The following is a 115343-nucleotide window of genomic DNA, read 5'->3' on the forward strand; positions in this document are numbered from 1 at the left end:
GCCTCTCCATCATGTGGGACAACGCCTGGCAGCCAATCCGTGAGTCCGCGGCGATGTTGCGCTACTGGCGTGCCGATCTGGCGCGTGAAGCGCTGTTCTGGCACGTTCAGCAGACGCTGAGTAAGAACAACGTGAAGAATATCGGCCTTGGCTTTGACTGCCGCGTGCTGTTCCAGCGCGCGCAGTGCGCCATTAACGTTGAATCGCCGGGCGATAAGCTGAATGCCAATCTGGGTGTGGTTGCGAAAGAGCTGGCAAAAGTGCGTAAAGAGGGGCTTTCCGAAGAGGAATTCAACGCTCTTGTGGCGCAGAAAAAACTCGAGCTGCAGAAGCTGTTTGCAACCTATGCTCGCGCCGATACCGACATTCTGATTAGCCAGCGTATTCGTTCCCTGCAGAATCAGGTAGTGGACATTGCGCCGGAACAGTACCAGAAGCTTCGTCAGGACTTCCTGAACGGTCTGACCGTCGATATGCTCAATCAGGATCTCCGTCAGCAGCTGTCGCAGGAGATGGCGTTGATCCTCCTGCAACCGAAGGGCGAGCCGGAATATGACATGAAGGAACTTCAGAAGACCTGGGATTCCATTATGGCTACCGCGCCGCAGCCTTCGCAGGCCGCCACGGCCGATGATTTACATCCGGACGCGACGGATATTCCGCAGGGGCAGTAATGCTTAACCATTCCCTCTCCCTGTGGGAGAGGGTTAGGGTGAGGGCATCAGCCCACACCCTACTTAAACAGGCATCGCCTCGCGCGGAATAATCGCCCCGCGATACTGAATCACCGTGCTGGCCGTCAGGTGCCCACGCTGTGCCGCCGCTTCCGGCGTTCCACCCGTCAGACGTACCGCCAGATAGCCCGCGCTGAATGAATCGCCTGCCGCCGTGGTATCAATCACCTTCTCTTTGGCAAGCTTCACCGCCGGCACGTCAACCAGCGCTTCCCCCGCCACCGCAACCAGGCACGAATCCGCACCGCGCTTAATCACCACTTCGCTCACGCCTGCCGCCTGCGTGCGTGCAATCACGTCCGCTACCGGTTTCTCACCCCACAGAGCGTCTTCATCGTCGAGCGTCAGGAAGGCGATGTCGGTGCACTGCAGCATCTGTTGGTAGACCTGCTGCGTCTCTTCGCGGCTGGCCCACAGGCGCGGGCGGTAGTTGTTATCGAAAATAACCTTCCCGCCGTTTGCACGGCATTCGCGAAGCAGCGAGAGCAGCTTTTCTCGGCTGGCGGGGCTTAAAATCGCCAGGCTAATGCCGCTCAGATAGAGATAGTCAAATGTCGCCAGCTCTTCGCAGATGGCCGCGGCCGCGTCGCTCTCCAGCCAGAATTTGGCCGCGGCTTCGTTACGCCAGTAATAAAACGTGCGTTCGCCGGTGCTGTCGGTTTCGATGTAATAAAGCCCCGGAAGGCGGTTTTCCATACGCTGAATCAGCGACGTTTCAACATGTTCACTCTGCCAGGCCTCCAGCATTTGCTGGCTGAAGCTGTCCGTTCCCAGAGCGGTAACGTAGTTCACGGTGAGCGCGTCAGGCGCAACCTGACGGGCAATGTAAACCGAGGTGTTTAACGTATCGCCACCAAATCCGCGGCTGACTTCCGCGCCTTTTTGTGACAGCTCAATCATACATTCGCCAATCACGGCAATTTTTTTGGACATAGTCGTGAACCTGAACAGAAGAATTATCAGCAGTGTGCGCTGAGTGAATTAACCGGTCAACTATATTAAAACAACGTTCCATTATTTTATTTGAGCCAGCGCGTGTTCCCGCCTATTTCTGTCATCTTAATTTCATTTTCCCGGTGAATTGAACATAAAGTTCTCAATTATCGCGCCGATAATCCTGTGACGAGTCCAGAAAGGCTATCCCAACAACAGGACATCTGAAATGAAGTCAGAGCAGGTTATCCAGCGGCTGAGCACTACGCCTGAGGCAAGTATTGAGAACTTGCAGGAGCATCGCTACTGGCTGCAATGTGAGCGTGCGTACACCTATCAGCCGATCTATCGAACAGATGGTCGACTGATGGCAATTGAAATTTTGACCGTCGTTACGCACCCCTCAAACCCTACTCAGCGCATCGCGCCGGATCGCTATTTTGCCGAAGTTGCCGTTCGCCAGCGTCTGGACGTGCTGGAAGAGCAGCTTCGTATGCTGGCGACGAAGCAGTCCTTTTTCGAACAGCATAATATCCTCGCCTCGGTGAACGTCGATGGCCCAACCCTGCTGGCGCTGCGCCAGAACGCGAAATTGCAGGAGCTGATCGCCACTCTGCCGTGGATGCGTTTTGAGCTGGTGGAGCATGTCCGCCTGCCGCAGGATTCCTCGTTTGCTTCAATATGCGAATACGGCCCGCTGTGGCTGGATGACTTTGGCACCGGCATGGCGAATTTTTCCGCCCTGAGTGAAGTACGCTACGACTACATTAAAGTGGCCCGCGATCTGTTCATTATGCTGCGTCAGACCCCGGAAGGGCGGAATCTGTTTACGCTGTTATTACAGCTGATGAACCGCTATTGCCAGGGCGTGATTGTTGAAGGTGTGGAAACGCTGGAAGAGTGGCGCGATGTGCAAAACTCTCCCGCAGCGGCGGCGCAAGGCTATTATCTCTCTCGCCCGGTACCCATGGATCGCCTCGATAACGTTATAACGACCCTCTGATAAGCCCGCTTCCCTTTGTCTGGACTATAGTTTTACAGAACAGGTCATCAGGAAAGGGGATAAAAATGACAAGAACAACCAGGGTAATCTCCTGGACAGCAGGGATTTTCTTGTTGTTGATCGTGGTCGTCGCCATCATTATTGCGACGTTTGACTGGAACCGTCTCAAGCCGACCATCAACCAGAAAGTCTCAACCGAACTGAACCGGCCCTTCGCCATACGCGGGGATTTAGGGGTGGTGTGGGAGCGTCAGAAAGAGGAGCCCGGCTGGCGAAGCTGGATCCCCTGGCCACACGTCCATGCCGACGACATCATCCTCGGCAACCCGCCGGATATCCCGGACGTCACAATGATCCACCTGCCGCGCGTTGAAGCCACGCTGGCTCCGCTGGCGCTCCTCACCAAAACGGTCTATCTGCCGTGGATCAAGCTTCAGCAGCCCGATGCGCGCCTGATCCGACTCTCAGAAAAAAACAACAACTGGACGTTTAACCTTGCCAGCGACGGCGAAAAGGATCCGAATGCCCAGCCGTCTTCCTGGTCATTCCGTCTCGACAATATTCTCTTCGATCGCGGACGGATCGCCATCGACGATAAGGTCAGCAAGGCGGATGTGGAGATCCTGGTCGATCCGCTGGGCAAACCGCTGCCGTTTAGCGAGGTTACGGGCACGAAAGCAAAAGGCGACGCGGCAAGCGTAGGTGACTATGTCTTCGGCCTGACGGCAAAAGGACGCTACAACGATCAGCCACTCAGCGGTAAAGGGAAAATAGGCGGTATGCTGGCGCTGCGGAGCGAAGGCACGCCTTTCCCGGTGCAGGCGGACTTCCGTTCCGGTAACACCCGCGTGGCGTTCGTGGGCACGGTCAACGACCCGATGAACATGGGCGGCGTCGACCTTCAGCTCAAATTTGCCGGTGATTCGCTGGGCGAGCTGTATGACCTGACCGGCGTACTGCTGCCGGATACCCCGCCGTTCGAAACGGACGGGCATCTGGTCGCCAAAATCGACACCGAAAAATCGTCCGTTTTTGACTACCGGGATTTCAACGGCCGCATCGGCGACAGTGACATCCACGGCACGCTGACCTACACCACCGGAAAACCGCGCCCGAAACTGGAAGGGGATGTTGAGTCTCGTCAGCTGCGTCTGGCCGACCTGGGCCCGCTGATCGGCGTCGATTCCGGTAAAGGTACGAAGTCAAAAGAGGTGAAGAAAGATCTCCAGCCAGCCGGGAAAGTGCTGCCCTATGACCGCTTTGAGACGGATAAGTGGGACGTGATGGACGCGGACGTGCGCTTCAAAGGTAGAAAAATTGAACATGGCAGTACGTTGCCCATCAGCAATCTTTCGACCCATATTCTCCTCAAAAACGCCGACCTGCGCCTGCAGCCGCTGAAGTTCGGCATGGCGGGCGGAACGATCTCCTCGAACATTCACCTGGAAGGCGATAAGAAGCCGATGCAGGGGCGGGCGGAGATCCAGGCGCGTCGATTGAAGCTGAAAGAGCTGATGCCGAACGTAGAGTTGATGCAGAAAACCCTCGGTGAAATGAACGGTGATGCCGACATTCGCGGCGTGGGGAACTCAGTAGCGGCGCTGCTGGGCAGCGGCAATGGTAACCTGAAGCTGCTGATGAACGACGGGCTGGTGAGCCGAAACCTGATGGAGATCCTGGGGCTGAACGTGGGTAATTTCGTTATCGGGCAGATCTTCGGTGATGACGAGGTGCGGGTGAACTGCGCGGCGGCCAATCTGGATCTGGTTAACGGCGTGGCGCGCCCGCAGATTTTTGCCTTCGATACGGAAAACGCGGTGATTAACGTGACCGGTACCGCCAGCATGGCCTCGGAGCAGCTTGATCTGACGATTGACCCGGAAAGTAAGGGGATCCGTATCATCACCCTGCGCTCGCCGCTTTACGTGCGCGGGACCTTCAAAAATCCGCAGGCGGGCGTGAAGCCCGGTCCGCTGATTGCGCGTGGCGCGGTGGCAGCGGCGCTTGCGACGCTGGTTACCCCAGCCGCCGCGCTGCTGGCGTTGATTTCACCGTCAGAAGGCGAAGCGAATCAGTGCCGGAATATTTTGTCGCAGATGAAGAAGTAAGGTGCGGCCTGTTTCGCCGGGTGGCGCTGCGCTTACCCGGCCTACATTTGAATCGTAGGCCGGGTAAGGCGTAGCCGCCGCCCGGCATTAGCTTACAGAGCCTGGTGCTTAGTTTCGTGCGTCAGCAGCAGCGCAATCAGCGTCAGCGCCGCCATGGCCGCCAGATAGACGCCTACATAGAACAGACCGTAGTTCGCCTGCAGCCAGGTGGCGATATACGGCGCAACGGACGCGCCCAGAATAGACGAGACGTTATAAGAGAAAGAAGCACCGGTATAACGCACTTCCGTCGGGAACAGTTCCGGCAGCAGCGCGCCCATCGGGCCGAAGGTCAGACCCATCAGGCTCAGGCCAATCAGCAGATAGGCCATCACCAGCGCCGGGCTACCGGAACCCAGCAGCGGCGGGAAGACGAACAGGGCAAACAGAATGATCAGCGTGGTGATCGTAATCATGCTCGCACGACGACCGAATTTATCCGCCAGCAGGCCCGCAATCGGTACCATCACGCCAAACCCTATCACCGCCATCATCAGCATCCACAGCACTTCGTTACGCGGCAGCCCCAGCCCAACCGGCGCGGCGGTGGTACTGAACGTCATGGAGTAGACGGTCATGATGTAGAACAGCGTATAGGTTGCCAGCATGATAAACGTGCCCAGCACGGTCACGCGGACGTGTTTGGTCAGCAGCGTACCCAGCGGCACTTTCACCTGCTTGTTCGCCGCGGCCACTTTCGCGAAAACTGGGGTTTCATGCAGAGAAACGCGCACATACAGGCCAATCAGCACCAGCACGGCTGAGAAGATAAACGGAATACGCCAGCCCCAGCTCATGAACTGCTCATCCGTCAGCAGCCAGGAGAGCAGCAGGAACGTCCCGTTGGCAAAGAAGAAGCCAATCGGTGCGCCAAGCTGCGGGAATGAGCCATACAGCGCGCGCTTGCGCGCCGGAGCGTTCTCGGTGGCCAGCAGCGCCGCGCCGCCCCATTCACCGCCCAGGCCCAGACCCTGACCAAAACGCGCCAGCGCCAGCAGGACCGGCGCCAGAATGCCGATGGTTTCATAGGTCGGCAGCAGACCAATGGCCACGGTGGAGATACCCATCGTCAGCAGCGAGGCCACGAGGGTGACTTTGCGGCCAATGCGATCGCCAAAGTGTCCAAACAGCGCAGAGCCAATCGGACGCGCAACAAACGCGATGGCAAAGGTCGCCAGAGACTGCAGCGTGGCCGCCGTCGGATCGCCCTGCGGGAAGAAAATATGCGGGAAGACGATGACCGCGGCGGTGGCATAAATATAAAAGTCGAAGAACTCAATGGCGGTGCCAATCAGCGATGCGACGACAACTTTATTGCGCGAGTTTACCGGAACGTTTTCCGTTCCCGAGTCGAGTGTGGTGGCTGTTGCTTGCATAATATTTTCTTATTTTTGTCGAACGAAAGGCCATATTACGCACAGCAAAAGCGACATTTCAATCTGTAACAAAGCCGCGCGCTGGTGATAAAAGCAACAAAAAGCGGATAATTTTCAGTCCAGCCAAAACACGTCTATGAAATGCTTCACAGATTTTAAATATCAGTCAATTAAACTGGTTTTCGGTTAAATAAAAGTTACGGACTGGATTTATATGCTGAAATGATGAATCGGGCTGAAATTTCAGCCCGAGAGCGGGGTTACCGGTGCGTTTTGCCCGGCATTCGCGGGTCGTCTTTGTACTCGGCGGTGGCAATCCACGCCGCGCAGAACAGGGTTAAACGCGCGAAGAAGTAGAAGAACGCCATCAGCCCCAGCACCGAGCCAAACGCCGCGCCGGAAGGGGATTTAACCAGTGACGGTAAGGTGTAAGTCATCACGATTTTGATGACCTCAAAGCCGATCGCCGCAATCAACGTGCCGCGGATCAGCGCCTTCTTGCGCGGACGATGGCGGGGCAAGCGCCAGAAGATCCAGAAGAAGAGCAGGTAGTTGGCGAAGATGGAAATGGCCAGCCCAATGCCGCGCCAGGCGGGCTTCAGCCAGTCGATGTAATCAAGGTAAAGCGCGGAGATGATCATCTGCTGCGCCGAGCCCGCCACGGAGGTAATGGAAAGCGTCACGATGAGCGCGACGAGCAGGCCAATCAGCGAAACAAAATCGCGGAGATACTTAATCCAAATTTTCTCCTGGTCCTGCGGCTTACGCTCCCAGACGTCGCGCGACTGGGCGCGAATGGCCTCGCGCAGGTTGCCCATCCAGTTAACGCCGGAGTATAGGGCAATCAGCAAACCGACGATGCCGACGGTAGTACGCTGCTGAACGGCGGTATTGATGGTGCTTTTGAGCGTGCTGGCCAGGGTCGGGTCACTGACGTTATTCAGGATCTTATTGAAGATATCCTGCAGCAGCGTCGGGTGCGACGCGAGCACAAAACCTGCCGCTGCAAACGACACCATCAGGATCGGGATCATCGACAGGAAGGAAAAATAGGTGATGGCGGCACCAAACTGGTTTCCCATGCGGTCATTAAAACGCTCGGTTGCGCGTATCAGATGCGCAACCATGGGAAACTGCTGAATTCTCGCGGCGAGGCCGGTGACGGTCCCCAGCGCTTTGCTGGTGGTGCCTGGCGAGGTGGCCTCTTCAGGCCCGGTTTCCATCTTTTTGACGGGCTCATACTCTAATTGTTGGGTGGGTCGTTGCGGGTTGTTTTCCGGCGTCACGCGTCTTTTCCTTTTCGTTGAGCTGGATGTGTTTTTGAATTATAGCTTGCGACTAGTCCACGTAAGCTTTTGTGAGTTCGGTTAGCCACTCCATGAACAGATGGACCCGTCGGGAGAGGTTGCGGCGGTGGGGATAAATCAGGGAGACAGGCATCGGTTCGGCCCGGTATTGCGGGAGGATCTCAATCAGCTTCTTTGTGCGCAGTAAATCACGCACCCCAACCCGAGGAACCTGAATAATGCCCAGCCCGGCGAGGCAGGCAGCCTGGTAAGTTTCCGTGCTGTTGACGGTTAACACCCCGCCCGTTTTTATCCACTGGGTCGCACTGCCGTTATAAAACTCAAAGCCCTGCGGGCGGGTTCCCAGCATCGCGGCGTAGTGGATCACGGCGTGCGAGCCTAAATCGTCCAACGTTTCCGGGTAGCCAAAACGCGCCAGATAATCCGGGCTGGCGCAGTTAATCACCGACAGCTTGCCCAGCGGGCGGGCAATCAGCCCTGAATCCTTCAGCGCGCCGACGCGGACGACGCAATCAAACCCTTCACGGATCACATCCACCAGGCGATCGCTGCTGCTGAGTTCCAGTTCAATGCCCGGATAGTGCTGCAGAAAAGCAGGCAGTTTGGGGATGACTAAATTTCGAGCAATGCCGACGGGCATATCCACGCGGAGACGGCCGCTGATGCTGGAGGGATCGTGCTGAAACATGCCGTCGAGTTCATCAAGGTTTGCCAGCAGATCTTTTGCCCGCTCGTAATAGACCATGCCGTCCTGCGTCAGGCTGACGCGGCGCGTGGTGCGGTGCAATAGCTGGGTGCCAAGCCGGTTTTCCAGGGCCTGAATTTGTCGTGAAACGCTGCCTTTCGGCAGGGTTAATGTTTCGGCCGCGCGGGAAAAACTCTCGAGTTCCGCGACGCGGACGAATAGCTGCATTGCTTGAATTTTATCCATAGAGGAAGCTCATTGTTGTTGCTGCTGAAACAGTGAAGCGTTTTAACCCATCTTTATTGATTTTCTATCACCTAATAAGCTCTTTCTCAATCTCCTTAACAGCCAAAACGAGGTATATGATGAGTGAACGTATCGCATTAGTGACGGGTGGTAGCCGCGGTCTGGGTAAAAACGCTGCGTTAAAGCTGGCGGCGGACGGCACGGGAATCGTCCTGACATACAACCGTAGCCAGCAGGAAGCGCTGGACGTTGTGCATGAAATTCAGCAAAAAGGCGTCAACGCAGCGGCATTACAGCTGAACGTCGGGGATATCGCGAGTTTTGATAATTTTGCCCGACAGCTTCAGGACACCCTTAAAACCGTCTGGCAGCGTGAAACCTTTGACTATTTATTGAACAACGCCGGGACGGGTTTATATGCGCCCTATACCGACACGACGGAAGCCCAGTTTGATGAGGCGCTGAACATTCATTTCAAAGGACCTTTCTTCCTGACCCAGCGCCTGCTGCCGCTGCTTAACGACGGGGGACGGATCCTCAACGTCTCCAGCGGGCTGGCTCGCTTTACCCAGCCGGGCTCAGGGACCTACGCGGCCATGAAGGGGGCGATGGAAGTGCTGACGCGTTATCAGGCGAAAGAGCTGGGGGCGCGCGGGATCGCCGTCAATATCATCGCGCCGGGCGCGATTGAAACTGACTTTGGCGGCGGACGCGTGCGCGACAACGCGGAGCTGAATCAGCTGCTGGCCTCGCAGACGGCGCTGGGACGGGTAGGGCTGCCGGACGATATTGGCGATGCCGTTGCGGCATTGCTCAGCGATAAGCTGGGCTGGATGAATGCGCAACGTATTGAAGTGTCAGGCGGTATGTTCCTGTGATGCACGCGCGTAAGGGGAAGGAACCCCTTAAGGAAATCCTTAACATGAATGTGTCTAAATACGGGCAGATATAAAGAACTCGGGGGGATTTGTAACGTCTCCATTCGTTGAGTTTTTTCTTAAATCACCCCTCTGTAGAATCCCTCTTCGCTATTCTCAGAGGGAGAAAAACGATGCGAGTAATCATGTTTGACAGGCATTCACTTTTTATTCACGGAGCGATACACAGTCTTCAGGCGCTAATTCCGGAAATAGATATGACAGGGACCTGTCAGGCAGACGATTTATGGGCGCAGGTTTCCGCTTCACCGTCAGCTATCGTCATGATTGACGGGAACGTAATCCAGGACGACGGGATCGCTTTGCTGGAAGAGATGCTGCAACGCTTTCCGGCGATACGCGTGATTCTGATTTTGGCGAAAAAAGAGGCCAGATGGGTTGAGCAATTGCGGCAGCGAAACGTTATGGCCATCATTCCCCGAAATGCCCACCCCGAGCGGTTTTCCGCCGTGCTGGATTCAGTGTCCAGAGGGATGGTCTGTTTTCCCGGAGAGTGGGTCAGCCTGCCGTCGTCGCCTCAGGCGTTATTATCCCTTAGCGAGCGTCAGCGCGACGTGTTGAAATTGCTGGCGGCGGGGGAGTCAAACAAAGAGATTGGACGCAATCTCAACATCAGTGCGGCCACGGTAAAAGCGCACCTCGAGGCGCTTTTCCGGCGGCTGGAGGTAAAAAACAGAACGCAGGCTGCCATGTACTATACCCGTGCAACGGCCTGAAAAATCGCGTTTGGGAGCGAAGGCATCTCGCCGAAGCTGAATATCATCATAACCAGCGCATCATGCTGCTGTTGGGTTAAAGGATGCGTCACACTTTCCCGCAGCAGCGCCTCACACAGCTGAATATCGTCATGCAGCAAATCTTCTGCCTCGGCAGGCGTGATGGGACCGCGAAAATGCGCCCGATCGCGGATCTCGTGACCATAGCCGATAACCCATAATCCGTTTTCGTCACGATATTTCTCAAGAGAAAGACCCTGATGTTTTTTTATTAACGCAATGGCGGCAGAAGATATTTTCAGCGCATGACCTTTCATATTCGTTTCCTCTTAATAGCGACACTGTAGAGGAAACGACGTTCGAGATATATCCGCCAAATGGCTGTTGATCAGGAATTATTATTCAGGTATTCCTGCTGTAATAAACCAAATAACCAGTCATTTTGCCAGCGCCCCGCAAGGTAATAGCTCTCGCGTAATTCGCCTTCCAGGCGAAAGCGGGCTTTTTCCAGCAGGCGTCTTGAAGCGGTATTCCCCGCGGTAACGGTAGCGGTGAGTCGACGTATACCGCCCTGATGAAAAGCGTAATCACAAAGCGCGTTCAGGGACTCAAAGCCGTAACCATTCCCCTGCGCCTCGGGTGCGAAAAGGAAGCCTACTTCGGCACAGTCCTCCTCCCGATGAATATACCCGGTAACGCCCAGCGGGGCCTGGGAGTCGGTGTCTCGCACGACGAGACAAAGCCAGTGCGCACTGCCCGGTGACCAGGGCGTCAGGCGCGAATCAAACGCCTCGCGGATCGCCGCGACGGGGCGGTCTTCCGCCACAAAGCGCATGACGTCGGGATGCTGCTGTAGCGCCAGAAAAAAGGGCCAGTCTTGTTCCTGCAGGGGCGAACAGGTAAGGCGAGGGGTAATTAAAACTGGCATTCAGATTCTCCTGAAACATTTTAAATGATTTTAGGGTTGTCACTTTATTTCAACAGAAAGTCAGGTATGGTTAACCGCGTATAAATAAAAAGAAAAAAGGCCGTCTCGTGCCCATTTCGGATGTCTTCGTTGTCGCTTAAGGAAAACAATGACTCTCAGCACATCACATCATATTCGCGAACAGTTCGAACACTGTCTGGCGGTCATTCGCCATGCGTCGGTGGAAATTTTACTTCTTCTGAATGTACATGCTTCTGAGGGCAAAGATCCACGCTGGTTCCTGGAACAACTCGACAGCGCGCGATTGGCTCTGGGCGGCTGGGGAGCCGTTGCGAAAAAACTCAACCTGAATGATGCCGAGATGTCGGAATTTACGCTCCAGCTGCGCCTGCTGCAGCAGCGCGTTCCGCAGTATGAAAGCGGACAGGATGTGAGTGAAAACCAGCTTATTGCGGCGATGCGGTTTGTGACCGCGCTGGAACACCTTCGCCTGCAGCAGCCGCTGTTGACCTACAGCACGGACCTGGCGCCGGGAAGCGAACTTCAGCAGCAGCAGGCGCAAAAGCAGGTACGCGCGATTGAGCTGATGATTAAAGGGCTCATCCAGCAGGCCTGGCCCGATCAGGTGCGGTTGAACAACCATCTTAAGACCCTGTTTAACGCTGACCGCGTACGGCGCTGGCTGAAGCTTGGTGAGATCAACGATGTTCTGAGCGGCATGATGTTCAGTGAACTGGCGCAGATGCTGGTGGATAAAAAAGAGTTCAGCCGCTATTACGCTTCGCTGTTCAGCGACCCGTCCATGCTGACGCTGCTGGTTGAACCGCGTAAAACTCTGCAAACCTTCCTCGACGACATTCGGCAAATCCGCAACAGCATCACCGTTCAGAAAACGTTAAGCTCGGCGCAAATTCAGCTGCTGGATAACTACTACGCGCAGATCGCGCGGCCCGTTCAGCGCGCATTTGAAGAGGGGAGAACGCGCGTCAATCCGGCCGGATTTATGGCGGTAGATGCCAGCGAACTGCATACCTTCTGGGAAAAGGCGCAGAAAATGGATCGGGTCACCGGTGGGGATCTGTTTGAAGTCCGTGACACCATTGAAAAGCCGACCCAGCGCGCGCCGCGTAGCCCCGAACAGCGCGAGCAGCTTATTTCCGGTGCGCTATGGGGGGCGGTTGGCGTCATGGTGATTGCCATCGTGGCGGGGGGATTCTGGCTGGTGACCAGCAGCAAACCGCAGCCTGCGACCGCCAGCGCGGCTGAAGCGGCTCCTCCGCAGGAAATGCGCGAGACGCCTTCCTCGCGCGAAACGCTCACGCGCATGGGGGTGACCTGGGACGAGAACAATTTCCGCTCAGCCATTAACCGCAACGATACCCGCGTGACCCTGCTGTTTTTGCAGGGCGGTATGGACTGGAAGCTCTCCTGGACCGAAGAGGCGATGTCGGCAGGCTATGACGATGTGCTGGAGCTGATGTTACGCTACCGGCAGAACATGGTGGAAGAGAAGCCGTGTCGCCGCTTTATCAACACGCTCAGCCACGCCATGTCGAACGGCGAGTCTCTGACCTCGGTACGTAAAGAGTATCTCAAAGCGTTCTGCACCGTGCCTGCCGTGGTGAAACGCCAGCAGCACGATCTCGACATGGCCACACGGCGCGCGCAGTCACAGCCGGATGCCGCCACGAAAAAATGGCAGTCCATTCAGACTGCCATTTATGAGGTGATTCGCTAAAATTTTTCCCCTCACCCCAGCCCTCTCCCCAAAGGGGCGAGGGAGATAAAGAGCGCACCGTGCAGTCCCCTCTCCCCTCTGGGGAGAGGGTTAGGGTGAGGGGTGAGGGCACCAGACCGCACTCCCCTTAAGGCTCCCCATACAACCCAATTAGCCGCCGCACCACGCCGTTCGTCCAGCCGAAACCGTCCTGCAGCGGATACTCACCCCCGCCACCTTCTCGCGGCGTACTGCTGGCGATGTGGTACTTCTCAATCAGCTTATGATGCGTCTGATAAAAATGGTTCACCGTATGCAGCCAGCTCCAGGCGATCTCATCGCCCAGCGAATCGTTGCCGTACTGCTTGAACCCCTGAATCGCCATCCACTGCAGCGGCGCCCAGCCGTTGGGTTTATCCCACTGCTCGCCGGTTTCGTACTCGGTCGCCAGAATTCCGCCCGGCGTCAGCAGCCGCGCTTTGACCGCGTCAGACAGGCGCTCGGCCTGCTCGTGCGTCGCCATGCCAACGTACAGCGGTACAATGCTGGCTGCCGAGAACAGCGCCTGTTCCTCGCGACGCCAGTCGTAATCGCGGTAACAGCCGCTCTCCTCGTCCCACAGATAGCGGTTCACCGCCGCGCGGCGATCGTTGGCTTTCTGGCGGAACACCTCTGCCGTCTCTTTATCCCCTTTCGACGCCGAGATGTTGGCAATAGCGCTTTCCAGCTTAAACAGGAAGGCGTTTAGGTCGATGGGGATAAACTGCGTGGTACGGATGCTGGCGAGCCGCGACGGATCGCGCAGCCAGCGGGACGAATAATCCCAGCCGGACGCCGCCCCCGCGCGCAGATCGCGATACACCTCGTTGGGCGGACGACCCGAGTGGCGGGCCGTTTCCACGTCCTCAATCCACGATTCGTCGCGCGGGGTATCACGGTCGTCCCAGTAGCGGTTGAGCAGCGAGCCGTCCGGCATGCGCACGGCGCTGCGGTAGGCCTGGTTAAGCAGCAGCGACTCCGCGCCGTCCATCCAGAAGGCGTACTCCATTTTGAGGTGGTCCAGATAGCGTTTCGCACCGCGCACGCCGTCCTCCTCGAACAGCTCCACCATCAGGGCAAAGACCGGCGGCTGCGAGCGGCTGAGATAATAGGTGCGGTTGCCGTTGGGGATATGCCCGTAGCGCTCAATCAGCCAGGCGAAGTTGTCCGCCATACATTTGAGCAGATCGTTACGGCCACTCTCCGCCAGCCCCAGCATGGAGAAATAGGAATCCCAGTAGTAGGTCTCGCTGAATCGCCCGCCGGGGACGATATAGGCCTGCGGCAGCGCCAGCAGAGAAGACCAGGGAATATGATCCTGCGGCTCGCGCGTCAGCACCGGCCACAGGTTATCAATGTGCTCTTTCAGGGAAAGGCCCGGGTCGGAGACATATTCTGTGCCGTACGTTTCCGGCATCCAGAAGTGGTTCTCCACAAACTGACGCAGGTCGAAATCCCGGTGGCGTCTGACCTTGCGGTAGCGGATCAGGATATCCAGCGGATCCATCTTCGGCGCGCAGTCGGGGAAGGTTTTACTGTCCGCAAACAGCCGCGACGACTGCACGTGCTCGAACAGTTCAAGATAGCGGTCTGCGGGCGTCAACGCATCGGAGGCGGGTAGCCCCTCGATCATTTCGGGTTCCGGCTCCGCCTCAATCATTTCATCCAGTTTCAACTCGCAGGGATCGGTCTCGTAGCGCAGCTCTTCTGCAATCTCGAACTCGATGTTCTCGGTAGCCTGTAGTTTCTGGTTGAACATGGTGATAGGGACCTCCGGTTGTGTGGTCAAAAGACAGGTTTATCCGGGCGTCTTATAAGCGTAGACATTCGCTTCGGTAGTTGGGGAGGGATATGTGCGGTAGATCACTATTTTCGGAGCATTCGTTTTGCAACGATTTATGAATGTTAAAAAAAAATGCCCCTCGAGGGAGGGGCATCAGAATTAACGCATGGTCACAAACTCTTCTGCGGCCGTCGGGTGGATTGCCACCGTGTTGTCGAAGTCTTTCTTCGTTGCGCCCATCTTCAGCGCCACGGCGAAGCCCTGCAGGATCTCGTCCATGCCGAAGCCGATGCCGTGGATGCCGACAATCTTCTCTTCCGGGCCCACACATACCAGCTTCATGCGGCACGGCTGACGGTGCGAGGTGACGGCGGTATACATCGCGGTGAAGGCCGATTTATACACTTTCACCTGGTCGTCGCCATACTGCTCGCGCGCCTGCGGCTCGGTTAAGCCGACGGTGCCGATTGGCGGGTGGCTGAAGACTACGGTTGGGATAAGGTTGTAATCCAGATGCTCGTCCGGCTTGTTGTTAAACAGGCGCTCGGAGAGACGACGGCCCGCCGCAACGGCCACCGGCGTCAGCTCAACCGCACCGGTGTTATCGCCGACCGCATAAATGCCCGGTACGCTGGTGTTCTGGAATTTATCGACGACGATATAGCCTTTTTCGTCGGTTTTCACGCCGGTCACGCCCAGGTTGAAGTTATCGTTCGCCGGTTCACGGCCAATCGCCCAGATCAGGCAGTCGACGGTCTGGCTGCGGCCATCTTCCAGCTCAAGCGTCAGGCTGCCGTCCGCGTTTTTCACGACCGCTTTTGGCACGGCGTTGGTGTGCAGGGTCGGGCCTTCGGCGTTCATCACTTCAACCAGCGTGTCGACGATCAGCGGGTCAAAGCTGCGCAGCGGCGCGTGTTTACGTACGAACAGGTGCGCCTCAGCGCCCAGGCCGTTAATCACCCCGGCCAGTTCCACCGCGATGTAACCCGCGCCCACAACGGCAACGCGCTTAGGCAGGGCAGGCAGCTCGAAGAAGCCGTCGGAGTCGATGCCGTATTCCACGCCCGGGATGTTCGGGTGGCTCGGACGACCGCCGGTGGCGATCAGGATGCGATCGGCGGTGATCGTCTCGCCGTTCACTTCGATCGTTTTCGCGTCCACAAAGCGGGCGAAGCCGTGGATGACGTCAACGTTATTTTTACCCAGCACGTTGTCGTACGAGGTGTGAATACGGTCAATGTAGGCGGTACGGCTGGCGATCAGTTTGTCCCAGTCGAAGTGGTTGATGGTGGTGTCAAAGCCGTAGTCCGGGCCATACATATGGATAGCTTCACGGATCTGCGCCGCATGCCACATCACTTTCTTCGGTACACAACCCACGTTCACGCAGGTGCCGCCCAGCGCTTTGGCTTCAATCAGCGCGCACTTCTGGCCGTACATGGCCGCACGGTTGATGGAGGCGATGCCGCCGCTGCCGCCGCCGATTGCGATGTAGTCATAATGCTTAGTCATAGCTTTTGTCCTTAATCGTGAATTGCCGCGATTGTATACCTGAAATCAATAGTTTCCACCGATGGCTGCGATTACTCCGGCACGATCCAACTGACCGTGGCGTGGCCTGTACCCGCTGGCACCAGCGTTTTATGCAGCCACGGCAGCACGTTGTTCATCTGCGCTTCGAGCTTCCACGGCGGGTTGATCACAATCATCCCGGAGGCGGTCATGCCGCGCTGATCGCTGTCCGGACGAACCGCCAGCTCAATCTGCAGGATTTTGCGGATGCCGGTCGCTTCCAGGTCTTTGATCATGCGTTTGATTTGCGCGCGCAGCACCACCGGATACCACAGGGCGTATGTCCCGGTGGCGAAGCGTTTGTAGCCTTCGTGGATACCGGTCACCACCGCCTGATAGTCGGTTTTGATTTCGTACGGCGGGTCGATCAGCACCAGGCCGCGACGGGAAACCGGCGGCAGCTTGGCTTTCAGCTGCTGGTAACCGTCGGATTTTTCCACGCGTGCGCGGCTGTCTTTCTGAAATTCAGAACGCAGCAGCGGGAAATCGCTCGGATGCAGCTCGGTCAACTGGAGGCTGTCCTGCTCGCGCAGCAGCTGGCGTGCAATCAGCGGCGAGCCCGGGTAGTAGCGCAGCTGGCCGTTGCGGTTGAAGTGATTTACCACGCCGATGTACGGCTCCAGCTCGGCAGGCAGATCGTCCTGCTGCCAGATGCGGGCAATCCCTTCCAGATATTCACCGGTACGCTCGGCATGCTCGCCGCTCAGCTGATAACGGCCCGCGCCCGCGTGCGTGTCCAGATAGAGAAACGGCTTCTCTTTCTCTTTGAGCGATTCGATGATCAGGCTCTGAACGGTGTGTTTAAGGACGTCGGCGTGGTTGCCTGCGTGGAAGCTGTGGCGATAACTGAGCATGGGTAATGATATTCCGCTGAAGTGACGATTTGCCACAGTTTACAGCAGAACGGCGCAGATTACCCGTAGGCCCGGTAAGCGCAGTGCCACCGGGCGTTTTTCGACAACCTTCGGCATTGAAATCCTCTACACTTAACCCCATTCTAGATCCCATATGCACAGCGCCGGATGCGCGCTTCATTCACCTATTTCAACAGGACAGCGTTTATGACCAATCCATTACTGACGCCTTTTTCGTTGCCGCCGTTTTCTAAAATCCTCCCTGAGCATGTGGTTCCAGCCGTTACGCAATCGCTGGACAACTGCCGCGCGGCGGTAGAAAACGTGGTAGCGCAGTGCGCGCCGTACACCTGGGAAAATCTGTGTCAGCCGCTGGCCGAAGTGGACGACGTGCTGGGGCGTATCTTTTCCCCGGTGAGCCACCTGAACTCGGTAAAAAACAGCCCGGAACTGCGCGAAGCCTACGAACAGACCCTGCCGCTGCTCTCTGAGTACAGCACCTGGGTCGGCCAGCACGAAGGGCTGTACAAAGCCTACCGCGACCTGCGCGACGGCGACCATTATGCCGAACTGAACACGGCGCAGAAAAAATCGGTCGATAACGCCCTGCGTGATTTTGAGCTGTCCGGGATTGGCCTGCCAAAAGAGAAGCAGACCCGCTACGGTGAAATTGCCGCGCGCCTGTCCGAGCTGGGCAACCAGTACAGCAACAACGTGCTCGACGCCACCATGGGCTGGACGAAGCTGATTACCGACGAAGCGGAGCTGGCGGGTATGCCGGAAAGCGCGCTGGCGGCGGCAAAAGCCCAGGCCGAGGCGAAAGAGCAGGACGGTTTCCTGTTAACGCTGGATATCCCGAGCTATCTGCCGGTGATGACCTACTGCGACAACCAGGCGCTGCGCGAAGAGATGTACCGCGCGTACAGCACCCGCGCCTCCGATCAGGGGCCGAATGCCGGTAAGTGGGACAACAGCCCGGTCATGGCGGAAATCCTCGCCCTGCGTCACGAGCTGGCACAGCTGCTGGGCTTCGAAAACTACGCCGATAAATCCCTCGCCACCAAAATGGCGGAGAACCCGCAGCAGGTACTCGACTTCCTGACCGATCTGGCGAAACGCGCCCGTCCTCAGGGTGAGAAAGAGCTGGCCCAGCTGCGCGCCTTCGCGAAAGCGGAGTTCGGCGTGGACGAGCTGCAGCCGTGGGATATCGCCTACTACAGCGAAAAACAGAAGCAACACCTCTACAGCATCAGCGACGAGCAGCTGCGCCCGTACTTCCCGGAAAACAAAGCCGTTAACGGCCTGTTCGAAGTGGTGAAACGCATCTATGGTATCACCGCCAAAGAGCGTACCGACATCGACGTCTGGCACCCGGACGTGCGCTTCTTCGAACTGTATGACGAGAAAAACGAACTGCGCGGCAGCTTCTACCTCGATCTCTACGCGCGTGAGAACAAGCGCGGCGGGGCGTGGATGGACGACTGCGTGGGCCAGATGCGTAAAGCCGACGGCTCTCTGCAGAAGCCGGTCGCCTACCTGACCTGTAACTTTAACCGCCCGGTCAGCGGCAAACCGGCGCTGTTCACCCACGACGAAGTGATCACCCTGTTCCACGAGTTCGGTCACGGTCTGCACCACATGCTGACCCGCATCGAAACCGCAGGCGTGGCCGGTATCAGCGGCGTGCCGTGGGATGCGGTCGAGCTGCCAAGCCAGTTTATGGAAAACTGGTGCTGGGAGCCGGACGCGCTGGCGTTTATCTCCGGCCACTATGAGACCGGCGAACCGCTGCCGAAAGAGCTGCTGGATAAAATGCTGGCTGCGAAAAACTACCAGGCGGCGATGTTCATCCTGCGTCAGCTGGAGTTCGGCCTGTTCGACTTCCGCCTGCACGCCGAGTTTAGCCCGGAGCAGGGTGCGAAAATCCTTGAAACTCTGGGCGAGATTAAAAAGCAGGTTGCCGTTATTCCAGGGCCAACCTGGGGCCGCTTCCCGCACGCCTTCAGCCACATCTTCGCTGGCGGCTACGCGGCGGGTTACTACAGCTACCTGTGGGCCGACGTGCTGGCGGCAGATGCCTTCTCTCGCTTCGAAGAAGAGGGGATCTTCAACCGCGAAACGGGTCAGTCGTTCCTCGATAACATCCTGACCCGCGGCGGGTCTGAAGAACCAATGGTGCTGTTCAAACGCTTCCGCGGGCGCGAGCCGCAGCTGGATGCGATGCTTGAGCATTACGGGATCAAAGGCTGATTGTTACGTGAAGATCTGCCTAGTGGATGAAACGGGCGCCGGAGACGGCGCCTTATCTGTTCTGGCGGCCCGCTGGGGGCTGGAGCACGATGAAGAAAACCTGATGGCGCTGGTGATGACGCCAGCGCACCTTGAATTACGCAAGCGCGACGAACCGAAGCTCGGCGGGATTTTTGTCGACTTTGTCGGCGGCGCGATGGCGCACCGGCGCAAGTTCGGCGGCGGTCGCGGCGAGGCGGTGGCTAAAGCGGTCGGCATCAAAGGGAGCTATCTTCCGGACGTGGTCGATGCCACGGCGGGGTTAGGGCGTGATGCCTTTGTGCTGGCGTCTGTCGGCTGCCGCGTGCGGATGCTGGAGCGTAATCCGGTGGTGGCTGCGCTGCTCGACGATGGGCTAGCGCGGGGCTATGCGGACCCGGAAATCGGCCCGTGGCTGCAGGAACGACTACAGCTGATCCACGCGTCCAGCCTGACGGCGCTGACCGACATCACCCCGCGCCCGCAGGTGGTCTATCTCGACCCCATGTTCCCGCATAAGCAGAAAAGCGCGCTGGTGAAGAAAGAGATGCGGGTGTTTCAGTCGCTGGTGGGGCCGGATTTGGATGCCGATGGCCTGCTGGAGCCGGCTCGTCAGCTCGCGACGAAGCGGGTGGTGGTAAAGCGCCCGGACTATGCGCCGCCGCTGGCGGACGTTGCGACCACTAACGCGGTGACCACTAAAGGACACCGGTTTGATATTTATCCGGGTACGCCGGAATAAAAAAAGCCGGGTGGCGGCTTCGCCTTACCCGGCCTACGTCCTCGATCTATTTCCCTCTCCCTGTGGGAGAGGGTTAGGGTGAGGGGAATTTAACGCGCTTACTCGTCTTCTTCGTCACGCAGTGGAACAATCAGCATATCCACGTGAACGGTGTTAATCAGCTGGCGCGCTGAAGACATCAGCTTGCTCCAGAAGTCCTGATGGTGACCGCACACCACCAGGTCCATGTCGTATTTCTTGATCGCATCAACCAGCACCTGGCCCAGATCGCCGCTGCCGCTCAGGGTTTCGGTAATCGGATAACCTGCGTTGGTGGACAGTTCGCTCAGGGCGTGGTGAGTCTCTTCGGAGATGCGTTTCTGCATATCGCCGAGATTCACGTCGATCAGACCGGTATAGAGGTCGGAGTAATTCACGTCAACGTGGATCAGCGAAACTTTCGCATTGTAGGGGCGTGCCATGGATACCGCTTTATCAACCAGCACTTTGCTCTCCGGGGAGAGGTCTACCGCGATGAGAATGTGTTTGTAAGCCATAGTGTTACTCCTTCCTTAAGTTATCGATGACTAAATGGGAAAGCCGTCGTCTGATGCTTTCATTACGGCCCAGTTAAACATATTTTTCAAGCTTTGGTGTTGATAACGATTAACCTTGTGGCAAAAAAATTAACGGATCTCCTACACTATTAAATGAGCCGTTCGGATATTAAAACGCGAACCGGATCGACTTTTGGTCATTCTTTCACTGAACTGTCTGTCAGGGCATTGGGGTGCGGTAGCTCAGGAGCCTTGCTTCGTGGGCGGACGCCGGGGAGGATGTATGATTAGCACCGTCGCATTGTTTTGGGCGTTATGCGTGGTTTGCATAGTGAATATGGCGCGCTACTTCTCATCGTTACGTGCGCTGTTAGTGGTACTTCGTGGTTGCGATCCGTTGCTTTATCAGTATGTGGACGGTGGAGGATTCTTCACCTCGCATGGACAGCCCAGCAAGCAGATGCGTCTGGTGGGATACATCTACTACCAGCGCTACCGCGATCATCACGATGAAGAGTTTATTCGTCGCTGCGAGCGCCTGCGTCGTCAGTTCATTTTGACCAGCGCCCTGTGCGGGCTGGTCGTAGTCAGTATGATTGCATTGATGATTTGGCACTGAGCACCACAGCAGGCGGGGTCAGCCCCGCCTTCTTTCCTCTGGCTCAGAGCTTAACCGTGAACCGGAGATCGGAGATATCGCTCTCAATCGAAATAACCTTCCCGCTATAGGTGATCTTAACTTCTCCGTTTGTATCAATGCTGGCCGCGGTAATCGTACCTGTACCTTCAATGACAGGATGCTTCATGGTCAGTTGACGGATAATGTCGGTATCTTTTCCTGCTATTTCCCCCGAAAGATAGTAACGGTAGATTGGTGGTACGGTTGTGCCACCCTGATTGTTCACGGTCATATAGAGCCAGACGCTATCGGATAATTTATAAACGCGCTGTAGCTCATCGCTATCTCGCTGATTGGGCTGATGGTTTAACCAGAGAAATCCAATGACCAGAACCAGAAGCGAAACGGTAACAAGGCGATGAATCCATTTAATAGCCGTTTTGAATGGCATACTCTATTCCTTCTCTGATGTTGCGCTGGTCCGTTGGGTCGTCTCCGTAAGGAGGCTTTTCGTACCATTTTCCCCATTCCGGTTTTGAGGTACCTGCCCGACCTTGAGCCCAGCCTGCGCCCATAAGAAGGATGTTTGCAGGGATCCCTGCCGCAGTACCTGCGGCTCCGAAGTTGAAGTTACCAAATGCAGCAAAATAAGGGTCGAATTTTTTATAATCCCAAGGACCACCATTTCGGACTTTTTGGTAGAACCAATAATACGTTGAGGGCGTGGCCATATTGCGTGACATTCCGTTAAGGCGTGCCTCACGCATATTGTTCGCTATAACGATTGAACCCGGTCCTGAGATAGGGACAGAAGCCATACATTCTCCTTTGTCTGGATTTTTCTTCTGGCCGCCATGATAGTTTTTTCTGTGTCTTAAAATTGAACAAAAAATGTTCAGAAAATCCTCATGTTATCAAACACTTCATGGCAAATAGCAGCCATAAAAAAAAGCGGGTCAGTTTCCTGACCCGCTTTTTGTCGCCTTCAACCGATTAAATCAGCTTCAGCGAAATCCAGTACAAACCGCCAGACAGCAGGATAGAGGCCGGAAGGGTGAACACCCAGGCCATCAGAATGTTGGTTACGGTTTTGCGCTGCAGGCCGCCACCGTCAACAATCATGGTACCTGCCACGGACGAAGAGAGTACGTGGGTGGTGGATACCGGCATACCGGTGTAGCTCGCCAGACCGATAGACACTGCCGCCGTCATCTGCGCGGACATACCCTGCGCATAGGTCATGCCTTTCTTACCGATCTTCTCGCCGATGGTGGTCGCCACGCGACGCCAGCCAATCATCGTACCGATACCCAGCGCCAGCGCGACGGCCATGATGATCCAGATTGGCGCGTACTCGATGGTGTTGAGCATATCGCCTTTCAGTTTCTTCAGGAGACGCTGGTCGTCAGCATTCACGTCAGGCAGCTTCGCCACTTTATCCGTCACATCAGAGATGCACAGCATAATGCGACGCAGCTGACCACGCTGCTCTACGGTCAGTTTGTCATAGCTTTCGATATTGCCCAGCATGCCTTTCGCACGTTCCAGCGCGTTAATCGCGTTTGCCGGATGGCAGTGGAACTCACCAGGTGCAGTCGCGGCACCCGCTTCCGGAGAAGGGATTAACTGGTCAACGCCGGTCGCCTTCTTCAGCAGATCGGGATGCTGCTGGAAGTAGGTTTCGACGTTGTTGACCGCATCGCGGGTACGGGTGATTTCGTAGCCGGAAGCATTCATGTTGACCACGAATCCCGCCGGTGCGACGCCAATCAGTACCAGCATCACCAGACCAATGCCTTTCTGACCATCGTTCGCGCCGTGTGAGAAAGCCACGCCGATAGCGGAAATGATCAGGGCAATACGCGTCCAGAATGGCGGCTTTTTCTTGCCGTCTTTCTTTTCACGCTCTGCTGGCGTCAGGTGAATACGGGAGCGTTTTTTAGTATTGCTCCAGTAACGACGCAGGATGAAGATCAGCCCGCCAGCCACCACCAGACCCACGATAGGGGAGACGATGAGTGAGGCGAAGATCCCCAGTACTTTCGGGATATTTAACGCATCAACAACCGATGTACCGGTCATGAGGGCATTCGTTAACCCGATACCGATAATCGCGCCGATGAGGGTGTGAGAACTGGATGCAGGCAGGCCGAAATACCAGGTACCGAGGTTCCAGATAATTGCAGCAAGCAGCATTGAGAACACCATAGCGAGGCCATGGCCAGAACTTACGTTAAGCAGCAGATCCGTTGGCAGCATATGCACAATGGCATACGCAACGCTCAGTCCGCCCAGGAGGACACCAAAAAAGTTAAATACCGCCGCCATAACAACCGCAAGCTGCGATCGCATTGCGCGAGTGTAGATAACCGTCGCTACTGCGTTTGCAGTGTCGTGGAAGCCGTTGATCGCTTCGTAAAACAGTACAAAAACCAGAGCAAGCAATAATAAAAGCCCGGTATGTAAATCCAGGCCGGCAAACAAATGTAGCATAGGACGTTACGCCATTTTGAGGACATGAACGCGGCGCATTATCCAGGACAAATGCACGGCGGGCAAAGTGAAATATAGACTTTTTTTGACATACCACCTGAATTGAGAAAAGTGCCTGAAAGGATATTCTTTAAATTTCAAGGGAATGGCTTTGTAATATCTTTTTACGCTGGTGTGACCACAGAGGAAACTTTACAATCCGCGGCAGTTAACAAAGAGGATTTTGACGTGGAAAGGTTTGATGCCGTGGTAATTGGCGCCGGTGCGGCGGGTATGTTTTGTGCGGCGATGGCCGGACAGGCGGGTCGTCGCGTGCTGCTGCTGGATAACGGTAAAAAGCCAGGCCGTAAGATCCTGATGTCCGGCGGCGGGCGCTGTAACTTCACTAATCTGTATGTTGAACCCGCGGCCTATTTGAGCCAAAACCGTCATTTTTGTAAATCTGCGCTGGCGCGTTACACCCAGTGGGATTTTATCGATCTGGTGGGTAAGCACGGCATTGCGTGGCATGAAAAGACGCTGGGACAGCTGTTCTGCGACGACTCCGCGCAGCAGATTGTCGATATGCTGGTGGCCGAGTGCGAGAAGGGCGGCGTCGTCACGCGCCTGCGCACGGAAGTGCTGGAGGTCGCCCGCGACGACCAGGGCTACACGCTGCAGCTCAACGGTGAAACCGTCAGCGCAGACAGCCTGGTGATCGCCAGCGGCGGCCTGTCCATGCCGGGGCTGGGCGCCTCCCCGTTTGGCTATAAGATTGCCGAACAGTTTGGCCTGAAAGTCTTGCCCACGCGCGCCGGGCTGGTGCCGTTCACGCTGCATAAACCGCTTCTCGAACAGCTTCAGACGCTGTCTGGCGTGTCTGTTCCCTCGGTCATTACCGCCGAAGACGGGACGGTGTTCCGTGAAAATCTGCTCTTTACCCATCGCGGCCTCTCCGGCCCGGCGGTACTGCAAATCTCCAGCTACTGGCAGCCGGGGGAATTCGTCACGGTTAACCTGCTCCCGGACTGCGATCTCGACGCGTTCCTTAACGAGCAGCGTACCGCGCACCCAAATCAAAGCCTGAAAAACACGCTGGCAATGCAGCTGCCAAAACGCCTGGTGGAATGTTTGCAGGTGCTGGGGCAGATCCCGGATGTGTCGCTCAGGCAGCTTAACAGCCGCGAGCAGGAGACGCTGGTTGAGACGCTGACAGCCTGGCGCGTGCAGCCAAACGGCACCGAAGGCTACCGCACGGCGGAAGTGACGCTGGGCGGGGTCGACACGAATGAGCTCTCGTCCCGCACCATGGAAGCACGCAACGTGCCGGGGCTTTATTTTATTGGCGAAGTGATGGATGTGACCGGCTGGCTCGGCGGGTACAACTTCCAGTGGGCATGGGCAAGCGCCTGGGCCTGCGCACAGGCGCTGGCAGAGAAATAATCACGCAACGCAATTATTGCACCAACTTCTTGAGGCCGGACTGTTTGCTGCGTTTTATTTCGTCATCGACGCGTTTAATGACTGGAACACCAGCTTCTATTTTTCACTGGTGAGCTACGCGACGGTAGGATACGGCGACGTCACGTTACCCCAGCACTGGCGGCTCATCGGCGGTGTGGAAGGGCTGGTGGGCGCGTTGATGGTAGGGTGGTCCGTGGCGGTTCTGGTGGCGGTGCTGCAGCGTTTGCGCGGCATGAGCGCCTAAACGGCTGATGCACGATCCCCGTCGGGTAAGGTAAAGTACTCCTCCTTGCGCGGCCAGAAGGCTGCGATTTTGAGGGCGAAGAGGCTGATTAACGGCCCGCCCTTTTCTGTTCCTGGTTTACGCCAGTTTGCATGGTGTTGTGTTTTGTCTGCCAAAAGGGTTTTGTATGTCTGCTGCTCATCTCGGTTTCCCGACGGAAACCGTTGTTGTCTTTGTGGTGATGGCCGTTGGGGCGATGTTTATCGACCTCTTTATGCACCGTCACGATAAACCAGTCTCGCTGAAAAGCGCGGCGATGTGGTCCATTTTCTGGGTCATGATGGCGATGGCCTTCGCCGGATTCCTGTATGTTCACCACGGCGCCGAGATGGCGAGCCTGTTCCTCACCGGCTACGCGCTGGAAGAGGTGCTCTCCGTCGATAACCTGTTTGTAATGATGGCGATTTTCGCCTGGTTCGGCGTGCCGGATAAGTACCGTCACCGCGTGCTTTACTGGGGCGTGCTGGGGGCGATTGTCTTCCGCGGCATCTTTGTGGCTATCGGCACCAGCCTGTTAAGCCTGGGGCCGTACGTTGAGGTGATTTTCGCGCTGGTCGTCGGCTGGACGGCGGTGATGATGCTCAGGCGCAATGAAGAGAGTGATGAAGTGGAAGATTACTCGGGTCACCTCGCCTATCGCCTGGTGAAGCGCTTCTATCCGGTCTGGCCGAAAATCAGCAGCAACGCCTTTATTCTGACGCAGAAAGAGGTGGATGCGGAGCTGGAGAAGCCGGAAAACCAGGACGTGATGGTTGGCCGCGTGAAGAAGGCGAAGCGCTATGCGACGCCGCTGTTGCTTTGCGTGGCCGTCGTCGAACTCTCTGACGTGATGTTCGCGTTTGACTCCGTACCGGCCATTATTGCCGTGAGCCGCGAACCGCTGATTATCTACAGCGCCATGATGTTCGCCATTCTCGGCCTGCGTACGCTCTACTTCGTGCTGGAGGCGCTGAAGCAGTATCTGGTGCACCTCGAGAAAGCCGTGGTGCTGCTGCTGTTCTTCGTGGCGTTCAAGCTGGGATTAAACGCCACCGACCACTTCTGGCATCACGGTTACAGCATTGGCGCGACCGCCAGCCTGTTTGTGGTACTGGGCGTGCTGGCGCTGGGGATTATTGCGAGCGTGATGTTCCCGGGGAAACGTACTGCCTGATGCATCGCCCGGTGGCGCTTCGCTTACCGGGCCTACGGTTTGGTTTTCTCCCTCTCCCTGTGGGAGAGGGCCGGGGTGAGGGCACCAGACCGCACCTAACCCTTAATCGGTGAATTCCGGCGCTTGCGCGGGTGATGGAAGTGTCGCCAGTGCGGATCCTGCGCCGCCGCCAGCAGCTCGTGGTCGCCGCGGGTGTCGCCCCAGGCGCGCAGGTGATAGGCGTTCAGATCGCCATACACCTTTTCCAATCTTGCCACCTTCTGGGCGCAGCGGCAGTTGTTGCCCGTGATGCGCCCCGTCAGCTTGCCGTCTTTCACTTCCAACTGCGTGCCAATCAGCTTAATGCCCAGCTTGTCGGCCCACGGCTGGAGCACCAGCGCAGGAGACGCGGAACAGATGGTCACCTCCGCACCGGAATTTACCTCTGCAGCGACGGCCATCACGCCCTCCGGACGCATCAGCTTGTTCCAGTATTTTTCGCAAAAGGCTTCCGCCTGCTGGCGTAGCCAGTGTTCATCCACGCCCGTCAGGAACGTTTTAATCAGCACTTCCTTCAGCTCATCGCGCGTCAGCTTGCGACGCACGCAGTGGAGCGTGGGCAGCGCCATACGCACCAGGCGGCCCGCGAAGTAACGTTTACCGAAGGCAAAACGCAGGAAAGGAATAAAGCTGTCGTGGTGTGTTAACGTCCCGTCAAAGTCAAAGACGGAGAGCACGCTGGATTTTGCCACCGTCTCGTCGGCAATCATATTGGTCATAAATACGTCTTAGCTGAAATACACATTCTGCGGATCAGTTTACCTGCTTTAGCTGGACAGTCCTTATATCACCACCATTTTTTTCTCGATCTTGCGATCTCAAAGTGAGTCCAATTTTGGCCTCGATAAGGATTGGTGAAAAAATGAACTGTCTATATTATCGCCACATCGCAAGATATTTCGGGGAACCCTTGGGCCCCACAGGTAAGGAAAAACTCACTCACTACTTCTTTATTGATATGACTCTTAGATCGCTTATTTCAATCCTCACGTTAAGTTTTGCTTCGTTTTCTGCAATGAGTTTTCAACTTCCAGCGTCGATGCTATCGATGAACAGTGAGCTGGCAGTATCACCGGCGAAATCTGCGCTGGTGCATCAGGAAACAGGCCCGCTGCGCTCGCGTATTCTCGATCAATACCAGAAATGGAAAGGCACCCAGTACCAGTGGGGCGGAACCACGCATCGCGGGGTGGATTGCTCCGCGCTGATGCAGCACCTGTTCAGCGACGCGGCGCATCTTAATTTACCGCGCACGACGCGCGAGCAGATCCATCGCGGCGTGCAGGTGGCACAATACCGCCTGAGAGCCGGCGATCTGGTCTTCTTCCAGACGGGCCCGAACCGCAAGCACGTCGGCGTTTATATTGGCAATAGCCAGTTTATTCATGCCTCAAGCAGCCAGGGGGTAACAGTCTCAACCCTGACCGATGATTACTGGCAAGCACACTTCATTACCGCCCGTCGGGTTGCAGGCAGTGCGGCCTGACAGCGTCAGATGATGTCATCCACGACGCCGCCGTCGACGCGCAATGCCGCGCCCGAGGTGGCGGAGGCCTGTGGCGAACAGACATAAATCACCATATTGGCCACCTCTTCAACCGTGGCCGCACGCTGAATAACCGAGCTGGGGCGGTTGGCCATCACAAACTCTTTCGCCAGCTGCTCCAGCGATTTGCCGGTTTTTTCGATTTCATCTTTCATCATCTCTGCGAAACCGTCTGACATCGTCGGGCCTGGCAGTACGCTGTTGACCGTCACGCCGCTTCCCGCCGCAAATTTCGCCAGCCCGCGCGCCAGCGAGAGCTGCGCCGTTTTGGTCACGCCGTAGTGGATCATATCCGCCGGGATATTGCAGGCCGACTCGGAGGAGATAAACACCACGCGTCCCCAGCCTTTCTGCACCATGCCAGGCAGCAGGGCGCGGGACAGACGCACGCCGGACATCACGTTGGTCTGCCAGTAACGCTCCCAGGTCTCATCGTCGGTGGAATAGAAATCCTGCGGACCGTAAATCCCGGCGTTGTTAACCAGGATATCGACGCTATTCGCCACCTTCAGAAGCGACTCGACCCCTTCCGCCGTGCTGAGATCGGCAATCGCGGCACGTACCTGTACGCCCGGCACCACCTGCTGTAGCTGCTGAATGCCTTTATTCACCGATTCCGTACTACGGCCATTGACGATCACTTCCGCACCGCTTTCTGCCAGACCTCTGGCAATGGCGAATCCGATCCCGCCGGTTGAGGCGGTCACCAGCGCCACTTTCTCCGCAAAGTCGATTTTCATCATCTGCTCCTTATCCTTTAAACGTTCGGACCTTAAAGCGTAGCAGGTGAGGATGACGGCTCCTGGCTAAAAAGGCGCAACAGCGTCTCAACCTGCTCATCAAGCGGGGCGAGGGAGCGCTTTACAATCAGGTGAAGCGGCGTTGCCCTGCGCGCACCGTGGCTCAGCGGCAGGCGTTTCAGCACGCCTTGATCCAGCTGGGTTTGGATGCGTTCCTCTGGCAGCCAGCCGTACCCGACCTGAGAGACGACGGCTTCAATGGCGGCATCAATGGTGGAAAACGTCCACGACTCGCCGACCGCGCGCGCGGCGGACTGGCTGTCCGCAATCTGGATAAGCGGCCACGGGCGCAGCATCTCATCATTTAGCGGCGCGTCGAGGTGAAAGAGGGGATGCTGGTGATGGGCCACGGCAACAAAGTCGATATTCATCAGCCATTCGCCGAGCCCGGTAATGTCCTGGCGGCGGGTTAAGATCATCACGTCGGCTTCGTCGTTAATGGCGTCGGCGCGGGTATTTTCCAGCACCTCGGTGAGTCGTACCTGGGTCTGCGGATACTGCTGCTGGAACTGACGCAGGATGGCGAACAGGCGGCGGCGCGGGAAAATAGAGTCCACCACCAGATCCAACCGCGTGCGCATCCCGTTGCGAAGGGTCGATGCGCGCGTCTCGACGTACGAAAACGCTTTCAGCAGCGGTTTAACCTGGTTGAGAAGCAGTTCTCCCGCCGGGGTTAACACCGCCCGTCGCCCCTCCGGGACCAGCAGCGCCACGCCCAGCCGCTCCTGCAGCAGCGACAGGTTATAGCTCACCGAGGACTGGCTGCGGTGGGTTTCTTCCGCGGCTTTGGCAAAGCTGCCCGCCTCAACCACCTTCGCCAGTAAGGACCATTGTTCCAGCGTCGTCTTGTGCATAATTTATCTAAAATTTGGATGAATTTGATTAAAACATAGCGTTATTCATTCATTTTTTGAAGGGGTACGATCGTCTCATCAAAACAAAGGAGACATCTTATGAACACCTTCGACAAACATGACTTAAGCGGCTTCGTTGGCAAACACCTTGTTTATACATACGATAACGGCTGGAACTACGAGATTTATGTAAAAAATGAGACCACGCTTGATTACCGTATTCACAGCGGTCTGGTGGCCAACCGTTGGGTGAAAGATCAGCAGGCTTACATCGTGCGGGTAGGGGAAAGCATCTATAAAATTTCCTGGACCGAGCCAACCGGTACCGACGTCAGCCTGATCGTGAACCTGGGCGACAAACTGTTCCACGGCACCATCTTCTTCCCACGCTGGGTCATGAACAATCCGGAAAAAACCGTCTGCTTCCAGAACGACCACATTCCGCTGATGAACAGCTATCGCGATGCAGGCCCGGCGTATCCAACGGAAGTGATTGATGAATTTGCCACAATCACCTTTGTGCGCGACTGCGGTGCAAATAATGAAAGCGTTATCGCCTGCGCGGCCAGTGAATTGCCGAATGATTTTCCTGCTAATCTTAACTAAGCGCGACAGTTGAATGCGCGACAATTGATATAAATAGAAAGTTCCCGGAGGATGACGGAATTCCCACCCAAACCTCCGGGATTTTTATTTTGGTTGAGTATTCATTTACTTTTCTTATAATTTTAATGTAAACGAAATGAAATAGTAGAGTAATCGCTGTGAGTCCACCCACAAAAAACAAAAAAATAGTTAGAATCACTATCTTGCTGTTGTAAAACGACTTTCTATTCTCTTCTATGTGCTGTTTCCCTTCTGCTTCTCACCTGTCTTAATTTTTTCCTAAGAAAACGACGCTACTTTTGCTTCAGTTGATGGTTTGTTGACATAACTGTTATAGCGACTTAATTTTATTTGGTCTTTATTTAATAACCATCTTGCATGATCCCATTGAGCTGCCCATTACGACAGCGCAGTAAAAGATGACGCCTTTAATACAGCAAGGAAATTAATAATGAGTGATTTTCTGCCTTTTTCGCGACCGTCGATGGGCGCTGAGGAAATTGCGGCGCTTCAGGACGTTCTGATGTCGGGCTGGATCACCACGGGGCCTAAGAATCAGGAACTTGAAGAGGCATTCTGTCAACTTACCGGGAATCAGCATGCGATTGCCGTCTGTTCAGCCACCGCGGGGATGCACGTTACGCTGATGGCGCTGGATATTGGCCCGGGCGATGAAGTCATTACCCCTTCCCAGACCTGGGTGTCCACGCTGAATATGATCGTGTTGCTGGGTGCCACGCCGGTCATGATTGATGTGGACAAAGATACATTAATGGTGACGCCTGAAGCCGTTGAAGCCGCCATTACCCCGCGTACCAAAGCCATTATTCCCGTTCATTATGCCGGTGCGCCGTGTGAAATTGACGCTATTCATGCCATTGGTGAACGTCACGGTATTCCGGTGATTGAAGATGCGGCCCATGCCGCCGGAACGTACTACAAGAACCGTCATGTGGGCTGGAAAGGGACGGCGATTTTTTCCTTCCACGCCATTAAAAATATGACCTGCGCGGAAGGCGGCTTAGTCGTCACGGATAATGCCCAGCTGGCACAGCGGATCCGCAGTCTGAAATTCCATGGCCTGGGCGTAGATGCCTATGACCGCCAGACGCACGGTCGTGCGCCGCAGGCGGAAGTGATTGCGCCGGGCTATAAATACAACCTCGCAGACATCAACGCCGCGCTGGCGCTGGTGCAGTTAGGCAAGCTGAAAGAGGCCAACAGGCGCCGCCAGGAAATCGCCGAACGCTACCTGCGGGAGCTTGCCGATACGCCGTTCCAGCCGCTCACCATTCCGTTATGGCCGCACGTGCACGCCTGGCACCTGTTTATTATTCGCGTTGATGAAGCGCGCTGTGGGATCTCACGCGACAACCTGATGGCGGCGCTGAAAGAGAAAGGCATCGGTACCGGCCTCCACTTCCGCGCGGCGCACACCCAAAAATACTACCGCGAGCGTTTTCCTGATGTATCGCTCCCGAATTCTGAATGGAATAGCGCGCGTATTTGTTCCCTCCCTCTTTTCCCGGACATGACTCATGACGACACAACCCGCGTCATTACCGCACTCCATCAGCTTGCAGGACATTGATATGTTCAGTGCACCGCCTGTACAAAAAGTTTCCGTGGTAATCCCGGTTTATAACGAGCAGGAGAGCCTGCCCGAACTGATCCGCCGTACAACGGCCGCCTGCGACACGATGGGCAAGGCTTACGAAATCCTGCTGGTGGATGACGGCAGTAGCGATAATTCCGCGCTGATGCTGACAGAGGCCGCGCAGGCTGAAGGCAGCCACATTGTTGCCGTGCTGCTCAACCGCAACTACGGCCAGCACTCGGCGATTATGGCAGGGTTTAGCCACGTCACGGGCGATCTGATCATCACCCTGGACGCTGACCTGCAGAACCCGCCGGAAGAGATCCCGCGCCTGGTCGCCAAAGCCGATGAAGGCTATGACGTGGTCGGCACTGTGCGTCAGAACCGTCAGGACAGCCTGTTCCGCAAGCTTGCCTCACGTACCATCAACCGTCTTATCCAGCGTACGACCGGCAAAGCGATGGGCGATTACGGCTGCATGCTGCGCGCCTACCGCCGCCATATTGTCGACGCCATGCTGCATTGCCATGAGCGCAGCACCTTTATTCCGATCCTCGCCAATACCTTTGCCCGTAAGGCAACGGAAATTCCGGTTCTGCACGCCGAGCGCGAGCACGGGGAATCGAAGTACAGCTTTATGCGTCTCATCAACCTGATGTATGACCTCATCACCTGCCTGACCACCACACCGCTGCGTCTGCTGAGCGTTTTCGGCAGCATCATCGCCGTGGCCGGGTTTGCGCTGTCCGTCCTGCTGGTGGTACTGCGACTGGTCTTTGGCCCGCAGTGGGCGGCGGAAGGGGTCTTCATGCTCTTTGCCGTGCTGTTTATGTTCATCGGCGCCCAGTTTGTCGGGATGGGCCTTCTCGGTGAATACATTGGCCGTATCTATAACGATGTTCGCGCGCGTCCGCGCTACTTTATTCAACGTGTTGTCCGTCAGGAACACAAAGCATCTCAAGAGGAAATTCACCCATGAAAGCTGTTGTATTTGCCTATCACGATATGGGGTGCACGGGCACGCTGGCCCTGCTGGAAGCAGGCTATGACATTGCGGCAATCTTTACCCATCCGGACACGGCCGGAGAGAATAACTTTTTTGGCTCCGTGGCGCGTATCGCCGCCGAGCGTGGGATCCCGGTTTATGCGCCAGACGACGTAAACCATCCGCTGTGGGTGGATCGCATTCGCGCGCTCGCGCCTGACGTGATTTTCTCGTTCTACTATCGCAACCTGCTCTCCGACGAGATCTTAGGTCTGGCCGCAAAAGGCGCCTTTAATCTTCACGGCTCTCTGCTGCCTGCCTACCGTGGCCGCGCCCCGCTGAACTGGGCGCTGGTGAACGGTGAAACGGAAACGGGCGTGACGCTGCACCGCATGGTGCGCCGTGCGGATGCGGGCGCTATCGTGGCACAGCAGAAGGTCGCTATTGATGCGGACGAAACGGCGCTGCAGCTGCATCAAAAGCTGAATGCGACGGCGCAGACGCTGCTGCGTGATGCACTTCCCGCCATTCTCAGCGGCACTTTTAGCGAGACCGCGCAGGATGAGAGCAAGGCAAGCAGCTTTGGCCGCCGCAAGCCGGAAGACGGTCGTCTGGACTGGAACAAGCCCGCTCGCCAGCTGCACAACCTGGTGCGCGCCGTGACCGACCCGTGGCCGGGCGCGTACAGCTTTGCTGGCGTAAGCAAATTTATCGTCTGGAAATCCCGCGTGCGTGACGACATCCCTGCCGCTAAGCCGGGCACCGTCGTCTCCGTCTCCCCGCTGATTGTGACCTGCGGCGAGCAGGCGCTGGAGATCGTCACCGGACAAACCGACAACGGCCTGTACGTTCAGGGCACGCAGCTGGCGCAGTCTCTGGGTCTGGTGGCCGGGGCGCTGATCACCAGCGCACCGGTTGTTGCCATTAAGCGCCGTACCCGCGTGCTTATCCTCGGCGTGAACGGCTTTATCGGGAACCACCTGACTGAACGTCTGCTCAAAGACGATAACTATGAAATCTACGGTCTGGATATTGGCTCAGATGCGATCGGTCGTTTCCTCGGCAACCCGCGTTTCCACTTCGTGGAAGGGGACATCAGCATCCATTCCGAGTGGATCGAATACCACATTAAAAAATGCGACGTGGTGCTGCCGCTGGTCGCCATTGCCACCCCGATTGAGTACACCCGTAACCCGCTTCGCGTGTTCGAGCTGGACTTCGAAGAGAACCTGAAGATCATCCGCGACTGCGTGAAATACGACAAGCGCATCATCTTCCCGTCCACGTCCGAAGTGTACGGCATGTGTACCGATAAGAACTTCGATGAAGACACCTCCAACCTGGTGGTCGGGCCGATCAACAAACAGCGCTGGATTTACTCCGTCTCCAAACAGCTGCTGGACCGCGTGATTTGGGCCTACGGTGAGAAAGAGGGCCTGCGCTTTACCCTGTTCCGTCCGTTCAACTGGATGGGCCCGCGTCTGGATAACCTGAACGCGGCGCGTATCGGCAGCTCCCGTGCGATCACCCAGCTGATCCTGAACCTGGTGGAAGGCTCGCCAATTAAGCTTATCGAAGGCGGGAAACAGAAACGCTGCTTTACGGATATCAGCGACGGTATCGAAGCGCTGTTCCGCATCATCGAAAACAAAGATAACCGCTGCAACGGTGAAATCATCAACATCGGTAACCCGGACAACGAAGCGAGCATTCGCGAGCTGGCAGAGATGCTGCTGGCCAGCTTTGAGCGCCATCCGCTGCGCGATAAGTTCCCGCCGTTTGCCGGTTTCCGCGAAGTGGAAAGCAGCAGCTACTACGGCAAAGGGTATCAGGACGTTGAGCACCGTAAGCCAAGCATCCGCAACGCGAAGCGCTGCCTGAACTGGACGCCGACGGTGAAGATGGAGCTGACCATCGATGAGACGCTCGATTTCTTCCTGCGCACCGTGGAGCTGTCGGAACAGGACTCATGAAAAAAGTCGGTTTACGCATTGATGTCGACACCTTCAGGGGAACGCGTGACGGCGTACCCAAACTGCTGGAACTGCTGAGCAAGCACGGTGTGCGTTCCAGCATTTTCTTCAGCGTGGGGCCTGACAACATGGGACGCCATTTATGGCGTCTGGTTAAACCGGCATTTCTGTTCAAAATGCTGCGCTCGCGCGCAGCATCCCTCTACGGCTGGGATATTTTGCTGGCCGGCACCGCCTGGCCCGGCAGACGCATCGGCGCGGGTAATGAAGCCGTTATCCGTGAGGCGGCCCGGCTACATGAGGTCGGCCTGCATGCCTGGGATCACCATGCCTGGCAAGCCTGGGCCGGCGTCTGGGACATCCCGCGCCTGTCCCGTGAGGTCGAGCGTGGGATGCTGGAGCTGGAGGCCATTACCGGCCAGCCCGTGCGCTGCTCCGCCGTGGCGGGATGGCGTGCGGATCAGCGCGTCGTGAAAGCCAAAGAAGCCTTCGCGTTTCGCTACAACAGCGATTGCCGCGGAACCGGGCCCTTTTTGCCGCTGTTAGGCGAAAATCGCTACGGTACGGTGCAAATTCCGGTCACGCTTCCCACCTGGGATGAAGTGGTCGGGCGCGAGGTGAAGGCTGATGAGTTCAATCGCTACATTCTGGATCGCATCCATCGTGACGCCGGTACGCCGGTGTATACCATCCATGCCGAAGTGGAAGGAATAGCGTATCAGCATGATTTCGATGAACTGCTGACGATGGCCGCTCAGGAGGGCATTGAATTCTGCCCGTTGAGCGAGCTGCTGCCGGACGACCTCAGCACCCTGCCCGTGGGCAAAGTCGTACGTAATGAACTGGCTGGCCGGGAAGGCTGGCTTGGCTATCAACAAACCGTGAGTCCGGTCCCATGAAAACAGCCCGTTATGGCTTAGCGCTTCTCGCACTGTTTATCGTTTACTACCTCATTCCGGTCGATGTCCGCCTGCTGTGGCAGCCTGATGAAACGCGCTATGCGGAAATCAGCCGCGAAATGCTGGCATCCGGAGACTGGGTTGTCCCGCATTTTATGGGGCTGCGTTACTTTGAAAAACCGATTGCAGGCTACTGGATCAACAGCATCGGGCAGTTGTTGTTCGGGCACACCAACCTCGCCGTGCGCGCCGGATCCATATTCTCCACCGGGGTAGCGGCGCTGCTGGTCATCTGGATGGCCTGGCGTCTCTGGCGAGATAAGCGGACAGCCATTTTCGCCGGTCTTATCTTCCTGACCCTGTTCCTGGTGTATGGCATCGGCACGTATGCGGTGCTGGATCCTATCATCACCCTGTGGCTGGTGGCGGCGATGTGCAGCTTCTGGCTGGCGTCACAGGCCCAAACCGTTGCCGGAAAAGCGGGTGGCTATGTGCTGCTTGGGCTGGCCTGCGGAATGGGAGTGATGACCAAAGGCTTCCTGGCGCTGGCGGTACCGGTGATTGGCGTCCTGCCGTGGGTGATCGCCCAGAAGCGCTGGAAAGAGGTGCTGATTTTTGGCTGGCTCGCGATCCTGAGCTGCGTGCTGATTGTTCTGCCGTGGGCGCTGGCCATTGCGCACCGTGAGCCTGATTTCTGGCGTTACTTCTTCTGGGTTGAGCATATTCAGCGTTTTGCCCAGAGCGACGCGCAGCACAAAGCCCCGTTCTGGTACTACGTGCCATTCCTGATTGCGGGCAGCCTGCCGTGGCTGGCGCTGCTGCCCGGCGCGTTTCGTCTCGGCTGGAATGACAGACAAAACGCGGGTGGCGGGTTCTATCTGCTGGGTTGGGTGGTGATGCCGCTGCTGTTCTTCAGCATCGCCAAAGGCAAGCTGCCGACCTATATCCTGCCGTGCTTTGCCCCGCTGGCTATCCTGATGGCGCGCTATGCCTGCCTCGCGGCGGAAAAAGGCGCCAAAGCGTTACGCATTAACGGCGGGATTAACCTGGCGTTTGGCGTTATCGGCGTGGTGGCGGCGCTGGTGGTTTCACCGTGGGGACTGTCGAAGCATCCGGTCTGGACGTCGGTTGAACTGTATAAAGTCTTCTGTGCGGTGGTGGCATTCCTCATCTGGGCGGCGGTAGGCTGGTTTACGCTCAGGCAGAGTCAGCAGCGCTGGTGGCTGGCGGCACTGTGCCCCGCAGGGCTGGCGCTGCTGATTGGTTTTGCCATTCCAAACATGGTGGTGGATTCCAAACAGCCGCAGTCGCTGGTGGATACCGTGCGCGAGCCGCTGCAGGAGAGTCGGTTCATCCTTGCCGATAACGTTGGGATCGCGTCCGGTATTGCCTGGGAACTTAAGCGTAATGACATCACGCTCTTTGGTCAGACGGGCGAGCTGCGCTACGGGCTAGATTATCCGGACGTGAAAGATCGTTTTGTCAGTAAAGATGATTTTGCACAATGGCTGGCGGAGCATCGTCAGCAGGGCCGCGTATCGCTGGTGCTCCTGCTGTCGAAACACGACGACATTACGCAGTCTAACCTGCCGAAACCGGACAGCCTGTATATCCAGGGCCGTCTGGCCTACCTGCAGTATCTGCCGAAGTGATGACCTGGATCTGGCTGATACTGGCAAGCTTGCTCAGCTGCGCGGGGCAGCTGTGCCAGAAACAAGCCACCCGTCCGGCGAAAGCCGGGCGGCGTGGGGCGCATATCGCGCTTTGGCTGGGTTTGGCACTGCTGGCGCTGGGGAGTGGGATGCTGGTCTGGCTGGTGGTGCTGCAACGCCTGCCCGTCGGCATTGCCTACCCCATGCTGAGCCTCAATTTTGTCTGGGTGACGCTGGCGGCGAAGGCATTCTGGCGTGAGAACGTCGCCTCGCACCACTGGCTGGGGGTCGGGTTCATCATCATTGGGATTGTTGTCCTGGGAGGGAGCCTGTGAAAGGAGCGTTCTGGGCCTTATGCAGCGTGCTGTTAGTCAGCGCGGCGCAGCTGCTGCTGCGCTATGCCATGCAGGCATTGCCGCCGGTCAACGAGGTCCTGGCGTTTGTTTCCGCGCTGTGGCACTTCTCGTCAGGTACCGGTGCGCTGCTGCTGGGGTTGATGGGGTATGTGGCCTCGATGGGCTGCTGGTATCTGGCGCTGCACCGTATGGCGCTCAGCAAAGCCTATGCCTTGCTGAGCCTCAGCTATATTCTGGTGTGGGGCGCCGCGATCCTGCTGCCGGGCTGGGAGGAGCGCTTCTCCTGGCACGGGCTGGTGGGCGTCGGGTTTATTATTCTGGGCGTGTTAGTGATTTTTCTGCCCCGAACGTCCCAACGTGAATAATCGACTCGTTGGTCAGGGCATAAGGCGTCGATGTGCAGACGGCAAGGCTCAGCGAGCCGACCTGTAGCTGACTGACCGCGTGCGTCTGCGCGGTGCTGTCGATGCTGACAATCTGCCAGGCACTGCCGCCACGCTGTTTTACAATCGCTTCTTTCCGCGTCCATATACGCCAGAACGCGGAAAGCCGTTCCTCGGGCGCTTCACGCTCCAGCTCATCATGCTCCGTCATGCTGAATACCGCATTAGCCAAAGCCTGCCAGTTCTTCCTCGGGCGAATCACTTCGATATCACAGCCGACTTCGCCTTCATCGCTCATCAGCAGGGCGATATCGTCACCGCTGTGGCTCAGGTTGAACCACAGCGGATCCCCCTTCGCAAAGGCCGGTTTGCCCTGCTCGCCGTAAATGATGTCGGGGAGCGGGCGAGGGGATAGCGTTCTGGCGAGCAGCGTCCTCCCGGCCAGCCAGGAGGCCTGTCGGGCGCCCTGAGGTGCCCTGTCTGCGAGCGTTGACGCCAGCGGGTCCGCGCAAAGAGTGGAGATTTTTCCCAGTACAAACTGGTACATAGTTACGCCCAGCGTTTAATGATAATCGAGGTGTTGATGCCGCCAAACGCGAAGTTATTGCTCTGCAGATACTCGCAGTCAATCTGACGGGCTTCTCCCATAATATAATCTAAAGCACCGCATTGCTCATCCGGCTGCGTTAAATTGAGCGTCGGGGCAAACCAGCCTTCACGCATCATCTGCAAACTCATCCACGCTTCCAGCGCGCCGCAGGCCCCTAGCGTATGGCCAAAATAGCTCTTCAGCGAGGAAACCGGCACGTTGTCACCAAAGATAGCCGCGGTGGCCAGGCTTTCGGCGATATCACCGCGATCGGTGGCGGTACCGTGCGCGGAGATATACCCCATATCCAGGGCGCTTAATCCCGCCATGGCCAGCGACTGCTCCATGCAAATCTGCATGGTTTCACGCTGAGGCTGGGTGATATGGGCCGCGTCACAGTTAGTGGCAAAGCCCACGATTTCACCGTAAATCGTCACCCCGCGCGCTTTGGCATGCTCCAGCTCTTCGAGTATCAGGGTACCCGCACCTTCCCCAATCACCAGACCATCTCGCTGCGTATCAAATGGCGATGGGGTGTGTTTAGGCGCGTCATTGCGCTGGCTGGTGGCGAACAGCGTATCAAATACCGCCGCTTCAGACGGACATAGCTCCTCAGCGCCCCCGGCAACCATGACGGTCTGATAGCCGTGGCGGATCGCCTCCCAGGCGTAGCCAATCGCCTGACTGCCGGAGGTACAGGCGCTCGACGTCGGGATGACGCGGCCGCGTAACCCAAAGAACAGGCCGGTATTCACCGCGGTCGTGTGCGGCATCATCTGGACGTAGGTTGTCCCGGTGATGTTATTGGTGTGCTTTTCGGTGAGCATGGTGGCGAATTCGCTGACCGGTCCGGTACTGCCCGTGGATGAGCCATAGGCGATACCCGTTTGCCCGTTGGTGAGCACCGCTTCGCCAATCAATCCCGCCTGCTCCAGCGCCAGCTCGGTGGCGCGAGTCGACATCAACGACACGCGTCCCATGGCGCGAATACGCTTGCGGGTATAGTGTTCCGGCAGCGTGAAATCGTCGATCGGCGCGCCCAGCAGGGTATGCAGACCATCATACACCTGCCATTCCGGCATTTTACGCACCGCGTTTTCATACGCCAGCAGCCTGCTGGAAACGGATTGCCAGTTTTCGCCAAAGGCGGTCACGCCGCCCATGCCCGTAATCACCACGCGACGCGTCATAGCATTCCTCCGTTAATGGAAATGACCTGGCGGGTGACGTAGCCCGCAATATCTGACATCAGATAGCTTGCCAGCCCGGCGACCTCCTCAGCCTGGCCCATACGTTTCATTGGGATGATGGACATCGCCTCTTTCAGCGCGGCCTCTTCCATCTCAATCATGCCGGTATCAATCAGCCCCGGGGCAATGCAGTTCACGGTGATTTTGCGTTTTGCCAGCTCGATCGCCAGCGCTTTGGTGGCGCCGATAATGCCCGCTTTCGCCGCGCTGTAGTTCACCTGACCGCGGTTGCCCATCACGCCGGACACGGACGATAAGGTGATAATGCGCCCCCCTTTACGGGTGCCAATCATCGGCATAATGCAGGGGTGAATGACGTTATAAAAACTGTCGAGATTGGTGTGGATAACGCTGTCCCAGTCGTCTTCACTCAGTGCCGGAAAGGCGCCGTCGCGGGCGATCCCGGCGTTACTGACCACGCCATACCACGCGCCATGGGCTTCAATCTCCTGCTCCAGCACCTCGCGACACTGTTCGCGGTTGCCCACATCAAAGGCGAGTAAACGACCGTTGCCACCCGCCTGCGTGATGGCGTCCAGCGTCTCCTGCGCGCCTGCGGCATCACGATGGTAATGCACGCCTACGGTAAACCCGTCGGCGGCAAGCTGGCGGGCGATGGCGCGCCCTATGCCTTTGCTGGCCCCTGTGACCAGTACGGAACGACTCATGCGTTAGATCCCTGATTAAAAAGCGATATTAATTCTTCTGCGCTCGGCTGGAAGGTGTTGACCCGGCCCGTGGCCAGCGTCTCTTCATCAGCGGAAATCGTGCATTCAAAGCTGCCGAAGCGTTCGTCCTGCATCAGCAGTTTTACGGTGATTTCCAGCGTCAGGCCCTGCGTAAAACGCCCGCTGGCGCAGATCAGCTCGCGCGCGCCGAGCACCATGCCCAGCGAAATATGATCCTGCCCCTGCTGCTGGCGATGCCAGCCCGACCAGACGCCGACGGTCTGCGCCATCAGCTCGAGCGCGTACCAGCCCGGCAGGTCGCCATCGGCATTCAGAAACGGTGCCAGGACGCTTTGCCTGTTGACCGCAACGCGGCAAACCGCCGTGTCGTCCGTGACGCACTCAACGGACCCCAGCAGCATCATTGGCGCATCGTGCGGCAAATAGTCGACGGGTGATAGGTAGCTCATGACGCTCTCCCCAGCAGAATGCTGGCGTTATTGCCGCCAAACGCGAACGAATTAGACAAAATGACCGGCTTTTTCAGGGCGGCGCGCTGGTGCAGCAGGCCGCACGGCGCCAGCGTGTCGTCCGGTGCGTAGCGGGCGAAGTCCTGCGGCGGCAAGGGCAGATCGCGCGTCAGAATCAGCCAGCTCAGGGCCGCTTCGGTAATACCGGCAGCGCCCAGCGTATGGCCGGTAAGGTGTTTGGTGGAGCTGCACGGCACGTTTTCCCCGAAGAGATCGTGAACGACCTGCGATTCAATCTGATCGTTGAGCGGCGTGGCCGTGCCGTGCAGGTTGATGTAGCCGATATCCTCCGGCTGCATACCCGCTTCGTTAAGCGCCTGAGCGATAGCCCTTATCGCCCCTTCGCCCTGCGGATGCGGGGCGGAAATATGGTAAGCATCGCTGGATTCGCCCGTCCCGAGCAGCGCCACCTCGGCGGGCTCACGGCTCAGCACCATCAGCGCGGCGGCTTCACCGATGGTGATCCCCCTGCGGTCGCGACCAAACGGCTCGCAGAGCGTAGGGGAGAAGGATTCAAGGCTATTAAAGCCGTTGACGGGCATTCGGCTCAGGGTATCGGCCCCGCCGACAATGGCGATATCCACCAGCCCGGCTTCGATCAGGCGTTTGCCGCCGATCATCGCCCGCGCGCTGGAAGAGCAGGCCGTCGAGATCGTATAGGCCGGGCCTTCGAGCTGAAGCCAGTTGGCAAGGAAGCGGGACGGATCGCCAAGCTCCTGCTGCGGATACTGCCAGCGCGTGCTGGTCTCGCCGTCGGTCATGCGCCTAACGTGCTCATCGCCTTCATCCAGCCCGGAGGTGCTGGTTCCCAGCACTACGGCCACGCGGTCGCGACCGACGCGGGCGATGGCCTCGTCGACGGTCGACTGAATCTGTGCCAGCGCGGCCAGCAGCAGCTGGTTGTTGCGGGTGCGGTGTGCGGAGAAGGTGTCCGGGATGGGCGGCAGCTCGCCTTCCACGCCAGCCAGTACGGCTTCGGGTGAGCCCTGCAGCCAGCCGGTTCGGGCGTGCATCCCCGGCGCCACGCCTGCCGTCAGGTTCGCGGCTATCTCGTCAGGCGAGTTGCCCAGCGCGTTGACCATGCCAACAGCGGAAATATAAATCATCTCAGTCACCCAGATATTGAATGGTGATGTGGTATTTGAACACGTGCTGCTCGATGCTGATCGGCTCGCGCTTGCCTTTGCGCTGCAGGTAGACAATCTCCGTCACCAGCTTGCCGCTGGCGTTGCGCAGCTCGCGTCGATCGCCATTGTCCGTTAACGTCCAGCCCTTCGGCAACTGCGGCTGCCAGGCGCTAATCGGCCAGTGGCTGAGCATTACGTCGGCCAGCACCTGGCTGGCGGGCGGCAGCTGCGGCACGACGATCGACTGCTCGGTATGAATACCGGTCTCATCGTACGTCGCAAGGAACAGACGAATGCCCACGGAAGAGAGCCCGGCCAGCGTCACCTTATGCGCATCCGCGTTGAGCATCACCAGCAGAGACTGCGTTTGTCCGTTAAAGCTGCCGGTCAGCAGCTGTTGGGAGCTGACCGCCGGGCTAATGCCGGGTGGCGGAAGAGTAACTTTCGTTCCCGGCTGGAGCCAGGCCTGGGGACGCGTCTCTTTGGTATCGGTCGAATGGCTGCAGCCTGCCAGCAGCAGCGCCGCGGCCAGCGCGACGGCGCGGTAAAAAGCGTTCATTTACGTTTTCTCTCTTTCTTATCCGGCATCGCCAGCGGAGCCAGCAGGAAGGCGGTAAAAATACCGCTCACCAGCACGATACCAAAGCTGCTGATGGCCTGGGTGGCGCTGAAGACGAGCATGCCCAGCGTGAGCAGCGTGGTCATCATGGCCAGCGTAATCGCCAGCATTGAGGTCAGCGGCGTACCGCGCGGGTTGCTGAAAAACAGCGTGTAGTTAATGCCAATGCCGAGCACCAGTACCAGCGCCAGCAGTGAAAACAGGTTCACCGGGTGGCCCGTTGCGGCCAGGACCGCCAGCCCGCAGCTCAGCGACAGCACGGATGGCACCAGGCTTATCAGCCCTTTACGCCAGCCGAGGCGCAGCATTGCCCCGCAGGCAATCACCGCCAGCGCGGCAAACAGTAGCCCCGTCAGCAGCGTGCGATAGAGGGCAAACAGGCTGTCAAAGCTGGCTTTGCGATCGACCCAGACGACGCCGTCATGGCCCGCGGCCAGTTCACCGAGGAGCGCGCTGTTTTTCGCGCCGTCCACCGGCACCAGCACGCCGCTTTCCCCGTCGGGCAGGGTCAGCCAGAGCAGACGCCAGCCTTCGCTGGCCGGGCTTTTAAGCCACGCGTCCACGCTGATCGGCATGGCGTCGAGATTCGGGGCTACGGTATTAAGCCCGGCGCTTTTCAGCACGTTGGTTACCGCAGGGGCAGCGTCGCGCAGCAGCGTAAGGTCGCTTTTCTGCCGGGCCAGCGAGTTCAGCGGCAGGGTACGCCAGCGGGCAATCTCTCCCGCTTTTTGCGCCTCCGCCAGCGCCGGGGTAAAGGCTTCCAGCCGCTCCAGCGTTTGCTGAGGCGAGGCGCCATGGACCACAAACCATTTCTGATCGACGCTCTGTCCGGTCAGGGCGGTAATGGTCTTCTCCTGCGCCAGAATATCCTTCGGCAGGGCCTGAAGCTGGGCGATGTCGTCGTCCACCCTCAGGGTGCTCATCCCCACGGCGGAGAGCAGCGCCAGCGCGACGGGCAAACCAACGGACAATTTTTTATTGCGTCGCCAGGCGGCCAGCCAGCGCAGCATCAGGACCATCAGCGGGACCGGGCGAACCGGTAAACCTCGGCACAGCCACGGATGCCAGAAAATCACCGTCAGGCAGGAGGCGCTCAGCCCCACGGCGGCGAACACCGCCATCTGGCGGATCCCGGGGAAGGGGGCCAGCATCATAATCAGGTAGGCGGCAACGGTCGTCAGCAGCGCCAGCAGCAGCGCATTGCGCACTTTCGCCAGGCTTTGCCAGGGGGAGTGCTCCGCGCCGTGCACCATCCGTTCGGTCAGGTAGTAGAGCGTATAGTCGGCTGAAATACCGATGATGCTCATGCTCATCACCAGCGTCATCAGGTGCAGTTCGCCAAAGAGCAGCAGCGTTACCACCGTGCCCGCCAGCGCGCCGATGGCAATCGAGAGCACGCTCAGCAGCAGCGGGCGCAGAGAGCGGAACACCGCCACGATGAGCAGGAACACGCCAAGCAGGGTGGCGATGCCCAGCGTCGAGACGTCGCGTTTGGCCTGCTGGCTGGCGTAATCGCTGTAGAACACGGTCCCGCGCGAGAGCAGCTGCGCCTGCGGGTAACGGGCTTTTAGCGTCTCCTGCAGCGCGTTAAGCGTCGTCACCAGCCGGTGGGTCTGCTGCATATCAAATGACGAGCCCGCCAGTTCGCCGTGAAGCAGATACCAGTAGTTTCCCGCCTCATCTTTTGTGACCAGCCAGCCGTCCATCAGCCGCAGCTTCTGGCCGTTTTGCGCCAGCGCGAGCTGGGAGCCGCGCATCAGCATCAGGGGATCGTTTTGCAGCTCTTTGCCGCTGACGCCGGAAAAGGCCGAATAGAGCTGAGATAAAATCCACTGCGCCTGTGCTTCTCCGCCGTTTTGCAGGCGGGCGCGGGTGGCGGGATCGATCAGGCCATTGCGGTGCTGCCAGAAGAACTCTCCCCAGGCCTTTTGCCCGGCGGCGTCCATTGGGCCTTTGACCTCGCTGAGCGCGTCGCTGCTTTGCAGCAGCGTCAGCCACTGCTGCGCCACGCGCGGATCCGGCTCTTTGCCGGGGCTGACCAGCCAGACCAGCTGGCGGTCGAGACGCTGCATAAATCCGTCGTTGAGCGCCGGCGGGATCGCCCCCAGCGTCTGTTTCGGCAGCATGGCCAGCACGCTGCTGTTCAGACGCGCGCCGGGCAGCAGCGACAGCAGCACGCCCAGCAGAATCAGGCATAGCGTGGCCCACAGCAGCGCCGGGCGCAGGGATTTACGGTGCGGCAAAGCGTTGGCGTTCGTCATCGGTCAGGCTGGCGGGCGTCAGTTGGTGGCGTGAAAGGGCGATATCGGTACGGTCGCCCTGTTTGTCGTTCAGACGAATCGTCTCCAGATAGGTCGCCCCGCCCAGATCGAGGGTGGCGAAAATCTTGTCCAGCGGCGTCGTTTTTGGCGTAAGCACCAGCGACCAGCGCCCCGCGCCCAGGTCTTTAAAATCGATGCGGAAGTTCTCTTCAAGCACCTTGCGGTCGGCCTGGAACAGGGCCCGCAGAAGATGGTTGAACTGGAACATCTGCGGATTATTGTCGGCAGTGATGGTTTGCGGCGGCTGGCCGTTAATTGCCTGAACCATCCGCTTGTCATCGAGCAGGAGCGTCATCGGGAACGGCGCTTTTTGATCCCACAGCAGGCCGCTGTCGCGGGCGATCAGCATCTCGCCCTGCGAGCGCAGCGGCTGCGGCATATCTTTTATCGTGCGAACCTGTTCGAAGTGCGCGCGCACGACGGGCTGCTCGGTGAAGCGCTGCTGCAGTTCATCCAGCGTCACGGCGCTGACCAGCGGGCTGACGATCAGCGCCAGCAAAGGCAACCATTTCATGGCGTCACTCCCATTCGTTCAAACAGTATTGCCGGGCTCACAAAGCACATTTCGCGGGTAGCTTCTTCTACCGCTACCTGGATGGTGTAACCGGTCGTGGTGCGTTTGCCGGTCTGCGCATCGAAAATTTGATAGGCAATGCGCAGGCGGTTTTCATACTCTTCAACGTGCGCGCGGACGCGAATGCGCTGCTCAAAGGTCACCGCATCGCGGTATTTCACCCGGGTATCGACGACGGGCCAGACGTAGCCGGAGGCCTTCATCTGGCGGTAGCCATAGTCAAACTGATTGAGCAGCGCCTCGCGGGCGATCTCAAAGTAGCGGAAATAGTTACCGTGCCAGACCACGCCCATCATATCGACGTCGTGGAACGGAACGGTGATCTCGACTTCAGTCGTAAAGCGGGGATCGGTCAGCACCCTCTACTCCTTCTCTCTGGACTCTGGCAGATGCCAGAAATCGAAAAAATTAAACCAGTCGAGCGGCGACGTGAGGGCGTAATGCTCCAGCCGCTGCGCGTAGCGATCGACGGTATCCTGCAGCGCCTGCTGGCGTTCACCGCGTGGCAGCAGCAGCGGGTCGGCAAACGGCTCGCAGTGCAGGGTGAGCTTCCCCTGCTGGTGCAGGGCAAAAATCAGCAGCACCGGGCAGCGCAGGATGGAGGCCAGGATAAACGGCCCCTGTGGGAACGGCGCAGGCTGGCCCATGAACGGACTCCAGATCACGCGCCACTCGCCGCCACGCTGCGGGTTCACCGCGATGCGATCCCCCACAATGGCAACCCACTCTCCGCGCTCAAGCTTCTCTTTGATGGCAATCGCGGTGTCCGGGCCGATGTCGGTAACCGACATCAAGTTCACGCTGGCCTGGGGCGCCATTTCGCTCATAATTTGCTTAAAGCGCTGGGCGTTTTCGCTGAAGACCAGGGCGTTGATGATCTTGCTGTCTTCCAGCTGAGCCAGCGCCCGGCAGGCTTCTACGTCGCCAAGGTGCGAGGCGAGCAGGAGCTTGCCCTGCGGCGCCGCGATATCTAACGCTTCGCCCGCGCCGGGGGCAAAGACCACGTCGCGATCAAACTTCAGCTCACCGCGCCAGCTGGCGACTTTATCCAGCATCGCGTTGCCGAAGCGCATAAAATGGAAAAAGCTGTTGAGCCGTGCGGGAACAGGCATGTTCCGCTGACGCAGCTCTTGCTTCACTCTCTCAATCCACTGCCGCGAGGCCTGCCGCGCCGGACGCGCGATAAGCCAGTACACGCCGATCGTCGGCCACAGCAGCACGGTAAAGGCCCGCCGCCCCAGCAGTTCCCAGACGCGCAGCATCAGGCGCATTCCCCACAGCCCCTTGACCTCCTCCTGCTGCGCCCAGTGCCGGCGGCGTCGACGGAAAAGCAGGCCGGGAATGCGGGGCAGCATGCCGAAGAACAGCCGGGTATGCATCAGGGAGATCCGCACGTTATCTTTTAACGCGTCGAAGTGGGACAGCCCGTCCTGCGGATAGGTGACGCGGGTGGGCAGAAAGACGCTGGTGTTGCCCTGCCAGTAGAGACGCACCATCACTTCGGTGTCAAAATCCATGCGTTTACCGAGCGGTTCACGCGCTGCCAGCCGCAGCGTGGGCGCGACCGGGTAGACCCGAAAGCCGCACATGCTGTCTTTAAGCTGCAGGGATAAGGTCTCAATCCACACCCAGACGTGGGTTACCCAGCGACCGTAGAGTCGCGAGCGTGGAATGGAATCATCGTAAATGGGCTGGCCGGAAATCAGCGCGTCCGGGTGGCGCTCCGCCAGCGCCAGCAGTTTGGGGATATCTTCGATGGCGTGTTGACCGTCCGCGTCGACCTGCACGGCGTGGGTATAGCCCGCGCGCGCGCACGCCTCCAGCCCCCTGATGACCGCGGCACCTTTCCCGGCGTTTTGCGCCAGACGGATCAGCGTCATCTGCGGCTGCTCCTCCGCCAGGCGTTCGAGCTCCTGACGGGTGATCGCTTCGCTGCCGTCATCCACCACCAGGCACGGCAGGCCGAACGGGGCGAGACGCGACAGCACGCTGGCGATCATGGCGCCGTGGTTGTAGCACGGGATCAGCACGCAGGGGCGAAAGATCACTGACATAGACGAATTTTTCCGCTGCTGGCGGTATGGCGTTCCGCCCCGGCGTGACGCTGGTAGCTGAAGGTCAGCATCTGACGTTCGGCATGCCACTCAAGCACCAGCGTCACCGTGGTTTCCGGCAGCAGAGGCGCCTGAAACTTCACGTTTTGAATGCTGTGAAAGCGGTAGCCCGGTGCCAGTAAGGTCGTGGCGTAGTGCATCACCCAGTCAAGCTGCGCAACGCCGGGCAGCAGCGGCTGTACGGCAAAATGGCCCTGAAACCAGAACAGCGCCGCGTCGAGATGCAAAATGATTTCCAGCTTCTCCGGCTGTGTCTGGTGGCGCTCAATTTCATGAATTTTCATGAAATAACTCCTCTAACTGCGCATAGACACGCTTGTTCATACTGTTTACCGGCATTTCATCGACGATACGCCAGTAGCGTGGAACGGCGACCGGCTCAAGCCACGGCAGCAGGGCGCGACGCCAGGCGAACTCCTGCGCTTTTTTATCCTGCATATACCCGCGCTGACGAACCGCTTCGTCCAGGACCAGCAGCGCGCCAATCCCCTGACGGCCTCCGCGCGTGACCGGCAGTACAGCCGCTTCGCAAATGCCGTCGAGCTCCAGCAGGCGACGTTCGATCTCATTAAGCGAGATGCGCTTTTCTTCAATTTTGACCACCCGCCCGCGACGACCGGCGATGCTGAACAGCCCCTCGCTGTCGAAGTGGAGGATATCGTCCAGCTGGAGCCCTTCTTCCTCATGGATCAGTGGCGACGTGACGCGACAGGCTTCCTCTTCCTGATGGAAGATAACGCCGGGGAACGCCAGCCACGGCACGTTATCCTGCTGGCGATGGCGCCAGGCGAGGATCCCGGTTTCGGTACTGCCATAAATTTCGTCCGGCCAGATGTTAAGCCAGCCCGCGGTGGTGGAGACGTCACACCAGGGCAGCATTCCGCCTGCTGAAATCAGCATCCTGACGGGCGGCGCGGCCAGCTCGGTATCCAGGCGCTTCAGAAACGCCGGGCTGCTGATGAACAGGTAATGCCTGTCATGAGGAAGGGCGGCCAGCTGCTCTGCGTAGTAGAGCATCGCGGCGTGCAGCGGCAGGCCCAGCGCCATCGGCAATACGATGCGGAATGTCAGACCGTACAGGTGTTGCGGTACGACCGAGGCGACAACGCTACAGCCGGCCAGACGATCGCCGAAGCGGTCTGCCAGCAGACGGGCTTCGCGATCCAGACTGACGATGGGCTTAATCACCCGGCGCGGGGTACCCGTGGAGCCGGAGGTGAACAGCTCAACGAAGCGGCTTTCGTCAATCTCCGGCAGGGGTGCCCAGCGGCTAGCCGTCTGATGGCTGGAGGCCACCACGATCAGCTTCCCATGGAAATCGAGTGTTCGATCGCTCAGAACGCCGCTAAACAACGCCTGCTGTTCTTCAAGCTGCGAGACGCGGCTATGGCCGGGAATGACCGGCGTTTTACCGGCGTGCAGCGAGGCCAGCAGCGCAACAATAAACAGGTAGCTATTTTCAAAGCACAGCGCCCAGCGCTCGCCTTCCTGCTGACGCAGGGTGTCGACCAGCAGGGTCACGTCGTGGCGCAGCTGGCCCAGCGTCCAGGTACGATCGTCAAGCCAGGCAACGGGCGTGTCTTCAGGGCGCGGCGCGTTTAACCACTGGCCCAGCGGAAGGGGGTTAGTCATTGTGCATCTCTTTTTTTATCACCCGCTGGCGCACCAGCCACTCTGTCGCCATCAGCGTTCCCATCAGAATGTAGGCCACCATACCGTTCCACAGCGTCCACAGATGCATGTCGCCGTGGAGGACGGTGAACAGCGCCATCGCGCCGTTACCGATGAAAAAGCCGCACCAGACGAGGGTCACCCTGCGGGTATAGCGCACGCCTGCGGGGGGCAAATTTGGCTCGCGCAGGCGAGCCAGCCGTTCGACAAGCGGCATCGCGGTCCACAGCGAACCCCCGAACACGGCCAGCATCACCAGGTTGACGACCACCGGGTAGAGCAGCAGCCACTGGTGGGCTTTCAGCAGGTAGCTGGCCGCGCAGAGCGCGATACCCGCCAGCGCCACGCACTGCACCACATACCGCATCGGGCCAGCGTTCCGCTGCGCCTGGCGTAGCCGCAGCAGCAATACCAGCGCCATCACCGGTAACAGCCACTGCAGGCTGTTGTGCGTCAGCCCAAATCCAATCAGGAAGGGCCATGCCAGCAGCATCAGCCCCGTCAGCAGTGGGATGACCGGGAACGTCCGTCCACCACGCACAGTGTCTTACTCTTCGCGCAGAAGCTGTTCGACGGCGTCTACCACATCCTGAACGGTACGAACCGATTTAAAGGTTTCCGGTTTGATTTTCTTGCCCGTTTTTTTCTGCAGATGAACAATCATGTCCACCGCATCAATGCTGTCCAGCTCCAGGTCTTCGTAAAGACGGGCTTCGGGCGAAATATCCTGCGGGTCGATTTCAAAAAGCGTGGTCAGAAGACCACAGACTTCCTGATAAATGGTTTCTTGTTCGGTCATCGTGATTACATCTCAGGCGCGTTGAGCGTTAATAAAGGACGCCAGCGTGGCGACGGAAAAGAAGTGCTGGCGCATCTCTTCGCTTTCGGCGGAAAGCACCACGCCGTACTGGTTTTTCACGGCCAGACCCAGCTCCAGCGCGTCGATAGAGTCGAGACCCAGCCCATCGCCAAACAGCGCGGCATCGGTATCAATATCCTCTGCGGTAAGCTCGTCCAGATTCAGCGTGGTGATAATGAGATTCTTAATTTCAAGATAAAGCGCTTGCATCATTAATTCCTGACAAAGATTGAAGGCCTGATGTTAATCGATGCTGTAGATGCCGGTTTAACTGCCTTGCCGCCAGCGCCGGTTCTTGTTCATTTGCATCGTAAAATTCGTCGATGTGCACGCGGTCGCGGACATCCACGGTGAAGACAGGTTTTTCTGGCGGTACATCATACCAGTGACTTTTTTTATCCAGCAGGTGTTCGCTGCAGTGGATCAGCACCACCCGCAGATCGCTGTTACAGCGCACGGCGATATTTGCCGCGCCGCGCTGGAGGGAGATAGCCTCGCCAAACCGGGTACGCGTGCCTTCCGGGAAGATTAACAGCGTGTCGCCCTGAGCCAGACGCTGCTGGCTGGCCGCGAGCAGGGGCTCGGCTTCGCTGTTAATCAGGTAGTCCGCCGCGCGGATGACCCCGCTGACAAACGGGTTGTGCAGCAGCGCGCTCTTCACCAGACAGTCGGTTTCCGGCATCACCGACGCCAGAATCACGTAGTCAATTAACGTGGGGTGGTTAGCCACCACCAGACAACCCCGATCGCTGCGCAGCGCGTCAAGATTGTGAATGCGATAGTCCAGCACTCCAAGGCTGCGAGCAACCGTCAGGAAGAAGCGGAAGCTGGCCGCAATGCTGCGACGCGCCAGGCGACGACGGCTGGCGCGGTCGCGCTGGACGATCAGCAGCAGGTTGAACCAGACCAGCGACAGCAGCAGCCCGCCCACGCCAAACAGCGCGAAGCAGAAGCCGGTCATCGCCAGACGCCATAACCAGTTGATACGGGCGGCCAGGCGGTTCATGCGCGCGTCCATTGCCACAGCAAACGTTCGCCGGGCACCACAAACTGACGTTCCTCGCTGAGATAGCGTTGCAGGAACATCAGGCTTTGCGGCAGGGCAGGTTCTTCACCCGTGCTGCCGCTGCGGGTTTCACACTGCAATCCGTGGCCGGATTCAATCACCAGCGCCAGCGCGTACGGCCAGGTGGGCATCTGCGGCGGTAGCGCCGGATGGTAAAATTCCGGCAGCGCGCCGTCAAAATCGACCAGCAGTACGCGGGAATAGCCCGCATGCAGCAGGCTCAGCACTTCACATAAGGCCTGCTGGAAGGTGTCCAGCCCGGCAGAAATGGATGACGAGACGATGGTCTGGCGTGCGGTAATCGTAAGATTGCCCACCGCGGAATTGTGCACGGACATGGCGAAGTCGGTGGGGGAAACGGACTGCCCGGTCGCCAGAGCATGCAGAATACGGTAGTTGCGCTCCAGCTCGCCGTGGCGGCTGGCATAGACGACGGCATCAATGGCGTGGTTTTGCAGCATGGCGAGACCAATGTCCACCGCCAGCTTACTGCCTGAATTGAGGCGGCGCGCGGTCATCATGGGTAGAGCGGTCAGCCGGGGAAGCGGGGCCGCTGGGTCAACGGCCAGCTGCAGGCGCGACCACGCCTGCCACTCTGTGGCATCGCTGAGTCCTGGCGCTCTCGCCTGCCAGTCGATAATGTTCAGTGAAAATTTCATCTACGCGCGTCCGCGAAAAAAACCGTATTCAAAGGGCAGGCTGGGCCACCCGGGCAGCTAAGCTGCTCTATTGTTCACGTCTGGTGCATATCAGCAGGGTATGACCGACCCCAAGATTGTCCAGCCGCTGTTCAACGCTGAAACCTGCGCTCTCCAGGTAGCGATAAAACTTCTCTACGCTGTAAAACCGGCTATTGCCATTCGCCATACAGGTGAAATAGAGCGAGGTGGCATTCAGGCTGAAAGAGGCCGCTTCAAATTTCTGGGCATCCCAGAAAAGCTCCATGATGCACAAACGTGCGCCTGGCTTCATGACCTGTGCGACGCGCGTCAGCATGGCGACAATCTGATCCGGAGAGAAACAATCCAGGAACTGGCTCATCCACCAGACGTCGGCGTCACCCGGCAATGCTGCTGGGCTAAGCATATCGACAGCATGGAATGCAATACGATGAGAAAAACCTGCTTTTGCGATGTTTTCCTGCGCCAGCGCTATCTGCTGCGGCAGATCGAGGATCGTCACGGCAACATTTTCGTCATAGCGGCAGCAGCGTAACGACCATTTACCCGTATTTCCGCCCACATCGTACAATTTTGTCGGCGAGCTTGCGAATATATATGGCAAAGCAGCGTCAAAAGCGGCGTCAGAATAGTAATGGTCAAAGGCGAACCAGCTCTCTTTCGCCGGAGCCGGTAATTGGGATAACGCCGGATAGATGGTTGGCCAGTTGCCAAACACGGCTAATCCGGCTGGCTTTTCTTCCTGCAGGGCGTCCGCCAGGTGAAATAGCCCCTGATAACAAACGTCCTGAGTAAAATCCATATTTACGCGGGTCATTTCATCGTGCAGTAAAAAATGGCCCACTTTTGCCAGAAAATAACGTCCATTCTGTTGGGTAACGATTCGACCGCTTAATCCCATATCCAGCAGTACGCTGACGCCATAGCCGCCGAGCGTGCTGTGTTCGGTTATTTCCTCGAGGCTGGCACCCTGTTTACCTTGTTTATCGAGCCAGGCGAGAACGCCTGAGTTACGCAGACAAAGCGCAGTCTGGAATAACATCGGGGCAAAGGCAATGCGTTGCGCTTCGGTAATGGCATCCAGTGCGCTGAGAGTGTCCTTTTCGTACATTACTGCGTAACCTTTTAGGGCAATAAAGAGACGTTATCGGGCCATACGCGGCCCGACTTTAGAAAAATATTACAGCGCGGCACCGGCGGAGAGGTTCAGCTGAATATCGTGGTCGAGGTTATTCACCCAGCGGTTATAATTTTTGTGAATTTTACCGTCTGCCGCTTTCAGGTTAAGGCTGTTTTCATAGTTGATTGAATAGCTTGTTGCCGTATACGGAATACTCACCTGAACCGAGTGGTCGCGTGACTGCAGACGTCCCTTAATCACTCCCGGGCCCGCTTCCGTCATGATCCAGTCACGTTTTTGGCCTGCTTTCAAAATTGCCGTTTTTACCTGATCGGCAGTATGACCCGCGCTGACAATAGAGTGAACCTGGGCGATTGGGGCGGTACGCGCGCAGCCTGCCAGTGCGCCAACGAATACGGCAGCAGCACACCATTTAACGATCTTTTTCATCAACAACTCCATATCAATAATAACAATTAAAGGTAGTGGTTTTTACAAATAATATTCATCCGGCATATTGTTTGCGCTAGATGTATTTTTAATCAATATTAATGTTTGCATTACGTTGACGCGAAGGCGGGGATAATAACATGGAAAATAAATAAGAATTTCATTTTTTATAATTTGCGTTAAATCATGAGTTGCGTTTCAACATAATGCGCGTGGCGTAAATAAAGACAGGGCGAATATCGCCTTAACGCAAATAAAAATACCGCGACGGATTAGGGTCGCGGTAATTTACGGCGTATGACTGACGGTTTAAACCTACCCGTACGGGTAGGCCGGTTATCCGGGTAGCCGGCTTTTCGGCCTCCCCGGCCCGAGCAGGATCGCCAGCTTGCTGCCGCCTTTGGTGGTTTCCATCCAGATTTTACATACGCTGGTCAGGGGGACCGACAGCAGCATACCGACCGGTCCCAGCAGCCATCCCCAAACCAGTAAGGATAAAAACACCACCAGCGTCGACATGCCCAGCCGGTGTCCCATCATGCGCGGCTCAAGAATATTGCCCAGTACCATATGCACGACGAGGAACAGCGCGCCGACCAGCATACATTCGTAGAAGCCGTTAAACAGAAACGCCTGAATCATCGGCGGCACGGCGGAAAGCACCGCGCCAATATTGGGCACGTAGTTCAGCAGAAAGGCCAGTACGCCCCACATCAGCGCGAACTGCACGTCCATCAGCATCAGCCCCAGCCAGACAATCACCCCGGTCCAGACGCTCAGTAGCGTTTTCAGCGCCAGGTATTTGGAGACGCCCTTCAGTGCCCGGTGTAAGCCAGCAATGTGGATTTGTGGATTGTTCAGTGCAAAGCGCAGCTTATAGGGGACGTGGCGGACTTCGAACAGCATAAACACCACCGTCATGACCAGCAGCAGAATACTGGCCATCGCGCCGGAAAGTCCTGTCATCAAGGTGGTGGCGTAGGTCATGACCTTCTCGGAGTCCATCCTGCGCAGCATCCGTTCGGGTGAGATATGCAGATTAAGGAAGGGCACCATCTCCTGCAGCGCGACAATCTTACGCGTCAGCTCTTTGTTGTACTGCGGCAGCATGGTGGAGAATTCGCTCAGCGATGCCGCCAGCACGCCGAAAAGCGCCGTCAGGGCAATCAGCATCACGATGACGACGATGGTGATGGCTACCGGACGGCTAACGCCCCGGCGTAAAAACCAGGTGACCAGAGGATTAAGCACAATGGCAAAAAAGAGCGCCAGCAGGAGCTGGACAATAATGTCGGCGGCAGCATGGATACCCGCAAGGATAACCACCAGACAGGCGAGTTTTAATAAGATGTGGAGTCCTGCTTTGTCGGACGGGTTAGCGCTCATGCGTGTTCCTTAATATGATGACCCGGTAAGTGTAGTGCCCGGGCTCCGCTTCGTCTGGGGCCGTTAATCTGAAAGTCGGGGCTGATTTTCTTATTGCGCCGTGGTAATAGTGAAACACTGTTGTAAAAAACCCAGGTAGAACCCCATGCCCGAACCTGCCGCTGAACCGGCACTGAGCGGACTGCGCCTCAATCTGCGCATCGTTTCCGTTGTGATTTTCAACTTTGCCAGCTATCTGACCATTGGCCTGCCGCTGGCGGTCCTGCCGGGCTATGTCCATGACGTGATGGGCCTCAGCGCCTTCTGGGCGGGGCTGGTGATTAGCCTGCAATATTTCGCCACGCTCCTCAGCCGCCCGCATGCCGGGCGCTACGCGGACACGTTCGGTCCAAAAAGCATCGTGGTGGTGGGATTGTGCGGCTGTTTCCTCAGTGGGCTGAGCTACCTGCTGGCTGCCGCGACCAGCCACTGGCCGCTGGTCAGCCTGGCTCTGCTCTGCCTGGGCCGCGTCATTCTCGGCATTGGGCAAAGTCTGGCGGGAACCGGCTCGACGCTGTGGGGCGTGGGGGTGGTTGGCGCGCCGCACATTGGCCGGGTGATCTCCTGGAACGGGATTGTCACCTACGGCGCGATGGCGCTCGGTGCGCCGCTCGGCGTGGCCTGCTATGCGCTGGGCGGGCTGTATGGGCTGGCCATCACCATTATGGCGGTCGCGCTGCTGGCGATCCTCTTTGCGCTGCCGCGCCCGAAAGTGAAGGCCAGCAAAGGCAAGCCTCTGCCGTTTCGGGCGGTGCTGGGGCGCGTCTGGCCGTACGGCATGGCCCTGGCGCTGGCGACCACCGGCTTCGGCGTGATAGCGACCTTCATTACCCTGTTCTACGACGCCAAAGGCTGGGACGGCGCAGCCTTTGCGTTAACCCTGTTCAGCTGTGCGTTTGTTGGCGCGCGCCTGCTTTTCCCTAACGGCATCAACCGTCTGGGCGGGCTGAATGTGGCGATGATCTGCTTCGCGATAGAGATTGTCGGGCTGCTGCTGACCGGAATAGCGATGGTGCCCTGGGTCGCGAAACTGGGCGTGTTCCTCGCGGGTGCGGGCTTTTCCCTGGTCTTCCCTGCGCTGGGCGTGGTGGCGGTAAAAGCCGTGCCGCAGCAGAATCAGGGGGCGGCGCTGGCGACCTATACGGTGTTTATGGATATGTCTTTGGGCATTACCGGCCCGCTGGCGGGGCTGGTGATGGCCTGGGCAGGGGTTCCGGTGATCTATCTTGCCGCGGCGGGTCTGGTGGTGATTGCGCTGCTGCTGACGTGGCGGCTAAAAAAATGGCCCCCGGTGCAGGCACCGGAGGCCACGTTATCGTCGTGAAGCGTTACTGGATCACGATGGTATTAATGATGTTTTCAGCAGCCGTCTGCGCTTTCTGCTGATCTTCCGCTGGCAGGGTGATCTGCAGGGTCAGCAGTTTGTTATCAACCTTGCCCAGCACCACAGAAGAGTAGGCGGTCTGGCCTTTTGCGGAGATGATGCTGTCGAGCTGTTGCAGCGTGTGGCCTTTCAGCTCGATGGATTTATTGGTGACGACCTGCAGCTGCGGATCGCGGCCGCGCTGCTGATCTTCCAGACGTTTGGACAGAACGGCCAGATCTTCGCTGGTGTCGTCGCCCACAATCACAATGACCGCTTTCTGCCCGGTTGCGTCGGAGTACACGTGCATGTTGTTCGCCTGGGTGCCCAGCTTGCCGCTCTGGTCAGTCATATCGGCTGGCAGAGAGAAACTGAGTTTGCCATCCATCAGATTCACCGGCTGGCCGGTCGCGTTGCTCTCTGCGGATGCGCCCTGAGCAGGCGTTTTCGTGTCGCTGTTATCACAGGCTGCAAGACCCACAACCAGCAGGCCAATCCCGACATATTTAACCAGATTGCGCATTGACTTCTTCCTTTCGATAAACGGCCATAACGGCTCATTCGCTCATCTTATCACAACTGATAAAGCGAACCCTTAACCAGCCTGCAATGCCGTGATTTCAGATTTATCTGCCAGCCTTTTCAGCAGCATATTGAGCAGCACGCCGTACATCGGCAGGAAGAAGACGATGCTGATGAGGACCTTGAAGCAGTAGTCCACCAGCGCGATTTCCATCCAGTGTTCAGCCATGAACGCATCCGGGCTGCGCCAGAAGGCGATGAAGAAGAAGGCCAGCGTATCGCTCACGTTACCGAACAGCGTGGAGGCGGTGGGCGCCATCCACCAGCGATGATTCTGACGCAGGCGGTTAAACACATGCACGTCGAGGATCTGGCCCAGCGCGTAGGCCATAAAGCTTGCCGCGGCGATACGGGCAACAAACAGGTTGAAGTGGGTTAACGCCTCAAAGCCCTGCCAGCTTCCCATATAAAACAGAGAGGAAACCACGTACGAAATGAACAGCGCCGGAAGCATGACGGCAAAAATAATGCGGCGAGCCAGCGGTGCGCCAAAGATACGCACGGTCAAATCCGTCGCGAGGAAAATAAACGGGAAACTGAACGCGCCCCAGGTGGTATGAAAACCAAAGATGGAGATCGGGAGCTGTACCAGATAGTTGCTGGAGGTGATCACCAGCAAATGGAAAAGAGAAAGCCAGAACAACGCTTTTACGCGCTGTGATTCAGAAAACGACGTCATATTGTGACCTTTTTATACGTTGGGGTGAGGGAACCCAATAAAAACCGCAGCATGATACTGCTTTGGCAGGACATTGCAATGGTTAGTTTTTACGCAATCGTTAACCTGGTTTGCATTGATCGCAACCGGGCGTAAACTACAGCCGTTTTTACCAGACCGAGAAGACCATGACCGACCTGTTTTCCAGCCCAGACCACACTCTTGATGCCCAGGGCCTTCGCTGCCCGGAGCCGGTAATGATGGTACGCAAAACCGTGCGCAACATGCAGACCGGTGAAACGCTGCTGATTATTGCCGATGACCCGGCCACGACCCGCGATATTCCCGGTTTTTGTACCTTTATGGAGCATGAGCTGGTGGCACAGCAGACCGAGGCGCTGCCGTACCGGTATTTGATTCGTAAGGGTTAAGTTTTGTAGGCCGGGTAAGGCGAAGCCGCCACCCGGCAAAAATACGTCCTCTGCGGCCTGATGCCCTCACCCCGGCCCTCTCCCACGGGGAGAGGGAGCAAACACTAAAAATGGCCACGTAGTGGCCATTTTGCTTTTACCTAGCCTTTCATCCACGCCCTGATCCCGTCCAGGAACATTTGCGTCGCCATCATTACCAGAATCAGCCCCATCAGGCGTTCCAGCGCGTTCACCCCTTTCTCACCCAGCAGGCGAAGGAACAGGGACGACTGCAGCAGGATAATAAACGTCCCGCCCCAGGCGATCAGCAGGGCAATCACCAGATGGCTCATCTGGTTCGGATACTGATGCGACAGCAGCATCAGCGTGGCCAGAATGGTTGGCCCGGCGACGAGGGGAATCGCCAGCGGCACTATAAACGGCTCTTCACCCGCAGGCAGGCCGCTGCTGCTGCCTTCCGCGCTCGGGAAAATCATCTTAATGGCGATCAGGAACAGAATAATCCCGCCGGAAATCGACACGGTTTCGGCGCGCAGGTTCAGGAACGCGAGAATTTTTTCCCCGGCAAACAGGAAGATAAACATCACCAGCAGGGCGATGAGCAGCTCGCGGATCATGATCGCCCGGCGGCGCTTCGGCTCGGTGTGCTTCAGCACCGACATGAAGATCGGCAGGTTACCCAGTGGATCCATTATCAGAATCAATAAAACCGCTGCGGAAATGATTTCACTCATGTAAATTATCCCTGAAATTCTCTAAGGTTATTATGATAATTAGCTGTATTTCTGATTGCCGGGCAATCATCGATTAATTTCGCTTGCGACTTTGGCAGCATTTTGTAATGTGAAGCATATCCCAGTTCAATACTGGCTTGCACAAACAGCACACACCCTCAGCAGGAAAAAAATGCTATGAAAAACGTTGGTTTTATCGGCTGGCGCGGTATGGTCGGCTCTGTACTCATGCAACGCATGGTTGAAGAGCGCGATTTCGACGCTATCCGCCCGGTCTTCTTCTCCACTTCCCAGCTCGGCCAGGCTGCTCCGTCCTTTGGTGGTACCACAGGCACGTTGCAGGATGCTTACGATCTGGAAGCGCTGAAGGCACTCGACATTATTGTGACGTGCCAGGGCGGCGATTATACCAACGAAATCTATCCAAAGCTGCGTGAAAGCGGCTGGCAGGGCTACTGGATTGACGCGGCCTCTTCGCTGCGTATGAAAGACGATGCCATCATCATTCTCGACCCGGTTAACCAGGGCGTCATCACCGACGGCCTGAACAACGGCGTGAAAACCTTTGTTGGCGGCAACTGCACCGTCAGCCTGATGCTGATGTCCCTCGGCGGTCTGTTCGCGCAGGATCTGGTGGAGTGGGTCTCCGTGGCGACCTACCAGGCCGCGTCCGGCGGCGGCGCGCGTCACATGCGCGAGCTGCTGACCCAGATGGGCCAGCTGCACCAGAGCGTCGCGACCGAGCTGGCAAACCCGGCGTCCGCTATTCTTGATATCGAGCGTAAGGTCACCCAACTGACCCGCAGCGGCGAGCTGCCGGTGGATAACTTCGGCGTACCGCTGGCCGGTGGCCTGATCCCGTGGATCGACAAACAGCTGGATAACGGCCAGACCCGCGAAGAGTGGAAGGGCCAGGCTGAGACCAACAAAATCCTCGCGACCGCGAACACCATTCCGGTTGACGGCCTTTGCGTGCGTATCGGCGCGCTGCGCTGCCACAGCCAGGCCTTCACCATTAAACTGAAAAAAGATGTGTCTATTCCGACCGTGGAAGAACTGCTGGCCGCGCACAACCCGTGGGCGAAAGTGGTACCAAACGATCGCGATATCACCATGCGCGAGCTGACCCCGGCTGCCGTTACCGGCACGCTGACCACGCCGGTTGGCCGTCTGCGCAAGCTGAACATGGGGCCGGAGTATCTCTCCGCGTTCACCGTGGGTGACCAGCTCTTATGGGGCGCGGCAGAACCGCTGCGCCGCATGCTGCGCCAGCTGGCGTAATAATTTGTTAAATACCGGGGGTGATTTTCACCCCTTTTTTTTGCGTACTACATGGAGTAACACGCGTATGTCTTATTTTTTATCAGGAGTCATCTAGAGCGTTGGCTATGCTTTAAGGAAGAGTCATTTCTTACCTGAGGTTCGAACGGAGCAGAATGGATGCACATTTTTGTGCTGTCCCGTTCAGGTCACATTAAAAGTCGTCCCGGAGCGCTTAAAAAGGACGACATAAAAAACAGGATGAATACCATGTCCGATCGTGTGGATAGAGACGTGATTAATGCGCTTATTGCGGGTCATTTTGCTGACCCCTTTTCTGTGCTTGGGATGCATCATACTGAGGATGGCCTTGAAGTTCGGGCACTGTTACCGGATGCAACAGAAGTCTGGGTGATTGAACCCAAAACCGGCCGCAAGGTCGGCAATCTTGAATGCTTCGATTCCCGTGGCTTCTTCTCGGGCGTAATGCCCCGTCGTAAAAACCCTTTTCGCTATCAGCTCGCCGTTCTCTGGCACGGTCAGCAAAACCTGATTGACGATCCTTACAGCTTTGGCCCTCTGCTTAAAGAGATGGATGCCTGGCTGCTCTCCGAAGGAACGCATCTTCGCCCTTATGAAACGCTGGGTGCCCATGCCGATACCATGGACGGCATTACCGGCACGCGGTTCGCCGTGTGGGCGCCTAACGCCCAGCGCGTCTCCGTTGTCGGCCAGTTCAACTACTGGGACGGCCGCCGCCACCCGATGCGCCTGCGCCGGGAAACCGGCATCTGGGAGCTGTTTATCCCCGGGGCGCACCACGGGCAGCTTTATAAATTCGAGATGATCGACGCCCACGGCAAGCTGCGCATTAAAGCCGACCCGTATGCCTTCGAAGCGCAGATGCGCCCGGATACCGCGTCGCTGATTTGCGGCCTGCCGGAGAAGGTTGTCCAGACGGAGGAGCGTAAACAGGCCAACCGTTTTGATGCGCCCATCTCCGTCTATGAGGTACACCTTGGCTCCTGGCGTCGCCACACCGATAACAACTTCTGGCTGAGCTACCGTGAGCTTGCCGACCAGCTGGTGCCCTATGCCAAATGGATGGGCTTTACCCACCTTGAGCTGCTGCCGGTCAACGAGCATCCGTTCGACGGCAGCTGGGGCTATCAGCCCACCGGGCTGTATGCGCCCACGCGCCGCTTCGGCACGCGCGATGACTTCCGCTATTTCATTGATGCCGCGCACGCCGCCGGGCTGAACGTCATCCTCGACTGGGTGCCGGGCCATTTCCCGTCGGATGACTTTGCGCTGGCTGAGTTTGACGGCACGAAGCTGTACGAGCACAGCGACCCGCGCGAAGGCTATCACCAGGACTGGAATACGCTGATCTACAACTACGGTCGCCGTGAAGTCGCAAACTATCTGGTCGGGAATGCCCTGTACTGGATCGAGCGGTTTGGTATTGATGCCCTGCGCGTCGATGCGGTGGCGTCAATGATCTACCGCGACTACAGCCGCAAAGAGGGCGAGTGGATCCCGAACGAGTTTGGCGGCCGTGAAAACCTGGAAGCGATTGAATTCCTGCGCAACACCAACCGCATTATCGGCGAGCAGGTGGACGGTGCCGTGACCATGGCGGAAGAGTCGACAGACTTTGCGGGCGTCTCCCGTCCGCCGTCATTAGGCGGCCTGGGGTTCTGGTATAAGTGGAACCTGGGCTGGATGCACGACACGCTCGACTACATGAAGCTGGATCCGATCCACCGTCAGTACCATCACGACAAGCTGACGTTCGGGATGCTCTACAACTACACCGAAAACTTCATGCTGCCGCTGTCCCACGATGAAGTGGTGCACGGCAAAAAATCCATTCTCGACCGCATGCCGGGCGACGCGTGGCAGAAGTTTGCCAACCTGCGCGCCTACTACGGCTGGATGTTTGCCTTCCCGGGCAAGAAACTGCTGTTTATGGGCAATGAGTTCGCTCAGGGACGCGAGTGGAACCACGACGCCAGCCTCGACTGGCATCTGCTGGAAGGCGGTGACAACTGGCATCACGGGGTGCAGCGTCTGGTGCGCGACCTTAACCTGACCTATCGCCACCACAAAGCGCTGCACGAGCTCGACTTCGATCCGTACGGCTTTGAGTGGCTGGTAGTGGACGACCACGAGCGCTCGGTGTTTGTCTTTGCGCGTCGTGACAAAGCCGGTAACGAAATCATCGTCGCCAGCAACTTCACGCCGGTGCCGCGCGAACACTACCGCTTCGGCATTAACCAGCCGGGTAAATGGCGCGAGATCCTGAATACCGACTCGATGCACTACCACGGCAGCAACGCCGGTAACGGCGGGCTGGTACAAAGCGACGCCATCGAAAGCCACGGACGACCAAACTCCCTGAGCCTGACGCTGCCGCCGCTTGGCACCATCTGGCTGATGCGGGAGGGCGAATGACGCAGCTTACGGCAGGTAAACCCGAACCGCTCGGCGCGCGTTTTGACGGAAAGGGGGTCAATTTCACCCTCTTTTCCGCTCACGCTGAGCGGGTAGAACTGTGCGTGTTTGATGGGGAAGGTAACGAACACCGTTACGATTTACCCGAGCGCACGGGGGATACCTGGCACGGCTACCTGGCCGGAGGACGGCCAGGCATGCACTATGGCTTTCGCGTACACGGTCCGTGGGATCCGGCGCAGGGGCACTGGTTTAATCCGGCGAAGCTGTTGATCGACCCGTGCGCGCACCGCGTGGACGGCGAGTTTAAAGACGACCCGCTCTTCCACGTGGGCTACGGCGAGCCCGACCACCGCGACAGCGCGCCCGTCGCGCCAAAAAGCGTGGTGGTGAACGATCTTTATGACTGGGAAGACGATGCCCCGCCGCAGACGCCGTGGGGCAATACCGTCATTTATGAAGCCCACGTCAAAGGGCTGACGTACCTGCACCCGTCGATACCCAAAGAGATGCGCGGCACCTATAAGGCGCTCGGGCATCCCACAATGATTGCCTACCTGAAACACCTCGGCATCACCGCGCTGGAACTGCTGCCCGTTGCCCATTTTGCCAGCGAGCCGCGCCTGCAGCGGCTGGGGCTAAGCAACTACTGGGGCTACAACCCGCTGGCGATGTTCGCGCTTGAGCCACGCTATGCCGCCCATCCGGAAAAGGCGCGGGACGAGTTTCGCGATGCGGTGAAGGCGCTTCATACGGCGGGCATTGAGGTCATTCTGGACGTCGTGCTGAACCACAGTGCTGAAAGCGATCTCGACGGTCCGACGCTCTCCATGCGCGGAATTGATAACCGTAGCTATTATTGGATCAGGCAGGATGGCGATTATGAGAACTGGACCGGCTGCGGTAACACGCTCAACCTCAGCCATCCGGCGGTCACGCATTTTGCTTATGAATGCCTGAAATACTGGGTGGAAACGTTCCACGTCGACGGTTTTCGTTTTGACCTGGCGCCCGTGATGGGGCGCACGCCGGCGTTTAGCCAGCAGGCGCCGCTGTTTGAGGCGATAAAAAACTGTCCGGTGCTCTCGCAGGTGAAGCTTATTGCCGAGCCGTGGGACATTGGTGAAGGCGGTTATCAGGTCGGGAATTTCCCGCCGCTGTTTGCCGAGTGGAACGATCACTACCGCGATGCCGCGCGCCGCTTCTGGCTGGAACGAAATCTGTCGCTGGGGGAGTTCGCCGGACGCTTTGCCGCTTCAAGCGATCTCTTTAAGCGCGACGGCAAACGCCCGTCGGCCACCGTCAATCTGTTGACGGCGCACGACGGTTTTACGCTCAGGGACTGCGTTTGTTTCAATCAGAAACACAATGAGGCAAACGGCGAAGAGAATCGCGATGGCACTAACAATAACCATAGCTTTAATCATGGTATAGAAGGGTTAGGCGGAAGCCTTGACGTTATCGAGCGGCGACGCGCCAGCGTACATGCGCTGCTGACAACGCTTTTATTGTCGCAGGGCACGCCGATGCTGCTGGCAGGCGATGAGCACGGCCACAGCCAGCACGGTAACAACAATGCGTATTGCCAGGACAACACGTTAACCTGGCTCGACTGGGGTGAAGCCAACAGCGGGCTGATTCATTTTACCGCTGCGCTGATCCATCTTCGCCAGCAGATCCCCGCGCTGACCGCCGACAGCTGGTGGGAAGAGGGTGACGGCAACGTTCGCTGGTTGAATCAAGACGCGCAACCGTTAAGCGCGCAAGAGTGGCAACACGGCGTACCACGCCTGCAAATCCTGCTGTCGGATAAATGGCTGGTCACGCTGAACGCGACGGATGACGTCGCAGAGATTGTTTTACCTGAAGGGGAATGGCGAGCTGTTCCCCCCTTTGCCGGAGCGGATAATCCGGTAGTAATGGCTGTCTGGCACGGGCCTGCGCACGGAGTGTGCGTATTCCAAAGATGATAAAAAAGGAGTTAGTCATGGTTAGATTAGAGAAGAACGATCCCTTAATGTTGGCACGCCAGCTACCATTAAAAACGGTTGCCCTGATACTTGCGGGTGGGCGTGGTACCCGTCTGAAAGATTTGACCATCAAGCGCGCCAAACCGGCTGTTCACTTTGGTGGTAAGTTCCGCATCATCGACTTTGCGCTCTCCAACTGCCTGAACTCGGGCATTCGCCGTATTGGCGTCATAACGCAGTATCAGTCGCACACGCTGGTTCAGCATATCCAGCGCGGCTGGTCATTCTTCAGCGAAGAGATGAACGAGTTTGTCGATCTCCTTCCTGCTCAGCAACGCGTCCACGGCGAGAACTGGTACCGCGGGACGGCGGATGCGGTGACGCAGAACCTCGACATCATTCGTCGATACAGCGCGGAATACATCGTGATCCTCGCCGGGGACCATATCTACAAGCAAGATTACTCCCACATGCTCATCGACCACGTCGAAAAAGGGGCGCGCTGCACCGTGGCGTGTCTGCCTGTGCCCGTTGCTGAAGCGACGGCGTTTGGCGTGATGCACGTGGATGCCGATGACAAAATTATCGACTTTGTTGAAAAACCGGCGAACCCGCCAACCATGCCGGGCGATGACACCAAATCGCTTGCCAGCATGGGGATCTACATCTTTGATGCAGAATATCTTTATGAACTGCTGGAAGAAGACGACAAAGACGAAAACTCCAGCCACGACTTCGGTAAAGACATCATTCCGAAAATCACGAAAGCTGGCATGGCGTATGCACATCCTTTCCCGCTGTCCTGCGTGCAGTCCGACCCGAATGCGGAACCCTACTGGCGCGATGTGGGAACCCTGGAAGCGTACTGGAAAGCGAACCTCGACCTGGCGTCAGTCACGCCTGAGCTGGATATGTACGACCAGAACTGGCCGATTCGTACCCATATGGAATCGCTGCCGCCGGCCAAATTTGTTCAGGATCGCTCCGGCAGCCACGGTATGACGCTGAACTCGCTGGTGTCCGGCGGGTGCATTATTTCAGGCTCGGTGGTGGTGCAGTCGGTGCTGTTCCCCCGCGTGCGGATAAATTCATTCTGTAATATCGATTCGGCAGTCTTACTGCCTGATGTCTGGGTAGGTCGCTCGTGTCGTCTGCGTCGCTGCGTTATCGATCGTGCCTGCGTCATTCCCGAAGGAATGGTGATTGGTGAAAACGCGGAAGAAGACGCGCGTCGTTTCTATCGTTCGGAAGAGGGGATCGTGTTAGTCACACGGGAAATGTTGCGGAAGCTGCAGATCAAACAGGAGCGATGATGCAGGTTTTACACGTATGTTCTGAGATGTTCCCGTTGTTAAAAACGGGCGGTCTGGCGGATGTTCTGGGCGCATTACCGGCGGCGCAAATCGCCGGAGGCGTGGATACCCGAGTCCTGCTGCCCGCCTTTCCGGATATCCGGCGCGGTATTCCCGATGCAAAAGTGGTGACCCGCCGTGAGACCTTCGCCGGACGCATCACCTTGCTGTTTGGACATTACAATGGCGTAGGGATTTACCTGATCGACGCGCCGCACTTATACGATCGACCGGGTAGCCCGTATCACGATACGAACCTGTTCGCCTATACCGACAACGTGCTGCGCTTTGCGCTGCTCGGCTGGGTCGGTGCCGAAATGGCGACGGGGCTGGATCCGTTCTGGCGCCCGGATGTGGTGCACGCGCACGACTGGCACGCCGGGCTTGCCCCGGCGTATCTCGCGGCGCGCGGCCATCCGGCCAAATCGGTCTTTACCGTGCATAACCTGGCGTATCAGGGGATGTACTATGCCCATCACATGAGTGAAATCGATCTGCCATTATCGTTCTATAACATGCACGGGCTGGAGTTTAACGGGCAGATCTCGTTCCTGAAAGCGGGGCTGTACTACGCCGATCACATCACGGCGGTGAGCCCAACCTACGCGCGTGAGATCACCCAGCCGGAGTTTGGCTACGGTCTGGAAGGGTTGCTGCAACAGCGCCATCGCGAAGGCCGCCTGTCGGGCATTCTGAACGGCGTGGATGAACAGATCTGGAGCCCGGAGACCGATCTCCTGCTGGCGGCGCGCTATGGCCGTGATTCCGTGGAAGACAAAGCGGAAAACAAACGCCAGCTGCAGATTGCGATGGGCCTGAAGGTTAACGACAAGGTGCCGCTGTTCGCGGTGGTCAGCCGCCTGACCAGCCAGAAAGGGCTGGATCTGGTGCTGGAGGCGCTGCCCGGTTTACTGGAGCAGGGCGGGCAGCTGGCGCTGCTCGGCGCGGGCGACCCGGTGCTGCAGGAAGGTTTCCTTGCCGCCGCGGCGGAACATCCGGGGCAGGTGGGCGTGCAGATTGGCTACCACGAAGCGTTCTCGCACCGCATCATGGGCGGCGCGGACGTCATTCTGGTGCCGAGCCGTTTCGAACCCTGCGGCCTGACGCAGCTCTACGGCCTGAAATACGGCACGCTGCCGCTGGTTCGCCGCACGGGCGGGCTGGCGGATACCGTATCCGATAGCTCTCTGGAAAACCTGGCGGACGGTATCGCCAGCGGGTTTGTCTTTGAGGACAGTAATGCCTGGTCGCTGCTTCGGGCGATTCGGCGTGCTTTCGTCTTGTGGTCCCGTCCATCGCTCTGGCGTTACGTTCAGCGTCAGGCGATGTCCATGGACTTTAGCTGGCATGTCGCGGCGCAGTCATACCGCGATCTCTATCAACGCTTGATGTAACGAGGCGAAGTTACTGATATGAACGCTCCATTTAGCTACTCTTCACCCACGCTCAGCGTTGAGGCGTTAAAGCACTCCATCGCCTACAAGCTGATGTTCACCATCGGGAAAGATCCGGTTATTGCCAACAAGCACGAGTGGCTGAACGCCACCCTGTTTGCGGTGCGTGACCGTTTAGTGGAACGCTGGCTGCGCTCAAACCGCGCCCAGCTCTCGCAGGAAACGCGTCAGGTTTACTACCTGTCGATGGAATTTTTGATTGGCCGCACGCTGTCCAACGCGCTGTTGTCGCTCGGTATTTATGACGACGTCAAGACCGCCCTGGAAGAGATGGGGTTAGATTTAGAAGAACTGATCGACGAAGAGAACGACCCGGGCCTCGGAAACGGCGGCCTGGGGCGTCTCGCCGCCTGCTTTCTCGACTCGCTGGCGACGCTGGCGCTGCCGGGCCGCGGCTACGGTATTCGCTACGACTACGGTATGTTCAAACAGAACATCGTCGATGGGCGCCAGAAAGAGTCGCCGGACTACTGGCTGGAGTACGGCAACCCGTGGGAGTTTAAGCGCCACAATACGCGCTACAAGGTGCGCTTTGGCGGGCGTATCCAGCAGGAAGGCAAAAAATCCCGCTGGGTAGAAACGGAAGAGATCCTGGCCGTGGCCTACGACCAGATTATCCCCGGCTATGACACCGATGCCACCAACACGCTGCGCCTGTGGAGTGCCCAGGCCAGTAGCGAAATTAACCTCGGTAAATTCAACCAGGGTGACTACTTTGCGGCGGTGGAAGATAAAAACCACTCTGAGAACGTGTCCCGCGTGCTGTACCCGGATGACTCGACCTACTCCGGTCGCGAGCTGCGCCTGCGTCAGGAGTATTTCCTCGTCTCCTCGACGATTCAGGATATCCTCAGCCGCCACCATCAGCTGCACAAAACCTACGCCAACCTGGCGGAGAAAACCGCGATCCACCTTAACGACACCCACCCGGTGCTCTCCATTCCGGAGCTGATGCGCCTGCTGATCGACGAGCATAAGTTCAGCTGGGATGACGCGTTTGAAGTGACCTGTCAGGTGTTCTCCTACACCAACCACACGCTGATGAGTGAAGCGCTGGAAACGTGGCCGGTGGACATGCTCGGCAAAATCCTGCCGCGCCATCTGCAGATTATCTTTGAGATTAACGACTACTTCCTCAAGACGCTGCAGGAGCAGTACCCGAACGATACCGGGCTGCTGAGCCGGGCTTCCATCATTGATGAATCAAACGGTCGCCGCGTGCGCATGGCCTGGCTGGCGGTCGTCATCAGCCACAAGGTCAACGGCGTGTCCGAGCTCCACTCGAACCTGATGGTGCAGTCGCTGTTTGCGGACTTCGCGAAGATCTTCCCGACGCGCTTCTGCAACGTGACCAACGGCGTCACGCCGCGCCGCTGGCTGGCGCTGGCCAACCAGCCGCTCTCTGAGGTGCTGGACGAGAATATTGGTCGTACCTGGCGGACCGATTTGAGCCAGCTGAGCGAGCTGGAACAGCACATTGATTTCCCGACGGTGAACAAAGCCGTGCGCGAAGCCAAGCTGCTGAATAAAAAGCGTCTGGCGGTCTGGCTGGCGATGCACCTCAACGTGGTGGCAAACCCGAAAGCGCTGTTCGACGTTCAGATCAAACGCATCCACGAATACAAGCGTCAGCTGATGAACGTGCTGCACGTGATCACCCATTACAACCGCATCAAGGCCGATCCAACGGCCGAATGGGTGCCGCGCGTGAAGATCTTCGCCGGTAAGGCGGCTTCTGCCTACTACATGGCGAAGCACATTATTCATCTCATCAACGATGTGGCGAAGGTGGTCAACCAGGATCCGGACATTGGCGACAAGCTGAAGGTGGTGTTCATTCCGAACTACAGCGTAAGTCTGGCGCAGATGATCATCCCGGCGGCGGATCTCTCTGAGCAGATTTCTACGGCGGGTACGGAAGCATCCGGCACCAGTAACATGAAGTTTGCCCTTAACGGCGCGCTGACCATTGGTACGCTTGACGGGGCGAATGTCGAGATGCTGGAGCACGTGGGCGAAGAAAATATCTTTATCTTCGGTAATACGACGGAAGAGGTGGAGGCGCTGCGCAGGAAAGGCTACTCGCCGCGTCAATATTACGAAGAGGATGAAGAGTTACGCCAGGTGCTGACGCAGATCGCGACCGGCGTGTTTAGCCCGGATGAACCGAGCCGCTATCGCGATCTGGTGGATTCGCTGATTAACTTTGGCGATCACTACCAGGTGCTGGCGGATTATCGCAGCTACGTGGACTGTCAGGACAAGGTGGACGAACTGTATCGTCAGCAGGAGAAGTGGACCAGCGCCGCGATGTATAACATCGCTAATATGGGGTATTTCTCATCTGACAGGACCATCAAGGAGTATGCCGAGACGATCTGGCATATTGATCCGGTGAGGTTGTAAAACAAAGCCGGGTGGCGGCTACGCCTTACCCGGCCTGGTCGATCCCGTAGGCCCGGTAAGCGGTAGCGCCACCGGGCTTTTTTTCACATCAAGACGCCAGCGACAGCTCACGCTTCCCCGCATTTTGCAGTAACCACTGCGCCACGCGAGACTGCTGCTCGGCGTTGAGCCACATCCCTTCTTTGGTACGACGCCAGATAGCATCATCCAGACGACGAACCCACTCGTGCTCAACCAGATAGCGCAGCTCGGCTTCGTACAGCTCGTGGCCGAAATGCTCGCCCAGATCCGCAATGTCCTTTGCCTCTCCCAGGAACAGCTCGGTATTGCTGCCGTAGGTGCGGGCATAGTGGCGCGCCATTCCTTCGGTGATGAATGGGAAGCGACGGCGCAGCTTCGCGGCGTAATCATCGCGGTTATCGCCGATATCACCGCCGGGCAGTACCGCGCCTTTGGTCCATGCCGGGCCAATGCCTTTATAGTACGGCGCCAGTTTCTCCAGCGCGTGCTCGGCCAGCTTGCGGTAGGTGGTCAGCTTGCCGCCAAACACGGAAAGCAGCGGCGCCTGGCCGTCAACGTCGTGAATATCAAGCGTATAGTCGCGGGTAATCGCCTGCGGTGAGTCAGACTCGTCATCGCACAGCGGACGCACGCCGGAGTAGGTCCAGACCACGTCATCGCGCGACAGCTGTTTCTTAAAGTGCGCGTTAAACACTTTGAGCAGGTAGTTCACTTCGCTCTCGTCGATCTCGACGTTCTTCGGATCGCCTTTGTACTCCACGTCGGTGGTACCGATGATCGAGAATTCGTCCATCCACGGGATCACAAACACGATGCGCTTGTCTTCGTTCTGCAGGATGTAGGCCTGCTTCTGCGTATGCACGCGCGGCACCACAATGTGGCTGCCCTTGATCAGGCGAATGCCGTACGGCGAAGGCAGATGCATACCGTCGTCGAAGAACTGCTTCACCCACGGGCCGGTAGCGTTCACCAGGCCGCGCGCTTTCCAGCTGAATTTCTCGCCGGTATCGATGTCTTCCGCTTCTACAATCCACAGGCCGTTTTCACGACGGGCAGCGGTCGCGCGGGTGCGGGTTTTCACCTCGCCGCCTTTCTTCTCGACCATCTGGGCATTCGCCAGCACCAGGCGTGCATCGTCCACCCAGCAGTCGGAATATTCGAAACCGCGCACGATTTCAGGCTTAAGGACCGATTCTGAGCCAAAACGCAAACCTTTCGAACCCGGGAGGCTGGTGCGTTTACCCAGATGATCGTACATAAACAGACCAATTCGGATCATCCACGCCGGACGCAGATGCGGGCGATGGGGCAGGCGGAAGCGCATCGGGATAGCCAGATGCGGCGCCATTTTCAGCAGCACTTCACGTTCGGCCAGCGCTTCGCTGACCAGGCGGAATTCGTAGTGTTCCAGGTAGCGCAGGCCACCGTGAATCAGTTTGGAGCTGGCGGACGACGTCGCGCAGGCGAGATCGTTAGCTTCCAGCATCAGTACGGATAAACCGCGTCCTGCGGCATCGACCGCAATACCGGCACCGTTGATGCCACCGCCTATCACAATCAGATCTTTGGTTTCCATAACACCCTCATGCACTTTCGTTAAAGCTCAGAAATGTTCGATATCGCTCATAATAGCAAAGGAACGCGCTTTTGGTAACATCAAAAAAACAATTTAGAGTGATATGGATAACATAATGGCGTTTACCCGCCGCCAGGACGTACACTACGGGGTAAAATAGTGCGGTCTGATGCCCTCACCCCAGCCCTCTCCCACGGGGAGAGGGAGATCCGTTTCCCTCTCCCTCCGGGAGAGGGTAGGGTGAGGGGAAAAACGCACCACACCTGAATATAAGATGAGAACACCATGGATCAGTTTGAATGTATTAACGTAGAAGAAGCCCACCAGAAGATGCACCAGGGAAAAGCGGTGCTGGTGGACATCCGCGATCCGCAGAGTTTTGCGATGGGCCACACGCCGGGCGCGTTCCATCTCACTAACGACACGCTGGGCGCGTTTATGCGCGATAACGACTTCGAGACGCCGGTCATGGTCATGTGCTACCACGGCAACAGCAGCAAAGGCGCGGCGCAGTATCTGCTTCAGCAGGGCTACGACGCGGTGTACAGCGTCGACGGCGGCTTCGATGCCTGGCATCGTCATTTCCCGGCAGAAGTGGAATACGCTTTTGAGCGCTGATCCCGCTATACTGTCCCCTTTTGTGTGGAAATAAGCGACCGCTGCCCATGTTGATGATCACCTCTTTTACCAACCCGCGCGTCGCCCAGGCGTTTGTCGACTATATGGCGACGCAGGGCGTTATTCTGACCATTCAGCAACATAACCAGACCGACGTCTGGCTGGCCGACGAGAGCCAGGCCGCGCGCGTAAACGAAGAGCTGGCGCGTTTTCTTGAGAATCCCGGCGACCCGCGCTATCTGGCGGCCAGCTGGCAGTCCGGCCAGACCGACAGCGGATTGCACTACAGCCGTTTTCCCTTCCTTGCCACCCTCCGCGAACGCGCGGGCCCGTTTACGCTGCTGCTGATGGCGGCCTGCATTATCGTCTTCATTATTATGAACGTGGTGGGCGACCAGAGCGTGATGATTGCTCTGGCCTGGCCCTATGACCCGTCTCTTGAGCTTGACGTCTGGCGCTACTTTAGCCACGCGCTGATGCACTTCTCGGTGATGCATATCCTCTTTAACCTGCTCTGGTGGTGGTATCTCGGCGGTGCCGTTGAAAAGCGTCTGGGCAGCGGCAAGCTGATCGTTATCACCCTTATCAGCGCCCTGCTGAGCGGCTATGTGCAGCACAAGTTCAGCGGACCGTGGTTCGGCGGGCTGTCGGGCGTCGTGTATGCCCTGATGGGCTATGTCTGGCTTCGCGGGGAGCGCGATCCGGAAAGCGGCATCTATCTGCAACGCGGACTAATAACCTTTGCGTTAATATGGCTAATTGCCGGATGGTTTGATCTGTTTGGTATGTCTATCGCCAACGGTGCGCACGTCGCCGGGCTGGCCGTGGGGCTGGCGATGGCGTTTGCCGACACGCTCCATGCGCGAAAACGAACATAATTCTCAGGGATAATTGATGAAACAAACACAACGTCATGACGCTATTATCGAACTGGTAAAAAAACAGGGATACGTCAGCACCGAAGAGCTGGTAGAGCAGTTTGCCGTCAGCCCACAAACCATCCGTCGTGACCTGAACGACCTGGCCGATCAGAACCGCATTCTTCGCCACCACGGCGGGGCGGCGCTGCCGTCCAGTTCGGTCAATACCTCCTGGCACGACCGTAAAGCCACGCAGACGGCAGAGAAAGAGCGCATTGCCCGCAAGGTCGCCAGCCAGATCCCGAACGGGGCGACGCTGTTTATTGATATTGGCACCACGCCGGAAGCGGTGGCCCATGCGCTGCTGGATCACGAGAACCTCCGCGTGGTCACCAACAACCTGAACGTGGCCAACACCCTGATGCAGAAAGACGATTTCCGCATCATCCTCGCGGGCGGCGAACTGCGCAGCCGCGACGGCGGAATTATCGGCGAAGCGACGCTCGATTTTATCTCTCAGTTCCGCCTCGACTTCGGCATTCTGGGGATCAGCGGCATCGACAGCGACGGCTCGCTGCTGGAGTTCGATTATCACGAGGTGCGCACCAAGCGCGCGATTATTGAAAACTCACGCCACGTGATGCTGGTGGTGGACCATTCGAAGTTTGGTCGTAACGCGATGGTGAACATGGGCAGCATCAGCATGGTGGATGCGGTCTATACCGACGTGATGCCGCCGGCGGGCGTGATGCAGGTGATTAAGGATAATAATTTGCAGCTGGAACTGTGCTAACGGTTGTGTCGGGTGGCGCTGCGCTTACCCGACCTACAAAACCCGTAGGCCCGTGCAAGCGTAGCGCCGCCGAGCAATGAATTACACTCCGTATCCCATCATCTTCAACAGCTGCTGCGCATGCTGTACCGCATCCTGTCGATGCGCCACACCCAGCTTCTGATACAAATTGCGGATATGCGTTTTGATGGTGGTCGCCGCCACCGCCAGCTCACCGGCAATCTGCTCATTGCTGTAGCCTGAATAGATCAGCCCCAGAACCTGCCATTCGCGCTGGGTGAGCGGGCTGGTGCGGATAAGCTCCGGCACTTCCGGGTGGTTCAGCAGACGTTCAACGAAGTTCTCATCAAAGTGCGCGAACTTGTGCCGATGGTGCTGGTTAATCTCGCGCAGAATGCGCTGGGCGCGATGCTGATCCAGCTCCGGCAGCGTGTTGAGCTGAATAAGCTGACGCAGCTGCTGCGCCATCACTTCACCCTCAATCACAAAGTGGCTGATAAACCCGGTGCGGTTAGCCAGCTGCAGCGCTTCAAGCAGCACGCGCTGGGCATCGTTTTTACGACCCGCCTGCCAGTAGAGCTGGTTTAGCAGCAGCAGGTTGCGGTTCAGGTCGCTCATCAGGCGCAGGCTGCGCGCGTTCTCGTTCAGCTCCTCCAGCACAATCTCAGCGGGCTCTAATTCACCGAGCAGGATCTGCGCGCGGGCAATGTTGCGCCACTGGCTCTGCAGGAAGTGGTTGTTCGCAAATTCTGGTTTTGGCGTCTGACGCAGCCAGTTGGCGGCGGATTTTTTATCGCCGGTCATCTGCCAGTAAATCACCCGGACCTTATCGGCGTTGGAGACCCAGTCGCTATGATACTGACCGTTGCCGAGCAGGTTCTCCAGGCGGTTCAGATGGTTGCGGGCGTTATCGAGATCGCCGCGCGCCAGCGAGCATTGCACCAGCAGCGCCAGACACTGCAGTTGCTGCTGAGGCTGGAAGCTGGAAAGGACATCCACACCCTGGCGGGCGCAGCTTTCCGCTTCATCCAGACGCGACCATGCCCACAGCAGCTGAGCGCGAATACGCAACAGGAACTCGTGCATCGGCAGCTGTTCCAGGTGCTGATCACGAATCAGCTGGAACGCTTTTTCCTGGTTTTCCCAGGCGGCCTGCAGGAACCCCTGCGCGAATAAAATCTCGCTCTGTTGGATCAGGCTCCACAGCGCGTAATGCCAGACATCATGACGGCGCGCCATCTGTTCGGTTTGCTGCATCAGTGAAAGCGAACGCGTGAGGTCGCCTTTACAGTGCAGCACCTCGCCGTGCACCGAGGTCGCCACGATGCGGCTGTAGAAGTTAGCCAGCGGCAGTTCATCCAGCGCGACCATCGCCAGCCGTTCAGCTTCTTCCGGGTCACCAGCGTTAATGGCCACCTGAGCACGCAGCGCGTTGAACTCGCCGTGCAGCGTGGTATCCATTTCGCTTTCCATCTCCTGCTCGGCGCGCGCCAGCAGGGTGTTAACTTCGCTGTAGCGATGCTGACTCTGCATCAGCCAGGCCTGCAGCAGCACCAGACGCGGGTTCTCCAGCAGGCTTTCCCACGGAAGGGCTTTGAGAGACTCTTCCAGCAGCGACAGCTCGCTGTGGTTAAACAGGCCCCACGCGTGGTTGAGAAGGATATCGCGCAGCATGCTGGCATCACCGGCGGCCAGCGCGTGGTGGATGGCCTCGCTCGGGAAGCCTTGTGCCATCCAGCTTTCGGCCGCGGCGCGGTGGATCTCCGGCAGTTCAACCGCCAGTTCCCACTGACAGCGCTGGCGCAGGAAGCTGCCAAACAGCGGGTGATAGCTAAACCACTCGCCCGGATCGTCCATGCGCGTCAGGAAAAGGCCCTGACGTTCAATCTCTTCGAGCTGCAGCTGACCGTTTTCACAGCCCGTCACGCGCACGATGAGCGCATCGTTCATGGAACGCAGCAGGGAGCTTTTCAGCAGGAAATTACGCGTCGAGGGATCGACGCTGTCCAGCACCTCATCCACAAGGTAGTCAGAAAGGTGGCTGGCGTTGATGCCCGCCAGACGGCGTGCAGACTGATGCGCTGGACTGTTGTTTTGCCGGGCAGAGAGCGCGATAAGCTGCAGCGCCGTGGCCCAGCCGGCCACGTCATCACATAGACGGCTGCTTTCGGCGGCCTCAATCGGTGACGTCAGGCGGCAGTCAAAGAACTGTTTCGCTTCCTGGTGGGTAAAGGCCAGCTGCTGGCTGCCTACTTCCAGAAGCTGATCGCGCACGCGCAGGTTGGCAATACCCAGCTGCGGCAGGTTGCGTGACAGCACGACTAAGGTCAGGTTTTCCGGCTGATGGCGCAGGAAGAAACGCATCGACTCATGAATCACCGGGTTAGTGATGAGATGGTAATCATCAATTACCACGTAAAGCGGGCGATGCCATTCGGCCAGTTCGATAAACAGCTGAGAGAAAAGGGAGGACAGGCTGGCGTACTGGCGCTTTTGCACCATCACCTCACTGGCGACGCAGTGTCCATGGGTTGCCTGCTGAATAGCGGCAATCAGATAGCTCGCAAAGCGCTCTTGCTGGTTATCGCCCTCGTCGAGGGAGTACCAGCCGAGATCGCTTTTACCCGCGGCCCATTGCGAAATGAGCGTTGTTTTTCCATAGCCAGCAGGGCTCGTAACCAGCGCCAGTCGGAAATTATGCGCGCCGGAAAGTTTAGCCAACAGACGCTCGCGGACCACTGTATGGTCAAGACGAACCGGGCGACTTAATTTAGACGGAATCAACATAGGTTTCACTTCACTGTGGGGAACGAGAGATTTTATTTTTTTTGCGCTTCGTAATTAATACGATATAAGGTCGGCCAGAAAGGGAACTATTGCAAGTTATGTCTGGGTTTTGTGGTTCTGAATTTGCACTCTGTCACAAAACATTCAGACAGATGTTGGAACTTTCTCGAAAGGGGCTTAACGCCGCGTCACTGCTGGCTTGTCTGTGTTCGCTACCGCTGCGCTGAAACTGGTTTCAGAAAGGGATAGTGACGTCAAATTTAATAAAGTCAGGGTAAAGTTAAGGGAGATTAACAATCTCCTTAGTTATTACCCGATTGCAGAAATATTATTCTACGTAAGTAATCATTTCAGCGGGTTTTAATTTCACCCGAAACCGTATTTCATTTCTTTGACATTCTCGGTGGTTACTTTTTTATCTTCAGGGCACACTCGAACTATGCTCTTAGAGTGGCCTTGATCACACTTTTCTGCTCATCCCCGCTACTCCTCCCTGTCTAATCCCCCACGGGAGGAGGAAGAGGTGAAATGAGCCAGGCACACTAGCGCCAACTTGTGTTTTCTTTCTAAAGGATGCGATCCCCTATGTCACAGCCTACCTTCAACAAAGCTCAATTCCAGGCTGCCCTGACGCGTCAGTGGCAGCGTTTTGGCCTTCATGCTGCAAACGAAATGACGCCTCACCAGTGGTGGCAGGCAGTGAGCGGTGCGCTCGCAGAACAGCTGGATGCTCAGCCTTTGGCAAAGCCGGTGAAGAACCAGCGTCATGTAAACTACATTTCAATGGAATTCCTGATTGGCCGTCTGACGGGCAACAACCTGTTGAACCTCGGCTGGTATCAGGACGTTGGCGATGTGCTGAAAGAACACGACATTAACCTGACCGACCTGCTGGAAGAAGAGACCGACCCGGCGCTGGGCAACGGCGGCCTGGGACGTCTGGCGGCCTGTTTCCTGGACTCTATGGCGACCGTCGGCCAGTCGGCGATCGGCTATGGTCTGAACTATCAGTACGGCCTGTTCCGTCAGTCGTTTGCCGATGGCCATCAGATGGAAGCGCCGGACGACTGGCATCGCAATACCTATCCGTGGTTCCGCCACAACGCGCAGCTGGATGTGCAGGTCGGCATTGGCGGGAAAGTCACAAAGCAGGGGCTCTGGGAACCGGCGTTCACCATTACCGGTGAAGCCTGGGATCTGCCGGTGCTCGGCTACCGTAACGGCGTGGCGCAGCCGCTGCGTCTGTGGCAGGCGAAGCACGCGCATTCGTTTAACCTGACCAAATTCAACGACGGCGATTTCCTGCGCGCCGAGCAGCAGGGTATCGACGCCGAGAAGTTGACCAAAGTCCTCTATCCGAACGACAACCACCTGGCGGGTAAAAAGCTGCGCCTGATGCAGCAGTACTTCCAGTGCGCCTGCTCCGTGGCGGACATTCTGCGTCGCCATCACCTGGCTGGCCGCAAGCTGGCGCAGCTGCCGGACTTCGAAGTGATTCAGCTCAACGACACGCACCCGACTATTGCCATCCCGGAACTGCTGCGCGTGCTGATCGACGAGCATCAGCTGAGCTGGGATGACGCCTGGGCCATCACCAGCCGCACCTTTGCCTACACCAACCACACCCTGATGCCAGAAGCGCTCGAGTGCTGGGATGAGAAGCTGGTGAAAACGCTGCTGCCGCGCCACATGCAGATCATCAACAAGATTAACGACCAGTTTAAAACCCTGGTGGATAAAACCTGGCCGGGCAACAAAGCGGTCTGGGCGAAGCTGGCGGTGGTTCACGATAAGCAGGTGCGCATGGCGAACATGTGCGTGGTCAGCGGCTTTGCCGTTAACGGCGTGGCGGCGCTGCACTCCGATCTGGTGGTGAAAGATCTGTTCCCGGAATACCACCAGCTGTGGCCGACCAAATTCCACAACGTGACCAACGGCATCACGCCGCGTCGCTGGATCAAGCAGTGCAACCCGCTGCTGGCTGGCCTGCTGGACAAGACCCTGAAGAAAGAGTGGGCCAACGATCTGGACCAGCTCATCAACCTGGAAAAACAGGCTGACGATGCGAAATTCCGCGAGCAATACCGCGCGATCAAGCTGGAGAACAAGGTTCGCCTGGCGGAGTTTGTGAAAGTGCGTACCGGGATTGAGATCAACCCGAATGCCATTTTTGATATCCAGATCAAACGTCTGCACGAGTACAAACGTCAGCATCTGAACCTGCTGCACATTCTGGCGCTGTACAAAGAGATCCGCGAGAACCCGCAGGCCGACCGCGTGCCGCGCGTGTTCCTGTTCGGTGCGAAAGCGGCGCCGGGCTACTACCTGGCGAAAAACATTATCCTCGCCATTAATAAAGTGGCGGCGGCGATCAACAGCGATCCGAAAGTGGGCGACAAGCTGAAGGTCGTGTTCCTGCCGGATTACTGCGTCTCGGCGGCTGAAATGCTGATCCCGGCGGCGGATATCTCTGAGCAGATCTCTACTGCGGGGAAAGAAGCGTCCGGTACCGGCAACATGAAGCTGGCGCTGAACGGCGCGCTGACCGTTGGTACGCTCGACGGGGCAAACGTCGAAATCGCCGAGAAGGTCGGTGAAGAGAATATCTTTATCTTTGGCCATACCGTGGAAGAGGTGAAAGCCATCAAGGCCAAAGGCTATGACCCGGTGAAATGGCGTAAGAAAGACAAAGTGCTCGATGCGGTGCTGAAGGAGCTGGAAAGCGGTAAATACAGCGACGGCGACAAGCACGCGTTTGACCAGATGCTGCACAGCATGGACAAACACGGCGGTGACCCGTATCTGGTAATGGCGGACTTCACGGCCTATGTCGAAGCGCAAAAGCAGGTCGACGTGCTGTATCGTGACCAGGACGCGTGGACCCGGGCGTGCATTCTGAACACTGCACGCTGCGGTATGTTCAGCTCTGACCGTTCAATTCGTGATTATCAGGCCCGTATCTGGCAGGCAAAACGCTAAGGAAGCGCGATGGAGAGTAAACGTCTGGACAGCGCCGCGCAGGCGGCGGGGATCAGCCTCAGTTACATTAATGCTCACGGCAAACCGCAGTCTATTGGCGCCGACACCAAAAGACGTTTGCTGGATGCCATGCACAAAACCGACGCGAAAGCGTCGGTTGCGCCGGTGCCGAACGTGAAGGTATTCACCGCAGGCAAAAAGATGCCGCTGGCGGTGGAGGGGCGCGGCGAGTTTAGCTGGCTGCTTACCACCGAAGAGGGGCATCAGCACAAAGGCCACGCCACCGGCGGCAAAACGTTAAACCTTCCGGCGAAGCTGCCGGAGGGGTATCACACCCTCACGCTTACCCAGGATGACCTGCGTTTCCACTGCCGGGTGATCGTCGCGCCAAAACGCTGCTACGAGCCGCAGGCGCTGCTCGAAGGCAAAAAGCTGTGGGGCGCCTGCGTGCAGCTCTACACGCTGCGTTCCGACAGCAACTGGGGCATCGGTGATTTTGGCGATCTGAAAAAGATGCTGGCTTCCGTGGGCGAGCGCGGCGGCGCGTTCATCGGCCTCAACCCGATCCACGCGCTTTATCCGGCCAACCCGGAGAGCGCCAGCCCGTATAGCCCGTCGTCCCGCCGCTGGCTGAACGTGATTTATATCGACGTTAACGCGTTAGATGACTTCAAAAACAGCAAAGAGGCGCAGGCGTGGTGGAAACTCAGCACCACGCAGCAGGCGCTGAAGCAGGCGCGCGACGCAGACTGGGTGGACTATTCCACCGTCACGGCGCTGAAAATGGCCGCGCTGCGTCTGGCGTGGAAAGGCTTTTCGCAGCGTGACGACGAGCAGATGGCCGCGTTCCGCCAGTTTGTGACGCAGGAGGGCGAGAGCCTGTACTGGCAGGCGGCGTTTGATGCGCTGCACGCGTATCAGGTGAAAGAGGACGAAATGCGCTGGGGCTGGCCGGTCTGGCCTGACGCGTATCAGTCCGTCGACACGCCTGAAGTGAAAGCATTCTGTAAAAAATATGCCGATGAAGTGGATTTCTACCTGTGGCTGCAGTGGCTGGCGTACAGCCAGTTTGCCGCCTGCTGGCAGGTAAGCCAGGGCTATAAGATGCCGATCGGCCTGTATCGTGACCTGGCCGTGGGTGTGGCTGAAGGCGGCGCGGAAACCTGGTGCGACCGTGAACTTTACTGTCTGAAAGCGTCCGTGGGGGCGCCACCGGATATCCTTGGCCCGCTCGGTCAGAACTGGGGATTGCCGCCGATGGATCCGCACGTTATGGCGGCGCGCGCCTACGAGCCGTTTATCGACCTGCTGCGCGCGAACATGCAGAACTGCGGCGCGCTGCGTATCGACCACGTGATGTCCGTGCTGCGCCTGTGGTGGATCCCGTACGGTGAAACCGCCGATCACGGGGCGTACGTGCAGTACCCGGTTGACGATCTGCTGTCGATCCTGGCGCTGGAAAGTAAGCGTCACCAGTGCATGGTGATCGGTGAAGATCTCGGTACCGTGCCGGTGGAAATTGTCAGCAAGCTCCGCGACAGCGGCGTCTACTCCTATAAAGTGCTCTATTTTGAAAACGACCATGAGAAAACCTTCCGCGCGCCGAAAGCGTACCCTGAACAGTCAATGGCAGTCGCGACGACGCATGACCTTCCTACGCTTCGTGGCTATTGGGAAAGCGGCGATCTGACGCTCGGCAAAACGCTGGGCCTGTATCCTGATGAAGAGGTTTTACGCGGCCTGTATCAGGATCGCGAGCTCTCTAAACAGGGGCTGCTGGATGCGCTGCACAAGCAGGGCTGTCTGCCGAAACGTGCCGGACATAAGGCGTCATTAATGTCGATGACCGCTACCCTCAATCGCGGCCTGCAGCGCTATATTGCCGACAGCAACAGCGCCCTGCTGGGCCTGCAGCCGGAAGACTGGATTGATATGGCGGAGCCGGTGAACATCCCGGGCACCAGCTATCAGTACAAGAACTGGCGCCGCAAGCTGTCCACAACCCTTGAGAAGATGTTTGCCGATGACGGGGTGAACAGGCTGATTAAGGATTTGGACAAGCGGCGAAAAGCAGCCGCGAAGAAGTGATAAAAAAACCCGCCAGTGGCGGGTTTTTTTATTATCCGGTAGCGCTCATGTAGGTCGGGTAAGGCGTAGCCGCCACCCGACTTATTACATCAAACCACCATATTCAACAGCAGCACCCCGACCAGACCGCACACCGAAATAATGGTTTCCAGCGCGGACCAGGACTTGATGGTTTCACCGATCGTCAGGTTGAAGTACTCCTTGAACAGCCAGAAGCCAGGGTCGTTAACGTGAGAGAAAATCACGCTACCGGAACCGACGGCGATAACCATCAGCTCAGGGCTTACGCCCGTGGTCGCAATCAGCGGGGCAACGATACCGCCCGCGGTGATCGCCGCAACGGTTGCAGAACCCAGCGCAATACGCAGAACCGCAGCAATAGACCAGGCCATCAGGAGCGGCGACACGTTGGTTTCATGCATCATGGCAGCGATGTATTTGTCCACGCCGCTGTCGACCAGAACCTGCTTGAACGCACCGCCGCCGCCGATGATCAGGAGCATCATGGCAATGATTTTGATGGAAGAGGTCAGCGTGTCGTTGATCTGATCCATTGAACGACCGCGGTTAAGGCCGAAGGTGAACATCGCGATCAGCACCGCAATCAGCGTTGCCATCACCGGGTCACCCAGGAATTCCGCAACGGACAGGAACGCATGACCTTTCGGCAGGATCATCTCCGCCACGGCACGCATCGCCATCAGGATCACCGGTACCAGAGAGGTCCAGACGCTGACGCCAAAGCCAGGCATCTCTTCTTCGGTGAAGGTTTTGGCGCTGTACAGGCCTTCCGGGATCGGCTTATCAATGCCTTTCAGGAAGCGGGCATAAACCGGGCCGGCCAGAATCACCGTCGGGATCGCCAGAATCGTACCGAACAGCAGGGTTTTACCCATATCCGCGTGGAAGATGGTCGCGATAGCGGTTGGGCCCGGGTGCGGCGGCAGGAAGCCGTGGGTCACGGACAGCGCCGCAGCCATTGGCACACCGACATACAGCAGCGGGATGTTTGCCGCAGCCGCGATGGTGAATACCAGCGGCAGCATCAGCACGAAGCCCACTTCATAGAACAGCGCGAAACCGACGGTAAAACCGGTTAACACCACGGCCCACTGAATGTGCTGTTTACCGAATTTGGCAATCAGGGTGGTGGCAATACGCTGCGCGCCACCGCAGTCCGCCAGCATTTTGCCGAGCATGGCACCGAAGCCCATGATCAGCGCCAGGCTGCCGAGCGTACCGCCGACGCCGGCTTTAATGGAGCTAATAACCTTAACCAGCGGCATCCCTTGCATCAGACCGACTGCAAGTGCCACCAGAACCAGAGCGATAAACCCGTTCAGCTTGAAGCGGATCATCAAGAGCAGTAATAACACAACACCGATAGCAACGATGACTAATGGCATGATTTACCTGGCCTTTGAATTGTTATGGGTAACGTCATTGTTTCAACGACAAATTCCGATTGTCCCAACTGGGAACAGAGTGTTAACGGCACTAATACTGATGCCTTGGAAACCGTTAAGTTTAGTCGGCTGTTATGAGTGTGCTTAGTGCCCACGAGAATGATACGGGTAACATGATGTGATTGAGAATCACCCTGGGAGGCTAAATGTGAATTATGAGACGCAGGTCAACATATAGAGGGGGGAGCGGCGGGAAAACAAAAGCCGGGTGGCGGCTTTGCCATACCCGGCCAACGATTCGTGCAGACTGTTTTTGTAGGCCCGGTAAGCGCAGCGCCACCGGGCATTACGGGCGGGCAAAGAATCAGTAGTAAGAGTGCTCGCCGCGCTGGTGCTCGGTCAGGTCACGCACGCCTTTCAGTTCCGGGAACTCGTTCAGCAGCTGCTTCTCGATCCCTTCCTTCAGGGTCACGTCGACCATCGAACAGCCGTTACAGCCGCCGCCGAACTGCAGGATCGCCAGACCGTCTTCCGTGATTTCCATCAGGGTTACACGGCCGCCGTGGCCCGCCAGCTGTGGGTTGATCTGGGATTGCAGCAGATACTCAACGCGCTCCATCAGCGGGGCATCGTCAGACACTTTACGCATTTTCGCGTTCGGCGCTTTCAGGGTCAGCTGAGAACCCAGCTGATCGGTGACGAAGTCGATCTCCGCATCTTCAAGATACGGTGCGCTCAGCTCATCAACGTAGGCGGTGAGCTGTTCAAATTTAAGGGCAGTGTCAGTCGCTTCCACAGCGTCCGGAGGACAATAAGAAACACCACATTCTGCATTCGGAGTGCCTGGATTAATCACAAACACGCGGATCTGCGTCCCTTCTTCCTGATTTGCCAGCAGTTTGGCAAAGTGCGCTTGTGCAGAATCGGAAATACGGATCATAGCTTTGGCCTAATAGTTGACTAAATTACCTGGGTATAATCATACGCCCATTGAAGAAGGGCTACAAGGTACGGCACAGACACCATACCTGAACCGACGCGGCGCCGCTTCGCAAAAGCAGTCGGGAAAGTTCAGCAACGGTACTGCCCGTGGTGACGACATCATCCACAATCGCGATATGGAGACCGTCGACCGGCAATTCAAGGCGAAAGGCATTTTTGAGGTTTCTTTTGCGAAGCCGGGCGCTGAGCTGATGCTGGATGGCGGTGGCATGAACACGTGTAAGCGCGCTGGCCTCATACCGACAGCCGAGCCACCGGGCGAGGGGACGGCAGATCAGGTCACTCTGGTTATAGCCGCGCCGCCAGTGCCGACGCCGGTATAGGGGGACATTCACCACCATGTCGATTTTCGGCAGCGCGCGCTGACGCCGTGCCTGCAAAACCGCCAGCAATAGCAGGCGGGCAAGGGGCTGGGCCAGCGAGCTCTGTCCGGAAAACTTCAGCGCGTGAATCAGCCTGCTCAGCGGGGGAACATAATCATCCACGGCCACCAGCGCGCTCCACGGCGGGGATTTTTTCAGGCAACGGCCACAGGGCAAAGAGGGATTTGTGGCCGGTAAACCACATTGTGGACAGGTCCCGATACGCCATTCCAGCGATCGCGTGCAGACGGAGCATACGCCCCACCGGCTGAGCGCCAGCGGCATTCTGCATAGCCAGCACAACCCAGGTACTGTTAGCATGTGCAACCTCCATGTGAAAAAAGAGAACAGTAACCGATGAAGACGCTGTGGTGGCAGACCGTAGGGACAGGAAATTGCCATCTTGTGCTGCTGCACGGATGGGGCCTGAATGCGGAGATATGGCATTGCATACGTGAGGAACTTGCCTCGCATTTCACACTGCATCTGGTGGATTTACCCGGCTTTGGCCGCAGCCGCGGTTTTGGCGCGTTATCGCTTGATGAGATGGCGCAGCAGGTTCTGGCCGCAGCGCCGCAAAACGCGGTCTGGCTGGGCTGGAGCCTGGGCGGGCTGGTGGCGAGCCAGATTGCGCTGTCGCGGCCTGACCGCGTACAAGCCCTGGTAACGGTGGCGTCGTCACCCTGTTTTAGCGCGCAGGACGCGTGGCCCGGGATCAAACCTGAAGTGCTGGCAGGCTTCCAGCAGCAGCTGAGCGAAGATTTTCAGCGGACCGTAGAGCGGTTCCTGGCATTGCAGACAATGGGCACTGATACCGCGCGTAAGGATGCCCGAACGCTGAAGCAGACCGTGCTTTCACTGCCGATGCCGGAGGTTGAGGTGCTTAACGGGGGTCTTGAGCTCCTGAAAACGGTTGACCTGCGCGAGCCGCTGGCCGCGCTGACGGTGCCGCACCTGCGTATCTACGGTTACCTCGACGGGATTGTGCCGCGCAAAGTGGTTCCGCTGCTGGATTCGCTCTGGCCGGACAGCGAATCGCTGATCGTTGCCAAAGCCGCTCATGCCCCGTTTATCTCCCATCCCACGGAGTTTTGTTCAGCGCTCATTGCGTTAAGTCAACGTTTAGACTGATTATTTTCTATCCAGCCTGGAAAAAGTAACACACCGCAACCATACTCCAGATGTCGTTGCGGTTGTTCAGCCTACGATAATCAAAACAACAATCCTATGGAGAGTCAGGTTATGAAACTTGTTACAGGTATTGTCACTTCTCTGGTTATTGGGTCACTGTCATTTGGCGTCTTTGCGGCAAAAGAGCTGGAAAAAGATAAAGTTGCCGGCATGAATCTGACGAAAATTGGTGAGATTACTACGTCTGACACCACCGCGCCGATGGACGCGAGAAAAGAGCTGTCGAAGAAAGCGGATGAGCTGGGCGGAACGTACTACGTCGTCACCAGCGCTGAAAAGCAGACCAAAAACGTACGCGCAACGGCGGACGTCTACAAGTAATACGACAAAGCCAGGCAGCGATGCCTGGCTTGATTAACGCAGTGCCCACCACTCCCTGAGGCAGGCCTTTCCTTCCGGACAGCTTTTACAACTGCCGGAGAGACAGCCGTCCGCGTCTTCCTGAATCCGCACGGCTTTCCCCATGGCTTCCAGTCTTTCCAGCATGGCATCGATCATCGGCTGCGGCGTATGCAGGCTGAGGCTCAGCTGTTTCGCCTCCATCCGCCCTTGCAGTGCCAGCAGGTCACGAACCTGAATCAACGATGCCATGGTGTGCTCCTTAGTGACAGTCGCCCGCTGGGCTGCTGCAGCAGGTGGCGGCAGTTTTGCGGTTTGCCAGCAGGTCGATGTCGACGCGGCTGCGTGCCCGCCGCAGCAGACCGAGCACGATCACGTTAAACAGCACAACCGCGAGAATGCAGACCAGGCTGTAGCGCGGATGCTGGCTGAAGTTAACGGTTTGATAAAAGAGCGTCGACAGCGAGTACGCAATGTTTAACCCCCACAGGATGGAGAAGCCCATCCAGCCGCGGCTGGACTCGCGGGCAATCGCCCCCATCACGGAGATGCACGGAATGTAGAGCAGAACAAAGATGAGGTAGCTGTAGGCCGCGGACGCGCTGCCAAATTTCTCGCCCATCACGCCCATGGCACCCGTCGCCATTTCGCCGTCGCCTTTGCTCGCCTCAATGGGGTTCGCCAGCACGCTCAGGCTGAAGGTGTCTTTCAGGCTCTGCCAGGTCTCCTCTACGGCACCCAGCAGCTCATGACCGAGATGAAACTCTGCCGGATTAAATTCCTGTTCCTGAATGTTCTCTGCGGTGTAAAGCGTGTTCAGGGTGCCGACAACTACCTCTTTCGCCATTGCTCCGGTGAACAGCCCGACGGTTGCCTGCCAGTTATCCTCATGTACGCCAATCGGTTTGAAGATCGGCGTGATGACGCGGCTGACGGAGGCGAGAGCAGAGTCGTTGATGTTATCTGCCGCCTGCCCGCTGAGGGTGAAGCTGTTCAGCGCGCTCAGGAAAATGCTGACGATGACAATCACCTTACCGGCGCGCAGCACAAAGCCTTTCAGGCGCTGCCAGGTCTGGATCGCCAGGCTTTTCAAATGCGGTACGTGATACACCGGCAGCTCCATCACAAACGGTGACGCTTCACCGCGCATGATGGTGTGCTTCAGCATCAGACCGGTGAGGATCGCCATTACGATGCCCAGCACATACAGCGAGAAGACCGCCAGCGCGCCCTGCTGACCAAAGAAGGCTGCGGCAAAGACCGCAAAGATTGCCAGACGGGCACCGCAGGACATAAACGGCGCCATCATGATGGTCATCAGACGTTCACGCGGCGCATCCAGGGTGCGCGCCCCCATCACCGACGGCACGTTACAGCCGAAGCCGACAATCAGCGGGACGAAGGATTTACCCGGCAGGCCCAGCGCCTGCATCAGACGATCCATCACGAACGCGGCGCGCGCCATGTAGCCGGAATCTTCCAGGAACGAGAGGAACAGATACATCATGCCGATCTGCGGCACCAGAGGCAGAACGGTGTTGATACCGCCGCCGATCCCCTGCGCGAGGAAGATGGTTAACCATTCCGGGAAGTGCAGGGTGTAACCCACCCACTGAATACCGTGCACGAAGACCGCGACGGAACCGGCGTCGAAAATGGGCTGGAGTGCGCCACCGATGTTAATGGCGAGCAGGAACATCACGTACATCACCAGCAGGAAGATGGGCAAACCGAGGAAGCGGTTAAGCACGATCTTATCCACCGCCGCCGTAAAGCGGCTGGGTTCTGCCGTCAGGGCGTTGCTGACAACGTCGCAAATCGAGGCGATGGCCTGGTAACGCGCATCGGCGATGTGCAGCGCCGGGTCGTCCAGCTCGTCGCTAAGACGTGCTACCGTCGCGTCCAGCTTATCTGCCGCATGCCCGGCGTAGGCGCGGCTGTAGATATCGCCTTCCAGCATCTGAAGGCCGAGCCACAGGCGCTGTTTCGCAGGCATGCTGTTGTCCATCTCCTGCGCCAGCACATTGGCTTCGCGCAGGAGAGGCTGCGCGTAATGCACCAGCTCAATGTCGCGATTACCCGCGTGACGGTCAATGGCCAGCTTCAGCGCGTCAATACCGCGAGCGCGCGTCGAGACCAGCGGAACGACCGGGCACCCCAGGCGCGCGGAGAGGGCATCGACGTCGATGCGCAGCTTTTGTTTCTCCGCAATGTCGAGCATGTTGAGCGCCACGATGCAGGGGATGCCCAGCTCCAGCAGCTGCAGCGTCAGATAAAGGTTACGCTCGAGGTTGGAGGCGTCGACCACGTTGATCAGCAGGTCCGCGTCGCCGCCAAGAATATAATGGCAGGCGATCTGCTCATCGAGCGAGGTTTGCGACGAAATGGTGGTTAAGGAGTAGGTGCCGGGAAGGTCAACCAGCGTCACCTGGCTGTCCGTTGTCGTGAACTGGCCTTCTTTACGTTCAACCGTCACGCCCGCCCAGTTGCCTACGCGCTGGCGCGCTCCGGTCAGCTGGTTAAAAAGCGTGGTCTTGCCGGAATTAGGATTACCAATTAAGCCAATAGTTAACTTTTTCATTTTTTTAGACTCACTGAAACCGCTGGCTTGTTATCGGGATAAGGCTTCGACTTCTATTAACGCGAGGTCTTTCTTACGCAGTACCAGATTCACGCGGCGGGTTTCGATGTGAACCGGGTCACCTAGCGGCGCCACGCGCACGACCTGGAATGACGAGCCGGGCAGCATGCCCAGCGACAGCAGCTTTTGCCGATAGGCCGGGCTAATTTCGCGGGTAAAACCGGTAATCTTCCATGCACTGTCTGGAGTGAATTGCATAACGCCTGATTCCACGAAAGGTTAAATTATCTACTATGCGATGATAATGAGAATAGTTTTTATCAGCAATATTAAAACTGTGACGGAATGTTGTTTGCGGTATTAATTTACGGCCTTTTTGACCTTGCTCAATATTTGCTGAAATGCCGGGAAAACGAAAAGGGGAGTATTTGTTAACGGGGTGATAATTAGTGGTTTAAATATGTCTACATCCTATTTATTTTAATTCCCTGCGGCCTGCTTGCCGGGCGGCACTGCTGTATGACCGGATACATAGGTGACAGATCAGACCGGGAACATAGGTAACACTTTTTAGTCTATCCGGAGCACACTCTGGGTTTTTCGGTCATAGTACGCAAGCGTTATTCCGTTAAAGATGATGGCCTCAAGGCCATCATCTTGTTCTTCCAGCATGATGTACTCATCAGTCAGCGCTTCACTCAGGAACACCGTCCCCTTTTTCCCCATATAGAGTGTCCCCCTCGATTTCACCCTGTAGACCGTCCCTCCTTCCGGATAAACATATTCAGGAACCCTGCCATCCCAGTGACGGCCTGAGGGTTTCCATACCGTTCCAGGCGTTGCACCCGCCAGGGCTTCATGCGGCCTTTCGTGGTTAAACTCTTCCCGGTAGTCACTGAACCACCGCTGTTGTTCTTCCATCGTCATGAAGGTGTTGCCCTGTTTCACTGCACTTTTCAGCGAGCGGTGCATTCGCTCATGACGGCCGTTTTCTTCCGGATGCCCCTTTCTGATACGTTCCGGTCTGATGCCCAGCTTTATCAGCCAGACGGCAAGGCGACTTAACCCGGCGATACCTGTTCCCGCGAACGGCTGACCGTTATCCGTTCTCAGGACTTCCGGCAGACCGTACTCCAGGAATGCATCCGTCAGGCACTGCCTGACGAAGGGCTCGCTCTCCCGGTCCGTTCCCCGGCAGCTCAGAAGATACCGGCTGTGATTGTCGGTCAGGGTGAAGGGATGGCAGTACTCTCTGCTCAGCAGCCTGAACTTGCCTTTAAAATCAGCGCTCCAGACCTGATTGTTCTCACTGATGGTGGTCAGGGGCTGGCGATTACCCGGGGTTCTGCGTTTTCGCTTTTTATCCGGAACCAGGCCTTCACGCTTGAGGATATCGCCGATAGTGCTGGCAGCAGGGACGGTAAAATCGACGTGATGATTGAGCAGCCACATCCGCAGTTTTTTGGGGCCCCAGTCAGGGTGTTTTTGACGCAGGGCAGTCAGGTGTCCGGCGATATCATCAGTAACCGTCCGGGAGTGGGAGTGTGGCGCGCGCGACCGGTCAGAGAGAGATGACAGGTCAGAGGGGTCAAAACGCTGAAGCCATTTATAGCCGGTTTTACGGCTGATGCCAAAAAGACGGCAAAGAGCGGAGAAGGAGTCCGTACCTGCATGGCAGGCACGGATAAAATCAAGGCGTTGCATAGGTCGGGTCTCAGTCCAGGGCATAGCGAGTCTCCTCTTCTATGCCAGTTATAACTGTTACCCATGTATCCGGTCTAAAGTGTTACCCATGTTTCCGGTTCATACCCTGCGTTTGCCCGGCCTACAAAACTTTTGGGGAGAGGGTTAGGGTGAGGGGATTGACAACCTTAGCGTTTCTTACCCATCGCTGCCGCCAGCGCATCCATCATCGCGCTGTTGCCTGCAGGCTGAGCATCACGTCCGCGCGGTTTCGCGGCTTTCGCGGCCGGACGCTGCTGCTCGCGGCCACCGCCATTGCCGCCACGGCGCGCGTTGGTGTCGCCTGGCTGCTCGTCCAGACGCATGGTCAGGGCGATACGCTTGCGCGGCAGATCCACTTCCAGCACTTTGACCTTCACGATGTCGCCCGCTTTGACCACGGTGTGCGGGTCTTCAACGAACTTGTCGGCAAGGGAAGAGATATGGACCAGACCGTCCTGATGCACGCCGATATCCACAAACGCGCCAAAGTTGGTGACGTTGGTCACCGCGCCTTCCAGCACCATGCCCGGCAGCAGGTCGTTCATGGTTTCCACACCGTCAGCAAAGGTCGCCGTTTTGAACTCAGGACGCGGATCGCGGCCCGGTTTTTCCAGCTCTTTGATGATGTCGGTGACGGTTGGGACACCAAATTTGTCGTCGGTGAAATCAACGGCTTTCAGGTTGCGCAGGGCGCTGTTGTCACCCATGAGATCTTTCAGTGCCTGCTGGGTGGCGGCCAGAATGCGTTCCACCACAGGGTACGCTTCCGGGTGAACGGTAGAGGCATCCAGCGGGTTATCGCCGTGGTTGATGCGCAGGAAGCCCGCACACTGCTCAAAGGCTTTTGGCCCCAGACGGCTTACCTTCAGCAGCTGCTGACGGTTCTGGAACTGGCCGTTCTCATCACGCCAGGCGACGATGTTCTGCGCCATCATGCGGGTTAAGCCCGCCACGCGGGTCAGCAGGGGAACGGAGGCGGTGTTCAGGTCAACGCCGACGGCGTTTACGCAGTCTTCCACCACCGCATCCAGCTTGCGCGCCAGCTGGGTCTGGCTCACGTCGTGCTGATACTGGCCCACGCCGATGGATTTCGGGTCGATCTTCACCAGCTCCGCCAGCGGATCCTGCAGGCGGCGAGCGATTGAAACCGCACCGCGCAGGGAAACGTCCAGGTCCGGGAACTCCTGCGCCGCCAGCTCAGATGCGGAATAGACGGATGCCCCCGCTTCGCTGACGATCACTTTCTGCGCCGTCACTTTCGGGAACTGCTTCTGCACGTCGAGGTAGAAACGCTCGGTTTCACGTGAGGCCGTACCGTTGCCGATGGCAACCAGCTCCACGTTGTATTTTTCGCACAGCGCCGCCACCACGACGGCCGCTTTCGCTGCCTGGCCGGTATGCGGATAAATGGTGTCGGTGGCGACCAGCTTGCCGGTGCCGTCAACGACAGCGACCTTCACGCCGGTACGCAGGCCCGGATCGAGGCCCATGGTCGCGCGCAGGCCGGCAGGGGCGGCCATCAGCAGGTCGTGCAGGTTACGAGCGAAGACGTTAATCGCTTCATCTTCGGCACGCTCGCGCACGGTGCCCATCAGCTCGGTTTCGAGGTGCATCAGCACCTTGATGCGCCAGGTCCAGCTCACCACGCCTTTGCGCCAGCTGTCCGCCGGGGCGTTGTTCAGGCGCAGGCCAAGATGGTCGATGATGATCTGCTCGCAGTGGCTCTCTTTCGGCGGCTCGTCAAACTGCGGGTCGGCGTTCAGGGAGAGCTGGAGCACGCCTTCGTTGCGGCCGCGGAACATCGCCAGCGCGCGGTGTGAGGGGGCGGTAGAGATCGGTTCGTGGTGATCGAAGTAGTCGCGGAATTTCGCGCCTTCTTCCTCTTTACCCGCGACGACGGTAGAGACGATGTGGGCATTCTTCCACAGGTAATCACGCACTTTAGCGAGCAGGGCGGCGTCTTCGGCGAAGCGCTCCATCAGGATGTAGCGTGCGCCGTCGAGGGCGGCCTTGGTGTCCGCTACGCCTTTGTCAGCGTCGATAAATTTCGCCGCTTCGGTATCGGGATCGTGGGACGGCTCGTTCCACAGCAGGTCGGCCAGCGGCTCAAGGCCCGCTTCAATCGCAATCTGCCCGCGCGTGCGGCGCTTCGGCTTGTACGGCAGATAAAGGTCTTCGAGTTCGGTTTTGCTCAGGGTACCGTTAATGGCGGTTTCCAGATCGGTGGTCAGTTTGCCCTGTTCGCCGATGGATTTGAGGATCGCCTGACGACGTTCTTCCAGCTCGCGCAGATAGCCCAGACGGGTCTCCAGGTTACGCAGCTGCGTGTCGTCCAGACCGCCGGTGACTTCCTTACGATAGCGTGCAATAAACGGCACGGTGTTCCCTTCATCAAGCAGGCGAACGGCAGCTTCTACCTGTTCGGCTCTGGCCTGAATATCACCCGCAATAATGCGGCAGAGCGAATCTTTCATCATGGCTTTATCATCTGTTGAGTCGAAAAATCAGGGGATAGTTATACGGGCTGACACGGCAAAATGCCAGCCGGGGAGGGCGCTCTCGGACTATTTTACGTAGACGATCTCATTGACGTACCAGCTGGCTTCTCCGGCCGGGGTCTGAACGACGGCCAGATCGCCCACTTCCTTTTTCAGCAGCGCGCGGGCCATCGGGGAGTCGATGGAGATGTAATCCTTACGACCAAAAATTTCATCGTAGCCGACAATGCGAAAACGCAGGGTGTCACCGTCGTCGTTTTCAATCTCCACCCACGCGCCGAAGAACACTTTGCCCTCCTGCTGCGGGGAGTAATCGACAATTTTGAGATTCTCGAGGCACTTGGTCAGATAGCGAACCCGGCGGTCAATTTCGCGCAGCCGCTTTTTGTTGTACTGGTAGTCAGCGTTTTCGCTGCGATCGCCCAGGCTTGCCGCCCAGGTGACCTTTTTGGTCACTTCAGGACGCTCTTCGCGCCAGAGGTAATCCATCTCTTTTTTGAGTTTCTCATACCCTTCGCGGGTGATCAGGGGCGTTTTCATGGTAAAGCCTTTGCTGCCTGCCGGTTAACTGTCTTGCGCACAATACGTACCACACAGTGTAACAGACAGGATTAATAATGATTTATGTGATGAAATGAGCAGATAAGCTGCTGTTAAATATGCTTTGTAACAATTTCGACTAGAATTTATACCAGAATTAGCTGGTCGAATACGTGCACTTTTTTAGAATACGCTGTTACAAAGACTATCCGAACCTTTGGGAGTACACACAATGCAAGAGAACTACAAAATTCTGGTCGTGGATGACGACATGCGCCTGCGTGCGCTGCTGGAACGTTATCTGACCGAGCAGGGCTTCCAGGTTCGTAGCGTCGCGAACGCTGAGCAGATGGACCGTCTGCTGACCCGTGAATCTTTCCACCTGATGGTTCTCGACCTGATGCTGCCTGGCGAAGACGGGCTTTCCATTTGCCGCCGTCTGCGCAGCCAGAGCAACCCAATGCCGATCATCATGGTGACGGCGAAGGGCGAGGAAGTTGACCGTATCGTGGGCCTTGAAATCGGCGCGGACGACTACATTCCAAAACCGTTTAACCCGCGTGAACTGCTGGCGCGTATTCGCGCTGTCCTTCGCCGTCAGGCGAACGAACTGCCTGGCGCACCGTCTCAGGAAGAAGCCGTCATCGCCTTCGGCAAGTTCAAGCTGAACCTCGGCACGCGCGAGATGTTCCGTGAAGACGAGCCAATGCCGCTCACCAGCGGCGAGTTTGCGGTACTGAAAGCGCTGGTCAGCCACCCGCGTGAACCGCTTTCCCGTGACAAGCTGATGAACCTGGCGCGCGGCCGCGAATACTCCGCAATGGAACGCTCCATTGACGTGCAGATCTCTCGTCTGCGCCGCATGGTGGAAGAAGATCCTGCTCATCCTCGTTATATTCAGACCGTATGGGGTCTGGGCTACGTGTTCGTCCCGGACGGCTCTAAAGCATGAGGCGAATGCGCTTCTCGCCGCGTAGCTCGTTTGCCCGCACCTTGTTACTGATCGTCACCCTGCTGTTCGTCAGCCTGGTGACGACCTATCTGGTGGTGCTGAACTTTGCGATCCTGCCGAGCCTCCAGCAGTTTAATAAGGTCCTGGCCTACGAAGTCCGTATGCTGATGACCGATAAACTGCAGCTGGAGGACGGCACGCAGCTCGTCGTTCCCCCGGCATTTCGTCGTGAAATCTACCGTGAGCTGGGCATTTCGCTCTATTCCAACGAAGCGGCGGAAGACGCTGGCCTGCGCTGGGCGCAGCACTACGAATTCCTCAGCCAGCAGATGGCTCAGCAGCTGGGCGGCCCAACGGAAGTGCGCGTTGAGGTCAACAAAAGCTCGCCCGTCGTCTGGCTGAAAACCTGGCTGTCACCCAATATCTGGGTGCGCGTCCCGCTGACCGAAATCCATCAGGGCGACTTCTCGCCGCTGTTCCGCTACACCCTGGCGATTATGCTGCTGGCGATAGGCGGCGCGTGGCTATTTATCCGCATACAGAACCGACCGCTGGTCGACCTGGAGCACGCTGCGCTGCAGGTCGGTAAAGGGATTATTCCTCCTCCGCTGCGCGAGTATGGCGCCTCGGAAGTCCGTTCGGTGACGCGCGCGTTTAACCATATGGCGGCAGGCGTGAAGCAGCTGGCGGATGACCGTACGCTGCTGATGGCGGGCGTCAGCCATGACCTGCGCACGCCGCTAACGCGTATTCGCCTGGCGACGGAGATGATGGGGGAAGAAGACGGTTACCTTGCCGAGTCCATCAATAAGGACATCGAAGAGTGTAACGCCATCATTGAGCAGTTTATCGACTACCTGCGCACCGGGCAGGAGATGCCAATGGAGATGGCGGATCTGAACGCGGTGCTGGGCGAGGTGGTGGCGGCGGAAAGCGGCTACGAGCGCGAGATTGATACCGACCTTCAGGCGGGGGAGATCCAGGTGCGTATGCATCCGCTCTCCATCAAACGTGCGGTCGCCAACATGGTGGTCAACGCGGCGCGCTACGGTAACGGCTGGATCAAAGTCAGCAGCGGGTCTGAGCTCAACCGTGCCTGGTTCCAGGTGGAAGATGACGGTCCGGGCATCAAGCCCGAGCAGCGTAAGCATCTGTTCCAGCCGTTTGTGCGCGGCGACAGCGCGCGCAGCACCAGCGGCACGGGCTTAGGCCTGGCGATTGTTCAGCGTATTATCGATAACCACAACGGACTGCTGGAGATTGGCACCAGCGAGCGGGGTGGGTTGAGCATTCGCGCCTGGCTGCCGGTACCGGTGACGCGGGGGCAGGTGAAAGAGAGTTAAAAAAAGGGTGGCACTAGCCACCCTTTTTTGTAGGTCGGGTAAGGCGAAGCCGCCACCCGACAACATAAGACCTCTGCGGCCTGATGCCCTCACCCCGGCCCTCTCCCACAGGGAGAGGGAGAAGGACTACAGCTTCGGTCCCGCACTCACCAGCGCTTCACCTGCCGGGGTATCGGTGTACTTCTCGAAGTTTTCAATAAACAGTTTCGCCAGCGATTCCGCCTTCTCGCGCCACTGCTCCGGCGAACCGTACGTGTTGCGCGGGTCGAGGATATGCGTATCCACACCCGGCAGCGACGTTGGGATCGCCAGGTCAAACATCGGCAGCGTGAAGGTTTCGGCGTCGTCCAGAGAACCATCCAGAATGGCGTCGATAATCGCGCGGGTATCTTTGATGGAGATACGTTTGCCGGTACCGTTCCAGCCGGTGTTCACCAGGTAGGCCTGCGCGCCGGACGCCTGCATGCGTTTCACCAGCACTTCAGCGTACTGCGTCGGGTGCAGCGACAGGAAGGCCGCGCCGAAGCAGGCGGAGAAGGTTGGGGTTGGCTCCGTCACGCCGCGCTCGGTTCCCGCCAGCTTGGCGGTGAAGCCCGAGAGGAAGTGGTACTGCGTCTGGCTGGCGGTCAGGCGAGAGACCGGAGGCAGCACGCCGAACGCATCCGCCGTCAGGAAAATCACCTTAGTGGCATGACCCGCTTTTGACACCGGCTTCACGATATTGTCGATGTGGTAGATCGGGTAAGAGACGCGGGTGTTTTCGGTTTTCGACGCATCGTCGAAGTCGATGGAGCCGTCGGCACGCACGGTGACGTTTTCCAGCAGCGCATCGCGACGGATCGCGTGGAAGATATCCGGCTCGGCCTCTTCAGACAGGCGAATGGTCTTCGCGTAGCAGCCGCCTTCAAAGTTGAATACGCCGTCGTCATCCCAGCCGTGTTCGTCATCGCCAATGAGACGACGTTTTGGATCGGTGGACAGGGTGGTTTTACCGGTGCCGGACAGGCCGAAGAATACCGCCACGTCGCCTTTTTCACCGACGTTAGCCGAGCAGTGCATGGAGGCGATGCCCCGCAGCGGCAGCAGGTAGTTCATGACGGAGAACATCCCTTTCTTCATTTCGCCGCCGTACCAGGTACCGCCGATCAGCTGGATACGCTCGGTCAGGTTGAAGGCAACAAAGTTTTCGGAGTTTAGGCCCTGCTCTTTCCACTGTGGATTCGTGCATTTCGCGCCGTTCATCACGATGAAATCCGGGGTGAAATCCTGCAGCTCTTCGTCGGTTGGACGAATAAACATGTTTTTCACGAAATGCGCCTGCCAGGCCACTTCAGTGATAAAACGCACGGAGAGACGGGTGTCGGCGTTAGCGCCGCAGAAAGCGTCGACAATGAACAGACGCTTGCCGGAAAGTTGATGGGTGACGAGCCCTTTCAGGTGCTGCCAGGTTTCCGGGGAGAGCGGTTTGTTATCGTTCTTCCCTTTGCCCTTGTCAGCCCACCACAGCGTATCGCGGGTGGTTTCGTCTCGGACGATATACTTATCTTTCGGCGAACGACCGGTAAAGATACCGGTATCGACGGCGATAGCACCAAGATTCGTCAACACACCACGCTCGTATCCTTCCAGTGCTGGATTGAGCTCTTCCTGATACAGCGTATCGTAGTCGGGGTTGTAGACGATTTCCTGGACGTCGTGAATTCCATAAGCCTTGAGATCTTGCGGGGTTAAACCAGTAACACGCATATCACTGCTCCTTAGCCAATATGTACTGCCTGAAATTGTAGGGTTTTTCTGAGGTTGTTAACCGCGACGGGGCTCATAGATTTACGCATCTGGACAAAACCCTTACTAACGGAAAACGCTGCGACTCCAGTCACAGTGCAGGCGGATTATCGCAGGAATCGCTTTTTGGTTGGGGAAAATGTTCCTAAAAGGTTAAAGGCTGGTGATTTTATCGGAGAGAATGTGAATGTAATCGCATACACGTAAGAAAATTACGTAAGAGTTACATTGTGAAAACGATTCAGCTTGGGCGGGGGTTTTTGCCCCTCAGCCCAGGGGTTCAAGTTCCCTCTCCCCTTTGGGGAGAGGGTTAGGGTGAGGGGAAAGAGGATTAGTGAACCTGCGGATCCGCCGGGGAGGCGTTGTTGCGGATCTCAGCGATATCCATCGAATTGAACACGTAGTGCGTACCGCAGTAGTCACAGTGCATATCAATTTCGCCGTCTTCCGCCATGATGCTGTCGATCTCTTCATCCGGCAGGGTTTTCAGTGCGCCAGCGCAGCGCTCGCGGGAGCAGGTGCACTTAAATTCCACCGCCTGCGGGTCGTAGACCGTCACTTCTTCTTCGTGGTACAGACGCCACAGCACGTCTGTCGCTGACAGGTTGAACAGCTCTTCCGCTTTGATGGTTTCGGTCAGCGTCGCCAGGTGCTCAAAGTCATTGGTCTGTGCGTCCTGCGCAGGCAGAACCTGCAGCAGCATGCCGCCCGCAGCAGGCTGACCGTCCACTTCTCCGGTGCGGATGAAGAGACGCGTCGGCAGCTGTTCAGAACGCATGAAGTAATCTTCCAGGCAGGCTGCCAGGGTATCGCCTTCCAGACCCACTACGCCCTGATAGCGCTCGCCTTCCTCAGGGGAGATGGTGATCACCAGGTAGCCATTACCTACCAGCGTTTTGAGGTCTGCATTTTCAGGCACGTCGCCCTGAACGCGCGCCACGCCGCGCATCTGCTGCTGGTTATTGCCGTTGATCACCGCCAGCGTCATCGGGCCGTCACCCTGCAGCTGCACGGTGATATCACCGGCAAACTTCAGCGTCGCCGTCAGCAGGCTGGTGGCAACCAGCAGTTCGCCCAACAGGGTCTTCACCGGCAGCGGGTAGTTGTGGTTTTCCAGAATCTGTTTCCAGGTTTCGGATACGGTGACCAGCTCGCCGCGCACGGCGAATTGTTCAAACAGATAGCGGTGTAATTGGTCGTGTTGGGCCATTTTCATCTCTCGTGCGGGTGAGGTTACTCGGTCTCACCGTGTTTAAATTTCATCAGATCGCGGCGCTCTTTTTTATCCGGTCGCCGGTCCGGGTGAGGCATCGTCAGCGCGTTCATTTTGCGCGCCAGCGCGGTCTTCTCGCGTTTTTCAATGCTCTCCGCGGTCTCTTCATAAAGCAGTACGGCTTCCGCTGCGGGTCGACGCTGTTCGGTAATGGCTTTAATCACCACCGTACGTTCATCGTTGCCCTGACGCAGCGTTAAGGTAGCATTCAGCTCAACCAGCTTGCTCGGTTTGCTGCGCTGGCCGTTGTAATGCACTTTTCCGCCGTCAACCATCTCGCGGGCAAGGGCGCGTGTTTTATAAAAACGCGCTGCCCACAGCCATTTATCCAGTCTTACCCCGTCAGAGGGTTTTTCTTTCATGGCGTCTCCTTCACGGTCAGTGAGGGGATCATCTGGCGATAGTCGTTCAGTCCAGGGTGGCGCAGATAGTTTTTTTCAGCCAGGCCAGAGTCAGGATTGGTCACGCCCAGACAGTAGCGAATGCCAAACCTTGCCGCGGAATCCAGAATGGGCTCGCTGTCATCAATGAACAGCGTACGTTCTGGCTGCAACCCCGTCTCTTCCTTCACCGCATGCCACAACCGCTGATCCTCTTTCGGATAACCAAATGTGTGGGTGGAAAGTAATAAATCAAGGTGCGACGCCAGACCGGTATGCTCCAGCTTCACCGCCAGATTATGTGGATGCGCGTTGGTCAGCAAAATACGGCGTTTGCCGCTTGCTTTCAGCGCATCCAGAAAGGGCACGGTATCCTCGCGCAGAACGGCGCGCGGGCCCTGGGCGGTGGTCATGGCACAAATATCCAAACCGAGGCGCTCGCTCCAGTAGTCAAGACAGTACCAGTTTAGCGTATGTTGTACCGCGCTATATTGCGAACGGATGAATGCCTGCGCTTCTGCCGGGGAGATCCCCTGCTGTTCGCCGTAGGTTTCAGGAACCAGCGTTTGCCAGAAATAGTTATCAAAGGCGAGATCGAGCAGCGTGCCGTCCATATCCAGCAGAACGGTATCAACCTCCTGCCAGGCGATATCAAAATGCATTAGGGGGAACTCCAGCCAGAAGAAACGTGCGCGACAGGGTAGCACATCTTGTCGCGCAACGACGTTATCAGATCAGGCTCTCAGACGAGGGGATCAGCTTAGGATTGAGGCAGTTTTCATAATACTGCTGGATATCGGCAAGCCGGGTGCGCGAGCGCTGGTAGCGGCGCAGGGCCATAAAGCCGTTCCAGAAAATGGCAATCAGCATCGCGGTCATCAGCAGGGAGGTGCCGATGTAACGCCATAAGCCTGCGCTATCCGGCATGCGGTGCAGGCCGATATGGCGAGTGCCGTTGGCATCGGTGTAGATGCTTGTGACAATCCCTTCGGCGCTGAACGGCGTTTGCATCAGCATCTGCGCCAGGCGCTGGAACTGGCTCCACTGCTCCTGCGCCGGGTAGTCATAAAGCGCAACCTGCGGGTAAGGCTGATCGACCAGGTCGCTGCCTTCATCGCTGACTATCACAAACCCGCCCGGTGCCGGACTGTTCAGCGCCTGAGCCGCTCGGGTGGTCTCGCGCATCATGAACGGCGAGGTCGAGGTCGCGACCAGGTTATCCAGCGATTCAGCGCTCACCGGACGCAGCAGCACGTTAACGCCATCCAGTCGCCCCGCTTCGGCGCGTTTCACCAGCGAGTCCCAGTCTTTACTGTTACCCAGGTTTACCAGGGCGTTTTTAAGACGTATGCACTCATCCTGAGAGGAGCATAAATCCTGCGTTTTCAGGACGATGTCACCAAAATCATCCAGCAGAACCATGCCTGATTTCTGAATGGCCGAGCGCAGCGCAGGGCTGACGCGCGAATCATCGTCCGGTTTCGGGTGCAGCTGGCGGTTCACCGTCTGGGTAAGCGCCGTGGCCTTATTCACCACTTCGGATTCCGGCAGCGGCAGCGGCGGCGCGTCGTTCCAGATAATTTGCGAGCAGTCGAACGGCATGAACGGCGAGTTCTGACGCGTGTTCCACGTCCCCGGGGTGTGAATATTACACATCCCGGTTCCCTTCAGGCGCAGCGTGTCCCCCACGCGTACACCGGCTTCATCCAGCTTGTTGACGCTGCTCGCTTCAATGGTTTGCGCGCCTTTGATCCACGACAGGGTGAATTTGATGGGCATATCCAGCGGCACGAAAAGCAGCAGCATGACAAAGACCAGCGCGGCGCCGCCGGCAATGACCGCGCTGCGCAGCCAGTGCTGAAGCGGGAAGTTTTTGACTTCATCATGCAGAGACAGGAAGCGCCCCTGACGCACAACGTGGCGGTCAAGGTAGATATCAATATCGGTTTTCTGCCCTAAGTCCTGCGTAATCCACGGTTGCCAGTGGCGCGGGTAGATCAGGTCGATAATACCGAGCGAAATATTGTTGAGATGTTCCTGATCGTTTTCACCGAACAGGCCCCAGCGCTTTGGCGTACCGCGCAGGCAGTGGATCTCTCGCAGCGAGGTTTTGGCCGGTGGGGCAAAGAGTCCCCAAAGCCCGGCTGCCAGCAGCAGCACCGCGCCGCCAGCCAGCCAGGGAACAAACACGTCCGGCGTAAGCAGGCAGATAAAAAAGAGCAGGAAGGCCGCGACGATCAGAATGGCTTCACGGATGCCGTCCGGGCGGCTCAGGGCGTACTCTTCATGCGTCTCCTGGCGAATGTTCAGCAGTTCGATCTGCTCCGTCTCTTCGCCACGAATGGAAGCCTGCGTTGAACTCGCGCGCTCCAGCGCAAAACGCGGGGCTTCCTGAAGGTATTCATTCAGCGTATGGCCGTTAAGCGAAATAACCAGGGGCAACGAATCGGTGTGAATCAGCTCAACGCTGTTCTCGTCATTAATGTACTGCTCCCAGGACGGGGGCAGATGCACTTCGACGGAATCCAGGTAATAGCGCCACTTGTTCGGGTCATCAGTGGTGATGCCATAGCGCGTGATGGAGCGCGTCACGCAGAGCACGGTATCACTTTGCGCGTTAAGCTTTAGCGCGACGGGCGCAGCAGTGGCCCCCGTTGGCCCAGGCGTTAACTGAGAACGGTTCAGGATTTCGAGATAGTTTTCAACCGCATCGCGCTCGTCTTGCGTGAGTTTGCGCGTGCCCGCACCCGCAAATGCATTTAAAAAGGGCAGACGATAACGGCGCTGTACGCGGCGCCTGTACAACCACCCTGCAACCAATGCGCTGGCCAGCATAGCAGCGAGAACAATCAAAATGGTGCTCATGCTTTCCCCATCTTACTTATCTTACAGGTGTAGTCAGTAGCACCTTTACATTGAATGAGAGTCTGTGGTTGGCTATCGGCAAGTATGGAGTCGAACTTGAGCATTCTGAAGCGCATCCCAGTGACCGGTGATGATAGCAAAGCCTGTTATGGCGCGATATCAGCAAATTCCTGGAAACATTTCAACCTCTTGACATTTGTTTTGAATTGAGGATTGATCCCTGCTACGTTGCATAAATGTAAATAAAGAACGATTGACATTGCCGAAACCGTGCGGCATATCGCACAATAACCCCAGTTCTCACTGCTAAGACCCATCACGATGAGCAAACCACTACAAAAACCCACCATTCTGAATGTTGAAACTGTCGCCAAATCGCGCCTGTTTAATGTCGAAAGTGTGGACCTGGAGTTCAGCAACGGTGTTCGTCGCGTTTATGAACGTATGCGCCCCTCTTCGCGCGAAGCGGTGATGATTATTCCCATTATCGACGATCATCTGATTTTGATCCGCGAATACGCTGTGGGAACGGAATCTTACGAGCTTGGGTTCTCGAAAGGGCTTATCGACCCGGGTGAAACCGTCTTCGAAGCGGCAAACCGCGAGCTGAAAGAAGAGGTCGGCTTCGGGGCGAATGAGCTTTCATTCCTGAAAAAACTGAGCATGGCGCCGTCCTATTTTTCCAGCAAAATGAATATTGTGGTGGCCGAAGATCTCTATCCTGAATCGCTCGAAGGGGATGAGCCGGAGCCGCTGCCGCAGGTTCGCTGGCCGTTAGCGCACCTGATGGATCTGCTGGAGGACCCTGACTTTAATGAGGCTCGCAACGTGAGCGCGCTGTTCCTGGTCCGGGAGTGGCTGAAGGGGCAGGGGCGACTGTAGGCCATAAAAAAGCCGGGTGGCGGCTTCGCCTTACCCGGCCTACGATTATTTGCCCGGCTTTTACCGGGCATTTTTATGCTTAAAACAGCTCGTGCGTTTCGCCGTTATCAATAATCTCTGTACCCACCTCATGCACCGCCTGTGTGGTTGGCTGCGTACCCTCGATGAAATACTCTTCGCGACTATTACCGCCGTTGGCGAGCTGGCCCGTGCTGCGGTCGATATTGACGGTCACCACGCCTGGCGGTGGCGTCAGCGGCTGCTCCGGCACGCCTTCGAGAACGGACTTCATGTAGGCGTCCCACGCCGGCTGCGCGCTCTTTGCTCCGCCTTCGTAGCCGGAAATCTGATCCTTAATCGCGCCGGATGCCGTTGTACGGCCTAAGTCACGGCGGTGATCGTCGAATCCGATCCAGACCGATGTCACCACGCCCGGCCCGTAACCCGAGAACCACGCGTCTTTCGAGCTGTTGGTTGTCCCCGTTTTACCGCCGATATCATGGCGCTGCAAATCACGCCCTGCACGCCAGCCTGTACCCTGCCAGCCCGGTTCACCGAAGATGTTGGTGTTCAGCGCGCTTTTGATCAGGAACGACAGCGGCGTGTTGATCACATGCGGGGCATACTCCGGCGCACCGGTTTGTGCCACCAGCGACTGGTTAGCCTGCTCCAGCTGCGGCTGCGGTACAACGCCGTTCGGCTGCTCCTGAGACACGGCAGGGTCTTCCATGTCCTTATTCTCAAGCACGTCAGATTTCGGTGTATTACCGTAAATCACAGGAATATCGCACTCTGCACAGGCAATTTTCGGCTTCGCTTCGAACAGCACGCCGCCCTGATCGTTCTCGATCTTGCTGATGAAGTACGGGTCAATCAGGAAGCCGCCGTTGGCCATCACCGAGTACCCGCGTGCAACCTGAAGCGGCGTAAAGGAGGCGGAGCCTAACGCCAGCGACTCGGTGCGAACGATGTTCTGCGCCGGGAAACCGAAGCGCTGCAGATACTCTGCGGCATAGTCGACGCCCATCGCGCGCATGGCGCGCACCATCACCACGTTTTTCGACTGTCCCAGGCCCTGACGGAGACGAATAGGACCGGCATACTCCGCAGGGGAGTTCTTCGGCTGCCAGTCGGAACCGGCACCGGCATCCCAGCGGGAGATTGGCACGTCGTTAAGGATGCTGGCGAGAGTCAGACCCTTATCCATCGCCGCCGTGTAGAGGAACGGTTTGATGTTGGAACCGACCTGACGCAGCGCCTGGGTGGCGCGGTTAAATTTGCTCTGGTTGAAATCAAACCCGCCGACCAGGGCCAGAACGGCACCGTTCTGTGGGTTGATAGAGACCAGGGCCGAGTTGACGTCCGGCACCTGTGCCAGCCACCAGGCTTCGCCGACCTTGCGCACCCAGATTTGCTGCCCGGTTTGTACCGCATCGGTCACTTTACGCGGCGTTGCGCCCTGAAGCGTATCCGAGCGGTACGGACGCGCCCAGCGGATACCGTCCATACGCAGCGAGACGGAAGTACCGTCCGCGAGCGTCGCAACGGCTTCCTGCGGATCGGCCTGCGTCACCACGGCTGGAAGGAGCGGACCATAGGTTGGCAGCGCCTTCAGCGTACTGGTGATTTTTTTGCTGTCCCACGCGCTTTCGCCCACTTTCCAGAGCACGTTTGACGGGCCGCGATAGCCGTGACGCATATCGTAGTCCATCACGTTGTTGCGCACCGCTTCCTGAGCCGCCTGCTGGACTTTGCGGGTGACGGTGGTGTACACCCGATAGCCATCTTCATAGGCCTTGTCGCCATAACGATTCACCATCTCCTGGCGAACCATTTCGGTCAGGTAAGGAGAAGCGAAGGCGATCTCAGGGGCGTGGTAGTTAGCGTCAATCACATCGTTACGCGCCTGGTCGTACTCGCTCTGGCTGATGTAGCCTTCGCTCAGCATACGTGACAGGACGACGTTACGACGCGCGGTGGCGCGATCGAGCGAGTAGAGCGGGTTAAACGTGGACGGCGCTTTCGGCAGACCGGCAATGGTTGCCATTTCGCTTAAGGTGAGTTGCTCAACAGGCTTACCGAAGTACACCTGTGCGGCAGCCCCCACGCCATAGGCGCGGTAGCCCAGGTAGATTTTGTTGAGGTACAGCTCAAGAATTTCGTCTTTGCTCAGCAGCTGCTCAATACGGATCGCAAGGAACACCTCTTTGATCTTACGTATCAGCGTCTTTTCAGGGCTGAGGAAGAAGTTACGCGCCAGCTGCTGCGTAATGGTACTCGCCCCCTGAGAGGCGTGACCAGAGAACAGCGCAATGCTCGCGGCACGGAAAATCCCCACCGGATCGACACCGTGGTGCTCGTAAAAACGGCTGTCCTCCGTGGCGATAAAGGCTTTCACCATCACGGGAGGGATTTGGTTTAAGGTCAGCGGAATACGACGCTTCTCGCCATACTGCGCCATGAGCTCGCCATCGGCGCTATAGACTTGCATCGGGATCTGGAGTCGCACATCGCGAAGCGTGGCGACATCAGGTAGCTGTGGCTCAATATATTTGTACAAACCGTAAATCGAGCCTGCTCCCAGCAGAATGCAACAGACTGCAAGGATGAATAAATACTTTACGAACTTCACCGGAGATTTCCCATTTGGTTTCACTTGGGCAGTTTCTAAACAATCGCGCGGTAGTATAAAGGCAAGCCTGATTCATTGATATAGCCGTCAAGACGACGGGCGATAAGGAGATCGTGAAGCATGGCTTTCAAAACATGGCAAACGGGCGTTCATATTCAACAGGATAGGGTGCTGATCGTCGCGTTGGCCCGGGAGAAGTCCGGCTGGTGCTTGCGCCGCTGGTGGGCGATTCCTCTGGCCGAAGGCATCATTCGTGACGGCAAGATTTGTCAGCCAGAACAGCTGGTTGATGCGTTACGCGACTGGCGGAAAACGCTGCCGCACTACCACCGGGTGTTCCTCTCTTTCCCGGCAGCACGCACCCTGCAGCGGTCGCTTCCCCGCCCGACCGTTACACTGCGCGACAGCGAGCAGCTCTCATGGCTTGGCGCGGCGCTCGCGCGCGAACTGGAGATGTCTGCCGATACGCTCTGTTTCGATTACGCACAGGATACCTTCAGCAATACCTTTCGCGTGACTGCCGCGCAAAACAACGAGGTCGATACTCTACTGGCGCTGGCGAAAACGCTGCGTTTGCGGCTGGTGAGCATTACGCCGGATGCCAGCGCGCTGGCGAATCTTCTTCCTGCGGTGTCGCCTGCTAAATGCGTTGCCTGGCGGGACGAACGGCAGTGGCTGTGGGCGATGCGCCACCAGTGGGGACGCCGCTTTACCACAGAAGCTGAAAGCACGGCCGAGCTTGCGGCGCTGCTGGCGCTTGGTCCGGATGACATCGCGCTGTTTGATAGCCGACGTGACCCGTGGGAAATCCTGGAACGCTGCCATGCCCCGCTACCGGACTGCGGCGCTGACTATACCGTTGCGCTAGCGCTGGCCATGAGCGAGGTGCCCGGATGAACATCATGAACTTTCTGCCCTGGCGACAGCAGCGGCGCGCGCGATGCCTGCGTTTCTGGGGCGCAATGTGTGTCGGCACCGTGCTGTTGATGTTCGTGGCCATTTTCTGTCTGCGGATGAACCCTCTTATGAGGCTGCACGCGCTGCAAACGGATCTGACGGGAATGCAGACCGTGCAGCATGCGCTTCTCTCCCGGCAGAAACTCGCCTCACAGGCGCACAAGCCAGCGCAGACACTTCAACGACGCGCATGGCAACCGGTGCTGGAATCCCTTGCCCGCACCATTCCGGCACAGGTCTGGCTGACAGAGCTGCGCTATCAGCCGCCTGCGCTGATGCTGAGCGGGTATGCCCTAACCCTGCCGGCCCTCTCCGCCCTGCGTGATGCGCTTGGACAAATAACCGGTTTTACGCCCGGGACGGCGGGTGAGCTTCGGCAGGACAGCCAGGGGCGCTGGATGTTCACCCTTCATCTTAAAAGCGAGGGGTGACGCATGGATACCCTGTTAGAACGCTGGTGCGAAAGCCGTCCCTGGAATCGGGTGCTCTTCTGGTGTCTGGGGAGTTTCCTGGCCGGACTGGCCGCGTGGGGCACCTTGCTCAGACCGATAGACAGGCAGTGTGCTGAACGACAGCGCCAGCTGATTCAGGACGCGAGGACGAACGCAGCGTTATGGCCTGCCGTCAGAAAGGGGCCGTTTCGTCCGGAAACACCGGAATCATGGGAGCTGACGCCGTTTTCCCCGCTCGATTTTCAGGGCGATAACACGACGCTGGTTTACTGGAAGCCGCTGCCGAACGGAGGGGAACTGATGCTGGAAGTTAAGTGGCAGGCGCTTCCGGCGCTTTTTTCCCGGCTGGCGCAGCGGGATGTGCAGATCGCCGCTTTCGCGATTTCGCCACAAGGTACAGCGTTGCGCCTGCGGCTGGAGCTGGAACATGCGAAATAGCGCGCGATATTTGCTGGTTTGCTCAGCGCTGCTATTGACCGGCATGCGCGATCCGTTTCGCCCGCCGGACGATCCCTGCGCCATTGGCGAGCTGGCGCAGTGGCACTATCGCGGCATGGTGGGAGGACAGCAGGCTATCGGCATTTTACAGGATGGGCAAAAGCGCTGGTACCGCCTCAAAACGCATGAGCGCTTCCCGGCGGGCTGGACGATAACAGCCATCAATCAAACGGAACTGGTTGTTGATGTGGGTGACACATGTGAACCAGGAAAATGGACGTGGCAACGAGAAGGAACGGATAAGAATGAATTTACGGATAATGCTGTGGCTGCTGGCGTTCAGCCATCCGCTGTGGGCCGCCGCGCCAAAGCCGGTCACGCTGGTGGTGGATGACGTTCCTGTAGTTCAGGTGCTGCAGAGCCTGGCCGCGCAGGAGAACCGTAATCTGGTGATATCGCCTGATGTCAGCGGCACGCTTTCGCTTAACCTGACGCGCGTCCCCTGGCGTCAGGCATTACAGACGGTTGTCACCAGCGCTGGCCTCGTTTTGCGAGAGGAGGGCGGCATTTTTTATGTGCATACCGCGGCCTGGCAGCGTGAACAGCAGGAACGCTCAGAACAGGAGCGGGCGCGTCGACAGCTTGATGCGCCGCTGGTGTCGCACAGCATCCCTTTTTCCTATGCCGATGCCGGAGAGCTGCAAAAAGCCGCAGAAAAACTCCTGAGTCCAAAGGGGAGTTTATCTGTCGACAAACGCACCAACCGACTGCTGATTCGGGATAACCAGACGGTGGTGGAGACGCTGCAGCGCTGGGCCGCTCAGATTGATATTCCCGTCGAACAGGTCGAGCTGGCGGCGCACATTGTGACCATTAATAAAAAAAGCCTGCGTGAGCTGGGAGTGAAGTGGAATCTCGCCGACGCCACCGACGCGGGTAAGGTTGGTCAGCTCACCACGCTTGGCAGCGATCTTTCCGTCGCCAGCGCCACCAGCCACGCGGGTTTTAACATCGGGCGGATCAATGGCCGGCTGCTGGATCTGGAGCTCTCTGCGCTGGAGCAAAAACAGCAGGTCGATATCATCGCCAGCCCGCGTCTGCTGGCCTCGCATATGCAACCGGCCAGCATCAAGCAGGGGAGTGAAATTCCGTATCAGGTCTCAAGCGGTGAAAGCGGCGCCACCTCCGTTGAGTTTAAAGAGGCGGTATTAGGGATGGAGGTCACGCCGGTGGTGTTACCGGGAGGCCGCGTGCGCCTGAAATTACACATCAGCGAAAATATGCCGGGACAGGTTCTGCAGCAGGCGGACGGCGAAACGCTGGCGATCGACAAACAGGAGATAGAAACCCAGGTGGAGGTAAAAAGTGGAGAAACGCTGGCGTTGGGCGGAATTTTTTCGCAGAAGAATAAAACCGGCAGTGACAGCGTGCCGGGGCTGGGAAAAATTCCCTGGCTTGGGCAGCTTTTTCGCCACGATGGGAAGGATAATGAGCGGCGCGAGTTAGTGGTGTTTATTACGCCACGTCTGGTCGGTATTCGCTGACGGGTGACGATCCCCGCAATGATTTTGCATTCAGTTTGTTGCAGATGTTTGACGTGGGGCATGAATTAGCATACAAGGAGTACCGATTTGAGTTGGACTTACGTCTTATTACCTTATGCGCCCGACGCGGTGATTTAATCAGTTGCCAAACAAGCCGGAGTATTGAGATAATTTTTAGTCTGACTCTCGCTCTATTGCATATGAGGTTTCAGTTCATGTCCTGCTACGCTGAGTGTCTGCGCAGCGGGGATTACCATTAACGAATAGTCTTAGTAGTACCGATAAAATGGCAGAGAAACGCAATATCTTTCTGGTTGGGCCTATGGGTGCCGGCAAAAGCACTATTGGGCGTCAGTTAGCTCAACAACTCAATATGGAATTTTACGATTCTGATCAAGAGATTGAGAAACGAACCGGAGCTGATGTGGGCTGGGTTTTCGACGTAGAAGGCGAAGAAGGTTTCCGTGACCGAGAAGAAAAAGTGATCAACGAACTCACGGAAAAGCAGGGCATCGTTCTGGCAACAGGCGGCGGCTCTGTGAAATCTCGCGAAACCCGCAACCGTCTCTCCGCCCGTGGCGTAGTGGTCTATCTTGAGACGACCATCGAGAAACAGCTGGCACGTACGCAGCGCGATAAAAAGCGCCCGCTGCTGCAGGTTGAAACGCCACCACGCGAAGTTCTGGAAGCGTTGGCCGATGAACGCAATCCGCTGTATGAAGAGATTGCTGATGTGACCATTCGTACTGACGACCAGAGCGCTAAAGTGGTTGCAAACCAGATTATTCATATGCTGGAAAGCAACTGATTCTGGCTTTATATACACTCGCCTGCGGGTAAAAGCATTAAAGGTGGATGTCGCGTCATGGAGAGGATTACAGTTACTCTCGGGGAACGTAGTTACCCTATCACCATCGCGGCTGGTTTGTTTAACGACCCAGCTTCCTTTTTACCACTGAAAGCGGGTGATCAGGCGATGCTGGTCACCAATGAGACGCTGGCTCCGCTTTATCTCGACCGCGTACGCCACCTGCTTGAGCAGGCGGGCGTAAAAGTCGACAGTGTGATACTCCCCGATGGCGAGCAGTATAAAAGCCTGACGGTACTGGATACCGTCTTTACCGCATTGCTGCAAAAACCACACGGTCGCGATACAACACTGCTTGCCCTGGGCGGCGGTGTTGTGGGCGATCTGACCGGCTTTGCGGCCGCAAGCTATCAACGTGGCGTCCGTTTTATTCAAATCCCGACTACGTTGCTGTCCCAGGTCGACTCCTCTGTGGGTGGCAAAACGGCAGTCAACCATCCGCTCGGCAAAAACATGATTGGCGCGTTCTACCAGCCCGCATCGGTGGTGGTGGATCTCGACTGTCTGAAAACCCTGCCGAAGCGCGAACTGGCTTCTGGTCTGGCGGAAGTGATCAAATACGGCATTATTCTGGACGGCGAGTTCTTTAACTGGCTTGAAGAGAATATGGATGCGCTGCTGTGCCTGGATGAGGCTAAACTGGCATACTGCATCCGTCGTTGTTGTGAGCTGAAAGCAGAAGTTGTCGCAGCGGACGAGCGTGAAACGGGCTTACGTGCTTTACTGAATCTTGGGCATACGTTTGGTCACGCGATTGAAGCCGAAATGGGTTACGGTAACTGGCTGCACGGTGAAGCCGTCGCGGCCGGAATGGTAATGGCTGCCCGCACTTCAGAACGCCTCGGACAGTTCACACCGGAAGAGACGGCACGCATCATTGCGCTGCTTGAGCGTGCAGGTTTACCGGTGACTGGACCGCAGGCGATGTCGGCGCAAGCGTATTTACCCCACATGATGCGCGATAAAAAAGTATTGGCAGGTGAGATGCGTCTTGTACTCCCGCTTGCAATAGGGAAAAGTGAAGTGCGCGGCGGAGTGCCGCACGATGTCGTTCTTGGCGCTATCGCTGATTGTCAGCAGGCGTAACAACTAGAAAGGTCAGGCCACTGTCGCAGGTGGTCGTTTAGCTTCAGGTGAAATGCAAAGTCGTTAGCATAAGCCTTTGAGTGGGGTGTTAAATGGATGAATTCAAACCAGAAGACGAGCTGAAACCCGATCCCAGCGATCGTCGTACTGGTCGTTCTCGTCAATCTTCAGAACGTGATAACGAGCCGCAGATCAACTTTGACGATGTTGATCTGGATGCAGACGATCGTCGCCCTTCGCGCAGCCGCAACGCGCACGAAGAGCGAGCAGAAGAGGATTATGAGTCCGAAGAAGATTCAATGGACGAACCGCCTGTAGAGCGTCGCCCGCGTAAACGTAAAAAAGCCGCTGCGCCGAAACCGGCTTCCCGCCAGTACATTATGATGGGGCTTGGCGTTCTGGTGCTTGTGCTGCTGATTGTCGGCATTGGCTCCGCGCTTAAAGCACCGTCAACGAACTCAACCGAGCAATCTGCTTCCGCTGAGAAGAGCATCAACCTGTCCGGTAACGATGCGACCAATCAGGCGAATGGCGCACAGCCTGCACCGGGTGCGACTTCCGCAGAGCAGACCGCAGGTAACACCACAGCGCCGCAGGATGTTTCTCTGCCGCCCGTTTCTTCAACCCCAGCTCAGGGTCAGGCACCTGCTGCGCCTGAAGGCCAGCAGCGCGTAGAAGTTCAGGGTGACCTGAACAATGCGCTGACGCAGCCGCAGAACCAGCAGCAGGTTGACAACGTCGTGGTTAACTCCACGCTGCCAACCGAGCCGGCAACCGTTGCTCCGATTCGCGGTGGTAATGCTCAGCCGCAAACGGCTGTGACGGAAACCAAACCGCGCCAGACGCAAACGGCGACACGTCCTGAACGTAAGCAGGCGGTGATTGAGCCTAAGCGTGAAACCAAACCTCAGGCGGTAGTCAAAGCGCCTGAAGTGAAAGCCGTACCGGCACAGCCGAAGCACACCGAAACGGCTGCGGTGAGCGAGCCTGCTAAAGCGCCAGTCACGCAGACCGCGCCGAAAGCAACGGCGACCACAACGGCACCGGCTGCCACCGCTGCGCCTGCAGCAACGGCTCCAGCAGCCACGGCAACAGCTTCCAGCAGCGCCGCAGGCAAAACTGCAGGTAACGTTGGTTCGCTGAAGTCTGCGCCATCCAGCAACTACACGCTGCAGCTGAGCAGTTCGTCTAACTATGACAACCTCAACGGCTGGGCGAAGAAATCAAATCTGAAAAACTATGTTGTTTATCAGACGACCCGTAACGGTCAACCGTGGTATGTGCTGGTCAGCGGTGTGTATGCGTCCAAAGATGAAGCGAAGCGTGCCGTGGCGGCACTGCCAGCAGACGTTCAGGCGAAAAATCCGTGGGCGAAGCCGATTCATCAGGTTCAGGCCGATCTGAAGTAATGTTTAAAGCGCAGGATGCTGTCGGAGCTTTCTCCACAGCCGGAGAAGGTGTAATCAGTTAGTCAGCATGAAAAAAAATCGCGCTTTTCTGAAATGGGCAGGGGGAAAATACCCCCTGCTCGATGATATTAAAAAGCACCTGCCTAAAGGCGAGTGTCTTATCGAGCCTTTCGTGGGCGCAGGATCGGTGTTCCTCAACACCGATTTTTCTCGTTATATCCTGGCGGATATCAACAACGACCTTATCAGTCTCTATAACATCGTTAAGCTGCGTACCGAAGAGTATGTCGCAGAGGCGCGCAAACTGTTTACGCCGGAGAATAATCACCCGGACGTTTACTACCAGTTCCGCGCGGAGTTTAACCAGAGCCAGGATCCGTTCCGCAGGGCGCTGCTGTTCCTCTATCTCAACCGACATGGCTACAACGGCCTGTGCCGGTATAACCTGCGCGGGGAGTTTAACGTGCCGTTTGGTCGCTATAAGCGCCCGTATTTCCCGCAGGACGAGCTGTATCACTTTGCCGAAAAAGCGCAGAACGCAGAGTTTCATTGCCTCTCCTATGAAGAGTGTATGGAACTGGCAGGCGTAAACTCGGTGGTCTACTGTGACCCACCTTACGCCCCACTGTCTGCAACGGCGAATTTCACCGCTTATCACACCAACAGCTTCAGTCCGGCTGAACAGGCTCGTCTGGCGGAGATGGCGGAAAAGCTGGTCAGCAAAAGAATTCCGGTGTTAATTTCGAATCACGATACCCCTGATACGCGCGAATGGTACAAAGCCGCGAAGCATTTTCAGGTCAAAGTGCGGCGTAGCATTAGCAGCAACGGCGGCACACGTAAAAAGGTGGACGAACTTCTGGCTCTTTATCGCCCCTGAGCCGTTTTGCCCGCCGGTAAACACATTTCAAGGAGAAGCGGATGAAACAGTTTTTGATTGCTCCCTCAATTCTGTCGGCCGATTTTGCCCGCCTGGGTGAAGACACCGCCAAAGCTCTCGCGGCTGGTGCAGATGTCGTCCATTTCGACGTTATGGACAACCACTACGTCCCGAATCTGACCATTGGCCCAATGGTGCTTAAGGCGCTGCGCAACTACGGCATTACCGCGCCGATCGACGTTCACCTGATGGTGAAGCCTGTTGATCGCATCGTGCCTGACTTCGCCGCAGCGGGTGCCAGCATCATCACTTTCCATCCGGAAGCCTCTGAACACGTGGACCGCACGCTGCAGCTGATCAAAGAGAACGGCTGTAAAGCGGGCCTGGTGTTTAACCCGGCCACGCCGCTGAGCTATCTCGACTATGTCATGGACAAGCTGGACGTGATCCTGCTGATGTCCGTTAACCCGGGCTTTGGCGGTCAGTCGTTTATCCCCCACACGCTGGATAAGCTGCGTGAAGTGCGCCGTCGTATTGATGAGTCAGGTTACGATATTCGTCTGGAAGTGGACGGCGGTGTGAAAGTGAATAACATTGGTGAAATTGCGGCAGCGGGCGCGGATATGTTCGTTGCAGGTTCGGCAATTTTCGACCAACCGGATTACAAAAAAGTCATTGATGAAATGCGTCGTGAGCTGGCGAAGGTAAGTCATGGATAAATTGCAGGCAATTCGGGGTGTGGCATTCGACCTCGACGGCACGCTGGTCGACAGCGCGCCGGGCTTAACGAGCGCCGTAGACCAGGCGCTGTACGCACTTGAACTGCCCGTTGCGGGTGAAGATCGCGTGGTAACGTGGATTGGCAACGGTGCCGATGTCCTGATGGAGCGCGCGTTGACGTGGGCTCGCCAGGAGCGCGCGTCGCAGCGTTCCGCGCAGGGTAAACCGAGCGTTGACCACGCTGACATCCCTAAGGATGAGCAGCTGCGTATTCTGCGCAAACTGTTCGATCGTTTCTATGAAGAGACCGTCGAGGAGGGCAGTTTCCTGTTCCCGGACGTTAAGGAAACGCTGAGCGCGCTGCACGCGAAGGGCCTCCCGCTGGGGCTGGTGACCAACAAGCCAACCCCGTTCGTTGCGCCTCTGCTGGAAGCGCTGGATATCGCGAAGTATTTCTCCGTGATTGTGGGCGGCGACGACGTGCAGAACAAAAAGCCGCATCCGGAACCGCTGTTGCTGGTGGCAGGAAAATTATCCTTAACGCCTGCGGAGCTGCTCTTTGTCGGGGATTCGCGCAATGATATTCTGGCCGCCCGCGCGGCAGGGTGTCCTTCCGTCGGATTAACCTATGGCTACAACTACGGTGAGGCCATCACGCTAAGTGAGCCGGATGTGGTCTTCGACCACTTCAAAGATTTGTTGCCCGCACTCGGGCTTTCGCACAGTGAACATCAGGAATTGAATAATGACTAAGCCCATCGTTTTTAGTGGCGCACAGCCTTCAGGTGAATTGACCATTGGTAACTACATGGGTGCGTTACGTCAGTGGGTCAGCATGCAGGATGACTACCATTGCATTTACTGCATCGTCGATCTCCACGCGATTACCGCGCGTCAGGATCCTGAGAAGCTGCGTAAAGCCACCCTGGATACGCTGGCGCTGTACCTGGCCTGCGGCATCGATCCTGAGAAAAGCACCATTTTCGTTCAGTCTCACGTGCCAGAGCACGCGCAGCTGGGCTGGGCGCTGAACTGCTACACCTATTTCGGCGAGCTGAGCCGCATGACCCAGTTCAAGGATAAATCCGCGCGCTACTCTGAAAACATCAACGCCGGTCTGTTCGACTATCCGGTGCTGATGGCGGCGGACATCCTGCTGTATCAAACCAACCAGGTGCCGGTGGGTGAAGACCAGAAGCAGCATCTGGAGCTGAGCCGCGATATCGCCCAGCGCTTTAACGCGATTTACGGTGATGTGTTTAAAGTGCCAGAGCCGTTTATTCCAAAATCCGGCGCGCGCGTGATGTCGCTGCTGGAGCCAACCAAGAAGATGTCCAAGTCTGACGATAACCGCAACAACGTTATTGGCCTGCTGGAAGATCCGAAATCCGTCGTCAAAAAGCTCAAGCGCGCGGTCACCGACTCCGACGAGCCGCCTGTTGTGCGCTACGACGTGCAGAACAAAGCGGGCGTCTCCAACCTGCTGGATATCCTCTCCGGCGTGACCGGCCAGAGCATTCCTGAGCTGGAGCAGCACTTCGAAGGCAAGATGTACGGCCACCTGAAAGGCGAAGTG

107 protein-coding genes (2 of these 107 cut by a window edge) are annotated in these 115343 nt (G+C 57.5%); 51 read left to right on the forward strand and 56 right to left on the reverse strand.

Annotated features, from left to right (window positions below; all coding sequences use genetic code 11):
• Window positions 1-674, forward strand: the final stretch of a protein-coding gene (locus V4835_RS01480; protein ID WP_063145653.1) for a M16 family metallopeptidase. 820 nt of this gene lie to the left of the window's left edge; 674 of the gene's 1494 nt are visible here — the last part of the coding sequence; the start codon falls outside the window, past its left edge; the stop codon is at window positions 672-674.
• 63 nt (window positions 675-737) lie between these two features.
• Here V4835_RS01480 and V4835_RS01485 read toward each other — a convergent pair whose 3' ends face one another.
• Window positions 738-1667 carry a sugar kinase gene (locus V4835_RS01485; RefSeq protein ID WP_331411052.1) on the reverse strand — a complete coding sequence of 310 codons (930 nt, stop codon included), beginning with the start codon at window positions 1665-1667 and terminating at the stop codon, window positions 738-740.
• Between the two features lie 229 nt (window positions 1668-1896).
• Between V4835_RS01485 and pdeH the strand changes: the two genes are divergently transcribed.
• Both pdeH and V4835_RS01495 read left to right on the forward strand, forming a co-directional pair.
• A complete protein-coding gene (pdeH, locus tag V4835_RS01490) occupies window positions 1897-2670 on the forward strand; it encodes a cyclic-guanylate-specific phosphodiesterase (RefSeq protein WP_063145651.1) in 774 nt (257 codons plus the stop codon).
• A gap of 65 nt (window positions 2671-2735) precedes the next feature.
• Window positions 2736-4778 carry an AsmA family protein gene (locus V4835_RS01495; RefSeq protein ID WP_331411053.1) on the forward strand — a complete coding sequence of 681 codons (2043 nt, stop codon included), beginning with the start codon at window positions 2736-2738 and terminating at the stop codon, window positions 4776-4778.
• Between the two features lie 92 nt (window positions 4779-4870).
• On the opposite strand, the gene V4835_RS01500 is transcribed toward V4835_RS01495, so the two are convergent.
• The 3 genes from V4835_RS01500 to V4835_RS01510 form a co-directional block, all read right to left on the reverse strand.
• Entirely contained in the window at window positions 4871-6193 is a 1323-nt protein-coding gene (locus V4835_RS01500; RefSeq protein ID WP_063144297.1) for an MFS transporter, read from the reverse strand.
• Between the two features lie 260 nt (window positions 6194-6453).
• Window positions 6454-7479: an inner membrane protein YhjD gene (gene yhjD / locus V4835_RS01505; protein ID WP_331411054.1), complete on the reverse strand. Its 1026-nt coding sequence runs from the start codon at window positions 7477-7479 to the stop codon at window positions 6454-6456.
• Between the two features lie 52 nt (window positions 7480-7531).
• Window positions 7532-8431, reverse strand: a complete 900-nt coding sequence (locus tag V4835_RS01510) for a LysR family transcriptional regulator (protein ID WP_331411055.1) — start codon at window positions 8429-8431, stop codon at window positions 7532-7534.
• 119 nt (window positions 8432-8550) lie between these two features.
• Between V4835_RS01510 and V4835_RS01515 the strand changes: the two genes are divergently transcribed.
• Both V4835_RS01515 and V4835_RS01520 read left to right on the forward strand, forming a co-directional pair.
• Window positions 8551-9309, forward strand: coding sequence for an SDR family NAD(P)-dependent oxidoreductase (locus tag V4835_RS01515; protein WP_063144295.1), 759 nt, complete (start codon window positions 8551-8553; stop codon window positions 9307-9309).
• A 173-nt stretch (window positions 9310-9482) separates the two neighbouring features.
• Window positions 9483-10085, forward strand: coding sequence for a response regulator transcription factor (locus V4835_RS01520; RefSeq protein WP_331411056.1), 603 nt, complete (start codon window positions 9483-9485; stop codon window positions 10083-10085).
• Here V4835_RS01520 and V4835_RS01525 read toward each other — a convergent pair.
• Together V4835_RS01525 and V4835_RS01530 are read right to left on the reverse strand one after the other, a co-directional pair.
• Window positions 10064-10402 carry a lysozyme gene (locus V4835_RS01525; protein ID WP_063144293.1) on the reverse strand — a complete coding sequence of 113 codons (339 nt, stop codon included), beginning with the start codon at window positions 10400-10402 and terminating at the stop codon, window positions 10064-10066. The two genes, V4835_RS01520 and V4835_RS01525, sit on opposite strands and share 22 nt — an antisense overlap.
• 71 nt (window positions 10403-10473) lie before the next feature.
• Entirely contained in the window at window positions 10474-11013 is a 540-nt protein-coding gene (locus V4835_RS01530) for a GNAT family N-acetyltransferase (RefSeq protein WP_331411057.1), read from the reverse strand.
• A 148-nt stretch (window positions 11014-11161) separates the two neighbouring features.
• Between V4835_RS01530 and V4835_RS01535 the strand changes: the two genes are divergently transcribed.
• On the forward strand, window positions 11162-12751 hold the full coding sequence (locus tag V4835_RS01535; RefSeq protein ID WP_331411059.1) for an STY4199 family HEPN domain-containing protein: 1590 nt from the start codon (window positions 11162-11164) through the stop codon (window positions 12749-12751).
• A 127-nt stretch (window positions 12752-12878) separates the two neighbouring features.
• On the opposite strand, the gene V4835_RS01540 is transcribed toward V4835_RS01535, so the two are convergent.
• The 3 genes from V4835_RS01540 to V4835_RS01550 all read right to left on the reverse strand — a co-directional run bounded on the left by V4835_RS01540 (window position 12879) and on the right by V4835_RS01550 (window position 16978).
• On the reverse strand, window positions 12879-14528 hold the full coding sequence (locus tag V4835_RS01540; RefSeq protein ID WP_063144290.1) for an alpha,alpha-trehalase: 1650 nt from the start codon (window positions 14526-14528) through the stop codon (window positions 12879-12881).
• A gap of 183 nt (window positions 14529-14711) precedes the next feature.
• The gene (gene gorA, locus V4835_RS01545; protein WP_063144289.1) at window positions 14712-16064 is read right to left on the reverse strand and encodes a glutathione-disulfide reductase; all 1353 of its coding nucleotides are present in this window, start codon (window positions 16062-16064) and stop codon (window positions 14712-14714) included.
• 71 nt (window positions 16065-16135) lie between these two features.
• Window positions 16136-16978, reverse strand: coding sequence for a 23S rRNA (adenine(2030)-N(6))-methyltransferase RlmJ (locus V4835_RS01550; protein ID WP_023333753.1), 843 nt, complete (start codon window positions 16976-16978; stop codon window positions 16136-16138).
• 207 nt (window positions 16979-17185) lie between these two features.
• Between V4835_RS01550 and prlC the strand changes: the two genes are divergently transcribed.
• Window positions 17186-19228, forward strand: a complete 2043-nt coding sequence (gene prlC, locus V4835_RS01555) for an oligopeptidase A (RefSeq protein ID WP_331411060.1) — start codon at window positions 17186-17188, stop codon at window positions 19226-19228.
• Between the two features lie 7 nt (window positions 19229-19235).
• Complete coding sequence (gene rsmJ / locus V4835_RS01560) at window positions 19236-19988, forward strand: 16S rRNA (guanine(1516)-N(2))-methyltransferase RsmJ (RefSeq protein WP_331411061.1); 753 nt, start codon at window positions 19236-19238, stop codon at window positions 19986-19988.
• A gap of 98 nt (window positions 19989-20086) precedes the next feature.
• Here the strand turns inward: rsmJ and uspA are convergent, their stop codons facing one another.
• Complete coding sequence (uspA, locus tag V4835_RS01565) at window positions 20087-20524, reverse strand: universal stress protein UspA (RefSeq protein WP_003861223.1); 438 nt, start codon at window positions 20522-20524, stop codon at window positions 20087-20089.
• A 283-nt stretch (window positions 20525-20807) separates the two neighbouring features.
• Between uspA and uspB the strand changes: the two genes are divergently transcribed.
• Window positions 20808-21143 carry a universal stress protein UspB gene (gene uspB, locus V4835_RS01570; protein ID WP_003861224.1) on the forward strand — a complete coding sequence of 112 codons (336 nt, stop codon included), beginning with the start codon at window positions 20808-20810 and terminating at the stop codon, window positions 21141-21143.
• A 43-nt stretch (window positions 21144-21186) separates the two neighbouring features.
• Here the strand turns inward: uspB and V4835_RS01575 are convergent, their stop codons facing one another.
• From V4835_RS01575 to pitA, 3 genes are all read right to left on the reverse strand, one after another.
• Window positions 21187-21594 carry a hypothetical protein gene (locus V4835_RS01575; RefSeq protein ID WP_331411062.1) on the reverse strand — a complete coding sequence of 136 codons (408 nt, stop codon included), beginning with the start codon at window positions 21592-21594 and terminating at the stop codon, window positions 21187-21189.
• Window positions 21572-21961 (reverse strand): polymorphic toxin type 44 domain-containing protein, encoded by a 390-nt coding sequence (locus V4835_RS01580; protein WP_029740249.1) that lies wholly within the window; start codon window positions 21959-21961, stop codon window positions 21572-21574. Before V4835_RS01580 ends, V4835_RS01575 begins: the two co-directional genes overlap by 23 nt.
• A 175-nt stretch (window positions 21962-22136) precedes the next feature.
• Window positions 22137-23636, reverse strand: a complete 1500-nt coding sequence (gene pitA, locus V4835_RS01585) for an inorganic phosphate transporter PitA (RefSeq protein ID WP_045327197.1) — start codon at window positions 23634-23636, stop codon at window positions 22137-22139.
• A gap of 228 nt (window positions 23637-23864) precedes the next feature.
• Between pitA and V4835_RS01590 the strand changes: the two genes are divergently transcribed.
• The 3 genes from V4835_RS01590 to V4835_RS01600 all read left to right on the forward strand — a co-directional run bounded on the left by V4835_RS01590 (window position 23865) and on the right by V4835_RS01600 (window position 26515).
• Entirely contained in the window at window positions 23865-25058 is a 1194-nt protein-coding gene (locus tag V4835_RS01590) for an NAD(P)/FAD-dependent oxidoreductase (protein ID WP_331411063.1), read from the forward strand.
• Window positions 25059-25074: 16 nt separating this feature from the next.
• Window positions 25075-25323: a potassium channel family protein gene (locus V4835_RS01595; protein WP_331411064.1), complete on the forward strand. Its 249-nt coding sequence runs from the start codon at window positions 25075-25077 to the stop codon at window positions 25321-25323.
• A 166-nt stretch (window positions 25324-25489) separates the two neighbouring features.
• Complete coding sequence (locus V4835_RS01600; RefSeq protein WP_023333744.1) at window positions 25490-26515, forward strand: TerC/Alx family metal homeostasis membrane protein; 1026 nt, start codon at window positions 25490-25492, stop codon at window positions 26513-26515.
• 95 nt (window positions 26516-26610) lie between these two features.
• Here the strand turns inward: V4835_RS01600 and V4835_RS01605 are convergent, their stop codons facing one another.
• The gene (locus V4835_RS01605; RefSeq protein WP_074147273.1) at window positions 26611-27273 is read right to left on the reverse strand and encodes an HAD family hydrolase; all 663 of its coding nucleotides are present in this window, start codon (window positions 27271-27273) and stop codon (window positions 26611-26613) included.
• Window positions 27274-27593: 320 nt separating this feature from the next.
• Here V4835_RS01605 and V4835_RS01610 point away from each other — a divergent pair, with 320 nt between their 5' ends.
• Window positions 27594-28040 carry an NlpC/P60 family protein gene (locus tag V4835_RS01610; protein WP_235836556.1) on the forward strand — a complete coding sequence of 149 codons (447 nt, stop codon included), beginning with the start codon at window positions 27594-27596 and terminating at the stop codon, window positions 28038-28040.
• Window positions 28041-28045: 5 nt separating this feature from the next.
• Here the strand turns inward: V4835_RS01610 and V4835_RS01615 are convergent, their stop codons facing one another.
• A complete protein-coding gene (locus V4835_RS01615; RefSeq protein WP_331411065.1) occupies window positions 28046-28840 on the reverse strand; it encodes an SDR family NAD(P)-dependent oxidoreductase in 795 nt (264 codons plus the stop codon).
• A 32-nt stretch (window positions 28841-28872) separates the two neighbouring features.
• The gene (locus V4835_RS01620; protein WP_063144281.1) at window positions 28873-29754 is read right to left on the reverse strand and encodes a LysR family transcriptional regulator; all 882 of its coding nucleotides are present in this window, start codon (window positions 29752-29754) and stop codon (window positions 28873-28875) included.
• 99 nt (window positions 29755-29853) lie between these two features.
• Here V4835_RS01620 and V4835_RS01625 point away from each other — a divergent pair, with 99 nt between their 5' ends.
• From V4835_RS01625 to arnF, 8 genes are all read left to right on the forward strand, one after another.
• A complete protein-coding gene (locus V4835_RS01625) occupies window positions 29854-30360 on the forward strand; it encodes a phenolic acid decarboxylase (RefSeq protein WP_024908855.1) in 507 nt (168 codons plus the stop codon).
• A gap of 451 nt (window positions 30361-30811) precedes the next feature.
• A complete protein-coding gene (gene arnB, locus V4835_RS01630) occupies window positions 30812-31951 on the forward strand; it encodes a UDP-4-amino-4-deoxy-L-arabinose aminotransferase (protein WP_331411066.1) in 1140 nt (379 codons plus the stop codon).
• Window position 31952: 1 nt separating this feature from the next.
• Window positions 31953-32936 carry an undecaprenyl-phosphate 4-deoxy-4-formamido-L-arabinose transferase gene (gene arnC / locus V4835_RS01635; RefSeq protein ID WP_023333737.1) on the forward strand — a complete coding sequence of 328 codons (984 nt, stop codon included), beginning with the start codon at window positions 31953-31955 and terminating at the stop codon, window positions 32934-32936.
• Window positions 32933-34915: a bifunctional UDP-4-amino-4-deoxy-L-arabinose formyltransferase/UDP-glucuronic acid oxidase ArnA gene (gene arnA, locus V4835_RS01640; RefSeq protein WP_331411067.1), complete on the forward strand. Its 1983-nt coding sequence runs from the start codon at window positions 32933-32935 to the stop codon at window positions 34913-34915. The genes arnC and arnA overlap by 4 nt, the downstream gene beginning before the upstream one ends.
• Window positions 34912-35814, forward strand: a complete 903-nt coding sequence (arnD, locus tag V4835_RS01645) for a 4-deoxy-4-formamido-L-arabinose-phosphoundecaprenol deformylase (protein ID WP_331411068.1) — start codon at window positions 34912-34914, stop codon at window positions 35812-35814. The genes arnA and arnD overlap by 4 nt, the downstream gene beginning before the upstream one ends.
• Complete coding sequence (gene arnT / locus V4835_RS01650; RefSeq protein ID WP_331411069.1) at window positions 35811-37466, forward strand: lipid IV(A) 4-amino-4-deoxy-L-arabinosyltransferase; 1656 nt, start codon at window positions 35811-35813, stop codon at window positions 37464-37466. Before arnD ends, arnT begins: the two co-directional genes overlap by 4 nt.
• Complete coding sequence (arnE, locus tag V4835_RS01655; RefSeq protein ID WP_063144277.1) at window positions 37466-37801, forward strand: 4-amino-4-deoxy-L-arabinose-phosphoundecaprenol flippase subunit ArnE; 336 nt, start codon at window positions 37466-37468, stop codon at window positions 37799-37801. Before arnT ends, arnE begins: the two co-directional genes overlap by 1 nt.
• Window positions 37798-38187: a 4-amino-4-deoxy-L-arabinose-phosphoundecaprenol flippase subunit ArnF gene (arnF, locus tag V4835_RS01660; protein WP_331411070.1), complete on the forward strand. Its 390-nt coding sequence runs from the start codon at window positions 37798-37800 to the stop codon at window positions 38185-38187. The genes arnE and arnF overlap by 4 nt, the downstream gene beginning before the upstream one ends.
• Here arnF and acpT read toward each other — a convergent pair.
• From acpT to V4835_RS01760, 20 genes are all read right to left on the reverse strand, one after another.
• Window positions 38135-38752, reverse strand: a complete 618-nt coding sequence (gene acpT, locus V4835_RS01665) for a 4'-phosphopantetheinyl transferase AcpT (protein WP_331411071.1) — start codon at window positions 38750-38752, stop codon at window positions 38135-38137. The genes arnF and acpT overlap by 53 nt on opposite strands.
• A 2-nt stretch (window positions 38753-38754) precedes the next feature.
• Window positions 38755-39984, reverse strand: coding sequence for a beta-ketoacyl-ACP synthase (locus V4835_RS01670; RefSeq protein ID WP_331411072.1), 1230 nt, complete (start codon window positions 39982-39984; stop codon window positions 38755-38757).
• On the reverse strand, window positions 39981-40712 hold the full coding sequence (locus V4835_RS01675) for a 3-ketoacyl-ACP reductase FabG2 (RefSeq protein WP_063144273.1): 732 nt from the start codon (window positions 40710-40712) through the stop codon (window positions 39981-39983). Before V4835_RS01675 ends, V4835_RS01670 begins: the two co-directional genes overlap by 4 nt.
• On the reverse strand, window positions 40709-41182 hold the full coding sequence (locus tag V4835_RS01680) for an ApeP family dehydratase (protein WP_331411073.1): 474 nt from the start codon (window positions 41180-41182) through the stop codon (window positions 40709-40711). Before V4835_RS01680 ends, V4835_RS01675 begins: the two co-directional genes overlap by 4 nt.
• Window positions 41179-42348, reverse strand: a complete 1170-nt coding sequence (locus tag V4835_RS01685; protein ID WP_331411074.1) for a beta-ketoacyl-[acyl-carrier-protein] synthase family protein — start codon at window positions 42346-42348, stop codon at window positions 41179-41181. Before V4835_RS01685 ends, V4835_RS01680 begins: the two co-directional genes overlap by 4 nt.
• Before the next feature lies 1 nt (window position 42349).
• Window positions 42350-42928, reverse strand: coding sequence for a DUF3261 domain-containing protein (locus tag V4835_RS01690; RefSeq protein WP_023309529.1), 579 nt, complete (start codon window positions 42926-42928; stop codon window positions 42350-42352).
• Complete coding sequence (locus V4835_RS01695; protein WP_331411075.1) at window positions 42925-45249, reverse strand: MMPL family transporter; 2325 nt, start codon at window positions 45247-45249, stop codon at window positions 42925-42927. Before V4835_RS01695 ends, V4835_RS01690 begins: the two co-directional genes overlap by 4 nt.
• Window positions 45218-45823 (reverse strand): LolA family protein, encoded by a 606-nt coding sequence (locus tag V4835_RS01700; RefSeq protein ID WP_008503088.1) that lies wholly within the window; start codon window positions 45821-45823, stop codon window positions 45218-45220. Before V4835_RS01700 ends, V4835_RS01695 begins: the two co-directional genes overlap by 32 nt.
• On the reverse strand, window positions 45820-46242 hold the full coding sequence (locus V4835_RS01705; RefSeq protein ID WP_023309526.1) for an acyl-CoA thioesterase: 423 nt from the start codon (window positions 46240-46242) through the stop codon (window positions 45820-45822). Before V4835_RS01705 ends, V4835_RS01700 begins: the two co-directional genes overlap by 4 nt.
• A 3-nt stretch (window positions 46243-46245) precedes the next feature.
• On the reverse strand, window positions 46246-47937 hold the full coding sequence (locus tag V4835_RS01710; RefSeq protein WP_331411076.1) for a glycosyltransferase family 2 protein: 1692 nt from the start codon (window positions 47935-47937) through the stop codon (window positions 46246-46248).
• Window positions 47928-48281: an ApeI family dehydratase gene (locus V4835_RS01715; protein WP_033146841.1), complete on the reverse strand. Its 354-nt coding sequence runs from the start codon at window positions 48279-48281 to the stop codon at window positions 47928-47930. The genes V4835_RS01710 and V4835_RS01715 overlap by 10 nt, the downstream gene beginning before the upstream one ends.
• Window positions 48268-49629 (reverse strand): AMP-binding protein, encoded by a 1362-nt coding sequence (locus V4835_RS01720; protein WP_331411077.1) that lies wholly within the window; start codon window positions 49627-49629, stop codon window positions 48268-48270. Before V4835_RS01720 ends, V4835_RS01715 begins: the two co-directional genes overlap by 14 nt.
• Window positions 49622-50209, reverse strand: coding sequence for a hypothetical protein (locus V4835_RS01725; protein ID WP_331411078.1), 588 nt, complete (start codon window positions 50207-50209; stop codon window positions 49622-49624). The genes V4835_RS01720 and V4835_RS01725 overlap by 8 nt, the downstream gene beginning before the upstream one ends.
• Before the next feature lie 6 nt (window positions 50210-50215).
• A complete protein-coding gene (locus V4835_RS01730) occupies window positions 50216-50467 on the reverse strand; it encodes an acyl carrier protein (RefSeq protein WP_063144263.1) in 252 nt (83 codons plus the stop codon).
• 12 nt (window positions 50468-50479) lie between these two features.
• A complete protein-coding gene (locus tag V4835_RS01735; protein WP_008503081.1) occupies window positions 50480-50737 on the reverse strand; it encodes a phosphopantetheine-binding protein in 258 nt (85 codons plus the stop codon).
• Window positions 50718-51533: a lysophospholipid acyltransferase family protein gene (locus tag V4835_RS01740; protein ID WP_331411079.1), complete on the reverse strand. Its 816-nt coding sequence runs from the start codon at window positions 51531-51533 to the stop codon at window positions 50718-50720. The genes V4835_RS01735 and V4835_RS01740 overlap by 20 nt, the downstream gene beginning before the upstream one ends.
• Window positions 51530-52252: a beta-ketoacyl synthase chain length factor gene (locus V4835_RS01745; protein ID WP_331411080.1), complete on the reverse strand. Its 723-nt coding sequence runs from the start codon at window positions 52250-52252 to the stop codon at window positions 51530-51532. The genes V4835_RS01740 and V4835_RS01745 overlap by 4 nt, the downstream gene beginning before the upstream one ends.
• Before the next feature lie 67 nt (window positions 52253-52319).
• Entirely contained in the window at window positions 52320-53384 is a 1065-nt protein-coding gene (locus V4835_RS01750; protein ID WP_063144261.1) for a class I SAM-dependent methyltransferase, read from the reverse strand.
• Window positions 53385-53453: 69 nt separating this feature from the next.
• Complete coding sequence (locus V4835_RS01755; protein WP_121426138.1) at window positions 53454-53843, reverse strand: hypothetical protein; 390 nt, start codon at window positions 53841-53843, stop codon at window positions 53454-53456.
• 336 nt (window positions 53844-54179) lie between these two features.
• Window positions 54180-55229: an AI-2E family transporter gene (locus tag V4835_RS01760; protein WP_331411081.1), complete on the reverse strand. Its 1050-nt coding sequence runs from the start codon at window positions 55227-55229 to the stop codon at window positions 54180-54182.
• A 145-nt stretch (window positions 55230-55374) separates the two neighbouring features.
• On the opposite strand from V4835_RS01760, the gene V4835_RS01765 reads away from it, so the two are divergent.
• Window positions 55375-56592, forward strand: coding sequence for an MFS transporter (locus tag V4835_RS01765; RefSeq protein WP_331411083.1), 1218 nt, complete (start codon window positions 55375-55377; stop codon window positions 56590-56592).
• A gap of 4 nt (window positions 56593-56596) precedes the next feature.
• On the opposite strand, the gene V4835_RS01770 is transcribed toward V4835_RS01765, so the two are convergent.
• Window positions 56597-57154, reverse strand: coding sequence for a DcrB family lipoprotein (locus V4835_RS01770; protein WP_023309515.1), 558 nt, complete (start codon window positions 57152-57154; stop codon window positions 56597-56599).
• Between the two features lie 72 nt (window positions 57155-57226).
• Window positions 57227-57892 (reverse strand): 7-cyano-7-deazaguanine/7-aminomethyl-7-deazaguanine transporter, encoded by a 666-nt coding sequence (locus V4835_RS01775; protein ID WP_223561775.1) that lies wholly within the window; start codon window positions 57890-57892, stop codon window positions 57227-57229.
• Between the two features lie 167 nt (window positions 57893-58059).
• Here V4835_RS01775 and tusA point away from each other — a divergent pair, with 167 nt between their 5' ends.
• Window positions 58060-58302: a sulfurtransferase TusA gene (gene tusA, locus V4835_RS01780; RefSeq protein ID WP_008503071.1), complete on the forward strand. Its 243-nt coding sequence runs from the start codon at window positions 58060-58062 to the stop codon at window positions 58300-58302.
• Window positions 58303-58442: 140 nt separating this feature from the next.
• Here the strand turns inward: tusA and yhgN are convergent, their stop codons facing one another.
• Window positions 58443-59036 (reverse strand): NAAT family transporter YhgN, encoded by a 594-nt coding sequence (yhgN, locus tag V4835_RS01785; RefSeq protein ID WP_003861574.1) that lies wholly within the window; start codon window positions 59034-59036, stop codon window positions 58443-58445.
• Between the two features lie 177 nt (window positions 59037-59213).
• Here yhgN and asd point away from each other — a divergent pair, with 177 nt between their 5' ends.
• The 6 genes from asd to glgP all read left to right on the forward strand — a co-directional run bounded on the left by asd (window position 59214) and on the right by glgP (window position 69935).
• Entirely contained in the window at window positions 59214-60317 is a 1104-nt protein-coding gene (gene asd / locus V4835_RS01790; protein WP_033146834.1) for an aspartate-semialdehyde dehydrogenase, read from the forward strand.
• Between the two features lie 249 nt (window positions 60318-60566).
• The gene (gene glgB / locus V4835_RS01795) at window positions 60567-62753 is read left to right on the forward strand and encodes a 1,4-alpha-glucan branching enzyme (RefSeq protein ID WP_331411084.1); all 2187 of its coding nucleotides are present in this window, start codon (window positions 60567-60569) and stop codon (window positions 62751-62753) included.
• Window positions 62750-64723, forward strand: a complete 1974-nt coding sequence (gene glgX / locus V4835_RS01800) for a glycogen debranching protein GlgX (RefSeq protein WP_331411085.1) — start codon at window positions 62750-62752, stop codon at window positions 64721-64723. The genes glgB and glgX overlap by 4 nt, the downstream gene beginning before the upstream one ends.
• Window positions 64724-64740: 17 nt before the next feature.
• Window positions 64741-66036: a glucose-1-phosphate adenylyltransferase gene (glgC, locus tag V4835_RS01805; RefSeq protein WP_063144256.1), complete on the forward strand. Its 1296-nt coding sequence runs from the start codon at window positions 64741-64743 to the stop codon at window positions 66034-66036.
• Window positions 66036-67469, forward strand: a complete 1434-nt coding sequence (gene glgA, locus V4835_RS01810) for a glycogen synthase GlgA (protein WP_063144255.1) — start codon at window positions 66036-66038, stop codon at window positions 67467-67469. The genes glgC and glgA overlap by 1 nt, the downstream gene beginning before the upstream one ends.
• Before the next feature lie 18 nt (window positions 67470-67487).
• Entirely contained in the window at window positions 67488-69935 is a 2448-nt protein-coding gene (gene glgP / locus V4835_RS01815) for a glycogen phosphorylase (RefSeq protein ID WP_029740650.1), read from the forward strand.
• Window positions 69936-70023: 88 nt separating this feature from the next.
• Here glgP and glpD read toward each other — a convergent pair whose 3' ends face one another.
• Window positions 70024-71532: a glycerol-3-phosphate dehydrogenase gene (glpD, locus tag V4835_RS01820; protein ID WP_331411086.1), complete on the reverse strand. Its 1509-nt coding sequence runs from the start codon at window positions 71530-71532 to the stop codon at window positions 70024-70026.
• A 285-nt stretch (window positions 71533-71817) separates the two neighbouring features.
• Between glpD and glpE the strand changes: the two genes are divergently transcribed.
• The 3 genes from glpE to V4835_RS01835 are packed head-to-tail and all read left to right on the forward strand — an operon-like array spanning window position 71818 to window position 73803.
• Complete coding sequence (gene glpE, locus V4835_RS01825; protein ID WP_006177908.1) at window positions 71818-72150, forward strand: thiosulfate sulfurtransferase GlpE; 333 nt, start codon at window positions 71818-71820, stop codon at window positions 72148-72150.
• A 47-nt stretch (window positions 72151-72197) separates the two neighbouring features.
• Complete coding sequence (gene glpG, locus V4835_RS01830) at window positions 72198-73028, forward strand: rhomboid family intramembrane serine protease GlpG (protein ID WP_331411087.1); 831 nt, start codon at window positions 72198-72200, stop codon at window positions 73026-73028.
• A gap of 16 nt (window positions 73029-73044) precedes the next feature.
• Complete coding sequence (locus V4835_RS01835; protein WP_008503060.1) at window positions 73045-73803, forward strand: DeoR/GlpR family transcriptional regulator; 759 nt, start codon at window positions 73045-73047, stop codon at window positions 73801-73803.
• Window positions 73804-73884: 81 nt separating this feature from the next.
• Here the strand turns inward: V4835_RS01835 and malT are convergent, their stop codons facing one another.
• Entirely contained in the window at window positions 73885-76590 is a 2706-nt protein-coding gene (gene malT, locus V4835_RS01840) for an HTH-type transcriptional regulator MalT (protein ID WP_331411088.1), read from the reverse strand.
• A 585-nt stretch (window positions 76591-77175) separates the two neighbouring features.
• Between malT and malP the strand changes: the two genes are divergently transcribed.
• Together malP and malQ are read left to right on the forward strand one after the other, a co-directional pair.
• Window positions 77176-79569, forward strand: a complete 2394-nt coding sequence (gene malP, locus V4835_RS01845; protein WP_331411089.1) for a maltodextrin phosphorylase — start codon at window positions 77176-77178, stop codon at window positions 79567-79569.
• Between the two features lie 9 nt (window positions 79570-79578).
• Window positions 79579-81657 (forward strand): 4-alpha-glucanotransferase, encoded by a 2079-nt coding sequence (gene malQ, locus V4835_RS01850; protein WP_331411090.1) that lies wholly within the window; start codon window positions 79579-79581, stop codon window positions 81655-81657.
• Between the two features lie 89 nt (window positions 81658-81746).
• Here the strand turns inward: malQ and gntT are convergent, their stop codons facing one another.
• The 3 genes from gntT to gntX form a co-directional block, all read right to left on the reverse strand.
• Entirely contained in the window at window positions 81747-83063 is a 1317-nt protein-coding gene (gene gntT / locus V4835_RS01855; protein WP_121426130.1) for a gluconate transporter, read from the reverse strand.
• Between the two features lie 364 nt (window positions 83064-83427).
• Complete coding sequence (gene nfuA / locus V4835_RS01860) at window positions 83428-84003, reverse strand: Fe-S biogenesis protein NfuA (protein ID WP_029742206.1); 576 nt, start codon at window positions 84001-84003, stop codon at window positions 83428-83430.
• Window positions 84004-84064: 61 nt separating this feature from the next.
• Entirely contained in the window at window positions 84065-84748 is a 684-nt protein-coding gene (gene gntX, locus V4835_RS01865; RefSeq protein ID WP_331411091.1) for a DNA utilization protein GntX, read from the reverse strand.
• 36 nt (window positions 84749-84784) lie between these two features.
• On the opposite strand from gntX, the gene bioH reads away from it, so the two are divergent.
• Entirely contained in the window at window positions 84785-85558 is a 774-nt protein-coding gene (bioH, locus tag V4835_RS01870) for a pimeloyl-ACP methyl ester esterase BioH (protein WP_331411092.1), read from the forward strand.
• 111 nt (window positions 85559-85669) lie between these two features.
• Window positions 85670-85939 carry a YdgH/BhsA/McbA-like domain containing protein gene (locus V4835_RS01875; protein WP_048226350.1) on the forward strand — a complete coding sequence of 90 codons (270 nt, stop codon included), beginning with the start codon at window positions 85670-85672 and terminating at the stop codon, window positions 85937-85939.
• A 33-nt stretch (window positions 85940-85972) separates the two neighbouring features.
• Here the strand turns inward: V4835_RS01875 and feoC are convergent, their stop codons facing one another.
• The 6 genes from feoC to greB form a co-directional block, all read right to left on the reverse strand.
• Window positions 85973-86209, reverse strand: coding sequence for a [Fe-S]-dependent transcriptional repressor FeoC (gene feoC, locus V4835_RS01880; RefSeq protein ID WP_024907906.1), 237 nt, complete (start codon window positions 86207-86209; stop codon window positions 85973-85975).
• A gap of 10 nt (window positions 86210-86219) precedes the next feature.
• Window positions 86220-88538, reverse strand: coding sequence for a Fe(2+) transporter permease subunit FeoB (gene feoB, locus V4835_RS01885; RefSeq protein WP_063144247.1), 2319 nt, complete (start codon window positions 88536-88538; stop codon window positions 86220-86222).
• 30 nt (window positions 88539-88568) lie between these two features.
• Window positions 88569-88796: a ferrous iron transporter A gene (gene feoA / locus V4835_RS01890; protein ID WP_008503050.1), complete on the reverse strand. Its 228-nt coding sequence runs from the start codon at window positions 88794-88796 to the stop codon at window positions 88569-88571.
• A 312-nt stretch (window positions 88797-89108) separates the two neighbouring features.
• Window positions 89109-90266, reverse strand: a complete 1158-nt coding sequence (locus V4835_RS01895; RefSeq protein WP_331411093.1) for a DDE-type integrase/transposase/recombinase — start codon at window positions 90264-90266, stop codon at window positions 89109-89111.
• Window positions 90267-90409: 143 nt separating this feature from the next.
• On the reverse strand, window positions 90410-92740 hold the full coding sequence (locus V4835_RS01900; RefSeq protein WP_331411094.1) for a Tex family protein: 2331 nt from the start codon (window positions 92738-92740) through the stop codon (window positions 90410-90412).
• 87 nt (window positions 92741-92827) lie between these two features.
• Window positions 92828-93301 carry a transcription elongation factor GreB gene (gene greB / locus V4835_RS01905; protein ID WP_014885539.1) on the reverse strand — a complete coding sequence of 158 codons (474 nt, stop codon included), beginning with the start codon at window positions 93299-93301 and terminating at the stop codon, window positions 92828-92830.
• A 232-nt stretch (window positions 93302-93533) separates the two neighbouring features.
• Here greB and ompR point away from each other — a divergent pair, with 232 nt between their 5' ends.
• Both ompR and envZ read left to right on the forward strand, forming a co-directional pair.
• Complete coding sequence (gene ompR, locus V4835_RS01910; RefSeq protein WP_001157751.1) at window positions 93534-94253, forward strand: osmolarity response regulator transcription factor OmpR; 720 nt, start codon at window positions 93534-93536, stop codon at window positions 94251-94253.
• Window positions 94250-95596, forward strand: a complete 1347-nt coding sequence (gene envZ, locus V4835_RS01915) for a two-component system sensor histidine kinase EnvZ (protein ID WP_023309494.1) — start codon at window positions 94250-94252, stop codon at window positions 95594-95596. The genes ompR and envZ overlap by 4 nt, the downstream gene beginning before the upstream one ends.
• 126 nt (window positions 95597-95722) lie before the next feature.
• Here the strand turns inward: envZ and pckA are convergent, their stop codons facing one another.
• From pckA to V4835_RS01940, 5 genes are all read right to left on the reverse strand, one after another.
• The gene (pckA, locus tag V4835_RS01920; RefSeq protein WP_047345740.1) at window positions 95723-97342 is read right to left on the reverse strand and encodes a phosphoenolpyruvate carboxykinase (ATP); all 1620 of its coding nucleotides are present in this window, start codon (window positions 97340-97342) and stop codon (window positions 95723-95725) included.
• Window positions 97343-97712: 370 nt separating this feature from the next.
• A complete protein-coding gene (gene hslO, locus V4835_RS01925) occupies window positions 97713-98597 on the reverse strand; it encodes an Hsp33 family molecular chaperone HslO (RefSeq protein ID WP_162269339.1) in 885 nt (294 codons plus the stop codon).
• Window positions 98598-98614: 17 nt separating this feature from the next.
• A complete protein-coding gene (gene hslR / locus V4835_RS01930) occupies window positions 98615-99016 on the reverse strand; it encodes a ribosome-associated heat shock protein Hsp15 (RefSeq protein WP_047345741.1) in 402 nt (133 codons plus the stop codon).
• Entirely contained in the window at window positions 99013-99696 is a 684-nt protein-coding gene (gene yrfG / locus V4835_RS01935) for a GMP/IMP nucleotidase (RefSeq protein ID WP_331411095.1), read from the reverse strand. The genes hslR and yrfG overlap by 4 nt, the downstream gene beginning before the upstream one ends.
• A gap of 67 nt (window positions 99697-99763) precedes the next feature.
• Window positions 99764-101899 (reverse strand): intracellular growth attenuator family protein, encoded by a 2136-nt coding sequence (locus tag V4835_RS01940; protein WP_063144244.1) that lies wholly within the window; start codon window positions 101897-101899, stop codon window positions 99764-99766.
• Between the two features lie 321 nt (window positions 101900-102220).
• On the opposite strand from V4835_RS01940, the gene nudE reads away from it, so the two are divergent.
• The gene (gene nudE / locus V4835_RS01945; RefSeq protein ID WP_023333707.1) at window positions 102221-102781 is read left to right on the forward strand and encodes an ADP compounds hydrolase NudE; all 561 of its coding nucleotides are present in this window, start codon (window positions 102221-102223) and stop codon (window positions 102779-102781) included.
• Between the two features lie 79 nt (window positions 102782-102860).
• Here the strand turns inward: nudE and mrcA are convergent, their stop codons facing one another.
• Window positions 102861-105413, reverse strand: coding sequence for a peptidoglycan glycosyltransferase/peptidoglycan DD-transpeptidase MrcA (gene mrcA, locus V4835_RS01950; RefSeq protein WP_063144243.1), 2553 nt, complete (start codon window positions 105411-105413; stop codon window positions 102861-102863).
• 120 nt (window positions 105414-105533) lie between these two features.
• On the opposite strand from mrcA, the gene V4835_RS01955 reads away from it, so the two are divergent.
• The 12 genes from V4835_RS01955 to trpS all read left to right on the forward strand — a co-directional run.
• The gene (locus tag V4835_RS01955; RefSeq protein WP_331411096.1) at window positions 105534-106310 is read left to right on the forward strand and encodes a pilus assembly protein PilM; all 777 of its coding nucleotides are present in this window, start codon (window positions 105534-105536) and stop codon (window positions 106308-106310) included.
• The gene (locus V4835_RS01960) at window positions 106307-106801 is read left to right on the forward strand and encodes a PilN domain-containing protein (RefSeq protein WP_331411097.1); all 495 of its coding nucleotides are present in this window, start codon (window positions 106307-106309) and stop codon (window positions 106799-106801) included. The genes V4835_RS01955 and V4835_RS01960 overlap by 4 nt, the downstream gene beginning before the upstream one ends.
• Before the next feature lie 3 nt (window positions 106802-106804).
• Window positions 106805-107260: a HofO family protein gene (locus V4835_RS01965; protein WP_331411098.1), complete on the forward strand. Its 456-nt coding sequence runs from the start codon at window positions 106805-106807 to the stop codon at window positions 107258-107260.
• A complete protein-coding gene (locus tag V4835_RS01970) occupies window positions 107250-107654 on the forward strand; it encodes a HofP DNA utilization family protein (protein ID WP_063144239.1) in 405 nt (134 codons plus the stop codon). Before V4835_RS01965 ends, V4835_RS01970 begins: the two co-directional genes overlap by 11 nt.
• Entirely contained in the window at window positions 107581-108804 is a 1224-nt protein-coding gene (gene hofQ / locus V4835_RS01975) for a DNA uptake porin HofQ (RefSeq protein WP_331414065.1), read from the forward strand. The genes V4835_RS01970 and hofQ overlap by 74 nt, the downstream gene beginning before the upstream one ends.
• A 286-nt stretch (window positions 108805-109090) precedes the next feature.
• Window positions 109091-109612, forward strand: coding sequence for a shikimate kinase AroK (gene aroK / locus V4835_RS01980; protein WP_003861630.1), 522 nt, complete (start codon window positions 109091-109093; stop codon window positions 109610-109612).
• A gap of 57 nt (window positions 109613-109669) precedes the next feature.
• Window positions 109670-110758, forward strand: coding sequence for a 3-dehydroquinate synthase (aroB, locus tag V4835_RS01985; RefSeq protein WP_331411099.1), 1089 nt, complete (start codon window positions 109670-109672; stop codon window positions 110756-110758).
• Window positions 110759-110850: 92 nt separating this feature from the next.
• Window positions 110851-112167: a cell division protein DamX gene (gene damX / locus V4835_RS01990; protein ID WP_063144236.1), complete on the forward strand. Its 1317-nt coding sequence runs from the start codon at window positions 110851-110853 to the stop codon at window positions 112165-112167.
• A gap of 67 nt (window positions 112168-112234) precedes the next feature.
• Window positions 112235-113047 (forward strand): adenine-specific DNA-methyltransferase, encoded by an 813-nt coding sequence (gene dam / locus V4835_RS01995; protein WP_063144235.1) that lies wholly within the window; start codon window positions 112235-112237, stop codon window positions 113045-113047.
• 41 nt (window positions 113048-113088) lie between these two features.
• Window positions 113089-113766: a ribulose-phosphate 3-epimerase gene (gene rpe, locus V4835_RS02000; RefSeq protein WP_024907923.1), complete on the forward strand. Its 678-nt coding sequence runs from the start codon at window positions 113089-113091 to the stop codon at window positions 113764-113766.
• Entirely contained in the window at window positions 113759-114520 is a 762-nt protein-coding gene (gene gph, locus V4835_RS02005; RefSeq protein ID WP_331411100.1) for a phosphoglycolate phosphatase, read from the forward strand. The genes rpe and gph overlap by 8 nt, the downstream gene beginning before the upstream one ends.
• On the forward strand, window positions 114513-115343 hold the 5' portion of the coding sequence (trpS, locus tag V4835_RS02010) for a tryptophan--tRNA ligase (RefSeq protein WP_010436358.1). The gene runs 174 nt beyond the window's last position; only the first 831 of its 1005 coding nucleotides appear in the window; the start codon lies at window positions 114513-114515; its stop codon lies beyond the right edge, outside the window. The genes gph and trpS overlap by 8 nt, the downstream gene beginning before the upstream one ends.

Origin of the sequence: Enterobacter cloacae complex sp. CARB60 (genome assembly GCF_036487345.1) — a bacterium.
Taxonomy (GTDB): domain Bacteria; phylum Pseudomonadota; class Gammaproteobacteria; order Enterobacterales; family Enterobacteriaceae; genus Enterobacter; species Enterobacter asburiae_D.

Coding starts and splice junctions, on each gene's coding strand:
- V4835_RS01485 (WP_331411052.1), bottom strand. CDS start 1,667: ATGTCCAAAAAAATTGCCGTGATTGGCGAATGTATGATTGAGCTGTCA.
- pdeH (WP_063145651.1), top strand. CDS start 1,897: ATGAAGTCAGAGCAGGTTATCCAGCGGCTGAGCACTACGCCTGAGGCA.
- V4835_RS01495 (WP_331411053.1), top strand. CDS start 2,736: ATGACAAGAACAACCAGGGTAATCTCCTGGACAGCAGGGATTTTCTTG.
- V4835_RS01500 (WP_063144297.1), bottom strand. CDS start 6,193: ATGCAAGCAACAGCCACCACACTCGACTCGGGAACGGAAAACGTTCCG.
- V4835_RS01510 (WP_331411055.1), bottom strand. CDS start 8,431: ATGGATAAAATTCAAGCAATGCAGCTATTCGTCCGCGTCGCGGAACTC.
- V4835_RS01515 (WP_063144295.1), top strand. CDS start 8,551: ATGAGTGAACGTATCGCATTAGTGACGGGTGGTAGCCGCGGTCTGGGT.
- V4835_RS01520 (WP_331411056.1), top strand. CDS start 9,483: ATGCGAGTAATCATGTTTGACAGGCATTCACTTTTTATTCACGGAGCG.
- V4835_RS01525 (WP_063144293.1), bottom strand. CDS start 10,402: ATGAAAGGTCATGCGCTGAAAATATCTTCTGCCGCCATTGCGTTAATA.
- V4835_RS01530 (WP_331411057.1), bottom strand. CDS start 11,013: ATGCCAGTTTTAATTACCCCTCGCCTTACCTGTTCGCCCCTGCAGGAA.
- V4835_RS01535 (WP_331411059.1), top strand. CDS start 11,162: ATGACTCTCAGCACATCACATCATATTCGCGAACAGTTCGAACACTGT.
- V4835_RS01540 (WP_063144290.1), bottom strand. CDS start 14,528: ATGTTCAACCAGAAACTACAGGCTACCGAGAACATCGAGTTCGAGATT.
- gorA (WP_063144289.1), bottom strand. CDS start 16,064: ATGACTAAGCATTATGACTACATCGCAATCGGCGGCGGCAGCGGCGGC.
- V4835_RS01550 (WP_023333753.1), bottom strand. CDS start 16,978: ATGCTCAGTTATCGCCACAGCTTCCACGCAGGCAACCACGCCGACGTC.
- prlC (WP_331411060.1), top strand. CDS start 17,186: ATGACCAATCCATTACTGACGCCTTTTTCGTTGCCGCCGTTTTCTAAA.
- uspA (WP_003861223.1), bottom strand. CDS start 20,524: ATGGCTTACAAACACATTCTCATCGCGGTAGACCTCTCCCCGGAGAGC.
- uspB (WP_003861224.1), top strand. CDS start 20,808: ATGATTAGCACCGTCGCATTGTTTTGGGCGTTATGCGTGGTTTGCATA.
- V4835_RS01575 (WP_331411062.1), bottom strand. CDS start 21,594: ATGCCATTCAAAACGGCTATTAAATGGATTCATCGCCTTGTTACCGTT.
- V4835_RS01580 (WP_029740249.1), bottom strand. CDS start 21,961: ATGGCTTCTGTCCCTATCTCAGGACCGGGTTCAATCGTTATAGCGAAC.
- pitA (WP_045327197.1), bottom strand. CDS start 23,636: ATGCTACATTTGTTTGCCGGCCTGGATTTACATACCGGGCTTTTATTA.
- V4835_RS01600 (WP_023333744.1), top strand. CDS start 25,490: ATGTCTGCTGCTCATCTCGGTTTCCCGACGGAAACCGTTGTTGTCTTT.
- V4835_RS01605 (WP_074147273.1), bottom strand. CDS start 27,273: ATGACCAATATGATTGCCGACGAGACGGTGGCAAAATCCAGCGTGCTC.
- V4835_RS01610 (WP_235836556.1), top strand. CDS start 27,594: ATGCTATCGATGAACAGTGAGCTGGCAGTATCACCGGCGAAATCTGCG.
- V4835_RS01615 (WP_331411065.1), bottom strand. CDS start 28,840: ATGAAAATCGACTTTGCGGAGAAAGTGGCGCTGGTGACCGCCTCAACC.
- V4835_RS01620 (WP_063144281.1), bottom strand. CDS start 29,754: ATGCACAAGACGACGCTGGAACAATGGTCCTTACTGGCGAAGGTGGTT.
- V4835_RS01625 (WP_024908855.1), top strand. CDS start 29,854: ATGAACACCTTCGACAAACATGACTTAAGCGGCTTCGTTGGCAAACAC.
- arnB (WP_331411066.1), top strand. CDS start 30,812: ATGAGTGATTTTCTGCCTTTTTCGCGACCGTCGATGGGCGCTGAGGAA.
- arnC (WP_023333737.1), top strand. CDS start 31,953: ATGTTCAGTGCACCGCCTGTACAAAAAGTTTCCGTGGTAATCCCGGTT.
- arnA (WP_331411067.1), top strand. CDS start 32,933: ATGAAAGCTGTTGTATTTGCCTATCACGATATGGGGTGCACGGGCACG.
- arnD (WP_331411068.1), top strand. CDS start 34,912: ATGAAAAAAGTCGGTTTACGCATTGATGTCGACACCTTCAGGGGAACG.
- arnT (WP_331411069.1), top strand. CDS start 35,811: ATGAAAACAGCCCGTTATGGCTTAGCGCTTCTCGCACTGTTTATCGTT.
- arnE (WP_063144277.1), top strand. CDS start 37,466: ATGACCTGGATCTGGCTGATACTGGCAAGCTTGCTCAGCTGCGCGGGG.
- acpT (WP_331411071.1), bottom strand. CDS start 38,752: ATGTACCAGTTTGTACTGGGAAAAATCTCCACTCTTTGCGCGGACCCG.
- V4835_RS01670 (WP_331411072.1), bottom strand. CDS start 39,984: ATGACGCGTCGCGTGGTGATTACGGGCATGGGCGGCGTGACCGCCTTT.
- V4835_RS01675 (WP_063144273.1), bottom strand. CDS start 40,712: ATGAGTCGTTCCGTACTGGTCACAGGGGCCAGCAAAGGCATAGGGCGC.
- V4835_RS01680 (WP_331411073.1), bottom strand. CDS start 41,182: ATGAGCTACCTATCACCCGTCGACTATTTGCCGCACGATGCGCCAATG.
- V4835_RS01685 (WP_331411074.1), bottom strand. CDS start 42,348: ATGATTTATATTTCCGCTGTTGGCATGGTCAACGCGCTGGGCAACTCG.
- V4835_RS01690 (WP_023309529.1), bottom strand. CDS start 42,928: ATGAACGCTTTTTACCGCGCCGTCGCGCTGGCCGCGGCGCTGCTGCTG.
- V4835_RS01695 (WP_331411075.1), bottom strand. CDS start 45,249: ATGACGAACGCCAACGCTTTGCCGCACCGTAAATCCCTGCGCCCGGCG.
- V4835_RS01700 (WP_008503088.1), bottom strand. CDS start 45,823: ATGAAATGGTTGCCTTTGCTGGCGCTGATCGTCAGCCCGCTGGTCAGC.
- V4835_RS01710 (WP_331411076.1), bottom strand. CDS start 47,937: ATGTCAGTGATCTTTCGCCCCTGCGTGCTGATCCCGTGCTACAACCAC.
- V4835_RS01715 (WP_033146841.1), bottom strand. CDS start 48,281: ATGAAAATTCATGAAATTGAGCGCCACCAGACACAGCCGGAGAAGCTG.
- V4835_RS01720 (WP_331411077.1), bottom strand. CDS start 49,629: ATGACTAACCCCCTTCCGCTGGGCCAGTGGTTAAACGCGCCGCGCCCT.
- V4835_RS01730 (WP_063144263.1), bottom strand. CDS start 50,467: ATGACCGAACAAGAAACCATTTATCAGGAAGTCTGTGGTCTTCTGACC.
- V4835_RS01735 (WP_008503081.1), bottom strand. CDS start 50,737: ATGCAAGCGCTTTATCTTGAAATTAAGAATCTCATTATCACCACGCTG.
- V4835_RS01740 (WP_331411079.1), bottom strand. CDS start 51,533: ATGAACCGCCTGGCCGCCCGTATCAACTGGTTATGGCGTCTGGCGATG.
- V4835_RS01745 (WP_331411080.1), bottom strand. CDS start 52,252: ATGAAATTTTCACTGAACATTATCGACTGGCAGGCGAGAGCGCCAGGA.
- V4835_RS01750 (WP_063144261.1), bottom strand. CDS start 53,384: ATGTACGAAAAGGACACTCTCAGCGCACTGGATGCCATTACCGAAGCG.
- V4835_RS01755 (WP_121426138.1), bottom strand. CDS start 53,843: ATGAAAAAGATCGTTAAATGGTGTGCTGCTGCCGTATTCGTTGGCGCA.
- V4835_RS01760 (WP_331411081.1), bottom strand. CDS start 55,229: ATGAGCGCTAACCCGTCCGACAAAGCAGGACTCCACATCTTATTAAAA.
- V4835_RS01765 (WP_331411083.1), top strand. CDS start 55,375: ATGCCCGAACCTGCCGCTGAACCGGCACTGAGCGGACTGCGCCTCAAT.
- V4835_RS01770 (WP_023309515.1), bottom strand. CDS start 57,154: ATGCGCAATCTGGTTAAATATGTCGGGATTGGCCTGCTGGTTGTGGGT.
- V4835_RS01775 (WP_223561775.1), bottom strand. CDS start 57,892: ATGACGTCGTTTTCTGAATCACAGCGCGTAAAAGCGTTGTTCTGGCTT.
- tusA (WP_008503071.1), top strand. CDS start 58,060: ATGACCGACCTGTTTTCCAGCCCAGACCACACTCTTGATGCCCAGGGC.
- yhgN (WP_003861574.1), bottom strand. CDS start 59,036: ATGAGTGAAATCATTTCCGCAGCGGTTTTATTGATTCTGATAATGGAT.
- asd (WP_033146834.1), top strand. CDS start 59,214: ATGAAAAACGTTGGTTTTATCGGCTGGCGCGGTATGGTCGGCTCTGTA.
- glgB (WP_331411084.1), top strand. CDS start 60,567: ATGTCCGATCGTGTGGATAGAGACGTGATTAATGCGCTTATTGCGGGT.
- glgX (WP_331411085.1), top strand. CDS start 62,750: ATGACGCAGCTTACGGCAGGTAAACCCGAACCGCTCGGCGCGCGTTTT.
- glgC (WP_063144256.1), top strand. CDS start 64,741: ATGGTTAGATTAGAGAAGAACGATCCCTTAATGTTGGCACGCCAGCTA.
- glgA (WP_063144255.1), top strand. CDS start 66,036: ATGCAGGTTTTACACGTATGTTCTGAGATGTTCCCGTTGTTAAAAACG.
- glgP (WP_029740650.1), top strand. CDS start 67,488: ATGAACGCTCCATTTAGCTACTCTTCACCCACGCTCAGCGTTGAGGCG.
- glpD (WP_331411086.1), bottom strand. CDS start 71,532: ATGGAAACCAAAGATCTGATTGTGATAGGCGGTGGCATCAACGGTGCC.
- glpE (WP_006177908.1), top strand. CDS start 71,818: ATGGATCAGTTTGAATGTATTAACGTAGAAGAAGCCCACCAGAAGATG.
- glpG (WP_331411087.1), top strand. CDS start 72,198: ATGTTGATGATCACCTCTTTTACCAACCCGCGCGTCGCCCAGGCGTTT.
- V4835_RS01835 (WP_008503060.1), top strand. CDS start 73,045: ATGAAACAAACACAACGTCATGACGCTATTATCGAACTGGTAAAAAAA.
- malT (WP_331411088.1), bottom strand. CDS start 76,590: ATGTTGATTCCGTCTAAATTAAGTCGCCCGGTTCGTCTTGACCATACA.
- malP (WP_331411089.1), top strand. CDS start 77,176: ATGTCACAGCCTACCTTCAACAAAGCTCAATTCCAGGCTGCCCTGACG.
- malQ (WP_331411090.1), top strand. CDS start 79,579: ATGGAGAGTAAACGTCTGGACAGCGCCGCGCAGGCGGCGGGGATCAGC.
- gntT (WP_121426130.1), bottom strand. CDS start 83,063: ATGCCATTAGTCATCGTTGCTATCGGTGTTGTGTTATTACTGCTCTTG.
- nfuA (WP_029742206.1), bottom strand. CDS start 84,003: ATGATCCGTATTTCCGATTCTGCACAAGCGCACTTTGCCAAACTGCTG.
- gntX (WP_331411091.1), bottom strand. CDS start 84,748: ATGCTAACAGTACCTGGGTTGTGCTGGCTATGCAGAATGCCGCTGGCG.
- bioH (WP_331411092.1), top strand. CDS start 84,785: ATGAAGACGCTGTGGTGGCAGACCGTAGGGACAGGAAATTGCCATCTT.
- V4835_RS01875 (WP_048226350.1), top strand. CDS start 85,670: ATGAAACTTGTTACAGGTATTGTCACTTCTCTGGTTATTGGGTCACTG.
- feoC (WP_024907906.1), bottom strand. CDS start 86,209: ATGGCATCGTTGATTCAGGTTCGTGACCTGCTGGCACTGCAAGGGCGG.
- feoB (WP_063144247.1), bottom strand. CDS start 88,538: ATGAAAAAGTTAACTATTGGCTTAATTGGTAATCCTAATTCCGGCAAG.
- feoA (WP_008503050.1), bottom strand. CDS start 88,796: ATGCAATTCACTCCAGACAGTGCATGGAAGATTACCGGTTTTACCCGC.
- V4835_RS01895 (WP_331411093.1), bottom strand. CDS start 90,266: ATGCCCTGGACTGAGACCCGACCTATGCAACGCCTTGATTTTATCCGT.
- V4835_RS01900 (WP_331411094.1), bottom strand. CDS start 92,740: ATGATGAAAGATTCGCTCTGCCGCATTATTGCGGGTGATATTCAGGCC.
- greB (WP_014885539.1), bottom strand. CDS start 93,301: ATGAAAACGCCCCTGATCACCCGCGAAGGGTATGAGAAACTCAAAAAA.
- ompR (WP_001157751.1), top strand. CDS start 93,534: ATGCAAGAGAACTACAAAATTCTGGTCGTGGATGACGACATGCGCCTG.
- envZ (WP_023309494.1), top strand. CDS start 94,250: ATGAGGCGAATGCGCTTCTCGCCGCGTAGCTCGTTTGCCCGCACCTTG.
- pckA (WP_047345740.1), bottom strand. CDS start 97,342: ATGCGTGTTACTGGTTTAACCCCGCAAGATCTCAAGGCTTATGGAATT.
- hslO (WP_162269339.1), bottom strand. CDS start 98,597: ATGAAAATGGCCCAACACGACCAATTACACCGCTATCTGTTTGAACAA.
- hslR (WP_047345741.1), bottom strand. CDS start 99,016: ATGAAAGAAAAACCCTCTGACGGGGTAAGACTGGATAAATGGCTGTGG.
- yrfG (WP_331411095.1), bottom strand. CDS start 99,696: ATGCATTTTGATATCGCCTGGCAGGAGGTTGATACCGTTCTGCTGGAT.
- V4835_RS01940 (WP_063144244.1), bottom strand. CDS start 101,899: ATGAGCACCATTTTGATTGTTCTCGCTGCTATGCTGGCCAGCGCATTG.
- nudE (WP_023333707.1), top strand. CDS start 102,221: ATGAGCAAACCACTACAAAAACCCACCATTCTGAATGTTGAAACTGTC.
- V4835_RS01955 (WP_331411096.1), top strand. CDS start 105,534: ATGGCTTTCAAAACATGGCAAACGGGCGTTCATATTCAACAGGATAGG.
- V4835_RS01960 (WP_331411097.1), top strand. CDS start 106,307: ATGAACATCATGAACTTTCTGCCCTGGCGACAGCAGCGGCGCGCGCGA.
- V4835_RS01965 (WP_331411098.1), top strand. CDS start 106,805: ATGGATACCCTGTTAGAACGCTGGTGCGAAAGCCGTCCCTGGAATCGG.
- V4835_RS01970 (WP_063144239.1), top strand. CDS start 107,250: ATGCGAAATAGCGCGCGATATTTGCTGGTTTGCTCAGCGCTGCTATTG.
- hofQ (WP_331414065.1), top strand. CDS start 107,581: ATGCTGTGGCTGCTGGCGTTCAGCCATCCGCTGTGGGCCGCCGCGCCA.
- aroK (WP_003861630.1), top strand. CDS start 109,091: ATGGCAGAGAAACGCAATATCTTTCTGGTTGGGCCTATGGGTGCCGGC.
- aroB (WP_331411099.1), top strand. CDS start 109,670: ATGGAGAGGATTACAGTTACTCTCGGGGAACGTAGTTACCCTATCACC.
- damX (WP_063144236.1), top strand. CDS start 110,851: ATGGATGAATTCAAACCAGAAGACGAGCTGAAACCCGATCCCAGCGAT.
- dam (WP_063144235.1), top strand. CDS start 112,235: ATGAAAAAAAATCGCGCTTTTCTGAAATGGGCAGGGGGAAAATACCCC.
- rpe (WP_024907923.1), top strand. CDS start 113,089: ATGAAACAGTTTTTGATTGCTCCCTCAATTCTGTCGGCCGATTTTGCC.
- gph (WP_331411100.1), top strand. CDS start 113,759: ATGGATAAATTGCAGGCAATTCGGGGTGTGGCATTCGACCTCGACGGC.